We start from the raw sequence: 112112 nt of genomic DNA, 5'->3' as shown, positions 1-112112 counted from the left end.
CCGTCCAGGATTCGTAATACGTATCCGAGCCGTTGACGACGAGTGTCTTCCCGGAACTGAACGTCAGAAAAAGGTGCGGAATCGTTTTTCCGATGCGTACACCGGTAATCCGTTCTGTATGTAAAGTCACGATCAGATGCAACATCTCTTCTTTCGTCATATGACGGACGACCCAGTCTTTTGACGATTCGACGTCCCCGTAATAGAGGCGATCGGTTTCAATCCGTAACGAAATTTCCGGGTTCATCGTATCGTAGAGATTAATGAAATCCAGGCTGACGAAACTCGCCAAGTGAATCGTCGCGAGTTGGGTTCCGGTTAAGTAGGTCGTTAAAAGTTTTCTCGCAAGTTGATGGTCTTCTTTGTTCATCTGTACACACCTCTTCATGTAAGTTTTAAGTCAGTTCAAGATGATTTCCAGTCCATACATCACCGTCATGAGTCCGGTCATCGTAAGCAGCAGACACACTAACATGATTTGCAGGATGCCGGTATACACGTGTCGCATTTGACTGAGTAGTACGATCGAACAGGCCGACAGCAAAATTCCCAAGTAAAACAGCCAACTGAACGGATCGGCGACGGCGATTCGGAAATAGCCGCTCAAGACGAGACTCGAGACAATCAAATAGAGGATCGAGGAGCTGACGACGACAGGGCTCGACCGACGCAATACATGATTCAAGAGCGTACCTCCTCTTAAAAAGAATCTTTCTTCCAACAAATTTACCACATATTAGTAAGTCACGGGAGTCCTAAAGAAAAAAGGAATCCTATCGGTAACGATAGAACCCCCCTTCAGACCGACTCAGTCTGCTTTCTTTAAGATGTTGAGTAACCATTTTTGCAGGTCTTTTCCACCTTCGTAAAAAGAGCTGTCACGTAATTCGAACGTGTGCCCGCCTTGCTTGATCGCTTCGTTAAACGTATCACCAAGATCGCGGTTTTCCCACTTGCGTTCATCATTCAAATATTTAAAGCCGAAATTACATTCGACATTAAAAATGATATGGAATGGTTCTTTAAATGAATTGACGGCCCGAATCATCTCGAGCAAAATCATCCGCTTCGGTGTCGATTGTTTGATGGTGTCGATCGTCGTCGTCCGACGCCCGTGAAACTCGACGACGCGGACGGCACGTCCCTGGTCTGCTTTAAAATCATAACTTGTCCGGATGGAGACGATAATTTCTCTCATGCTTTCTGTCATACGCTCTCACTGCCTTTCTCTCGCTTTCGAGTATACCACCCCACTCCACCTTCCTTGAAGAAAAAATTTTAGTATTCCGTCCTGAGACGGATTGAATACTACCATATTTTGTATTAAAATGAAGTAAATGACGAAAGGAGCCTTGTTTTGAAACCGTTATTTTCCATCATCCTGACTGTTTGTTTAGTCTTCACAGGGTGTTACTGTTCCCTTGAAGCACGAACAGACGACCCGCACTTCAAATCACGGACACGTTCGATTTCGACGTATCATACATTCGCTATTGAATTTTCACATGGACTCCGCGCTGATCAAGTTTCGAACCGAACCGTTACCGTCACGGATTCGACGGGGGAACGGATGCAAAATGAACTCGTTGTCATCGATGGGAAAGAGTTGCGGATTAAACCGCCTCGCTCTGGGTATCGGAAAGGACGACAATACATTATACATATCCGTGACTCGATTGATGCCCGGAAACAATTGAAAACAACGACTGTCCGCGAACGGATTTTTACTGTTGATCGTTAACAGTGAGATTCGTTTTTCTTATGTATTTTATTAAAAAATCGGACTGAACAAGCGTTATTTGCTTTCGGACAAATTAAAAGATGACGGGGATGTCCGTCGTCTTGATTACGCTACAGCCTATTGCCCTATTATAGTATATGCTCTCGTCTTATCGGCCTAATAGGCACTCCATCCCCCGTCTGCAACGACGATTGCCCCATTGATGAAACTCGCCTCGTCTGATGCAAGAAACAAAGCGAGCTGTGCGATTTCGTCAGGTTGTCCGGTTCTGGGGTTCAAGCCCATCCCGAGCATCGTCCGTCCCATCCCGAACTCACTGATGTTCGTCATCGATTGTCCGATGTTCGTCTCGACGGCACCGGGCGCGATTCCGTTACAGCGAATCCCTTCTTGTGCATACATGAACGCCGTGTTTTTCGTCAGACCGACGACAGCGTGTTTGGAGGCGGCGTACGCAGCACCGGCACGCGCTCCGTTTAGTCCACCGATTGAGATGTTGTTGATGATGTTTCCGGAACCTTGTGCACGAAATAAGGGAATCGCGAGCCGTATCGTCCGCATGACGGCCGTCGTATTGATGGCGAGGACGCGGTCCCAGCGTTCATCGGTCAGCTCGTCGACCCCTTCCATCCCGTCCATGATTCCGGCATTGTTGACAAGGATATCAAGTTGTCCGTAAGCCGTTAACGTCTCGTTAAACAGTTGTTTGATCGCTTCAGCAGACGTGACATCCGTTTTGATGGCGGTCGCCGTCCCACCGGCTGCTTCAATCGCCGCGACTACTGCGTTTGCCCCGTCCAGCTGAATGTCAGACACGATGACACGTGCTCCTTCTGCTGCAAACCGCTCCGCGATGCTCTTGCCCATTCCGGACGCCGCCCCGGTCACGATGGCCACTTTGTTTTCGAGTCTCATGTTTTTTCATCCTCTCTGCTTAAACACGACGACCTTACTCGTCTTTACCCGTTTCGACGTGTCATTTCACTTCAATCACGAAAGCCGAGTTCCCGTCCCCTTGCTCCCAATCAGCAAGGACATGATACACATAGATTCCGCGCGCATCAGGTGCTTTGAGTTGTTCGCCTTGCAGCGGAACCGTCTGTCTTGTCCCTGCATCTTGCCACTGTTCGATTTTTAAATCGTCCGGCGCAGGGCCGTCATGAAAGGCAATCGTAATCGGTGACTCCGGTCGGACCACGGTCGGCTTCAATTTTTCTGTCATTTCGAGCGGGTTCGTGTAGATATAGTCGACACATTGTCCCCGTATGAGACCATGCCAGCAATAGGACCCTTGCTGCGTCGGGATCGTTTGGTTTCCGACCGACACGTCAGGAAGCGGCGGTTGATTTCGGAATGGTTCGATGATGAAAATAAATCCAATCACAAGTAAGATGACGATTAAACGAATCGTCCGTCGTTTCATACGAACCAGCTCCTTTTTTTCATAAGTGTCATCCGAAGGTTTGTCCTGCAGCAAAACAGGCAATAACTCAACAGTGAACATAAATCAGTGAAGCAACTACTACAGGAGGTTATCAATCATGGCTGAAAACAAAGTCGTCATCATTACAGGTGCATCAAGTGGTATCGGGGAAGCCACAGCGAAGTTACTTGCGAAGAATGGTGCAAAACTTGTCCTCGCAGCACGTCGTGAAGAGCGGTTGCAAGCATTAAAAGAAGAAATCGAGCAGCTCGGTGGTCAAGCGGTCTATCAAGTGACGGACGTGACAAAGACGGAGCAACTCGAACAACTCGCGAAACTGGCACAGGAGACGTACGGATCAGTCGACGTCCTCGTCAACAATGCCGGTCTGATGCCGTTGTCGCAACTCCATAAAAACAAGCAGGATGAATGGGATACGATGGTTGACGTCAACATCAAAGGGGTTCTTTACGGAATCGGGGCTGTCCTTCCGTACATGCGAAAACAAAAATCAGGGCATATCATCAACATCTCGTCCGTCGCAGGTCACGAAGTCATGCCGTCAAGCGCTGTCTACAGCGGAACGAAGTTTGCCGTTCGTGCGATTACGGAAGGTCTCCGGAAGGAAGAATCAGTCGACAATAACATTCGCGCGACAATCATTTCACCGGGAGCCGTCGATACGGAGTTAAAAGACCACATCACGGATGAAGACATCAAACAAGGAATCGGCAACATGCAGGCGATTGATGCCGACGCGATTGCTCGGGCAATCAACTATGCGGTCAGTGAACCGGATGATGTTTCGATCAATGAAATCCTGATCCGTCCGACATCACAAAAATAAGGAGTATACAAGAACGGCCGACACATCGTCGGCCGTTTTTTAGTGCTGTATCATCTGTTCGGCGATCAACCGGTACGATTCGAGCCGTTTGTCTTGGTCGTAAGCATTGTTGATTAACAAAAATTGATTCGTCCCGTACCGGGTTGCCAACTGTTCGAGTGCTGCTTCGACTTCCGTCGCCGTCCCGACGATAGTCCGGCGCCGGTCATGTTGGATCCGTTTTAATTGTTCCGGGTTCCAGTCCTTCGTCCCGACGGTATCAAACGACGGGACGATCGAGTTTCCGAGCCGGATCCCTTGAATCCAAGCATCTTGTGTCGTCGCCAACTGTTCTGCTTCTGTTGTCGTTTCGGCACAGATCGCAAACACACAGACGATGACCGTCGGCTCCTTGAACTGCGCACTCGGAATGAACTGCTCGCGGTATGTCCGTAATGTCTCTTCCCAGCGGTCCGGATTGATGAAATGACCGAAGACAAGCCCCATCCCCCGCTCTGCCGCGAGCCTTGCACTGTTCGGTGACAGACCGAGCAAATAGAGGGGAGCCGTTTGCGTGAGGCGCGGCGTCGACTTGACGATCCGAAACGGATGCTTTGCGGACAACGAATCAGTTAAAAAACCGGATAATTCATCCATCAAGCGTGGGAACTCAGAATACTTATTCGCTTCCCCGTCCGTCAAGGCACTTCGTGTCCGCTCGCTCCCGCCTGGTGAACTGCCGATTCCGAGTTCGATCCGTCCCGGATAAAAGGCTTCGAGCGTCGAAAAGTTTTCCGCGACTTTTAATGGGCGGTACTGCGGCAACAGGACGCCGCCTGTCCCGAGCTTAATCGTTTTTGTCTCACTCCCCATCCGGGCAATGAATAATTCAGGCGCCGCGCTAAGTAAACCATTCGTATTATGGTGTTCGGCGAACCAGTAGCGCTCATAACCAAGCTGTTCTGCTGCTTCGACGAGTCGTTTTGTTCGCATCATCGTGTGTTCGATCGTATCCCCTTCGTGGAGCGGGACTTGATCGAGTATGCCAAGTCGCATCGTGCGTCGCCTCCTTTACTGATAAGTGTAAAGGGTCAGCCGTCCGAAAACAAAATCGGTGCTCCGTCAGACCGTGACGAGTCGCGAGTCCGCGATGACGAGTCCGTCCTTCATCTCGATTTTTCGATTGGCGCGGTCAGCAAGCTCCGGGTCATGGGTGACAAATAAGACGCCACATCCTTTTTCAGCGTTCAACCGTTTTAAAAGTTGAAAGATGATTTCCCCGGTTTCCGTATCGAGGTTCCCCGTCGGTTCATCCGCGAGGAGCCACTTCGGCTCATGGACGAGTGCCCGGGCGACGGCGACACGCTGCTGTTGTCCGCCGGAGAGCTGGGACGGCAACGAGCTGGCTTTTTCTGCAAGACCGACTTGGTCGAGTAAGGCAAGTGCCCGCTCCTTCTTATCATAGGAAACTTTGCGTCCGAACAATGGAGCCATCACATTTTCAAGTGCCGTCAACGTCGGAATCAAATGAAACTGTTGGAAGATAAATCCGACGTTCTCGAACCGGAAATCAGACAGTTCTTTGCTCTTCAACTGATTGATCGGGCGGTCGCCATACAATAGCTGCCCTGTCGTCGGTCGATCAAGTGTCCCGATCAGACTAAGCAATGTCGATTTTCCTGATCCAGACGGTCCGATGATTGAGATGAAATCACCTGCGTCGAGCGTCAGATTGACGGCGTCAAGTGCCTTCGTTTCGATACCGTCCCCTGAAAATGATTTACCGATGTCCTGACACTGAAATGTATCCTTCATCTGATTTCCTCCTTAAATTCATCTTGTCCTGAATGGAATTCGTGATATATTTGGAAAATCCTGCAAAACAAAAACGACCTTAAAAAAAAGATCGTTTTACGTCGAGACAGAGGGACGTTTAACCCGTTTTGCACAGACTTCATACGGAATCACATAAAACAGACAGGCGATGACGGCAAAGCGAACGATTCCGAGCACGTTCAGTTGGATATCGATGGATGATTGACCAAACGCTTGATAACCACCGATAAACAAGAGAATGGCGAAGGTCAACGTCGTCAGATAAATCAGGAGACGTAACGGTAAAGGGTACCGCCCGGCAATCCATAACATGGGAATCCCGAACAAAAATGAAAAAAGTGTCACGGCAAACGTTCCAAATTGATAAAGAAATTCATTTTCTAAGTTGTTTAACAGCGCATAACCCGTAAAACATAAAAACGATAAAAGGACACTCACAGCAGAGTAACTGACTAAGCGCATCGTTTATCCTCCTTTGAATCCGTTTACAAATCCAGACACGACCACCATCATCTCGGAATGAGACGATGGACGACATCAGCTAACGTTTCTGCTGCGAGTTCTGCTTCTAACGCCTGTTGAGCCCGGCTGAACGTCGTCTCGAGCGCGCCTTGAATCTCGCGGCCGATCGGACAATTCGGATTCGGGGACTCATGCATCATGAATAAGTCTTCTTTCGGCTCAACAGCACGATAGACCATCAGCAATGTGATATCTTCCGGCTTTAGTGTCAGGATTGCACCGGTCCGTCCCGCCTGTGTCTTGAGCAGTCCTGCTTTTCGCAGGAGACCGGTCAGGCGACGGATGACGACAGGGTTCGTATTGACACTCCCGGCAATGATTTCGGAAGACATCGGTTGTTCTTCACTTGAACTGATTAAAGCGAGTATATGCACTGCGACCGCTAGTCGACTATTGATCATTGTTTTCACCACCAATATCTTCAGTTTAGTGAGGGGATGTTTTTTTGTCAATTTCCTTGACAGAATAAATTTTTGTAACTAAAATGATTACAAGTGTCATGCTACATAAACTTAAAAGGAGGAGATGTGAGATGAAAGTTGCGATCATCGGTGCAAGTGGGAAAGCAGGACGAACCATTTTAAAAGAATTAGCAGAAAGAGGTCATGCATTAACGGCAATCGTCCGTAATGTAACCCGGACGACACACGACTCCGTCCTCGAAAAAGACGCGTTTGCATTGACGAAGGACGACCTGTCGGGATTCGATGTCGTCATCAATGCCTTTGGCGCAGCGCCTGGAGATGAACTGCAGCATGTCGAACTCGGTCGGCATTTGATGGAGGCATTATCCGGAACGGCGACGCGTTTAATCGTCGTCGGTGGCGCCGGCAGCCTGTTCGTCGACCGGGAACAGACGACACGCTTAGCAGATACACCGGACTTTCCGGAAGCATACCTTCCGACGGCGAAAAGTCAGACGCTCAACTTGATTGATTTGGAACAGACGACCGATTTACACTGGACGTTCGTCAGTCCGGCAGCCTTCTTCGATCCGGAAGGTGAACGGACAGGAACGTACCAACTCGCTTCAGACGTCTTGACTGTCAATGCAGCAGGTGACAGTTACATCAGTTACGCCGATTATGCCGTCGCCATTGCGGACGAGGTCGAACACAATCGCCATGATAAAGAGCGCATTTCAGTTGTCTCGAAGTAACAGATAACGCCCGATGTCCTGTTCAAAAGGACGCCGGGCGCTTTTTTTGTCATGCTTGGTTTAATCCTTTACTTCAAAAGAGTGATGTAATGCCCAAATCGCGGCACCTGACTCCTGTAGTAGGGCATGTGCCCGTTTTTCGATTTTTTCCGGGAGCGCATCTTGACTGAAGTATGCCAAGTCAAAACTTTCGTCATCATTGATTTGTAATGTCCCCGTGACTTCGTGCGCGTGGAACAGGTTGATTACACTATCCGTCTCGTCTCCGTTCGGGTATGTGAACTGGTAGCGTGGTCCGGAAAAGACACCAATGAGTTTGACCTTGTCCGTCACAAGTCCCGTTTCTTCATATAATTCCCGGATTGCGACTTCTTCTAATGTTTCTCCGAGTTCCATCGAGCCCCCCGGTAATCCCCAATCGTTTGTATCGGAACGGTGTTGGAACAAAAGTTGTCCTTGTTCATTGATGACGAGGATTGTCGCACCGACGCTGATAATCGGTCGACTGCCGATGAATTTTCTTAATTCTGTTATGTATCCCACTAGTTGTCCTCCTTTGTTACGATTGCTTCCAATTTCACTGTACCCTCTTTTGTAAAATACTGTATGATATGAAAGTCAGTTCATTTTACCAAAGGAGTGGATTTTAGTGAAGTCGTTTCCTAAAGAACTAGACCTGTTGTCCTTATTTTCAGTAAAACCGGATGAACCGGTTCCGCTCTTCTATTACGACGAATCGACGTACCGCTTTCAAAATGCCTTCGAACAGTTCATCGTTCGCCTGACACTGGCAAGCGGTCAGTTTTCCCTTCAAGTCAATCAGCGTTCCGACGATCGGTTGGTATCGCGTATCTCCTTAGAGGCACTTTCGTCATTTGAAATCATTCAAGACGACCGGGAAGCTGCACGGATTTTACTGACCTTGGAACAAGACGAAGTCGTCCAAACCATCGAAATCGACGTTCGTCCGAAGTTTCGTCTCATCTTTCAAGAACAATTAACGCGTTAAAAGGAGCAGATCATGTCGTATTTCGTATTATTGGGGACTTTTTTGCTGGCGACGCTCCTCCATGAACTCGGGCACGTCGCAGGTGCCAAGCTCGTCCGGATACAGGTCCGCACCCTGTCAGTTGGGTTCGGTCCCGTTCTCGCGCGGACAACATACCGTGGAGTCACCTACCAGCTTTGTTTGCTGTTACTCGGAGGTTATGTCTTACCGGTTGACGCTGCTGTCAATCGCGCTAGACGGATCGTCTTCGTCGCTTCGGGACTAATCATGAGCATCGTCCTCGTCCCGCTTGCTTGTCTCTCGGTCCTGCAAATCATGAATCCGGCACAATCTCTAGTGGGCGGGTGGTATCACCTGATAACACCGTGGGTCACGTATCCGGTTCACTTCCTGTTTGATAGTCTGCCGTCTCTTTTGCCGGACGGTCCTTACACCGTGACGGTCCTGCTTCAGTTACTCGCTGCGACGAGTCTCTTTCTCGGATTGACGAACTGTCTTCCGCTGATCATGCTCGACGGCGGACAACTGCTTTTGCTGCTGTTTGAAGGTTGGTTCCCCGTGTTGCGGCAACAAGAGCGCAGATTACTCAAAATCAGTTATGTCCTGCTCGGCCTATTGATTGCCGTCCCGATTCTCATTGTATTCGTCAAACACATCGAGACGACGTATCCGATTCTATTGGTCGGTGCCTTCATACTTTACCGCGTCGTCAAACTGTCTCCGGGCATGCGCCTTTAAAATCAAAAAACAGACCACTTTGTGTGCAACGGCAACAAAGTGGTCTGTTTTTTGTTTAGAGCATATCCCTTCGTCCGGTCATTTGACGATCATGACGGGGCTTTTAACGCGTTTCGCGACTTTATGGCTGACGCTGCCAAGGACCATTTCCTGAAGCGAGTTCAACCCGCGGCTACCGATGATCGTCATATCCGTCGGCTGCTGATTCGCATGCTCGACAATGGCCGGCCCCGGTTCCCCGCGGAGGATTGTAACGTAATAGGACACCCCTGCCGCTTCGAGCTTTTCTTCGACCGGTCCGAGCTTTCGTCGCCGTGCGACTTCTAGCGCTCCGCTCCCCTCCGAATGCAAGACTTCTTCGCGTGCTTTCGCGAAGTCTGCGACGAAGACGACCTCAATCTTGCTCGATTCGTTCAAGCGTGCGAGTTTAATCGCCTCTTCCGCTGCACGGACAGAATGGTCAGAACCGTCGACGGCTAATAGAATATGATTGTACATACAAATCACTCCTTCAGGTTAATGAGGTGAGGACTTCGAATCCGGTCGGTTATGAATCGCCAAGCGATCGACGAGACGTTTACTTTCCGGATTCAATCCAAGGATCGTGATACTATTCTGATTCGACATCAAGCGTAACATTACCTTGTCGATGGCACCGACTCCTGAATCATCCCAGATTTGTGTCGATGAGAAATCGATGATGATCGCAGTATCGTGGACCTCATAATCAAAAGATGCGATGAAGTGATCGACGGAAGCGAAGAAGAGTGGTCCCTGGACGGTATAAATCGTCTGATCCTTCTCCTGTCGTTTGACGACGTTGATTTTTGAGACTTTCGCGACAAAGAACAAGGCGCTCAAGATGACTCCAGTAATGACTCCGATTGATAAATCATGTGTTGCGACGACCGTGATGACCGTCGTCAACATAACGATTGCATCGGCTTTCGGCGCCTTTCGGATATAGGTGAAGGACGACCAATCAAATGTTCCGATTGAAACCATGATCATAATCCCGACAAGAACCGGCATCGGAATTTGAATGACCCAGTTGCCAAGGACGATGATTAAGAACATTAAGAACAGTCCCGCGACGAGCGTCGAAAGTCGACCACGTCCCCCGGATTTAACGTTGATGACGGATTGTCCGATCATCGCACATCCAGCCATCCCTCCGAAAAAACCGGTGACGAAGTTCGCGATCCCTTGCCCCCGTGCTTCGCGGTTCTTTTCGCTCTCCGTCCCCGTCATGTCGTCGACAATCGTTGCTGTCAGCAACGATTCGAGCAATCCGACGATCGACAAGGCGAGTGCGTACGGGAAGATGATGCCGAGCGTCTCGAATGTGAACGGAACGTCCGGTAAGAAGAACGATGGCAATGACCGCTCGATCGTTCCAAGATCTCCGACCGTCCGTAAGTCGAAGCCGAAGTAAATCGTCAGTCCCGTCAAGACGATGATGGCAACGAGTGGTGCCGGAACCGCGTTGAACAAGCGCGGCAACAAATAGATGATGGCGAGTGTGATGCCGACAATGACATACGTCAACGTTGAAATCCCGACGAAGTGCGGGACTTGTGCCATAAAAATCAAGATTGCCAGTGCGTTGACGAAACCAATCATGACGGCTCTCGGGATGAACCGCATGAAGCGGGCAACCTTCAAGATACCGAATACGAGTTGAATGACACCGGTTAAAATCGTTGCTGCTAATAGATAATCCAGTCCGTGTTCCTTGACGAGCGGGACCATCAGGAGTGCCATCGCACCGGTCGCTGCCGATATCATTCCCGGACGTCCGCCGACGAAAGCGATGATGACGGCGATACAGAACGAGGCATACAAGCCAACCATCGGATCGACACCGGCAATGATCGAGAAGGCGATCGCTTCCGGAATCAATGCGAGGGCGACGACGATTCCCGCTAAAATATCACCGCGGATGTTTGAGAACCACTGTTCCCGGAGTGTCAAATTCATCAATTTCGTTCCACCTTTCCTTCCACCCCTACAGGGTTTCCCGTATACTAAGGGGGACCCGAATGGATGGTTTCGTTGAATGTCCGTTAAGCGTACCACTTAAAGTATCATAATGGAACTGTTTTGGGACGATTGATTTTACGACTAGTGTACGATGTGAGGAGAATTTTATGATTATCAGTTATATGCGTCCGTTTTATGAAGATCCGGAATGTATCCTTCAAATGGAAGCCGTTCAAGCCTTCAAACCCGAACGCCAAGTCATCGAAGAACACGCTTCGTCCAAACGACGGGAAGCGCTCGAACAGTTAATCGCTTCACTGGCGACGGGGGATGTGGTTGTCGTCTCGCAACTTTATGTCTTGGCTGACTCATCGCGCCATTTGATTGAATTGCTTGAACAAATCGAACAAAAGCAAGCATACCTCGTGACGATCCGGGAACAAATCGATACCCGCGAACCGCTCACGCACTCGTTTCGAGAACTCGTCGAACATCTTGTCGCCCTGCAAAGCGATGTCGTCAGTATGACGACACGCCAAGGGTTGACGAAAGCGAAGGCGGACGGGAAACAGACGGGCCGCCCGCGTAAAGCAGATGCCAATGTCAAACGGGCAATCGAAATGTATCAAAGCAAACAGTACAACCTCGCTGAAATCCGTCAGGAAACGGGGATTAGCAAAAGTACGCTCTACCGCTATTTGGAGCAATGACTAGAGAGCTGTTAATCAAATCCGTGTTTCCTTCCGAAGTGACAGGAAACACGGATTTTTCATATCTTACAGTGAAAGTGGGTATACTGACTGTAACGAGTAGTAGATGAAGAATGGAGGTATTACCCATGACTGCAACGGAAGAAGAACAGACAGTACTGAAACAACTCGAAACCCGCTTCAAGGAACAGATGCACCGGCACCCGAATGTCGACTGGGGTAATGTCGAAAGACGCTTACAGGAACAGCCTGATGCCTTAGCGGTTCTCAAACGAATGGAACAGACCGGTGGTGAACCGGATCTCGTCACGGACCCGGACGCACCCGATGACTTAACCTTTTTTGATTGCGTCAAGGAAAGTCCGGCGGGTCGCCGCAGTTGCTGTTATGACCAGGCTGCCCGCGAGAAACGTAAAAAAAATCCACCTGCGACGAGTGCGCTCGAACTGGCAACCGAGATGGGGGTCAGCTTATTGACAGAAGCGCAATACCGAATGCTGCAAGCAATCGAACCGATGGACCTCAAAACGTCGAGTTGGGTTGCAACGCCATCATCGATTCGTGACCAAGGTGGTGCGCTTTATTGCGATCGCCGGTATGATACGGTATTCGTTTATCACAATGGAGCGGATTCCTATTATGCGAGTCGTGGCTTTCGCGGCTGCTTGACGCTGTGACGTGAAACAGAGATAAACCAAGAGTTACTCCGTGCTTACGTTGGAGTGTGTCTTGGTTTTTTGTTTACCGTCTAGTCAAGGTGTGGTCACTTGCATCAATCGCTCGTTCAAGGAGTTGGACCTGTTGATGCATCGTATCTCCATGACGTTTTAACTGTTCCTGCCGCGCGATGTTCACATTCATTTGATCACCCAGCGTCTTGCCGTACGTTTGTAACGTCAGTAAGGTGTGCTGGATGGTCTTGAGGTGCGAGGCGACTGCTGGATTCACCGTATTGACCGCATGGCGTTCCAGCTCGACGTGTCGTAATGCTTCTTCAATCCGGGATGAACCGGAAAATAGCTGGGTCATCCCGTCCGTCGCTTGACCTAACTGTTGGAACGTGTCATTGATGTGGGTCGTCATCTGGCTTAAATCGCCTTCCATCGTCGTGACACTCGCTGTCAATTCGTCGTTGGCTTGATTGATGCTCCGAATCAAGTGCGTCACGTCAAGCGATAGCAGTTCGACTTCTTTTGCGACGATTGCGAAACCACGCCCCGCTTCACCGGCGCGCGAGGCTTCTATCAAGGCATTAAGCGATAACCGTCGTGTCGCCTCAGCGACGCGTTGAATCTGCTGAATGGAGTGGTTCATCGAATCATTTTTTTCACGTGTGCTGTGTAGTGACCGCAAGACAACATCGGACGACATATGTAACGTCTGCGTTCTGATTTTCAACGCATCAAGAATGGTTTCTTCCTGTACGATCTCCGACTGGAACTGGACGAGCGTCCGTTGACTCTCTTGTAGTGATTGATTCATCCGTTCTAACGCTAACGAGGAGGTGTGCAGGAGTTGATCCGTTTCTTCGACGACAGATTCCACTTCCCGTGAATGGGTGGTCAAGGAAGTGGCGATTTCTGAGATGGCGGTCACCGACTCCTCGGTTGCCGATAGCTGGCTCATGAATTCCGGTTGCATCTGTTTGAGCTGGTTACTCGTGTTGCCCAGTTCATCCGTCAAGCTTGTGATTTGGTTCATCAATTGATTGTACTGGAACACTAACTGTTCGACTTCAAACGTGGTGGTCTTAAGTGAAAGCGGCCGATAGTTCCGTTTCGCGTGGGCCTCTTCAATCTTCAGCGAGAGGACGGATAACGGGGCCAGCTGTTGTTTAATCCGGAAGCGGATTAGCAGACTGACGAAAAATAGGACCGCGAGGCTTAAGGTCCCGAGTTCGAATGCCAGTGCCTTGGCCGGACCGATCAGTTGATCCCGGTCGACCGATAAGAAGACGATCGTATCGAGTTCCTGAATCGCTTTTGCCAGGATGAACCGGTCTCCATGTGTTACCGTCGTGACGGTTTTCGTGTTTAAGTCGCGCCGGACGGTGGTTTGCTCGGTGTTCGTTAATGCAATTGCCGGGAAAACCTGATCTTTCGTACGGAACGTTTCGAACGCAGCTTCATAATCATCTTGCGCAAGATCCGCCAACTGTTGATTTTTCGTCCGTTTCACCGCTTGATTCCGCGCTTTATTCGCTTCCGGATAGGTCAGCGCAATCGCTTTGACGCTTGTATCGAGCATCGTCAACTCCCGTTCGAGCCGTTCCGTCACTGACTTCGTCGATGTCTGATATACTTCATAGACGCTCAGTAAACTAATCGTCAGTAAGCCGATTCCGACTAACGGAATTAACCACCCGTTCAATTGTTCACTCAGCAATCGTTTTCTTTTTCTAGGTCTCATGGCGTATCATCTCCTCGTCGAGTCTATCGGAGATGTCGACCGTTTCATTTATGAAGGGCGTGTAACGATTCGGTAAACTTCTGGTGCGGGCTGCCGCTACACGACTTCGAAAGGAGAAATGACATGACAAACTGGCAAATCTGGATGGACCAGTATGGGTATCTCGGTGTCTTTCTCGCCCTGTTCGCCCACTTTATCCCGACCGAACTGATCATGAGTTATGCCGGCTTTTTAGTGGCGACGAATCAGCTCTCCTACGTTTTGATGCTTGCGACGGGCGTCATCGGTTTCATCCTGTCACAACTCGTTTTATATGGTCTCGGCTACTTCGGCGGTGAACGGCTGCTGCATGTACTGACGAAGTGGCTTCACGTACGTCCGGACCGCTTGCAACGCGCCGAACACAACTTACACCAGTATGGTGGCTGGTACCTGCTCTTGTCCCCGCTCTGGAAAACGGTTTTTGCGTTTGGTGCCGGGACGGTCCGGATTCGCTTGACGACATTTTTACTTTCAACGGCACTGTCCTTTACGGTCTGGTCCTTGCTCTTCATGACGAGCGGTTACTATCTAAAGGAACGCTGGGATCTCGTTGCCACATTTGCCATGAAACACGTCTCCTGGATGGTCGTGTTCGTCGTGCTTTCTGTGCTCGTGATTCGTTGCTGGAGCAGGAAAAGAGATTGATTGAAGAAATCAAGGACCGCATGACTCGTCTGACGTTTACTTGATACTTCCTTCGATTCGAATCGAGATTTGTTTAATCAAGATTGCGACGAATAAGATGAACGGGAAGAATTGAAGTGGGAACAAAAATAATAACAACGTCGCCGTGACGAAAGGTTGTTTCAAAATGACGGTACAGCTCGCAGCAACGGCGACGGCGACGAGTAACCCGGGTGTATACGGAAACAAGATGGCAAACGCGAAGCCGATGGAGGTACTTGAGAAAATCGCCGGAAAGATTTTCCCGCCCCGCCATCCGAATGAAAAACAGATATTCGTCAGCAAAGCTTTTCCGAGCGCAAGCAAGACTAAAAAGAGAATGGATTGATCGAGCGCTTCTTTTGAAAAGTCTAATAGTTCATGTTCACCGGAAAATAAAAAATACGGTGACCAGATACCAAACAAACCGATGGCGAGTCCGGCGCTGATTGCGAGTCCGAGCGGTGATGGATATTTGATTGCAAGCTGGTCCGTCCATCGACCAAGAAGAAGAAACACTGCTCCGAAACCTGCCCCGATGAGGATTGCCGGGACTATGAAGTAAAGGACTTCCCGCGTCCAATTGACTTCGGGGGTACTGATACCGAATACGGAAGCACTCGGGAAGAGGCGGTTCAACAACGTAAACGCTAAAATCCCGCACGCTGTCGTAATCCCGTACAAGAGGGCTTTCGTCAGTTTTGATTGAAAACGACGTTCTGCGATTCCCTCTTCGATCGCTTCACTGACACCGACGAACGGTGCATAAAATATCGTCGCTAACATCGCCCCGATCCCGAGTTCAAGCAATTGTTCCTTTTTATGAATCGTCCACGTCATCCGGTCGCCGATCCACGTCATCAATCCTCCCAAAATACTGACGAGTGCCGCTTCCGGACCAAGACTTGCCCCGAACGTTAAGACAAGTAATGCCGCGCTACTGTTTTTGATAATCGCCCCTTCATACGTAACCCGTCCGGTTTCCTGAAATTCACGTAACGTTTCGTGCATCGTCTTCGGATAATCCCCGATGTATTTCTGAAACAGTCCAATCAACACCCCACCCGTCGCTCCCATCCAAATCGGGTACCAGGTGCTGTCAAACGTTTCCGGTAATGTCGTCCACACAAGATGAATCAATGCGTTGACGACGCCTAAAAAAAGTGACGCGACTACACCGACGAGAATCCCGAGTAAGCAACTGTAGAAGATAAAAACCAGATTGAACTTCACATCATTCCCCTCCTCCTTTAGACCTCATTTCGGCTTCCGTTTCGTTTGATGAAATTCTTTTAACGCCCGATTGAAGTTGGCAATGACGGCACTGAGGACCCCGATGCCAAGCAACACGTAGACCATCGAAAAGATTTTTCCGAGTGGCGTGATCGGATGAACGTCACCATAGCCGACCGTCGTCAATGTCATGACCGCTAAGTAGACGGAATCGAGATACGTCAATTTTTCGACGCTATGATAGAAGAACATTCCGACCGCGAGTAAGAAGACGACGGAAAACATGACCGCTTTCTGTTCTTCTTGGCGAAACAGGATTCGGACGACATGAAACATGTTTCGCATCAATATGAAAAAGGCAATCATCGAATCAGTCCTTTAATTGGAATGGAAGTTCATCAAGATTGAATGACCGGTTGCTGAACCAGTTGGATTGACGCAACCGTTCTTCGAGATAACGGTTCAGGACGGCTGCTGCTTGTTCGCCCGTCAAGGCGTTGATGTCCGGGACCTGATTGATCACCAAGTCTGTATCCGCTAATCCATAGTCCGGTAAGCTCGATTCGATTGCCGTCACCTCTTCTTGAGACAGGCGTTTCCCGGTGACCGTCACCGTCAATTGTTCTTTTTGTTCATCATAGGACTGGTCAATCACCACGTTTTCTGCGAACTGCTCATCGATTAACGACGTGATCCCGGTACTGATGACACTTTCCTGGACTAACGTCACGGCAGAAAAAATACTGGGGATCGTAATCAGGATGGACAGGACGGCAAGTGCAATGTTAATGCGAGGGTTTTGACGTTTATTAGCATTCACTGCAGAAGCGATGCCCATGAACCGAATACCGATGAACGTCGCAATCGTGATGAAGCCGCAATTGATGACGAATAAATAACTCGACCCTAAAAAATAGTCCAAATTCATCGTCGCAATCGAATAGCCGACCGTACAAAGAGGCGGCATTAAAGCGGTCGCAATCGCGACACCGGGGACGATGTTATTGCTTACTTTTTTTCGCGCACCGATGATGCCTGCCGTCCCGCCGGCAAACGCAATCACGACATCCCAAATCGTCGGTGACGTTCTTGCAATAATCTCATTACTTGCATACGTGATGGGTGAAATGGAAAAGTATAACGTTGCCACAATCAGACTGACGGACACTTGGACAATCAATAATTTCGTCGCACGTTTGAGGAGTGTTAAATCGGATACGGATAATGCAAATCCGACACCTAAAATAGGGGTCATCAACGGCGAGACGAGCATCGCGCCGATGATGATTGGAATGGAGTTCATGTTCAGACCGATTGAGGCAATGAAGATTGAACACATGAGAATAACGGAGTCGCTCGGTGTTACTTTTAAATCGGCATACATCTTATCTTTAAATTCACTTGGCGAATAATGATGATCCATTATCTAATCAACTCCTTTAAAACAAAAGGACAGCTGTCGTGAACGATGCATGATGTTGATCCATTTAATTAATGGTGATGCGAATGAGGTGCGGCACGCCCCTCGAGTTCACAAAGTAAGGCATCACTATGCTCGTGATTGGCAGTCTCGATTTGAATCGTCGCATGATGGATATGTTGATCTTCAAGCTTATGCTTGATTTCCTGAAGTAACGCCTCCCCTTCAGCAATCGACATGTCCCCGTCCGTGACGACGTGACACGACAGGGCATTCAATCCACTCGTGATCGCCCAGACATGTAAGTCATGGACGTCGTTGACACCCTCTGTCCCTTGAATCGTCGCGGTGATTTCTTCGAGATTGACGTTCTCAGGGACACCTTCCATCAAAATATTGACGGCTGATTTCGTCACGAAGTAACCACTTCGTAAGACGAGCAGCGCTACGATGATACTTGCGAGCGGATCGGCCCAGTTCCAACCGAAAAACATGATGAGCAAGGCTGCTGCAATCGCACCAATCGAGCCGAGTGTGTCACTCAAGACATGGAGATAGGCACCTTTCATGTTCAGGTTTTCTTTGACGTCGCCCCCGCGTAGCATGATCCAAGCGACAAGCAGATTGACGAGAAGACCGATGACACTGACGATCAGCATCCCTGTCGAGGCAATCGACGTCGGCTCTGTAAAACGACGAATCGCTTCATAAAAGATATAGAGCGAAATCGCGATTAAAGCGACACCGTTGATGACGGCAGCCAGGATTTCGAAACGTCTGTAACCGAATGTCTTACTGCCGCTCGCTGCCCGTTCCCCGAGCTTAAACGCGACGAGCGAAATCGCGAGTGACGCCGAGTCACTTAACATATGTCCGGCGTCAGCGAGAAGTGCCAAACTATTCGTCAAGTATCCGCCAATCACTTCAACGATCATAAATAGTGTGATGATGGAAAAAGCAATCAATAATACACGTTTGTTTCCAGTGTGTGCATGGTCGTGCCCGTGGTCATGTCCCATTTCATTCTCTCCTTTAAGTGTTGTCTGCAATTCGGACAGTCGATCGTCCGTAGATGCACGCGGAAAGGATGAAGCAGCTTCTTGTTTAAAGCAGATCGCAACCCGTTCAATTCCTCGTATATTGCAAGTAGTTCCTATCCACTCGATACCCGAAAAAGACAGGAACAATTCATCCGGTTCAAAAAAAGGAATTACAGTTCTGGATGGAAGCAGAACGGAAACCTAAAAAATCGTCGTGTAAAAAAAGTAAAATAATTCAAAAAACATGGTATTATATAGGTTATATAGAATACAAGAAGGTGAATCCGCATGCTTGTTTTAGGAATGAGTATTGGTATTATCATGGCATTAATCTTTACCAAACTTCAAAAACCCGATGAAGCTTCTCAATTATCAGTTGAACTGATCGGACATCATACGAAAGATGTTATTTACGTTTACGAAGTGAAACCGATCCAACGCTTTCGGTACATCAGCCCGTCGCTTGATGAACATATTGGTGATGGCGTCGTCGATGCGAGCTACGCCGATCCGGCTGTTTGTTTTGACCGTATTCATCCGGATGACTTTGATATTTTGATTGCAAAGATATCAGGTACGGGAAATTATGATACCGCCTTTTTACAACGGTGGCGGACGAATGATGGACGATATGTCTGGTTTGAGGAGTATACAACTCCGATTTATGAAAATGATGAACTTGTCGCAATCCAAGGAATCATACGTAATGTTGAACAAGCGATAACTGAAAAAAATGAATTAGAGAAACGGTGCAGGACCGATGCTTTGACAGGACTTTATAACCGTTATCAATTTGATAATATGATATCGGAACTTATGCCGTGTCAAAACGTTCCACTCGCTATCTTATTATTTGATTTAAACGACTTAAAGATTCAAAATGATCATCACGGTCATGCTGCCGGAGATGAATTGCTCAAATTGACCGCGTTCGCTCTAAAGCAGCATAGCCAAAACGTTTACCGCATTGGCGGTGACGAGTTTGCCATTATCGAATCACACTTGACGCTTGAAGAAATCGAAACACTAAGAGCAGGCATTCATGCTGAAATGGACAAGATGCATATCGCTCTCGCTTCGGGCTTCGCGAACGGAATGGCACAAGATGTCGAGCAGCTCATCATGCAAGCTGATGCTGCCATGTACATTGATAAATCAACAAAAAAAATCCGTACATCTTCCACACTTTAAAACGCGGAAGATGTACGGACTTTTTATATAAGCGAATGAATGGTGCTTCGCCTTACCGACTGATTTCGTCATGCTCAGGAGCACCGTCTGAACGAATCAATTTCTCTAGAATCTGAACAAGCCTTGAACGTTTGACCTGACTGGATGCATCTTGATGCGGATTTACGAACTGGCAACTATCGTTATCGTAATATTTTCCAGAAGCATTTTTGAACTCGTCTGAAAGTGCGGCGTCCACTAAAATTTTTGCGCCAATTTTCACATCATGACCTTCAATGCCAAATGCAGACTTGACCATTTTACTTCCTAATAGTGATTTAGGGTTAATAGCGATAAAGGCAGGTGCTTGCTGTTTCGCCATTTCGATGGTCCACATTGTAAGTGCTAACTTGCTTTGAGCGTATGCATCCCCGTCAGGCAATACTTTTTTTCCGAGAAGGGCATCGACCTCTACTTCTTGTTGAGCTGCTGACGAAACGTTAATGACGCGACTACTTGAAGACATCAATGGCAGAAGCGCTTTTGTCAGCGTATAAGGAGCAATTGTATTTACGGCAAACCGAATGTCTAAACCTTCAGCAGTAACCGTTTCGGGTGCACCGTAGACGCCGGCATTGTTAATGAGCACATCGATTCCGGAAACCTCATGAGAGAGTTGCTCCGCCAATCGCTTAACCTCGATTAACCTAGACAAATCTGCTACAAAAGGTACGATTGTCGAGTTTTTCAAAGTTTTACACACAGCGGTTAACTTCTTTTCGTTCCGTCCGTGTAACAATATCGTATGACCTTGTTCGGCTAGCATCTTTGCTGTCTCAAGTCCGATTCCGTCTGTAGCACCGGTGATTAGGATATTCATCAGAATTCTTCGATGATTTCAGATTGCTCGAGTCGCGATTTTGGTAAGGATGCATTAAAATCAGAAGCAGCCCGATAGCCTAATGAAACGACGACACTTGAAGTGAAGCCTTGCTCGCGTAAGTTAAATTCTTCATCTAATACTTTCATGTCTAGTCCTTCCATTGGGACAGCATCGATTCCTAAATCCGCGACGCCGAGAAGGAATGACCCTAAGTTCAAGTACACCTGCTTTTCCGTCCAGTGTTGAAGATCTTTAAAGTCGTATTTGTGTAAATCAACGAAAATTTTTCGCCCCCCATGATTTGCCTGCTTAAATTCTTCTTCAGCAAACCGGCCATCCGCATCTTCTTTTTCCGTCAGATGAAGTAAATATTCGTCTGAAATGTCGCTTTTCGCGGCAAAGATCACGACAGCTGCTGCACCGGTGATTTTTGATTCGTTGAATCCGAAAAAGCCTTGTGCCGCCTTTGCAATCCGTTCTTTCCCTGCTTCACTTGATGCGATGACAAAGTGCCACGGTTGGACATTTGTTGACGAAGGTGCTAGTTGAAGGAGTGATTTAATTGTTGCCATATCTTCCTGTGAAATTTGTTTTTCCTGATCAAACTCTTTTGTAGAGTAGCGTGTTTGTAATGTGTTGATCAATGTCATATTGCCACGTCCTTTGTATGTTTAATGTGTAAAGTACTTCGTCAGTATATATCCCGGAAAATCGGCAAACAAGTACTGACATTTTTATCCGTACGGACATTAAAGTACAAAAAACGTGAACCGTTCACCCCTTAGTAAAAGGCGCACAGTTCACGTTTTTATGTTTTTTACTCGTATTCCTCGCTAAAAGAAATTTCACCATACTCATACGTTTCGTGGTAGGTTTTTCCCCAAGTGCCCAACTCTTTCAAAATCGGCAGTAATGCTTGTCCCAAGTCCTCTAACGCATATTCGACTTTCAATGGCAATTCGTCATATACTGTTCTTTTTACAAGCCCCGCATCTACCAGCTCTTTTAGTTGTCTTGAAAGGACACGTTCATTCACATTCGGTATTTTTCGTTTCAATTCGCCGAACCGGAGGATTTTTGCTCCGCCGATATGATAAATAATCAAAGGCTTCCATTTACCGCCCATGACATCTAAAGAAAGTTCAACATTACAATAAAAGTGCTTCTTGTTTTGATTCACCATCTTAATCTCCTTTCTATCATTCCCTTTTTGAGTTTATGCTTTTTGAATGAAAGAAACTAGGAAAATGCTGATTGATGGTAATACCAACTTGATTCGAAAGGATTTTTAAACAACTGTTTACAGCTTGATTGATGTAGCTAGTAATTTCTTGATTGTGATTTTTATAAAATTCCAGCTTCTCGGTTTCTAATGAGGCATCAAGTTGAAAATCCAATGCCAACTCGTCAATTAAAGTAGGCAGATAAGTCTGATCATAGCCTTCGATTTCAAACAAAGGAACCGTTAGCGGAGAGAGTTTGAGTTCATATAATTTAATAATCCGACCATTTAAACGGTTGAAATCCCTGTAAGATTTTTCTAAATCCGCCTGCCATTGCTCGCGTGAGACGTACGCGACCTTCTCGAGGTAAAACGCTAACCATACCTGATCGGATATCAAATGACAGAGGTAACCGAGGTAAAACGGTTCCGCTAACCGTGTTTCATATGTATGCAAAAAGCGGTCCAGGTTAATCCGGTTCTTCCCGTTCTCATCCAGGTCCTTGAAATGGGTTTTCCCTTTCGGCACGCCCATCAGACCGTGGATATCCGGTGCAATCCCGCCTAACAGAAAATCACTCCGGGGCTCCGGTTTCAGCTTGTCCGCGAGCAATGACGCAATACAATAATGCATGATCCGCGATCCCATATGTCTTCGCTCCTTTTAGTTTAATCGTTCGCGCGTTCATCGATTCGGCGGACGGCATCAAGGACGGCGTCCGGTCGGTCCAGATGAATCGCATGACTTGCCTGCTCCACAAAAAGTAGTTCGCTTTGAGTCGATAAGTCGGCCTGTTCGCAAATCAATCGTTTCCATGTGTCCTCAAGCAAGCGTAGCTCCGCTTCCGGCAACCCCTCTTCGATTCCGCTGTTCACGGCCAGTTCCTTGTCGCGTCCGAGCACAATAAGTGGAAGATCAGCGAGTCGACCGCGCCGTTCCAACGTAACAGCGTCGTTCTGCCACTGTTCGATGGCGGTGGCCATTTCGCCGTACAGCAACGGATCGGTTTGGAAATCGAGCAGCTCTCGTTGGACGCTTACCGGTAACTGCCGTTGCTCGTGTGTCAGTTCTGGTCGAATGGCCTCGCATAAGGCGTGACGTGTCATTTCCGCGTAACTTCGGCACTTGTCAAGCCAGACCTGATCCGTCGACAGTTCATCGAGGACCGGTAACGTCAAGGAATCGAGTTGCCGTAAGCGAACGGATGTCGAGTCGACGAGAACGAGTCCACGGACGGTTTCCGGGTAATCATGCGCCATCTGTTGGGCACACAGCCCGCCGTAAGAGTGTCCGACAAGCAGGACCGGCTCCGTGACGTCTAAAGTTTTCAGTAATTCCTGCAATTGCAAAGCGACCGCAACTGTCCCGGTTTGAGTTGTGTTCATCAGTTCATGGCGGTGAAATGAAATCACGCGAAATGTTTGTTTTAATGATTCAATGACTGGATACCATTCATGATAGGTGCAGCCAAGACCGGGCAGAATGACGAGTGGTCGTCCCGGCGTTTTCGTATCGAAATGGGACATGTATATCCTCCGTTTTCTACAGTATAAACATTTTTTCCTATAGTCGTCATTTTTCCATTATAATGAAATTATGTTTTGATTTTATTATAGGAATGGCGGTAATTGAAATTAAAAATATTCAAGCTGTTATCTTTGATTTAGACGGTACCCTTCTGAATCGTCAGTTGTCCTTACAAAGATTCATCACGGGACAATACCAGCGTTTTTTTAACGACTTACAGCCTGTTTCACTGCCGGACTATTCGCGTCGCTTCATCACATTAGACAATGATGGTTACGTTTCAAAAGATGTTGTCTATCAACAATTACTTCAAGAGTTCGAGATCACGACGGTAACGTGGCGTCAATTATTCGACGATTACCTCGTTTTCTTTCCAGACCATTGCATCGCGTATCCTGATACGACGGTCATGTTAAACAACTTAAATAAACAAGGTTATCTGATTGGCCTCATTTCAAACGGCGCATCTGACTTCCAGCGCGCCAATTTAGAAGCTTTAGGGATTGTACATTATTTCAATCACATCCTCATTTCGGAAGACATTGGAATCAAAAAGCCGGACCCGCTTATTTTTAACTACTTTTTAGAAAAGTGTGCCCTTGACGCACATGCGACCGTCTACATCGGCGACCATCCCGTAAACGACGTTTACGGTGCGCAGCAAGTCGGGATGAACGTGATTTGGAAAAGAAACGGCTCCACGCGTCGGCCCCCGTGTACGGACTGGATCGACGACTGGTCCGAATTAGGCACATTGCTTCAGAATGACCAACAAAAAGGAGTTTTTACCATGTCAGAACTGCAATACCAAATCCGCCCCTACGCGGACCACGATTTTGAGGCGATTCAACGGTTGAATGCGGCTGAAGGCTGGAGTAATCTCGTCGCCCGTGCTGACGAAACAAAACGCGCCTTTGCGGCGTCTAACGTTGCTTACGTCGTCGTCATCGACGGCACCGTTTCCGGCTACATCCGTGGCATGACGGATACGGCGATCACGCTCTACATCTGTGAGCTGTTGATCGCGGACAGTGCCCGCGGGCAGGGACTCGGACAAGCCTTGCTCGGACACGTCCACGCCCTCTATCCGGCGACACGGCTCGAGATTCTCGCGAGCGCTTCCTCCCACTCGTTTTACGAACAACTCGGCTATCGTCCGTTTTATGGTTTTCGAAAGACGATCGATGCCACCGTCACAACGCCTCCCACATCGCTTTGAAGACGACCGGGTCGACCTTAAAGAAGACACCCAGTTGGTGATAGACGACGTAGCCGCCTGCAATCAGCCGCAGCGACACTGTGATCCCGTCCGCTTGCGTCACGCGTAAGACCTTCATTGTTTTGTAATCCGTGACTTCTGGCGGTACTTCTTCGCGTGTCATCGCACGGGCCTCGTACAAGGCATCAATGAAAGCCCGGTACCGACTGTCCGCTGTCATCGGTTGTGCCGTTTCGTCGTCGTTCCACTGGTCAAATGTTTGATAGGCGAGGCGTCTGACCGGCGCGTCGAGGTTTAAATCCCGGAAAAAATCGTTGCCTGTTTTCAGCACGAAGCCCGTCTGGCGCTCGAGTAGCCAGACTTTTTTTATGCCTTCTTCCTCCCCTACAGCGAACAGGCGCACGGACGGCTTATAGCCGTCGACCCGATACAAAGTGACCGGTCCGAGGTTCGAGCCACTTTCCAGTGTTTCAGGGGTAGTATCACCCGTTTCCTCAAGTGTTGCCGTCACGCGCCCCAGTTTCTTCCCTTGCAGGGCACGGACGTCATCCGTCAGCGGTGTCTCCATCGCAAGATAAAGCTCATTTTGATAGACGAGCCCGGGGAGCATACTGCCTGCGGTCGAACTGCCCTCCACTTGTTCGTCCTGCGCCCAGTTCGGGACGACGACGGCACCGTCTGTCCGTACGATTTCTGCCGCAGGCGGTGTCTCTTCCAGTAGCATGCCGCCACCGACCGTCAACAGGAGTGCTGCTGCAACCAGTCCTGTCGCGGTCTTACGTCCGACGAAGCGCGGACGGCGTGCCTGCTGAACGCCGGCGAGCAAATGACTGCGGACCTGTCCGCGGGGCACATCGATTGAATCCACTGCGCGTTTGACCTGCTCTTTCATTTTGCCCCGCCCCCTTTCACCTGTTTGGCCTGACCCTTTTGAATCGCCCGGTAGAGTGTACTTTTGACCGTACTGACAGGTATTTGCAGGAGATCGGCGACGTGCTGCAGTGTGTAGTCCTCGTAATACCGTAAGAACAGGATCGTCCGTTCCGCTACGGTGAGCACTTCGAGCAGCTCCTGCAAGTAAAGATCATTGACGAGTCGCTCCTCGAAAATAACTGGTTCGGCGACATCCGTTGCCGCCGTCGCATAATCGACCCGGATTCCTTGGGTTTTCTTTAGCATGTCGAGCGCACAATTGATCGCGATCCGCGTCAACCAGGTTTTGGCGATCGTCGCGTCCAATAACGTACGGCGGTGTTTCCAGGCGCGATAGGCAACTTCCTGCACATTTTCGAGCGCATCCTGGTCATTTTTTAAGTACAGGTAGGACATCTTGTAAAGATAGGTATCATGACGCGTCAAAAACATCAGAAACGTGTCATCGTCAAACGCGGGTTGCCGCTTGTTTCGCCGACCGATCATCGCCCGTTCTCCCCTTTCTGTCTGTCACTACCTGTTAGACCGCGTAACCGACGGATTTCGTTTCAACGATTTAAATTTTTTTCACTCAAGTTGCTTCATTCTCCGCTTCATGGACACCCGGCCAGTTCTTTCCCCACTGTTTTTCCGTCAGCCGTTGCCGGTAAATCACTTGCCGTGCCGTCGCCTGGAACAGCGGCGTCGGCTGCAGCCGTTGCTGCAACAAATCACCAACACCGTAGGCCGTGAAAAAATCGAGCTGGTCCGCTTGTAGCGTCAGACCGATCGCCGTCACCGTCTCCGGAAACTGTGCCATCGCGTCGCGGGACGACCGGTATGGCGGTAAGTCATTTTTGGTATGCATCCGTGCCTGATTTTTGACGGACCAGGGGTAGTCCGGCAACTGTTCGTTCAGTCGGGCTTCCAGCATTTGGTCAGTCGCTTCCGTCGTGTCGGATGCGTCAAAATAGATGACGTCGATGTCCGCCACCGCTGTCGCTTCCTTTTGCTCTAAAACATCCCAAATTTTCGCCCGGACATACCCGGCACAAATCCACCAGTCCGGTAAGTCGAGTGTCGCGACCGCCTCAAGAAGTATTCTTGTCTCCCGGTCCCGTTCAAACATCTGGACGATATCTGTTTCCGTCTTCATTTGCACCATCGCTCCTTTTTAATCGAACCACGTCACGCCATGCTGCTTGATAAAGGCAAGTTCTTGCTCATAATGCGTCGCATGCCCCTCCTCAATCATCCGCTGAAACGCCTCCTCCCCGTCGGCTGCTTTACGATGAATCGTCAACAGGAGGGCTTCAATCCGCAGCAGTAACGTATCAAACAATTGCGTTTTTAATTCCGGCATCCCGTAAGCCGCTAAAAAGATGTCGATGCGGCGTTTGATCCGGTCCGGTCCCGTAACGGGGTCATAGTCGACTTGTCGCCCGTGTTCATCGTGATGATGGCGGCTGAGCGGGACGAACGTATACAACGTGTAGGCGATGTCCCAAATCCGTGGTCCGGGTGCCGCTAAATCAAAGTCGATGACGCCGATCGGTTTTTCGTCCTTAAAAATGACATTGTAGACGGCAAAATCATTGTGACAGATGACTGCATACGGCAGCGGCGTATTGTCGAGCGGCTCCCATGACGCGGGTACTTCGAAGTCTGCCGTGGCATCATGAAACTGACGGAGTAACCGGGCCGTCTCTTCTAACACGGCCTCCGACCACATGTAGGCCTTGAGGGGATAGTTTCCCGCCTCCCCGTCAAGATACGACAGGATTTCCCGGTTTTGCGGATCGATTCCGAGAAACCGTGGACTTGCTGGATACTCTTTTTTCTCGAGGTGCACGAGCAGCCGGTGAATCCGCGGACTGTCCGGCTTTTGTTCCCGCCGGACCGTGTCGCCTGCGCGACTGACGGCAGAAACGTTTCCCCCTGTTAACGGTTGTTCCTGTTCGCTTTTCTTTGACAAGATGTAACCTCCCTATCGTTTCGAATCAAACTTGGGTAAGAAGACGATGATACCTGCACCAATCAAACACATGATGACATCACTGAACGTAACCGCTCCTATCTCAAAATCAAGCATCGTCCTGACAAGCTGCCAGACGAGCACGAGCGTGATTACTAAAGGAACGGCACGTTTCATCCAGCGGGGTATGCGAATCCATTCCCGTAATAACCGTGCTCCCCATTTCTTCAACACGTCCCCCACCTTTCACGACTGATTAATCCCATATTTTCCCTATCCAATTTCAGTATAGCATTATCGGAAGGCGTGATACACTGGTTAAAAAGAGTTGTCAGAGAGGGTGGATGCTCGGTGAAAGCAATGACGATTGAAAAATATGGAAACGTACCACTCGAACTAACGGAACAGCCCCTTCCCGTTGTCTCCGCACATGATGTCTTAGTCGAAATTCATGCCGCGAGCATCAATCCGGTTGACTTTAAGATTCGGGACGGCAAGGTCAAGCTGTTGATTCCCTACCAGTTCCCGTTGATTCTCGGCAACGATTTTGCCGGCATCGTCACGAGGGTCGGTTCCGCGGTAACACAGTTTCAAGTCGGCGACGCCGTTTACGGACGCGCCGAAAAACAGCGGATCGGGACATTCGCGGAATTCATCGCGATTCATGAAGACCTACTCGCACGAAAACCGGAGGCGTTATCGTTCGAAGAGGCGGCGTCGATCCCGCTCGTCGGTTTGACGTCCTATCAGGCACTCCACGACGTCTTACAAGCGACACCGGGTCAAAAAATCTTGATCCAGGCCGGTGCCGGGGGTGTCGGGACGTTCGCCATCCAACTGGCGAAGGCGATGGGACTGTATGTCGCGACGACCGCCAGTCCTGCCGGCCATGACCTTGTCAAAGCACTCGGTGCCGACGAAATCATCGATTACCGGACCGTCGCGTTCGACGAGGTCTTACATGATTATGACGGTGTCTACGATACGATTGGCGACGAGACGCTCAGACGGGCCTTTAAAATCGTCCGGCCCGGTGGACAAATCGTCTCGATTTCCGGATTGCCGAATGGTCGGTTCGGTAAAGCGTACGGTTCCGGATTTTTAAAAACGATGTTATTTCGTCTCTTGACGGTCCGCGAGGCCTTTCTCGAGCGGAAATACCGCGTCACATACACGTTTTTGTTCATGAAACCGAGCGGACGACAACTGCAGCACATCACGGAATGGATTGAGACGGGGCAAATCAAACCGGTCATCGATCGCGTCTATCCGTTTGAAGCGGCACAGGAGGCACTCGCCTATTCGGAATCCGGTCATGCGAAAGGGAAAGTCATCTTGAAGGTGAAGTAAGCGAATTAAATTTTTTTGACAACCCATGCTGAAAGGAGCAGACGGATGCAGTTTTATATCGGTTCAAGCTTTGCAAATATCACGAACGTCCGGATATTACGGGATAAACTGATTGATCGCGGATTTTCGCTGACGTATGATTGGACCCAAAACGAACGGGCAACGAGTAAAGCGGCACTGCAAACGATTGGTCATGCTGAAAAGCAGGCCATCACGCTCTCGGACTGCGTCATCATTTTGCTGCCGGCAGGTAAAGGAAGCCATATCGAACTCGGAATCGCCCTAGGACAAGACAAGCCGATTTTTCTCCATTGTGTTGATCAGACACATGACCGGTTCGAGACGACGAGTACGTTCTATCATTTGCCGGAAATCATCCCCTGCAGTGGGACGCTTGATGAATTGACCGAATTGATTGTGCAGCATCACCAGCGGATGTCTATTCGTGGATTGTAGAGGGTCCTCCTCCGCAATCTTTTTTTATCGTCAACTACTGCATCTGGATTTTTTTGTAAATTACACTAGCTATTTTTCGCTCCTTCCGCTATGATTTGTTTAACAGTTAACTTTTATTAACCGGTTTATTTAATGATGAGAGGTGTTGGAAATGATGCAAAAGTCGATTTTGATTTTAGAACACTATGAACAGTTGAAGGTCATCAGTGACCCGATGCGGACAAAGATGTTGATGCACTTGATTGAACAACCGCATACGGGTCACCAATTAGCTCAAAAACTGGATGTCTCCCGGGCAAAAATCCTGTACCACTTACGTGAACTCGAAAAGTACCAGCTGATAACGTTAGTGAAAGAAGAGATTCAGGGTGGAAACGTCTTAAAGTATTATCAATCCGTCGCACGCGGTTTTATCCCAGCTGATCATTTGCTTAATTTAGTTGAGACACAACAAGCGACTCGCCATTCTTACCTTGAAGTCCTCGACCGCGCGAAAACACGTGTCCTGACTGCGCCGGACGACTCCTTTCAACCACGTTCTTCCGATGTCGAAGCGTGGACCAGTTTGTCCGTCCAAAAAGAAATCGCGACGACACCACAACAATTTTTAGAATTCACAAAAAAATACCGGCATCTCCTGGCTGAGTTAGAAGATCAATGCGTGACGGAAGACGACAAAAAACTTTTTTATATCATGGCGACCGGGTTTGAAATCGATGAGGCATTATTCGAGGAAAAATAACGGAAGGAGAAACGCTAATGTATGAACGCACGGTGAATGAAAATCATGCCTTTTTTCGAAACCGCTCCTTTCTTAGTCTTTGGCTAGCGAGTACATGTTCTTTTCTTGCACTATCGACTTACCTCTTTGCTGAACAATGGTATATCTTACGGGTGCTGCAGCAGGAGGCTTACCTCGGTATCGTCCTGATGTTGACGCTTCTTCCGCGAATTTTTCTCATGTTGATCGGCGGAGTGATCGCTGACCGCTTCAAAAAGGCGATGATCATGCGCTTTTCCAGTCTATTCCGGTTAGGTTTCGTCATCGCCCTTTTGTTTGTCTATCAAAATGATGCCTTAGGAATCATTCAGTTGTCACTGTTCGCATTTCTATTCGGCTGCATCGATGCGTTTTTTTCACCCGCCAGCTCCTCACTCCTTCCGTTACTCCTGTCATCCGAAGACTTCACACGGGCAAATGCCGTTGTCCAAACGTCGAACCAACTCGCCTTATTTTCCGGACCGCTTCTCGGCGGGATTCTTTTAACGACCTACTCGTTCACTCTTTTATTTGTTGTCGTCGGCTGTTTTTTGTCTGTGACGTTCCTTTGTTCCTTATTCATTAGCGAACGCCGTGTTGAACACCGACGTTCAACGTCTGCAACAGCTGAACTTATCGAAGGCATCCGTTATGTTTTTTCTGAACCTTATTTACGAAAGATCCTGTTCATCTTAATCATCATCAACTTTTTCTTTTTCGGTCCACTCTTAATGGGAATCCCGTTATTAGTCGATGGTGTGCTGCACGGGCAAGCCCTCGATTTAAGTTATCTGCAAGGAGCGTATCAAATCGGCATGTTGCTCGGTGCTGCCTTGATAGGACTACGCAATATCAAAAGTCAGTCGATCCGCTTACTGCTTCTACTGATTGGCGGATTAGGCATCGGGTTAGCCGCACTGGGTCAAATCTCAACGGTCTTTCAAGGTGTCGTCCTGTTGCTTACAATGGGGTTACTGTCCGCTGTCATCAACGTCTTACTCTTGACGACCATTCAAGCGACGAGCCAACAGCCGATGATGGGACGTGTCATGAGTTTAGTGAATGCGGCGTCGAACGGCTTAGTCCCGCTGTCGTATGCGTTAATCTCACTTTCGCTCTATTTCCATTTCACCATCACATGGATTCTCTTGTATTGCGGCATCATGATCGTGACCACTTCCTGTTTTTTCTTCATCCGTTCAATGAAAAAAGATTGATGAAGCTTAAAGATTTTACGTACAGATGCCGTTTTGTCGAGACGGAATACGCTTTAATACGTTTAGATGACGCATCTTTTTTTGGCATCTTCTAAATAAGGACAGATGCTTTTATCACTCAATATGACTTTGGCTACATATTGAACTATATGTACGAATTAATGATTTCAGTTGGAAAAACCGCTTGAATTGGATAAAATTAGAAATAGAAACATAGGACAATAATTCATTCGGCAATGCCCATACATTTTAGTAATTCAGAACATGAGAGGATACAACAGATGCTAACATTACAAAACATTTCGAAAACGTTTGGTGATCGGCTTGTCTTATCAGACATGTCGCTTACGATTCCGCGGGGAAAAGTAGTCGGCTTGATCGGTCCGAACGGTGCCGGGAAAACAACACTGATTCGAATCATGAACGGTGTGATCTCCCCGACGCATGGCACGGTCCGTTATGATGATCAGCCGATTGAAGCCCTTCGTACGAAAGCTGGCATCGTCACCGAAAGTGCGGGATTGTACCCTGACATGACGGCGCTTGAAAATTTAACTTTTTACGCGTCTTTATACGATGTCAGAAATAAAAATCATCTGCTTGAACTGTTGAACCAGTTTGATTTGACCCATGTCCGCGATGCCTATGTTCATACGTTTAGTACCGGTATGAAAAAGCGACTCGCGCTCGCTAAAGCAATGCTGCATGACCCGGAAATTTTATTTTTGGATGAACCGACGAATGGACTGGACCCCGACGGCATTCGCCAGGTCCTGGATATGATTCGGTCCGTGAATCAAACGAAGGGAACGACCGTCATCATCACGTCGCACCTCCTCTACCAATTGGAGAGTGTCTGTGACGCCTACATCTTCATCGAACAAGGCCGCTTCATCGATCAAGGGACACTCGCGGACTTACTGAAGCGTCACCAAACTGCGATTCGCGTCAGAATCCGGACAAACCTTCCACCAGGTTCCGTCCACACGATGTTCGAAACAGCTGTTGCACCTGTTGCTTCTGACGTGATTGAAGTATCGTTTAAAGACGAAACGTGCATCAGTCCTTTTTTGAAACAAATCATTGATCAGGGCTACGCGGTGTATGAGTGTCAAATAATCGACCGTGATTTAGAAGGCGTCTATTTTAAGTTAAGGGGTGAAACGAAATGAATTTACCACTCGTGCTTGCCGTGATTAAAAAAGACAGCATCCAACTCTTCCGAAAAAAGATCTTGCTGTTTACGTTGATTATCATCCCGGTCTTGATGGGGCTCGTCCTTCCAATCGGGTTCGCCTGGTTCATCATCGAGCTTGATCCGTCCACGTTAACCGATCCGGAAGTGCTTGATTTACTGAATCGTTTTTTGGCGACTACGGCCAGTCCGGATGTCCTGACACTGACGTTTAATGAACAATTGCTTTATTTGTTCCTAAACTATCCGCTCGTGACGTTATTTTTGTTAGTTCCGGTCATTACATGTTCCGTCATCGCTGCCAATAGTTTCGTCAGTGAAAAGGAACAGCATACATTAGAAAGCCTACTGTTTTCGCCAATCACCATCCGTGATTTGTTTTACGGCAAGCTGCTGATCTCGATTGCCTCATCCTACCTGATTTCCGCCGTCTGCTTTTTGATAAATCTGCTCGTCATCAACACTTTGATTTCCGTCAACGGCTTTTCAGTCAGCTTTCCCTCGACCCAGTGGTGGGTGTTACTCTTTCTGCTGTTACCGATTCTTTTATTGACGACGGCGTTAATTAATTTATTGATCTCGACACGGGTCAGTACGTACCAGGAAGCACAAAACTTGAGCGGTATCATCATCTTACCGTTCATCGGATTAATCATCGGTCAAATCAGCGGATTATTCTTTATCGATACGCTGTTCCTGATTCTGTTATCGATCGGTTTACTGATTCTAAACATTTTCCTGTTAAAACTCGCGTTGCGCTTCGGGACACGCGACCAGCTGTTTAATTCCCAAATGTCATGAATCGGGTAACTTATGAAAAAATCGGTCTTGTTGAAGTTTTGCGTCACGGTTTTAATGCAGGTGTCTGTGTAAGGAAGTAACAAAAAACGCCTTTCGGGATTCAAAAGAATCTCGAAAGGCGTTTACTTTATAGCCGGATCAGGACAATTCCGCCGATCATCACGAGCAAGCTGAGAATTTGAACGCCGGTAACCGGCGTCCGGGCTGCCCCGAACCAACCGAACCGGTCAATCAAGAGACTCCCCGTCAACAGACCGATCGTCACGATGATGATGGCGACGCCGGTGCCGACGAGCGGGACGATGAACGCATTCCCGGCAATGAACGTCGCACCAATCAGACCGCCGATGAACATCCACCACGGTTTTGGCGCCGTCCGGTCCACTTGGAGCTTCGGTCGCACGAGCAACAACACGAGCAGTAACGTCAGCGTCCCGATGACGAAGGAAATCAATGCCCCTTTAATCGCCGAATCGAGGACACTTCCGAGATGCCCGTTAATCGCCGCTTGCATCGCACTCATCATCCCCGTTACGATGCCGAGTAAACGCCAACCGGTCAGGTTGACTTCCGCAAGGTTCTTCGTTTCCTGTTGTCCGCGTTGCCGGCGTTTCGCCAGCCAATCCCCTAAGGCGACCGTACCGACGACACCAAGCAGGACGAGCACGGCCCCGATTAACCGGGTCGGCGACAACCGGTTGACCGCTGAATCAAACCATCCGAAATGGTCAATCAACAGCCCCATGATGACTTGTCCGAAGATGGGCATGATGACCGTCTGGACCCCGCCCAGTTTTGGAAAGAGTAAGATGTTTCCCGTCAAGAAGATGACCCCGAGAACACCACCGAACCAAATCCAGCGGGGTTCCGTCGTCCAGAGGGCTTCGTTCAATGTGAAGTCCCCTTCGACGATCAGGGTCAAGAGGACTAAAAAGACCGTCCCGATACTAAACGAGATGAAGGATGCCGTAAACGGTGATCCGACAATTCCACGCAGCCGCGTGTTGACGCTCGTCTGCACCGGAACGATGATGCCGATCGCTAAACCAATGATAATTGCTAACATGACGTGCCTCCTCTAACTACAAACAGATTCCGTCTCATCATACGGCAACTGTTTGCGAAAAGGCGATTCCTCTGCCTATATGTTCAAACGAACTCATGATGAGAGGCACCTCTCTGTTCCTTAAACGAGCTGCGTGATCGCCATCAGGTCATCGACGATATACTCGGCCGTCGCGAGCTCCGCTTCCTGTGCAAAATCGAACCGGCAGCCGATCGCCGGCCAGCCGTTTTCTTTCGCTGCCGTAAAGTCCGACTGTCGGTCGCCGACGACGACACCCGACTGTAATCCGTGTTTCGTCCGAATCATCCGGACGAGTTCGGATTTGTTGAGCGAATCGACGTCTTCGATACTATAAACGCCGGTCAGGTAACGGTCTAACGCAAACTGCTCGACGATCGCCGCTAAATATGCCGAAAGTCCGTTACTCGCGACATACAGGTCGTGTCCGGCCACGCGGAGTGTTTGCAATACCGTCACCGCTTTCGGATACAAGGCGCCTTGCCCTGCTTGAATCCTCTCGATCAAGGCCTGTTGAAACCAGTCGTCCATCAGCTTTCGGTCCGCCTCCGGATGGTTCGGCAAGAGCGTCGCCCAGACTTGCGGTAACGGGACACCCATGATCGCTTCGTATGTATCAAGCGGTGTTGCGTCATGCCATTTCCCTGCTTGCCGTAACCGGGTGAACGCCACGTCTAAAGCCGGTCCTAAAATCCGGTGCGTCTGAAATAACGTTCCGTCCATATCAAAGATGATTGCTTGTTTCATCGGTCTCCTCCTCTGCTTGAGCGTTCATATATAACCAGTCGCTCCAGTACATCGTACCCGTGATCCGGTGCGGATTGTCGACCGGGCAGATGAACTCGAGGCTGTTCCCGTCCGGATCATTGAAATGAATCTTCGCGTGCGCGTGGTGCGCCAGTGCCATGACGAATGGTTCCGTCGGTTCGAACCCGAACGCTTTTCGTGGCGTGTAACCGCGCGCCGTCAGCCAATCGACGGCATCCGTCAATGCCTCCAGTTCGACATGAAAGGCGATATGCCGGATGGACGGGTGGTAGTCGAGTTCGACTTGATCCGCGACCTAGAGGCCAAGCCAACTTTCTTCTTTGACAATCCAGAGGAACGCCAACCGGTCGTCGACGATATGATCGAGCGTCAGCCCGAGCCCTTCGTAAAAGGCAATCGATTGTTTTAAATTCCGGACCGGGAGATGGGCTTCGTACAGGCCGTTAATCATCCGTGCCGCCTAACGCGTCGATGTAGCGCGCGGCCGACCGCGCGACCGCACCTGCCGCGTCGGTCTCGACGATGCGGTGAAAGGCATCATACAACTGGTTGAACGAAAGCGGGCTAAGTTGTCTTGCCATCTGCGCTACCGTCGTTGCCGGCAGCGGAATCAGGTTCGGGTAACTGTACATGAAGCTGACCCATGCCCGGTCGGCGACGACACGGACGATATCGCCCGTCAACAGGACACCCCGTCCCGCGTCTCCCTGCGTCCACTCAAGGACCGTCGCTCCGTCAAAATGTCCACCGATCCGGTGCAGGACGAGGTCATCTGCCAGTTCCAGCCGGTCGCCGGACCAGAAAATAATCCGGTCGCTCGGTCGCGTCACCCACTGTTCGTCCGCCTGGTGGATATAAATCGGAACATCAAACGCTTCTGCCCAGTCGACTTGTGTCGCATAGTAGTGCGGATGCGATAAGGCGATTGCGTCGAGTCCCCCCTGTTGGTTGATTTCATCGATCACGGTCTGATCGAGATAAGTAATGCAGTCCCACAACAGCCGTTTTGACCCGGTGACCAGATACGCCGTTTGCCCGATTCCGAATTGTGGTGATGTCACGAGGCTCATCAGACCCGGTTGCTCCGGTGTTACCGTCGTCCGGTAGTTCTTGGACGCGACCATCGCCTCACGCGTCGTCCACGATTGTCCGTCCGGATTGACGTATTGCCGTTCATCACTGCAAATCCGGCAGGTCGTTGGTTGAACCGCCTCCTCATCCGTCTGCACCCCGCAGGTCGTACAAATCCAATAACTCATTTCTTTTCCCCCTTATTTTAACCAGTTACGCGTGCCGCTTCTTACGGGCCACTACGGCACTGATGCCCCCTAACAGGAGTGCTCCGCCGACGAAGCCGAGAAAAACACTCCAGTCGAACTCTCCTTGCATGCTGTACATGATTGTTACTCCAATCAAGGCGCCGATTGTGATCGCGATCAGTCGCGCTGCTAAGGATGACGCGCGGTTCTGTTTGTTCATCTTGGTTGCCTCCCTTTTAGTTAAAACTCGTGTCATAACGTCCGTGGTGGACTCGCCATCGCATTCGCAAGAATCATGTAGATGATGACGTTGACGGGCAGTGGAATAAAGATAAATATCAAGCGGACGGCGAATGACGACAAGCCAAGCTGTTCCGCGAGTCCGCCGCAGACACCCTGGATTGATTTGTCCGTCGCTGATTTCCGTAATGTTCTTGCCATTTCGATGCACTCCTTGCTGAATGTAAATATTCGATTTACCTGAACCTCCAGAAAAAATGGATAACCCGACCATCTGTTACAATAATTAGGTACTTCACCAGTCTACACGTTTTGGTATCGTTTTTCATCTGATTGACAATTTTCACTCTACTAAAAAAAGGAGACACTGGTCTCGGTCGGTACGAAGCATTCATACAACCTGTCGCCTTTTCTTGTCGGGCAGACGGTCCAGGTTGCCCCGGAGTATCTGTATGAACACGAGATCTACTACACGCACTTCATCCAGACGAACGAAAACAAGGTCAGCAGTACGATCTACCGCTATACCCCGGGGTCGAACACGAACGAAGTCATCCAGACGGTCGATCAGACGATTGGCTCATTGACCGGTGTGTCCCATTACCTGTTCTGGGTCGCGTCAGCGCCGGCAGAAGACGGGATTGCCTGAACGATTCATAGCTTCAATCTTAAAAACGGAAAACAGGATCTGCTTGACCGAGGGATCAGCCGCTTCGACGCCTCCATCCCGGTGCTTGACGCTTCATCAACTCGCCTCTCCTGGCTGATCCATGACGCGACCGCGAAGAAGACGACAACGCTGATGAAGTCCTTTGATGTAGCCGCCGATACAATCATCGTCCACGAACAGTACGACCTAACCAAAAGAAAACAGGACGGCATCTTACCGTTTGATTTCCGGTCGGGCGACGCCGGACGCTTGATTCATACCCGCACGTTTAAGGACGGGACTAAAACCTCGCGCCTTGCGAGTGATGACGGCAGGTTCCAACGACCGATTGATGGGTTGATTGATTTCGAGTACGGTGCCGATTACGTCGCAACCGGTGAAGAAGGACACGCTGCTTTTTTACCGCTTGATTCAAAACAACCCGACTTCACTTATGAATTATCCGATCGGCATTCGACCGTCGATGCGTTTCGTTTCTTGTCCCGCGATCGGGTAATCTTCCGTGAAAACACGTCGCAGCTCCTTTATGCCGACTTAACGCGCGGAACCGTCGCCCCGTTGACCGAAATGGAAGACACGACGTCTAAACCGATTTACGTCAACGGGACGATTGCCTATTCCGTTTCGAACGGTCAGGATGTTACGTTTCATGTCATCGACGTCACGCCGTAATCGCTACTCCACCTTGTTCTTTTCTTGAACGGGTGGAGTTTTTCGTCTGCATTGAAACGGTTTAAACTATGCTAAACTGACATATAGACTAAACAACGGAGCGCCGGTTGCGGTCCGTTTTCGAAAGGATGTCCTTACGTTGAAACAAATCCATCACCTCTGTATCCAAACGGCTGATTACGCGGCCTCTAAATCCTTTTATGAAGCTCTCGGGTTCGAACTCGTCCAGGAATCCCCGGACTTTCACACCCGTGCGTTTAACAGTTGGCTCAAGCTCGGCGACTTTTATATCGAACTCCAGACGAACAAAGTTGACGAGACCTTGATGCCTTATACGAAACATACGTCCGGTCCCGTTCATTTTGCTTTATACGTCGACGATTTAGCGGCGGAAGTCGCACGGCTCGAACAACGCGGGGTCACCTTCCTGCCGAAAAACGGCGGAAACATCTACTTCGTCGTCGACGGGTACCTCAGTAAATTAAAAGCACCAGAAGGGACGATTGTCGAACTGCGGGATACATTTGTCATTTCCTGACCGCTCAATCATTGACAGCCTCTCTGTTTTAATTTAAAACAAGATTTATATTTTTTTGGAGGATTTCTAACATGCGCATTCAAATCATCGGTGGATCCGGCACCGGCAAAAGCATGCTCGGCGAGTGGATCGGGCAACAAGAAGGGATACCTTGGATTGATAGCGATCGCTACTTATGGACAGATCAAACGTTCACCAAAAAACGGTCGGTCGACGAACGGTATACCTTATATACGCAGGACATCGAACGCCATCAGCAGTACATTGTTTCTGGTTCCATCTTTTCATGGAATCCATACGGCTTCCCGGACCGCGAGTTGCTTGTGTTTTTAACGTTGGACGAAGAAACACGGATGAATCGGTTAATCAAACGGGAACAGGCACGCTATCCCGATTTTTCAGGGTCAAACGATTTCCTCGATTGGTGCAGGACGTATTTGACGGAGACGGACCCTGCCAAGATTGGGACATTGGCAGAACATCAGCTCCAGATGATCCTTTCAAGGTCACCTGTCATCCGGATCGATGCCGCACAATCGACGGACCAGATGTATCAACAAATCAAAGAGCTGTATCACGAACTGTGTCCGACAACGTAGTGCCGCGCTTTTTTTGATGTAAAATATACGAATCATAAGGAGTGAGAAAAATGGGGCAACACCGGCTGTACACGACAGCGTTCTCAAGCGTCTATCCGCTTTACGTGAAAAAAGCGGAACGGAAAGGTCGGACGAAACAGGAAGTCGATACCATCATCCGTTGGTTGACCGGGCACTCGGAACAACAGCTCGCGCAACTATCGCAAGATGCGACGACCTTCGAAACCTTTTTTGCGGAAGCACCAGACATGCAGGAACGGCGATCACTCATCAAAGGTGTCGTCTGCGGCGTCCGGGTCGAGGACGTGGAGGACGACTTAATGCGCGAGATCCGCTATCTCGACAAACTGATTGACGAACTGGCAAAAGGAAAAGCGCTCGAAAAGATTTTACGGTGACCGTGGGGAATGCCTCATGTTGGCGACTCTCGCTTCCATCTTCGGTGCAACATCCCTTATAACCAACCGCTTCTAAAGAAAAACCGGGCCCCTAAAGAGGAGTCCGGTTTTTCTGAACTGTTAAAAATGCTCATCCAACCAGTTTAAAACGTCTGCAATCATGTCATCTGAGATAGTATGGTTGATGAATGGATATTTGAGGAACGTCAAATCATTTGTAGTTGAGACAGTTTGTTGCACAAAATGCTGTTGTGTCGCAATCGGAATGACCTCATCGTCCTCTCCATGTAACAATAATGTCGGCGTCACCTGCTCTTGCGACAAGGGATCATACTTTCTCAGGCGTTGTTCTTCTGAAGTCGACAACGTCGTTCTTTTGTCACGGCTTCGTAAAAGCTGTTCCGAAAAGAGGAAGGAACCAGACCCGTTGATGTTAATCAATCCTGCGCTTCCCTGTTGTTTAGCCGCTGCACCGCTCGCGATGAATCCTCCCATCGAGACGCCGAGCCAGATGATGTCCCCTCTTGGAACGTTCAGCTGTTTTGCGAGCGTGCTCGATTCTTCAATGCTTTGAAACACCACTTCCCAAAAGTGCTGTTCGACGATGCCTTGATCAAAATACGCACTTAGCGCATTGCGGCTGTCATGCAGAATCAGCTCCGGCACAATGACGGTAAATCCTTTACCGGAAAGCATCCGCGCAAATTCATCATATTTGCTAACACTGGATCCCCACCCGTGGTACAGACAGATCGTTTTACGGTGTTTTTGATGTTCGGCCGGATATGTCCGGATCGACAGAACGGAATCATTTACTGTGTCCATCGGTCTGTCCCCTTTCCCATTTAAATCTGTTAAATGGAATTATCGGTTTTAAATATCTAGTCTCGTAAACCAGATTTATTGTGATACAGAAATAGTGAGATAGGTGAATAGAACAAGGAATATAAACAATCTCAAGCCATCTGCAAAAAGTTCATTCGCATGTTTCTTTAATGCATCCCATTAAAATCGAGTCATTATTTAACTCTTTCATTTGTTTGAAACCACACTTTTCATAACTTGAAATTGCTCGTTTATTCGTTTTTTTAACATCCAATACTATCATTGCAGCATCTTTGTCATCCAAAAGATAATCCACCATCTTTCGAATCATTATCGAACCTATTCCTCTTCCCCATAATTGCGGTTCTCCAATAAATTGATCTATCCCATAAATATCTTGATTGTTTGGAAGTTCATATTTTTTCAAATCAGTTTCCTGAATCTTGTAGTACTGCATATAACCGATTGGTTGATTTTTGTACTCTACAATACAAGGCGTGACATAGTGTTCCCCTTTAATTCTAGGACCATATTTGTTGATCACCCGCTCTAAACTTGAAGGTGGTTCTTCATAGAATTCTAATACCTTCTGATTATTTAACCATTTAACCATTAAATAAAAATCGTTTGTGGTCATCATTCGAATATGTACATTACCGTCCAGCGCCATCATGAATTCTCTCAGTCCTTTTTAAAATTGGAGTACTTAAATTCCACTTCATAATAAAAAATAAATATCTATTATCATCTAATGACGCTCATTCGCAGAATCTGGTCAGAAACCCGTTTCATAACAACACTCCATCCCCGACCGTAAACGCCTTAAACGCAACCGGCGACGACAAACGGATCCAGGTCGACGGTTTTCCGTATTCCATCGAGGCATCGATGAACGCTTCGAGTGTCTCGACCGTCGGCGTGTACAGTTTGACCATGAAATTAAACGTCCCGGCGAGCCGGTGGCACTCGACGACATCCGGATGGTCTTTACAAAACGTGATGAACGCCGCACAGCGTGTCTGCTCGAACATCAAAATCGCCATGATCGTTTTTTCGATCGCGACGGGATTGATGACGGCGCGGTATCCTTCAATCACTCCCCGATCTTCCAACTTCTTGACCCGTTCGTTGACGGCGGGGGTTGAAAGGCCCACCGTTTTGCCGAGTTCCGTCCAGGACATCCGTCCGTCCGCCTGCAACGCCCGGATAATGGCGTAATCAATTTCGTCCAATTTTTTAACCTCCTAATATTATGAAGACATATCTTTAAATTACCATTGATTCTTAGGCGAAGCTACTGAAAAACGAGGAAAACCATCTGTCCGGTCATGCCCTTCTTTCGTACAATTAAGACAGATCAAACGAGACGTGAGGTGAACGACATGCAGGCGACAAATTGCACCCGCTGTGCGGAGACATTTGAAGAAGGTCAGGAAACGTATCATTGTTCGCACAACTGTACATATTGCGCAGATTGTACGAAGACACTCGATTCCATTTGTCAAAATTGCGGGGAAACATTGGTTCAAGTAAGGCAGTAAAATCGATTTTTTCTCTAAAGAAAAAGCCCTCCTGCTTAGGAACGGGCTTTTTTGTCTGCTTCACTGTTGTTCCACATATTCTTTGAAGCGGTCAAGGATCGCCTGCCAGCCCGCTTGTTGCATCTCGGGCGGATTCTCCGACTCCGCTTCAAATGTTTCGACGACGTTCGTTTCGTCCCCATTTGCTTCGAACAAGACCGTCACGTGGCGACCGTCGTCCAGTGTATAGGCTAATTTTTCGTTCACGACGACATCGTCATAAACACCGGAAAAATCAAACCCCATACTGCCGTCTTTTGCTGCCATGTGACTGGAAAAATGACCGCCTGCCTGGACATCATTCGTCGCTTCCGTCGTATGCCAATCGTCCGATGCCGCATTCCATGCCTTGATGTGCTCCGGTTCCGTCCAGTACGTCCAGACTTCGGCGACGGGTCGTCGGATGACGGTCTCGATTTGTAACACTTGCACCTGACTCATATCGATCGCTCCTTTTCCAAATTCGTTCGCTTACCCCATTCTATTTCTCCATGTGCTGCACAATCCCTGCTCGCTTCACTTATTAAGTCCTCCTTTAACTGCCCGCTCAAATGATGCCTGTGTCCGGTACTCGTGATCCAACCAAATCCACCGTTTCGCTGTTCCTTTTTTTAATTGATAAGTATTGTGGTCAAACTGATTGCCGGAACTCGTTTTGAAGAAGTTCGCGACAAACAGGTTATCCCGCCCTGTCGTAAATGCATTATGGTCAATCCGATTATCGCGGACATCATGTTGGACGAGCAGCTGACCGCCTTCCAGCCCTTTCGTGTCATTATCAGTGACCTGATTGTCCGTAATCCGAACCCGTTTCGTGCCACCGCGCTTTTTATCGTATCCGCCGATCGAAATGCCGGTAAACCGGTTTTGTTGGACGAGATTGCCGCGGACCGTAATGTCTTCTGCATACTTCTTCGCATGTTCACTTGTTACTTCAATCCCGATATCATTTCGCTCGACGGTATTGTGTTCGATTGTCAGCTGTTTCCCGCCGTCGACGTAAATCCCCGCCGCATTGTAGTCCTTGCCGTAGACCGGATTGCCGTAACTCGAACTGTCGGAGACGTGATTCCCGGAGATGACTCCATTACGGACATAATCCTCCGAGTTGTTCGTCGCGACTCCCTCATAGCCGATCAAGTCGATGCCGATATTATCGTTACGACGGACGATGTTGTCCGTGACGGAAAACCCGTCGATGTTGCCGTTTAAGACAAGTGCTTCGCTCGCCCCGAGCCGGTTGTCTTCGACACGATTCCCGCGTACGGTGATTTGCTTCAAGCGACCCGTTCCGTAAATCGCGATTCCATGGGCATTGCCGTCTTTCGCATTCGTTTGGATGCGGCGGACCTGATTATCGATCAGTTGAATGTTCCGTCCTGTCCCGGTGATACATATCCCAATCGGTGTCTCATCGTTTCGTGTCGTCTTGATGTCTGCGACAACCAGTCCTTGAATCGTCACGTACTGCCGGTTTTCGATTCGGATGAGCGTCGTCTCCCCGTCCTGTTTCTTCAACGCCTTCCCACTTAAGACGACTTTTTCCGTTTGGTAATTCCGGAAGACGACCGGTGCCTGTTTCGTTCCGCTGTACCGGACTGTCAACGCTTCCGTGTATGTTCCTTGACGCAGATAGACCGTCGTCCCGGCTTTCGCAAGCTGACTCGCCCGTTTCAGTGTTTTGAGCGGTCGTTTCAACGAACCGGAATTCGTATCTTTGCCGGCTGGCGCGACATACATGACTTTTTTGGAAGCGGTCGCCTCTGCCTGTTCCTGGTTCCATGTCGCTAAACAACCGAACAGTCCGAGCGACAGGAAAAGAATAAATCGTTTTTTCACGTAACCCCCCCTTTCCGTGAACACTTTTCTGATTGTAAATAACATCCAATCCTTTTATACTTACTTTATTTACATACGAAGGACGTGAAGTGGATGTTGAAACAAATGCTCGTCTGTTCATTATCGGCACTTTTACTTGCCGGTTGCAGTTCGGAAGAGAACGTTCCGAAAAAAGTCGTCAAACCGATGGATTTGCCGTTGACACTCACACTCGATACGACTAAAACTCCATCAGATTCGGATAAAAATGAGGCTGTTTATATCATGACTGGGAAAACCGACAACCTCCTTTACCTGACCGGAATTGAGTATTTTGCATCCGGCGAACAAAAAAATTGGTTTACCGAAACCATCAAACCCGGTCACTATGATGGGGAAAAACTGACACTCGGGCAAGTGTTCGATACGACAAAAGGCTACCGTTCATACATGTTTGACTTAGATGGTCTCATGCAGGAAAAATCCGAGGAGTCAGATGATTTAAAGAAAGTCATGATGAGTGGCGTCGAGTTTCGTGATACGTCATTTCGCCCATCTGAATACGAGGTGTTGATGTTTGAGAAATCAACCGTTCAGGAGTCGATGGGAACAGACTCAATCGACGCCATCCATTCTCCTGAAGATATCCAACTCAAAAAAGGCGAGCGCGCTTTTACGATTTCTTTATCGACAACTCCTGTCGGCAGTTCGAGTGACGATACATTATGAAAACAGACCTGCCCCTTAAGTCAAAGAGGCAGGTCTGTTGTATTCACTTCCGTTGATGCGGTAAGGGAATCGTCAACGGCTTGAAGTCCGGTCCGAGCAGGATCTTCATTAAAAAAATCAGCTGTCCGGTGTGATAGGCATAATGCGCGAGTTGCCGTTCGATTGCGTCAACGACAAGATGCGGTTCCTCGCGAATCAAAACGGTCCGTTCCAAATCGTCCGGTGTCAGGGACGCGAGCGTCGCTTCGACAAGCCGCCAGCCGTCATCCCACAGTTTCAGTAACGTCGCTTTGTCATGTCCCTGGTCGATGAACTCAGCGTCCCGGTCGCGGTCCGGCTTTTCGCCGTCCGTCGTCAAAAAATCGGTCCAGCGTGACGTCATATTGTTCGTCATATGCTGAATCAACAGGGCGACGCTGTTCGTATCCGGTGCCAGTGTCTGATGAAACTGTTCCTCGTTCAGCCAACCGAGTGCCTGCTCTGCCGGTTCCCGGACCGCGCGGAAGCGTGCTTGAATTGCCGTCAAATACACCTCTTCAAAAGCCATTTCCCTCACTCCTTCTGCTGTTAATCAATCACAAAGTCCACACCTTTTTCTCCATCAATCGGTATCGTCCGTAACGTTTTTAACTGGTCATCCGTGACGATCAATCGTCCTTTTACGGAGAGTGACGTTTTACTTTCCGTGAAATATGACGTCTTCTTATACGGATTCCGGTACAGGTAACGGTAATAGTTACCCTCCTGCCAAAAATCCGGTCGAATCGGTTCAACCCGGAACGCTTGTCCGAACGTCCACTTAACGAGCCGTTGATCGGTATCGTTTTTACCGGTGTTGATGATTTGATAACCGGTCTGTTTGTTAATCATCCGCATCGGTTCCATCGACGAGTAACTAGCACCGTCTAAAACTGAAAATGACTTTTGCTGCGTCGTTCCGTCCGTCTTCAGCTTAATCATCACGCCGTCGGTCGTTGCAAAATACGCGGTGTCTTTCGCGCCGTACAATGCCGTATAGGCATACGGTGCGACATCTTTTCGAATGACGCGTGATTTTCCGGTCGTCTGGTCGAGCAGGACCATTCCGGCCGCCCCTTCTTGATCATCTTCGGTACCGTTGTTGGCGTAAGCAATCGTCTGATCGAGTTCAAGGATTGGTGAATCAACGACCGGCATCAGCCGGTCTTCAATCGGATACCGTTTGTCCGTCCGGACGTTGATCAATTGAATGTTTTCCGACAGCTTTGCAGCGTTTGATGTGACCCAGGCATCTTTCCCGTAATGGGCAATGGATGTGATCGATGTATTCGGCACCTCGTGTTTCTTGAACGTCCCTCGTTTTAAGTCATACGTAAAAAAGTGGTCCGCTTCGATACCGTCCGGGTGATGGATATAAATATGCCGCGGGTCCGTTCCTTTTTGTGAAAATGCCATCCGATACAAATCCGGATCAGCAATCGCCTCCGTCTTTAATGCTGTTCCCGTTTTTGATAATGTCGTCATCAGTGCCGGCTCTTGCGGATCATCCTGTGTTTCTTTAGAACGGTTAATATCGCTTCCATACAGCAGGATAACCTGACCGTCGTTCGGCTTAAACGTCATCGTCGTGACATCTTTTGATATGATCGGGTAAGAACTGGCTTTTGGTTCTTCGGGATGCGCGCCGATATAGAATGCACTCGCACATCCAGCTGCTGCTAGTCCAGCCGTTCCGTAAATCAATCGTTTTTTCCATGATTGCAGCAAAATTATCCACTCATTTCGTTTGTCATTTTCCCCTTCCATTGTAACGCTTTTTTTGTAAAAAAATTCTTTTGATCACATCCTCTGTTACTTATTGACCAAATATTTCATTAAGAAAAGACACTGCCGGATGGACAGTGCCTTGATGTATCCTCAGTTATCTTGCCGTGACCCCACTGTCGACCGGAAGACAGACGCCTTGAGATATGGCTCGCTTCATCCGTCGCGAGGAACAGGACAGCATGCGCGATCTCTTCCGCATTCTCGACATGACCAGGCGGAAACACCTGTTGCATCCCGCGAAACACACTGTTGACGTTATTGAACGTCAACATAGTTTCTTGTTATTTCTCACTAAACAAATAGAGAGTGCACGGTGCTAGCCGTGTCACTCTCCTATACTTTATGAAATTTGTTCAGCCGATTGATTCGCTCCGTTATTGACTTTCTTTTGACCGACGAATACAAATGCTGCCAAGACGAGTACAAGTAGCCCGCTGAAGACTGGAATAAGTTTCTTTTTCCAGTAACCAATCAATAAGCCGATGGCTGCTACCACTTCAATTGTTCCAACAAAATACATGAACCCTGTTCCATAGCCGTACACGTTTTCAAACGAGTCGACCATTGTCGGATCTGCACTCAGTTTCATAAATCCAAATAATAAAAAGCCAACTACTAACACCCCTTGAATAATTCGTACACTCCACTTCATTTTTACAACCACCTGTTTTTTCTGTCTCTTACTCTCTTATCATAAAGTCCTGTTTGTGAACTGAGAAGTAGGCACATTAATGTGGTTAAGTATCTAAAAGGATACTACGCATAATCAGCAGGCACTGACGAGCCAAGGCTGTCTCAGTTTTTAACCCGATAATAAAAAGAACAATAGACAAAATTTTCAAATAATTTTATAGTTGAGTTACCTTATTTTGTAAAAGGAGCGTTCGAATGGATATTTCCGTTAATCACCTCTCCCATGCGTTTCAATTAGCCGGGAGTCCATTACTCGTCTTAAACGACCTCACGTGCCAGTTCTCAGCCACCGAAGTGACGGCAATCGTCGGTGCCTCGGGTTCCGGCAAGTCGACCTTTCTCAGTATGATCGGTTCACTCGACCGTCCGACGTCCGGACAAATCGAATACGACGGCCAAGACATCAGCCGTTGGAAAAATCGCCGCCTCTCCGCCTTCCGGGCACAGGAAATCGGCTTCGTCTTTCAACAATTTCACCTTCTGCCTGCGTTGACGGTCAAAGAAAACGTGCTCGTCCCGCTCTTAAAACAAAAAACGGACTTCAATAAAGAAGAGCGGATTGCCCAGATCCTCGAGAAAGTCGGCTTACTTGAAAAACAACACGCGTTACCGGCCCAACTGTCCGGGGGTCAACAGCAACGGGTCGCAATCGCACGGGCGCTGATCAGTCGCCCGCGCTGGATCCTTGCCGATGAACCGACCGGAAATCTTGATTCCGTCACCGGCGAGACAATTTTTCAATTGTTGCTTGACCTGCACAGGGAAGAGCAGTGCGGCATTTTGTTCGTCACCCATGACCTGGCACTTGCTGAACGGGCGGACCGGATTCTGTTCATGCAGGACGGACAAATCATTGAAGATCGTCGTAAGAAGACCATCCAAAGCGGGTAAACGAGACATCACAGCTCTTCTTATCGGCCTTTACCAAATGCTCCACGGCTCACCTCGCTACTCATTACAACATCAAGGAGGATCCAGATGCTACGTTTCGTTTTGAACCACTGGCGCCGGCAACGCTTTAAATTCATCTTGACGCTTGTCGGTGCCCTGATTATCAGTGCCGGACTCAGTTTGATGTTCAACCTGACCGATTCAAGTCAAGGAACGGTCGAACAGACATTACAGAAAAAATGGTCGTCCGCTTACGACATCGTCGTCCGACCGAAAGGCAGCCAGATGGCGACCGAAGCGAGTGACCTGCTTGAGCCGAACTATTTGAACGGCATCAACGGCGGGATTTCCTTTCAACAGTATGAGGACATCAAACAGATGAAGGAAGTTGATATTGCCGCACCGATTGCTGTGATGGGGTACGCGAATTCGAGTGTTTCTTACAAAAAAGCGTTAAAGTTTCCGACAAAGCCAGGCATATATCGTTTGACGACGACGAATTACATTCAAAATGGTTTTACGAAAGAACAGCAATCGCAAGAAATCATCCATATTGCACAAGGCACAAAAGTCCCTGTTCCTCAAAATGCCTCCTTTACGACGAATCCAGTTGAATATTTTCAAGATGCCAACGCAAGAAATCCTGCCCTTGTCGTCGCCATCGATCCGGTCGAAGAAGCGCGACTGGTCGGACTGGATGAAAGTGTCAGTTCGAAAAATAAATCGCGTTATTTCTCTAACCTTGATCACCATAAACCTGGAAACAACCCGGGTGAACATATCATTCCCGTCCTCATTAATCCGAATTCCTTTAATCAGGGCAATTATGAATACACGATTGAACGATTGGATGCTCCTTTTGTAACGGAACAAGATCAACAAAAGCTGATTGATGAATTGATTAAAAAACAACCAAAACGTTCCATTACTAACTCTGCCCTTACTACGTATTCTGCTAAAGTCATTCAACATCTCACAATCCCGATGTCTAAAGTAGAAAAAACGTATTTACAACAATTGATAGAAAAAACGAACGCTACTGCCTTAGGCACGGATGAGTTAGAGGGGGCACAATTGCTCTACACATCAGGTCCGCTCCAGTTCAAAACAATCAACAGTCCTTATCCAACCCGTTGGACTACGGCTTATGAGATAAATTCCGCTCCCATCCAAATTAAAAATTGGACATATGGGAAAAATTATTTCCCTGAGCATGGATTCCGGTCACTTGAATCGAGTGGTCGAAAAATAAACAAGCCAAAGCCAGGTGAAGTAGACACTGCGTTCCCATACTTATCATTTAATGTCGTCGGTTTATATGATCCGAACAAAATCAACGTCTCAAAAGATCCACTCAACGAATTACCGATGGAAACATATCGTCCGTCGTCAGCTGATCTCGTCCTTGACGCCGAAGGAAAACCGATCAATCCGGCTAAACCGATTGATACGTCAGGAAACCCGGTCGGTCTATTGACCAGTTCACCAAATATCCTGACGACGCTTGACAGCGCCTTAGCAGTTAACGGGAAACAAGCGATTTCATCCATTCGTTTAAAAGTCAAAGGAGCAGCGACCGTCAGCGAACAGTCGGAACAACTGCTGCAAGACGTGAAGAAACAAATTGAACAAGAGACCGGTCTCGTCGCGACGATCACGAAAGGCTCCTCCCCGCAACCGGTCGTGACGAAAGTCGTTGATGACGGGAAGACACTCGGCTGGATTGAACAGCCGTGGATCCACATCGGTGCCGCGATGACGATTTTCCGTGAGACGAGCGTCGGCTTCTCCGGTGTCATCTTCGCGATGCTTGCCGTCGCCATCGTGTATGTCCTCGCGACGAGCTACGTCTCGATGCTTGCCCGCCGGAAAGAGTTCGCTGTCTTGCTCGCACTCGGCTGGCGGACGAAAGATCTTTACCGGATCGTCATGATTGAAGCCGTACTGCTCGCAGGCTTCGTCTCGCTCGTCGCCCTGCTCGTCGAAAGTATTTTCTCGTATGTCCGCAATGAAACGATGAACGTACTGAGTCTCGTCTTGATCGCCGGATTCAGCTTACTCATCTACCTGACCGGTGCTGCCTGGTCCGCCTGGACGATTCGTCAGATTTCGCCGTACGAAGCGATCAAGACCGGTGAATACGCCGCATCCTCACACATCAAACTGGGTCTGCGTTCGACCTTTACACTGGCGTTAAAGGAAATCTTCGGTAAATGGAAACGTAATGCGTTGTCGATTCTGTCGATTGCGTTACCGACAGCGCTGTTGACGTTCTTCCTGTTCGTGACGTTCCACTTGCAAGGTGTCCTCTATACGTCCTGGCTCGGCCAGTTCGTCGCGCTTCAAGTCGGCCCGATGCATTACGTGACGATGGGCGTCGCGATCACGATCGCCATCTTGACGACCGGTGAAATCATGTGGCAAAACGTCACCGACCGCCGCGCCTCCCTCGCCATCCTCAAAGCTGTCGGTTGGACGAATCGTTCGATCCGCCAATTGATTCTGCTCGAAGGGATGCTGATCGGATTCGTCGCAGGGCTGGTCGGTCTCAGCATTTCCTATCTGACGATTTACGTCCTGTATGATTTAGTCCCGTGGGACGAACCGCTCTTGATCGGTGTCTCGCTTGCTTTGCCAATCCTGTTCGGGACAATCGCTTCACTGCTGCCGGCGCAAATCGCGGCACGGGTCAATCCGTATCAAGAGTTGAAAGATGCAGGCTAACCGCATCCATACACGAAACAGGCATGATGGCTCGCGGCCATCATGCCTGTTTCGTGATTCATTGCTTTGGAATCGGCAACGTCTCTGTCAGTCCGAGTTCAATCACTTTATTTTTCTTTAAGCGGTACAACATGTATTGATCCTGCTTGTATGCCTTCAGCTTGACGGCGATTTGGTGGCGCCGCTCCTTACTTTCGTCCGTATCGGCATATGCCGGACGGACCTCGACGATTTGTGCTTTTCCATATTGTTTTTGGACATATTGCGTCACTTTTGCTTGAACCATTTTTTCATAAGCGACGTCCGGTCCCCGGTTGAGGACGACATAGCCGACGCAACCAATCAGTGTCAGTAAAAAGAATGCTAAGATGGACTTTTTCACAATGTTCCTCCTCGGCCAAGCGATTCGTCTTTCCTGTGAAACGTACTTCTTATCGCAAATAGTTGACCGTTCACTTCTTTCTATTTATACACAATCGCTTCGTTTCCTTCTTCCGCATCGATTTAAGTGATTAAATGATGGATGCGATCATTTACGGAGTTTCAAGACGGGTGAATTTTCTTTTAACCGGAAGTCATAATCCGCGGCATTGACATATAACGGATCTGTATACAGTGACGTCGCATCACTGACTTGTTTATTAAATGCAGCAAACGACAAGGCGTCCTCTTCCCAAATCCAGTCACTCGTCTTGCCGGGCTCTTTTTCATAGACGTTGCGTGCGAACTGATTCGTCGAACCGCTCGACACGTAATTGGCGATCATGATGCGTGACGGACCCGCCGTCACAGTATTTTCCTCGAAGCGTGTCGTTTCCACATAGTGCTGGACCAACAGTTGTCCGCCGTCTTCGCCCTTCGTATCGTTCCGGTAAAGGACATTTTGTTGAATCACCGTCTGTCGTGTCCCGCCCCGCTTGCTGTCGTAGCCGCCAATCGCGATGCCCGTGTAGTTGTTTTCATACACTGTATTCCCGACGACATTAATCTGTTCAGCATATTTTCCGTGATGCTCGGATGTCACTTCGATTCCGATATCACTTCGATAGACGGTATTGTTGATGATGTCGATATTTTTCCCGCCGTCGACGTATATCCCGCCGGCAGCATACGCGTTCCCGTAAGCCGGGTTCCCGTAGGACGAGATGTCGTGGACGATATTGCCGGTGACGATTCCGTCCCGAACGTAATCTGTTCCGCTCGTCGCGACGCCCTCGTGCCCGATCAAATCGATTCCGATGTTATCATTTCGGCTGACCCGGTTCTCTTTGACAGTGAAACGTCGGATGTCCCCGTTTAAAACAATTGATTCACTCGAACCGAGCCGGCAATCTTCGACACGATTTTTTGTAAGCGTGATGTCATGCATCGGTTCTGTCCCGTAGACGGCAATCCCGTGCCCGTTTCCGTCTTTCGATGACGTTTCGATCCGGCGGACGGTGTTTTGCTCGAGCGTCACGTCGTGGCTCGGTCCCGTCAGGTAAATGCCGATGATCGTTTCATCGGCACGCTTCGTTTTGATGTCCTCGATGATGAAGCCGCGAATCGTCACGTAGGCCTTCCCGTCCATCGTGATGAGCGCCGTTGTTCCATCTTGCGACTTGAGTTTTTTCCCGCTTAAGATGACTTCATCATTCCGGTACGGTCGAAAGACGACCGGTTTCGCCTTCGTCCCGCTGTTTTTGACGACGAGCGGTTCCGTGTAGACGCCAGCATGGACATATACGGTCGTCCCTGGTTTCGCTAACGCAGCTGCCTGTTTTAGCGTCCGGACCGGGTTTTTCCGGGATCCGTCTTGTACATCGTCACCGTCCAGTGCGACATGAATTTCATTCGCCTTGAGACTCGGATTGATCCAGACGGTATAAAGAAAAGCCCCTCCTAGCAAGAGAAACAAGAGGAGGATGTAACGATTTTTCACAAGCTTCACGTCCTTTAAAAAACGATCTGACGTGCAATCGTTTCGTCTCTTCTTTTCATTATACTTGATTTTCAGAACGGTCTCCTAAAAAAAATCAGAAGCCGCTTCCTCGCTCCTGACGAATCGTTTAGATAATGGTCGTGAATTTTTTCGAAGTTTGATTCAAGGTCTCGGCCGCATGACTGACTGTATCAAACCGGCTTAACGTCTCTTCCATGACGCGGACGCTTGACGAGGCATCTTCGTTCGCCCGTGTAATCCCGGTTTCAATCCGGCTTAATTCCTTGTTCATGTCATCGGTCGTCGTTCGGACGTTGACGACGGCGAGTTCGACGAGTTTCGAAAGGTTTCTGACTTCCATCGCAACGACGTTAAATCCACTCCCGTGTTCACCCGCGCGCGCTGCTTCAATCGAGGCGTTCAAAGACAACAAGTTCGTTTGGGCGGCAATCTCTTTAATCGTCCCCGCGATTTTTGTGATTTCCGACGATTGTGCCTGTAAGTTCGCTAACGTCTGCAAATTGTTTTTGGCATCCGTCGCCATTTTTTCAATCGTTCGCTTCAATTCTTCACTTTCCTGCTTTCCTTGAAGCGAACGCTCATCGAGATGTGTCGCAATTTCTTCGAAGGATGTCGCATATTCTGCAATCGTTTCCTGTCGCGCCGTAATGTCTGACGCAATCTTGACGACGCCGACGACCTGATCATTTTCGTAAATCGGCATATACGTCGCTTCGAGCCAAATCGCATTGCCCCGCGAATCAATCCGCTTGATTTTGTCGGCGGCACTGAAACCGCTTAGTAACTTATTCCAAAGTTCCTGGTAAGCAGGGCTGTTGACGAATTCCGGTGGACAAAACAGATGATGGTGCATCCCAATCATTTCGTCGCGTCGGTATTTCATCGTCTTCGCGAACAGATCATTGACGTCGACGACACGGCGTTGTACGTCAAACCGGATCATGGCGACATTTGTTTTTAAGGCTTCCAGGACATGGGTGGATGAGAGTGTTTTTTCGTTTGAAAGAAATGTAGTCAAGTGGGTGGTCTCCTTAGCTTAAATCTTCTCCCGTGTACAACCGTCTGTTTTATACATGGAGAAGTTTTTTAATAATGTACATAATGGAATGATTGACAATTAATTCTAAATATTAATAGTAAGAATTAAAGATAAATGGTAAAAAAAAGATTTGGGTCATTTTTACGTAAAATTCTTTATCCTCATATACTATACGTATTAAGTAATTATATCCTGATTTATCAGGTTTTAAACTTTTTTCCGAATTAAATCATGATTTAAATTTAAGAGACGTTTTGTAAGCAGAGTTACAGCCTTTCTGCTACAGATGGTGTAAGGTAATAAGTAGATTTAACATTAAGGAGGAATAGAATACAATGAGTACATTTCAACTAGGTACACATATTCCATCATTTACGCTCCCTTCTACAACAGGTGAAGATTATCACTATCCTTCATCGAAAAAACAAGACAACAATTGGCAGCTAATCATCTTCTTTAGAGGGGCATGGTGTCCTGTTTGTGTCGCAGATTTAAAGGAACTTGAAGAAAATAAAGGCTTTTTTGATAAACATGGCGTCGATCTCATTACGATTGCGACGGATCAATTAAAAAATTTGTCGGAAATGACTTCAAAAGAGCAACTGTCCTTCCCTGTGCTCTCCGATGAAGAGCTGAAGGTCCTTAAAGACTTTGACGTCTATTACCACGGTGAAGATTCACCTTATGAGGATCATGGATTACATGGTGAGCCGGCTTATTTCCTTGTTGATGAAACAGGATCTCTTCTTTATCAGCAACGGCAAACTAGCCCGTTTGGTCGTCCTACTGCTACTGAACTTCGTAAAATCATTACGTATATTAAGAAGAACTTAAAATGATAAAAAAATAAATAGGTGAACGCTTATTTCATTCACTCCAATGAAGAATGTATCCAACAAAAACCAGGCTGCCCTTACACGGATAAAATACTGTGTAAGGGCAGCCTGATTAACTTGTTGATTTCTAAAACTCCTACTAGCTGGACTCCGAAATTAAACTCACGTTCATCCTCCCCCTAAGGAGTGGACTTTCTCGTTCACAAATCCTGTAATGTGTGAAACTAACCGACATTAAAGTCTGAATATTCAGTCAATTATTCACGTTATTATCTTGAAAGACTCCAGTTATATTCATCGAACTTCCACATCACTCATGATGAATTCAAATGTTCCCATACAATTGCGGGGAGCTTGTCCCTGCGGAATAATGAAATGATCTCCCGCTTGAACCGGTACATTCTCAATCTCTCCGTGCCCGTTTAAAATTGTGATCGTACGGAAACGTTCAAGTGGCTTAAGGACAAACCCGTCTTTTACTTTGACGTGATATACGTTGAATTCCGGAACTTTAATAAGCGTCGTGATCTCTGCGTTTGTCACTTGCTTCGTCTCTGTTCGTCCGTAAAACGTAACATCGGGTGTTGTAATGACATTAAACGCTTGTTCAAGGTGCAAAACTCTTTTTTCTCCAACATCATCAATACGGTCGAAATCATACAGCCGGTAGGTCGTATCAGAAGATTGTTGTGTCTCGAGAACCACAATGCCTTTTCCAATCGCATGGATCGTTCCGCTCGGTACAAAAATAAAATCGCCCGCTTTGACACGTTGTGTCCGCAACAAGGTACTCCATTCAGCTTGTTCGATTGACTCTCGCAACGCTTCTTTCGTTCGGGCAGTATGACCTAAAATGATTTCCGCATCTTTTTCTGCTTCGATGACATACCAGCATTCCGTTTTTCCGTATGCTTCACCCTCCAGCTCAAAAGCTTGTTCATCACTCGGATGGACCTGAACCGACAGATCTTTTTCTGCATCTAGAATCTTCACTAATAGTGGGAATTCCGCTAATGTGTAGTCGCCGAACAATTCCCGTTCCTCAGACCATAACCGTTCTATTGAGTAGCCGGCATAGTGTCCTGTTTCAATGATGCTCATTCCATTGGGATGACCCGAAATCCCCCAACATTCGCCGATTGGACCGTCAGGAATTTCATAGTTAAAACGTGAGGCGAGCTTTCGTCCCCCCCAAAGCCGTTCTTGAAATACAGGTGTACATTTTAAAATCATTTTCGGCTTCATCCTTTCATCTCATCGTCATCCATAGTGCATATAGATTGGCCGCCGTGTACTTCAGAGTGTCATATGCTTTTTTAGGCTGCATCATCTCCTCTAGCGCGACCGGTTGTTGTGTGATCGAAAACGCAGCTGTGATCCCTGCTGTCCTTATGTGTTCAATCGGTGCGTCGACACTTCCGCCTAATAAAATAACGGGGATGCCGAACCGGTGTCCGAATTGCCCGATTGCTTGCGGCAATTTCCCTTGAAACGTCTGTCCGTCAATTTTTCCTTCACCTGAAAAAATAAACGCATAGTCCGCTATTTGCGCCATGACCCCTGTTTCCTCCAAAATCAGTTCAGCACCGCGTTTTAATTCAGCCTGTAAGAGCGACGAACAAGCACCTCCTAATCCACCTGCGGCACCTGCTCCTTGAATAGACTGAACATCTATTCCAGTATGTTCCGTAATTACTTTTGCTACATGGATGAGACGATCATTCAGCTCGACAACATCACGCTCGGATGCCCCTTTTTGGGGACCGTATACATATGCAGCTCCAGTTGGACCGTAGAAAACATTATCGACATCACAAATGATTGTGAATTGACAATCTTCGAGAGCAGGGTGAACCCGTGTCTCATCGATGGACGCCAAAGAAGTAAGTTCTTGCATCTCTGTAATTTCTGTCCCGTCCTGTGCCAGAAATCGGTACCCCAATGCCTGAAGCATGCCGACCCCTGCATCAGTCGTCGCCGAACCGCCGAGTCCTAAGTAAATCCGCCGTGCTCCTGACGACAGGGCATCTGTAATTAATTGTCCGACCCCGAACGATGTCGCAGTTAGCGGATTCCGTTCTTCCTTTTTCAGTTGTGGTAATCCACAAGCAGATGCGACTTCGATCACGGCACGTTTTGTCTTTTTGTTATGACCATATACGGCTTCAGTCGGACGGCCGTTTGCATCATGCACAGTAACTTTCCGTCTCGTTAAATTAAAGGGGCCAGTCAAGGCAGCGACCGTTCCTTCGCCGCCATCTGCCACCTCGATCGATTGTATGGATTGATTCGGATTGATTTGACGAATTCCTTCCATGACCGCCCCGTTTGCCTGAGCTGAACTTAAACTTCCTTTAAAAGAGTCCATTGCGACTAAAATGGTTTGTCGTTCTTGCATTCGTCAGCCCTCCTGTCGTTTTACAGACCTTCAAATCAGACCATGGTCTGACGATTAATTATCTTTTAATAAGAATTGTTTTTACTTGGTTCGGTGCGACCTCATAAGATTTGTCTTGTACCGCTGACGTGATTTCAACCGGATGTGCTTCGTTTAAATTGACTTCATGGAACGTTCCCGTTTGGTTTGATTTAAATCGAACAGATCGGCTGGTCGTCGTCGGATTGAAGACACGAAGAATGAGTCCTTCCCCTTGCTCTGCTTTTTTCAACGTACTCATGATAATCCCCGTCGATTCGAGTTCGAATAACGAATACGATACCGGCAAATGGAGTCCGGTCGGATTTAAACGCATCGCATCGTGCGGGATTTTATTGTAAGCAACAGTCGGTGATAAGTGACGCTTAGCGCAAACGGCCAGTTCTTCTTCTTTGCGGAGTGAAACGAGACCGAAATCAAAGCTGTATGTTCCGATCATCTGCGAATCCGGTGTCGCTAATTTGATTCCTGACGGACGACCCGGGCGGCGTACGAGCTCTTCTTTTCCGAGTACACCTACGCTACGGAACAGCGTAACTGCAAGCGTTGGTCGAGCTCCTGCAATGACCTCATATTCCCGTGAGCTGTTCGTGATTAAACCGAGTCCGTTCTCTGTCTCATCATCCTTTAGCCCAACATACGATAACATCGGGAAGATACCGTCTGGTCGTTCATTCCATTGTTCCTCTTCCCACACACGGAGCGCATCATCGACGAAGGGGCGGTGTATTACACCAAACTGATTATCTGAAAATGTTTGCCGGGTGTTTACTTCTGCCGGAATCAACAAACGTAAACGGTGGTCCTTCGCGTTGTTCGTAATCGTCACATTAAAGGCAATAACAGGATCGTCATGCTTTAAGACGATTTCAAGCGCGACCGTCATCTCTTTCGTCCGTTTGCCTTGCTTCCGCTCTTCTAAATCTGCCGGTACAGCGAAGCGGTGATCAATTCGGATCATTACCCGATAATTTGTTTGTGTGACTTCGATTGTCGGGCGATCCGTTTCTGTCGTAATACTCACATCATGAAGCAGGGGCGAATAATCATATTCATCTCCATCGTCCCCACTGTCCTCAAGCAGGAAGAGATCGCGGTACGTCCGATTCGACTGTTTATCTGTCACATCAAGTGTACCGTTCGACTGAATTACTACGTGATACAGCGCTGTGTCACATTCCGTTATACCTGTTTCCGCCTGCGGCAACGCGTCCGGAGTCGCACTCTCTTCAACAACGAAAAGTGTTTCATAACTCAAGGCCGGAAGTGTGATATCAAGTTCAATTGTGTAACGATAAAACGGATCATAGTTTCCATAGTGGACGATTTGGCGGTCAATCAGCCCCGGATCGATGACTGCTTTTTTCATCAACTGATAAGGAACAGGCTGCCCTGCTTCCGTTTCCAGACGGATATTTTCAAATTTACTGATGATTTCCGTCGTCGTTGTGGTCGTTTCCTGACTCGCATTCAAATTAAAGAAGGTTAACCGGTCTTCCATTCGCTCCGTCGCAATCGAATCGACAATCTTTCTTTTATAGAATGAAATCAATTGATCGGTTTTTTCGTTTGCAATGAAAAAACGGTTGTAAATTTCTTGATGGACTTTATCGGAGCAACAACATCCGATGCTATCATGGGCATGATTTTTCATGATTTCTTTCCAAATCAATTCGACTAGCCCGTGATGGTATTCAATCCCAAGTGAATAGGCAAGGCTCATTAACGGTTCTAATGTATTCGTCAGCTTGTTTTCGATTTGAGTATTCATCGCTTTGATGTCCATCCGTGTCGAATAGATGCTACGGTGAACACGCATATATTTCCCATCTAAAAACTCTCCTGAAATGGTCGGCAGATTAAGTTGTTGCTCCAGTTGATCAAATAAATCTTCGTATCGACTCAAGAAAAACTCGCGTTCCGGATACAGACGATGTAGTTGTTCGATGACTTCCGTAATGTTTTGCTGGAGCGGCATTTGATCATGACCATTCGGTAACAGCAGATGATCTCCGGTCGCACCCTTATCGAGGACAGGCAAATATTTATCCATTCGCTTTCTTAGTGCCGTTTCTTCAGTCGGTAAATATTTACCGATTGCATAGCCGAGCGGCATCAGCTGGACGAGTACATTGGAACCGTCCGCTGAATTCCAGTTGAATTCAGTTTTGTTCGTTCCATGCCGTTCCGACGTTCCTCGCCAGAAAATCGAGCGTTCGATATCGAATCCGTTCAAAATCATCGGCATTTGTGCCGACTGCCCGAACGAATCCGGTAAATAACCAATCTTCATATGGGGACCAAATTCACCTGAATCTTTAATGCCGTACAATAAGTTTCTGACAATCGACTCCCCGCCTACAATCATTTCGTCTGTTTGGGTATACCAAGGTCCAATAATCAATTTTCCTGATTGAACTAGCTGTTTTATCCGTGACCGGTTCTCCGGCTTTACCGCAAGATAATCTTCGAGGATTGAGGTTTGTCCATCTAAAACGTAATATGGATAATTTTCATCCGTTTCAAGCCTTTCCATGATTTCTTCTAAATTATTGACTAATAAGATGCGTGATTCTTCGGTCGAGAAGTACCATTCCCGATCCCAGTGCATATGTGGTACGACATGAACATTTTTCATTGTTTCCAGCTCCCTTTAAGCAACATTTTTCAGTGCATCCTGATGCTTTTTATTTTTATGTTTTCGAGTGAGAAGGAGAAGGACCATCGAAATGAACGCTCCAACCAATGCCGCACCAAGCCATACTGATGCCGCAAGTACGAGGGGTTGTCCCTGAAGTAATGCCAACGAAAAGATACCTGCTCCCGGTACGTTCAGACCGATTCCGAAATAGGCCACAATCGCTCCCGTCACGGCGGATCCTGCGACTAATGAGGGAATGACACGGAGGGGATCATTAATCATGAAAGGAATCGCCCCTTCCGTAATCCCTGCTAAACCGAGTAACCAGGTTTGTTTTCCAATTTCCCGTTCTTCTTTAGTGAACGCCTCTTTGCCTAGGCGGGTTGCACCGGTTACGGCAAACGCTGATACCATCTTGACTGAAGCAAATGTGGCATACGGGATTAAATTTCCGCTCGCCATCGCTCCGATACAAAATGTATACGCCGCTTTATTGATTGGTCCACCGAGATCAAACGAAACCATCGCACCAATGATTGCCCCGAGTAATAAAGCATTAGCCCCCTCTAATCCATCCAGCCAAGAAATCAGTCCTGTATTTAAATACGCTAACGGACGACCGACGACAAATAACATGATTGACCCGACGACAAGTGTTCCGACGACCGGATAAAACCAAAAACTGATAAACCCGGCAAATGTACCCTTCGGTTTAACTTTTTGCTTTAAGAATTTGAGGAAATATCCGGCAAGTAAGCCTCCGAGCATTCCACCTAAGAAGCCACTACCGATTAAGTTGGCTGCGACTCCGGCAGCAAATCCAGGTCCTAGAGCAGGCTTATCAGCAATCGAATACGCCATGTATGCAGCTAAAATCGGAATCATTAACTGACCGAGCAGGGATCCCCCTAATTGACGCAGTAACCATAACCACGAACCTTCTTCCGCATAGAGCGCCTGTAAATCAAACAGTTGGGAGATGAAGACGGCGACGGCAAGCGTCATCCCTCCGGCAACGATAACCGGAATAATATGCGAGATACCTGTCAGCAATGACGCTTTCACTTCGCTTTTCCAATTCGTCGGCTCCTCATCCGCTTCATCCGCCATCCGGTCAGCATCAGACTTCACATTTTCACTTTTCGTCAAAGCTTTTTCCAGGAGATCCTTTGCACTACGAAGCGGGGCAGCGACTGATGTTTTTATAGACGGAATGCCTTTAAAACGTGCTTCGTCCTTTACCGCGACGTCAACTGCAAAGATGACGGCATCTGCCTGCTGTAAATCTTTGGCTGCATGTCGGTCTTCGATTCCGTTTGCGCCTTGTTTTTCAACCTTCACTTCGATGCCAAGTTCGCGACCGGCCTTAATCAATGCTTCGGCTGCCATGTACGTATGCGCAATCCCTGCCGGACATGCTGTAACTGCCAGTACTAACTTTCCAGACGAAGGAACTTCTGCTGTTGAGTCCGTCTTTTCATCGACAGAGGCGTCTAAGGCTGCCAGTAAGTCTTCTGCTGAACGCGATTGAAGGAGGCGGTTTTTGTAGTCTTCGTTTGAAAGACGGGTTACAAATTCAGCCAATAGTGTCAAATGGGTTGATCCCGCTTCCGCTGAAGGAATCGCCAGCAGGATGACCAGCTCCACCTTGTTTGCCGGATCAATGCTTTCCCAGTCCGTTATCGGTTTTGTCAACGTCGCAATCGCAAATGATGCTTCTCTGACACTATCTGACTTACCATGGGGAATCGCAAGCCCCCCTTCAAATCCTGTCGGTGACAGTCCCTCCCGAGCGATGACTGCTTCATAAAATGCTTCTTCCGATGAAATTTTACCGGCTTCGGCGAGTTCGTGAATTAAAAAGCGAATCGCTTGATCTTTTGAATCAAATGCCTGTTGAACATGTAAAAGTGAGGTTGATGTATTCGCTTGCAACAACATGTTTGTAACCCCTTTCATTTTTACTTTTAATGAATTACCTGTAGTGTATCAACAAAAAAAGAAGAAGCTTGATTCTTCTTCTTCTTTCACATCCTTTTCTTTTGTAAGGGTTTTCATGTGTATAAATACACATCACTTGTGATTTTTCCAATACTGTTCTAACAGATGACGCAACAAGTAAAAAATCGGAGTCGGGTTTGTAATGTTGTGATGTAATAAGCGTTCAGGGGGCGAATAAAAATAGAGGCGGTAATCGGCATAGTTCACGAGGCTGTTATGCGTAAAGTGGGTGATACTGACAATCGGAATGTTTTTCTCTTTTGCCCGCCCTGCCAGTTCAATGACGGCTTCACTCTCGCCAGAAACGGATATCAAAAGAAGTAAGTCCTTCGGTGTCATCGCTTCTAGTTCCGTGATTGTCGTATGACGGTGAAGATAAAACTCACATTTTTTATTAACGACTCGATACCCTTGCACCAAGTATTCGCAATAGGTGACAGAGTCTCCAATACCGTATACGAGTACGCGACGGGCTTGTTCGAGTAAATGATGAACTTGCTCGACATGTACTTCATCGATGAGTTCTTTCGTCTTTTTTAATACGTCACCCGGCACATCTTCTTCATTTGCTTCAAGTTCATGCTTGATTGCATTTTTCATGTGCGAAAAACCGTCATAGCCTAATTTTTTAGCTAACCGGACGATTGTATTCGGGACTGTAAAAGATTCTTCCGCAATCGCCTGAATCGACATGCGTGTTACGTTCGTAAAATGATCGTTGATATATGAAATAATCTGATCGTCTGTATCGTTCAGGTGATATTCATACTTTTGAATCCGTTCCTTAAAAGTCAACATATACCCCACTCCTGCCGCAACGTTTAACCGTTTAATTGTCTACCAATTAAACAGTATACAAAAGCTCGAGTCAAAACAACAGTCACTTCAAGGACGGACCCTTTAACCGGTTTCAGCGAATTCCTTTTAATGAACGTTCACGCACGCTGGAATGCCTTCTCTTCATGACTTCCGTATATTTCCTTGGTCTGCGTAATCGTTAAATAGGCAGTGGAGTCCGTTGCCAACACAAAACGCTTTAATTTCGTGACGTCCGGTGACATCAAATGCACCGTGATTACATGTTGCTTCGCCTTCGAAGAACTAGTATTAACGACATGAACCGTTGCCGGTGCCTTTAATTCCTGTAGAATAAAGGACTGGATATGTTCAAATTGATGACTGATGATGACAACTTCACTATGCTGCTTTAATTTTTGTAGCAAAGTATCGATCAGGACCCCATTGAGAAATACACCAAATACAGCATACATTCCCTTCTCAATTCCAAATAGCATACTGGACACAAGCGCAATGCTTAAATCAAATAAAAGTACAGCTACTCCAATTCGTACACCACTCCATTTATTCAATATCATCGCTAAAATATCTGTTCCGCCGGTCGAAGCATTATGACTAAAAATCAATGCCATCCCGTATGCATTAATCGAAAAACCAAATACTAGCTGGATGAATAAATCATTGCCTACCGGTTGACGGATTGGTGCATACAAATCGAGCATATACACAAACAAAGATAATACCAGACTTGCATAGACTGTTTTAAAACCGAAAGTAAACCCTAAGAAAGCAAAACCGATACAAAAAATAAAAACGTTCAATCCTATCATGAGCACACCTAACGACAAGTTCGGCAGAAATTCGTGGATGATAACGGAAAGCCCTGAAATCCCGCCGGCCGCGACCGAATTTGGTACTAGGATAAAGTGAATATTAAAGGCCACCATCAAAAGCCCGGCATGTAATTGCAGTACATGTTTTTTTTGCATTTTTTTGCTCTCCTTTGTAGTAGAACTAAATTGTAGTACAATTTAGTTCTACTACATAAAACCTGTTTTGTCTATTGCTTTTTTCAGTTATAAAAACCATTCGATTTTTCAGAAAGAATCGACCGGGAAAAATGCTAAAATAAAATAAGAGACAATTCAATGGACGGAGGAACGTTTTCATGAAAACTGTAAAACCCATCGAAACGATTATTATTGAAAAAATTAAACGAGCTATCCTCAATCGGGAATTTGCTCCCGGTATGCAACTTACTGAATCCGTCATCGCCGAGAAACTTGAGACAAGCAGGACGCCCGTCCGGAACGCTTTTAAGAAACTCGAACTTGATGGATACGTCGTCCTGAAACCGAATCGCGGAGCTTATGTGATTCAACCGACCGTAAATGACATCATTCAGGCGTTTGAACTCCGGATTGAATTAGAAGGTGTCGCCGTAAAATTTGGTCTCGCGAATGTCGAACAGAAGGATCTTGACTATTTAAAGCAACTCATCGAAAAAGAACTGGACGCCTACACTCATGAAGATTTAACCGAATATACGAGCATCAACAAAAAATTTCATATGCTACTCGCCGAAAAAAGTCAGAACCGGTATGTCATTGAATTTTTAAGTCGGATCATTGATCAAATCGATGTCTATTTAATGATGTACAATGTCATTGATTATAAAAGTAAAAGAAATAACAAGAGCCTTAAGGAGCATCTCGAGATCATCACAGCGATTGAATCCCGTCAGGTTGATCTTGTTACCGATGCCCTGCAACGCCATTTACACCAGACATTAGACTCTATTAAGTCAATAACGGAACCTTACCAGTCGCTTGAAGATATGTTCTAAAAAAAACGCAACGCATCCATTTCCCGACGACTCGGAAGTGAACGCGTTGCGTGTGACAGATTACATATTATATTGATGCTGCAGTTAAGAATAGTTCATTTATTCGTTTACGCTTTTGTCCAGTTTGGCACCATTTCAACATTTGCAGCGACCATAGTCGTGTAGACTGGGCAACGTGAATCCACAATGTGTTGCAATTCTTGTACACGTTCTTCGGATTCGCTTGTTAAGACTTTTGCATTGACTGTGATGCGTTCGAAATAGGGACGAACTGATGCATCCCCCATCATACCGCGTGGATCCAGCGTGCCTTCCACTTCAAATTCAATTCCTTGCAGATCGAAGTTGATTTCTTTTGCGACGAAGTTAGCAATCGCATTTTCGCAACCTGTCAAAGCAACAAGCAGTGTTGCAAGTGGATTTGCACCTTCATCTGTTCCGCCCATTTTCGCCGGCTCATCGATGATGACTTTATGACCGTGTGAAACGCCTTCTGTATACATACCTTTTGATACTGCTGTAATTTTTTCAACCATTTGTAATCTCTCCTCATACACTTTTTTGTTGGTTTCTTTACCACACGCATACCGTACCACGCAGTCTTTTCTCTCTCCAAGACGAATGCTTACGCGTGTAAGCCAGCTTACACTTTCGGCGATTACCTGTTCATGTTTGCTGCTGATTCGAAACTATCTGTTTAGAAAATCTATGAAAACCAGTTATAGTGAAAAGACAATCCTCATCTTGATGAAGAGATGACCAAAAGGAGTAATAACATGGATAAACTTAAGCTTTTGTCGCAAATCAGCTTGTTTGAAGAACTTCCGACGAACGAATTGCAACTTATTAATGACGCAAGTGAAATGGTCCAGTTGAAACGGGGCGACGTTATCCTCTCGCCGCATCAACGGCAAGACGCACTATTTTTTCTAAAAGAAGGACAAGTTCGTTTGTATCGGATGAATAAACAAGGCAAGCAATTCACAGTTGATGTTTTAGTTGGTGGCAACACGTTCGGAGAAACGGCAACACTATCGTTGACGGACGACGACATGTATGCAGAAGCCATGACAGATACGTGCCTTTGTATCATGCCAACTGATCAGTTCGAAACATTCATCGAAAGTAATCCAAAAATTGCGATGAAATTGATTCAAGTCTTGTCAAATCGACTAAAGGATGTCTACTCCTTCAGTGAGCACCTCGCGCTAAATGATGTGAAATACCGAATCGTTTATTTGTTGCTGAAGCTGAGTGAAAAATCGGGCACGCGACACAAACAGTGGCAATCAATCGATTTGAAACTTACCCACACTGACATCGCACAAATGATCGGTTCCACAAGAGAGACAACGAGCCTCATTCTGAATCAGTTAAAAAAAGAGGAAGTGCTCAAAAAAGAGCTCTACTTCGCGATTGATGCCAATCGTGCAAGTGAGCTTCTCAACCAATTTTAATTTTTTAAGTACGGCCTACTAATTACGCCAACTAAAAACGGTCATTGCCCGAATCTTTTTTCGAGAAATGACCGTTTTTTAGGTTTAAGCACAAGTTCAAACAATCTGATGGCCATCTGCCCGGAACAGTTCAACCGTTCGCTCGAGCGTGACATCTTTTACGAGAATATAGTCCGTATCATATGTGGATAAAGCAAAGATACTGATTTCATGTGCTGCAAGTGGACGAATCAGCTTGGATAAAATACCCGTCAATGCAAAATCAAGTGGACCTTCGACCTTGATTGCCCGAAATCCGGACTCGATTTTTAAGTATGTCTCGTCTGTCGGAATACTGGATGTCTCGCAGACGACCGATAGCTCATCACGTGTTTTCATGATGTTCCAAAATGATCCACTCTGAAAGATCCATTCTGGTAGTGTGGCTTCAACCGCATAGCGAACGACCGATAATTCTTCTGGTAAGACTGTTAAGTTCAATTGTTTATCCCCCTCTTATCTTAGATGTCATAAGAATACCCCCGAATCTTAGCCTTGTACAGGTCTAGATTTCGGAGGTGTTTTTTACGCTTTCGTCCAATTCGCGACAAGTGTGACGTCCGCTGCGACGAGTGTCGTCGAAATCGGACAACGGGCATCGACGATTTTTTGCAATTCCTGGACCCGTTCTTCCGTTTCCGATGTCGTGACCTTCGCATGGACCGTGACCCGCTTGAATTGTGTCCGGACAGACGGGTCACCCATCATGCCGCGCGGGTCAATCGAACCTTCGACTTCAAAGTCGATTCCTTGTAAATCAAACTCAATCTCTTTTGCGACGAAATTCGCGACCGCATTTTCACAACCGACGAGGGCGACGAGTAGCGTCGCAAGAGGATTCGCGCCTTGATCTCCACCACCCATGCTTTCGGGCTCATCAATCCGGATCGTATGAATCCCTGCCTGACCTTCCGTGTGCATCCCTTTTGAGACTGCTGTCACTTTTTCGATCACAATCAACCGCTCCTTTTAATCGTTTAGTTTTTCAATATGAAAGTAGATTATTCAACGACGTTGCCTTCAGCCGGGATCGGGTGAGCTTGCAGCAGCTTCGCGAAATGCATCAAGTTGTAGGCCATGACTTTCGCATGCCCTTGCGTGAACGCGTTGTTTTTTCCATTTGCTTCAATGAAGGACGGACCCGGTCCCGCTTCGCCAACCCAGTACGTATCGACGTTCGGCGGAATCGTAAAGCCGATATGTGATAATCCGTAAAGGATCGACGCCGATGCATGCTTCGCCCCGTCCTCGTTCCCCGTGACGATGACTCCCCCGACTTTGTTGTAATACATGTATTGCCCTTTCTCATTTGTTAACCCGCTGCCGCCATACAACCGTTCAATGACTTGCGTCGCGATGCTGCTCTTCTCACCGAGCCAAAGTGGTGTCCCGATGACGACGATGTCAGCAGCCTTTACCTTTTCAAAAATTACCGGCCACTCGTCCCCGTCTCCCTCGTCAGTCGTCACGCCATAGGCGACGTTATAATCGACGACGCGAACGATTTCCGACTCGATGTCAAAGTCTTGATAATAAGCAATCACTTCGTTGATTAAGGCTTCCGTATTCGATAATTCATCTGACGATTTTAATGAACAATTTAAAAATAAAGCTTTTGTCATAAGTCTCAACTCCCTTATTGTCTAGCATTCACGTACTTTTTTATAATTCCTTTGTTTTTGATTTGTCAAACCTGACCGTCCTGCATTTTAAACCGTCACAACTTCTCCATTCAAAAAAATTGAACTTTTATTTTAAAACATCGAAAAAATAATTTTCAGACCGATAGTATATATATCACCAACTAGAAATCCACCAGGAGGTCCATCTATGACTGAAGCAAGAACCCATTCCATTCGTACACGTTTGTTACTGATCATCAGCTCCATCCTCATCATTTTTTTCCTCTTTAGTAGTGCCGCCCTTTATTACAACACGAACCAAACAGCGGTTTCGACGCTTAAAAAAACAGCGGAACAAGACGCTCTTCGCATCGCAAAAACATTCGACACGGCTGCCTACGCTGAATTTTTGAGCAATCCGACCGCTTCCGAGAATTATGAAACGCTTCGTGAATCACTTGATACGTTACGTCAGCAAAACGGTTTACTGTATGCCTATACGGCAACGATCGACCAAAATAAAGTCAATTTGTTGATTGACGGTCTACCGAAAGCAGAAGCCGCAGCCATTAATGACCCGGCGACAGGTGCCGTCGCGCAGGACATGAAACACGTTTTGAACGGTGAGACCCATACGACGGACGTGATTGATGATCCGGAATACGGACAATACGTCAGCGTCTATGTACCGCTGAAAGATGCCTCGAACACAATCATCGGCATATTAGGTGTCGATATCGCTGCAAAAGACGTCGATGCGCTGTCGACAACTTTACTCAAACAAAACCTACCGCTCTTCATCGGTTTATTACTGATTTTACTTGCACTCACCTTAGCTGCCTTGTACTATATGCTCGGACGGAAGCTGAAACCGCTCGAGACGCTCCAAGCCGTCTCGGAAAACATCGCGGCCGGGCAACTTCGGCAGGCGGATACACAACTGACCCAGCTCGAAATCAAATCGCATGATGAGATTTATTCGCTCGCCCACTCGATTAAACAGATGAACGACATGTTACGGACGATGATCACCGACATCTCGCAGACGTCACTTCTCGTCCATGAGACGAGTCAATCGATCGACGACAGTACAACGGAAGTCCTCGACGGTTCAACACAAATCGCACAGACGATGACCGAAATCGCGACCGGGACCGAAAGTCAGACCCACGTCACGTTATCATTGACGGATGAAATGGATGCATTCTCGCGATTAATCGGGGCGACTTCGACGGAAGGTGAACAGGTCCAGATGACGGTAGCTGAGATGCGTGACATGACAGACGCCGGACGTTCCCAAATGGAACGGTCGGTCAGTCGGATGGAAACGATCCATCAACAAGTTCACGCTTCAACAGACCAAATCCAGCACCTGAAACGACAATCGACGGAAGTCCAAGCGCTCGTCACAATCATTCGCGACATCGCCGCGCAGACGAATCTGCTTGCACTGAACGCCGCGATTGAGGCAGCACGTGCCGGAGAACAAGGAAAAGGCTTTGCTGTCGTCGCGTCCGAAGTCAAAAAACTGTCGAACCATGTCGCAAGCAGTGTTAACGAAATCGCGGCAATCGTCCAAAGCGTCCAGGAAAACACGCAGCAGATGGAAAGCAGTTTTGCTTTGACGCTGCAGGAAACAGTGTCCGGACAAACGGATATTAAAGAGACGGATGCTTCGTTCCGTCACCTCGCTGAACATGTCACAAGTGTCGCCTCGTCGATGGCACAAATGACCGATCAGATGACACAAGTCACCCGGTCGGAACAAACCATCCGCAGTGCCTTGCACGAAATCGCGACGGTCGCAGAGGGACATACGGCAAGCAATGAGGAAGTCGCAGCCGCTTCTGAACAAATGATTGCGACGATTACGGGCCTGCATACGCTTGTCGCGACCCTCAACACAACTTCTCGTCATTTGGAAGATCAAACGAACAAATTCTCGTTATAATGAAAACCGCGCAGTGCCCAAATGGGATACACTTGAAAAAGTGAACTGTTTGGGTTTTTCTATTGTTAGACGCCACTCGCCGGTACTGCGCAATCATGATTGGATTAACGTAAAATCAAATCGACACCTAGAAAGTGAGGCATCTTATGGTCATCAAACTATCACCGCTCAAACCCGTCTATTATGAAGGAGGTGAACGCGCCGTTCTCCTCTTACACTCGTTTACAAGTAGTCCGAACGACATGAAACCGCTCGGACGTTATTTGCAGCAAAATCAGTATTCGTGTTACACCCCGGTACTTAGTGGTCATAGTCTGCCGGCAGAAGACCTTCTGACCTATGGACCAGCCGACTGGTGGCAGGATGCACTCGACGCTTATCAACTGTTGCAGGACAAAGGATTTGAAAAAATCGCCGTCGTCGGTATTTCACTTGGCGGTGTCCTTGCGTTAAAACTGGGACAGGAATTGCAGGTCAACGGTGTTGTAACACTGTCTGTGCCGATGTACAAGAAAGCCGGTTCCTTGCAAAAACGGCTGCTATATTATGCCCGACGCTATAAACAGATTGAAGGGAAAGAGGAGCAGCAAATCGAGTCAGAAATGGAAGCGCTCCGGCATCTCCCCGTTGATTCATTAGTCGATTTTGAACAGCTCGTCAACCAAACACGGAACAACTTGGTGCAAATCGATTCGCCGATTCGCATTCTGTACGGAGAATTAGACGCGCCCCTATACAAAGAAAGTGCCGAGGAGATTTTTAACCGCGTGGCGTCAGATCAAAAATCAATTAAGGGGTTTGCCCAATCAAAACACTTGATGACGTTAGGTCAGGACAGAAACGACATCAATGAAGAGATTCTTACCTTCTTAAACGAGCTGACGTGGTAGAAGACAGGCACGGAAAAGCAAGTTCAAATTGTTTTAAGGCACCCTGTATGCTACGGGATGCCTCTTTTTATATCGTCAGCATGCAGAGAATCAAAACGATTGACGACGAAATCGGTCGGTGTTATATTTATCTCGAATTAAAGATATTTGAATCAAAGACAAATTGAGGTGAACGACATGGAACAGCCGAATCCGAACTTAAAAGCGTTGACCGTCATGGTTCGGGCCGTCGATGCGCTTCATGAAGTGATCAAACAGGATGTTGCGAAGTCCGGACTAAATCCGACCGATTTTTCTGTCCTCGAGTTGCTGTACCATAAAGGAAGGCAACCGATTCAACTGATTGGTAAAAAAGTCTTGATTACGAGCAGCAGCATCACCTATGTCATCAATAAGCTTGAAAAAAAGAATTACGTCGTCCGACAGGCGTGTCCAACTGATCGGCGCGTGACATTTGTCGAACTGACACCTGAAGGTCAGACATTAATGGCTACGATTTTTCCGGAACATGAAAAAACAATCAATCAGGTGTTCGAAGGAATTGAACCGTCTGACATCGAAGCGTTGATTAACACTGCTAAAAAAGTCGGCTATCAGGCACAAAACCATTAATTTTTTTAATAGATATCTCGAATTCGAGATAATAATCAAAGGAGCGATTTTCATGAATGAACTAAAAGGAATCCACCACGTCACGGCAATTACGAGCAGTGCCGAGAAAAACTATGCGTTCTTTACAAATGTCTTAGGGATGCGTCTCGTCAAGAAGACCGTCAACCAGGATGACATTCAGACCTATCATCTATTTTTCGCTGACGATAAAGGGTCAGCCGGGACGGATATGACATTCTTTGATTTCCCCGGCATTCCAAAAGGAACACACGGTACAAATGAAATCTTTAAAACTGCTTTTCGCGTCCCGACGGATGCAGCGCTTGACTACTGGATTAAACGGTTTGATAAATATGACGTCAAGCATCGCGGCATCAAGGAACAGTTCGGGAAACAGACGCTCTCGTTCGTCGATTTTGATGACCAGCAGTACATGCTGATTTCAGACGAGTTGAACGAAGGCATCGTCTCCGGAACGCCTTGGCAAAACGGTCCCGTTCCATTAGAATTCGCGATTACCGGTTTAGGTCCGATTCACATCCGGATCGCGGAATTCGACCGGTTAAAAGACGTCTTGGAAAAAGCGATGCTGATGCGGGAAATCGATCAAGCCGGTTCCCTGCATCTGTTTGAGATGGGTCAAGGCGGAAACGGTGCCCAGGTCATCGTCGAGCATAACCTGTTACTGCCGAGTGGACGTCAAGGGTTCGGCACCGTCCACCACGTCGCGTTCCGCGTCGAAGACACGGCTGCGTTAACTGAATGGATTGAGCGGATGCACCAGTTACAATTCAACACATCGGGCTACGTCGACCGGTTCTTCTTCGAATCGCTTTATGCGCGGGTCGCCCGCGGTGTCTTGTTCGAATGGGCGACAGACGGTCCCGGCTTCCTAGGCGATGAGCCGTACGAAACGGTCGGAGAAAAGTTATCCTTGCCACCATTCCTCGAATCCCAACGGCAACAGATTGAACAAATGGTCCGTCCGATCGATACCGTCCGAAGCACACGGACGATTGAAAAAGAATATCTTTAAGAAGGAAACACTACTTCAAGAGGAGGAAACGATCATGACAAAATTAAACATCGGCATCATCTTAGGCTCAACACGGGAAGGCCGTTTAAGTCCGCAGGTAGGCAGCTGGGTCAAACAACTGGCCGACCAACGCGGCGACGCCAACTATACGATCATCGACATCGCCGAGTACAAATTACCGCTGCTTGGTGAAAAGGACGGCGACGCAACAGGAGCAGCCGCCTGGTCTGAAGCAATTGCGGCGCAAGATGGGTTTGTCTTCATCACCCAGGAGTACAACCACTCAATCTCCGCTTCCTTAAAAAATGCCCTTGATTACCTCCGGGTCGAGTGGCATAACAAAGCGGCAGGAATCGTCTCCTACGGCTCAGTCGGCGGTGCGCGTGCGGCAGAACATTTGCGCGGCATCTTAGGTGAATTGATGGTTGCCGATGTCCGGGTCCACCCCGCTTTATCATTGTTCACGGATTTTGAAAATGGAGCTGTGTTAAAGGCGGCATCCGTCCAGGAAACTTCCGTGAACCAGATGCTTGACCAGGTCATCCCGTGGGCGACGGCCTTAAAAACGATTCGCTGAGCACCGCATCGTGGTGAAACACCTATGCAAGCGCACTAAAAAAGCGACTCCGGCACGATACCGAAGTCACCTGATTGCTACTCTTTTATAGACGTAAGGCGTAGTTCCGAAGCGGGAGCTACGCCTTTTAGTTCGCAACTTCCGTCATAACGTCGTTGCGACTTCCTGCAGGTCATCCGCCGTCTCGGCAATTGATTCTGCGACGGTCCGCATTCCTTCGATTGTGCCGGCGACATCCTGGGTATCGCTCGACAAGTCGACGAGTTGTTTTGAGACATGGATCGTCTGATTCGAAATCATCGTGAAGGCCGAGACGACACGCGCCATTTCATTCGTCGTCTGCGTGACTGACTGTTCCGTTCCCGCCATCTGACTCGAGACCGTCATCATTTTCGACGTGATTTCCTGCGCGATATCGGACGCTTCCGCGGCTGACCGTTTGCTTTCTTCCGCTAACTTGCGGATTTCCTGGGCAACGACGGTAAAACCGCGCCCCATCTCGCCGGCGCGTGCCGCTTCGATCGAAGCATTCAGACTCAGTAAATTCGTCTGATCGGAAATTGCTGTTACCATCGCGGCGATCCGCTCGATTTCTTGCGACAAGAAGGCGAGCTGGGCGACCTGTTCCGTCGTCGCCTTCATGTCCGTGACGACGGCTTCGAAGCGTTGTGTCTCTGCTTCGACCAACTTGACACCATCTTCCGCCTCTTTGACGGCTTCTGCCAACTGACTTGAGATTTTCTCCGTCGTCATCGAAACGTTGTTCGCATGCCGCTCCATCTCCTGGAAACTCGCTGACGATTCTTCACTCATCGCCGCCAGTTCCTCGGTTGATTTTTGGACGGCGGCACCGACGCGTTGTTTCGTCTCCAGCACACCTTGACGTTCCTCGTCGACAGTCGCTTCATACATCGTCAAAACGATTTGTTGTTCGAGATTGAATAACTTCCCGACAGAACGCAACATTTTCATCTTTTCGAGCTCCGGCCAAGTACTTCGTTCGACGTGTCCGCTAAAGACGTTTAATACATTCTGAAAAGCGGCGATGTACCACTTATTATGTAGGCCGATCTGAACATGACGCATGGCAATCCGTTGCCGTACCGCAATATAATCTGTCGTCACTTTACCTTCGAACATTTGTAAAATGTGCGTCGCAAGCGTCCCTTTTAACCGCTCAAGTGTCGAGTGCCGTTCAATCAGTTGCTTGAGTTCCGGCACACGGACGAGTTCTGCATAAAAGGCATCGACCATCTGTGGCATCCAGTCTTTAACGTCATCACGGATGACCCGGACGTTTTGTAAATCCTCGACCGTTAAATCAATCAATCGGAGTTGTTTCACTAAATCTGTCCCGAGTTCGAGCTCGACTTCGCTTGCGACCGACGCACGTGCTTTCTCAAAGTCGTTTCCTTGTCGGTTCGCTGACCACCATTTCATCATCCATTCCCCCAGTCATTCGTTCCCTCCCTAGTATCGGTTCATTTTCCAGATATTAAACGCTTTCAACACACTTTTTTCTTTTCTAGAACAAAATCATATGGAGGATCGGCTTATCGTAGTCGTTGATTAATTATTTCCTTATCTTACGGTTTTGTTAGTTAACGAACCCGTGACGAACTGCTACACTAGATTTAAGTTTTTCACCACTTTAAGGGAGACTCCGCTATGCGAAAGACCACTCACGCACTTCAACCCGATTTGACGGACTATCAAAAAATTATCCGCTTGATTCAAGGACTCCATCATATTCACCCAGAGCCGATGAGAGCAGCACATTATCAAAAGCTCGCTGCCTATCTTCCCTATCCGCCACTCGAAGAACTCGAACAGCGTTTTGACTCTTGGACGAATTTATTGCAGGAAGCGGGTGTCATCACGGAAGGACAACTGACACCGGCAGAACTGTCGACATTGAACCGACCAAAACCAGGAACAGGACCAAAAAAGCGCTGGACGGTGGAACAAAGCATCGCTCATTACGTCGAAACATACGGAACGCGCGTGACGATTAAACGCTATTCCGACTTACGCGAGACCGAGCGTCGCATGGTCAGCAGCAATACGATCATCCGCCATTACGGGACGTGGAAAAATGCGTTGGAACAGTTTGCTTTGTCCTCAAACGGCTGTTTTACGAACGAAGACTGTCTCAATGGATTACGGCAAGCCGCGGACGAACTAGGTGATCGTTTGACGAGTCAGACGTATGCACGGTGGGCGCGCGAACACCATGCGCCTTCATTAACATTATTGATTGAACGGTTTTCGAGTTGGCGGGAAGCCGTCCGGTATTATGAAGCTCATGATTTCGAAGCGTGACGACCGTAAAAAAAGGACCATCCCGCTCGAGGATCGTCCTTCTTCGACTTATCATGTGTTTACGTTGACAGCTAACCAGTGGTCAAGCCGTTCTAATTGTGACGTGAACCCTTCTTTCATTCCCATCTCAAGAACTTGACGGACGGCTTCCGCTGACCCGAAATCAGACCGGAAGATGACCCGCGTCTTTCCGTCAAGCGCTTCGAATGTCGTCTCATTTTCGCTTCCTGGTAAGGTTTCAGAAATCGTTCCTGCCTCGTCGGAAAAATAATCGGCATGGGCATAACGGACCGGGGCGTCGATACTCCGGAAGATTGCTTTCCCCCATGACTCCATCCCGTAAAAGTCTCCTTGTGCCGGATCCTGACACCGCATGCAGTAATGCCAAATGCCGTTCGGGACGAACTCGAACTGCTTGATTTCCGTCTCCCAGCCGGCTGGTCCCCACCATGCCTCGAGGTGATCTTTTTCTGTGAAAGCAGAAAAGACCAGGTCACGCGGTGCATCAAACGTCCACTCCATGATTAAGGTTGATCCGTCAAGCGTCGTTTTCAACTTTTCAGTCATCATCCGTCACTCCTTCAGTTGGTTTTTCCTGCAGCTCTAAAAGATACGATTCAAGGCGTAACATCCGTTCCTCGACTTGTTGTTCGAATGATTGGCTCCACGCCGTCAGCTTAAAAAAAGTTTCCGGACGCAAATGATAGATCCGCCGATTACCGAGCGGTTTTACCTGAACGATCTCAGCATCATGTAGCGTCCGCAAGTGCTTCGAGACTTGCGGTTGATTTAAACTCAATCGCTCCGCAATCTCTCCGACCGTCAACGGTCCCCGTTTCAACAAGTCGACGATCGCAAGACGGTTTGCGTCTGCTAAGGCGACGATGATCTGTAACATCGGTTCTGTCATGGCTGTCACCTCTTCTATATCTTCTATATACCCAAAAAGGAATATTCCAAAAGAGGAATATATAAATTTGAGCGAATTGATTGTCGCCACGAGCGGTTCTGCTGTATCGTCAATCACAGTGAACGACGAAGAAAGCGTGGGATTTCAATGAAAACGGAATGGTTGGAAGCATTTCAGATGACGGCTGAAACAAAAAGTTTGACGAAAGCGAGTGAGCTGTTACATCTGACACAACCGGCACTCAGTAAACAGATTAAGAATTTAGAACACGATCTCGGTACAAACGTCTTTCACCGCTCGGCGACGGGGGTCGCTTTGACGCCAGCCGGCGAAATCGTTTATGCTCAAGCCTTACAGATTTTGTCGCAACTGAGCGACATGCAACGGCAAATCGACCAATTGCAGGGTCAGGTTAAGTTCACACTCGGGTCATGGCCGAGTGTCGCGATGTCCTACTTGCCGCAACACTTGGCGCTCCATCCGTCGGCAAACGGTCCGGAACTCAAAATCAAGACGGCCCATACGTATGTCGAATTGATGGCAGGACTCGAGCAACACCATTACGACGGTGTCCTGCTCGACGACCGGAAAATCGACCATCCGTATCCGTCGACGCATCTTTATACGGAACAGTTTTTACTCTATTTCCACCGTGAAGATGAACGGTTTACGGGGTGCGACGACGTCCGGTTCGACCAGATTGAGGCTGCTTCGTTTCTGTCGTTACCGACCGACTGCGACTCGACGAACATCTTAAAGACGGCGTTCCAGGCGCGCGGTGCCACTTATACGGCTGCTTCCGAAATGGAGTTCGGGTCAAGCGTGCTCGGTTTCATCCGTGCTAAGCTCGGGATTGCCATCTTACCGGAGATTTTCCAGGACGGGCTTCCCCCGGAAATCCGGACATTGCCGATTACAGGGTTCGATGTCAAACGTGAATTATCGCTTCTGACGCGTGACGCGACGCATCACAAGACATTGCTCGGTTTGATTGGTCATGACTAAAACGGATGATCCACTATACGAAAACAAAGCTCGAGTTCCCGTTGTGCTTCGGGAAGTCGAGCTTTGTTTTTACATATAACCCGGCAAGTGGCTAATTTGACCTTAAGCATCCTTGACATCAAGCAGCGGCCGCACTTCCATCCGCCAGCCGTACTGTTCCGCTTCCGCAAGTTGCGTCGTCGGATGGAGCAGCGCCAAGTCGACGGCCTGCTCCAAATCATCCGCTTCAAAAAGGATCAGGCTGCCGATTTGCTCCGCTTTACGCGTATCCGGTCCATCCTGCCGTTCAATCTGACCACCTGACAATCTGGCTTGTTTCGTGTCCGCTCCCGGGTGCCACTCCTGCAAGACACGCGTCTGCTTAAAAAACTGTTCCAATGGTGGATTGCAGCGTTCCATGACGGCATCGAGCTCTTCTTGCGAGGACTGATTCATCTTTTCTGCATCGTAATAGCCGATGAATAGAAAGTACATCCAATCCCTCCTAGTTCTAAGGCTTTCCTGACACGTCGCTCTTAAAAAAAAATACCCTGATTTCAGTTGACTTACTCGCTCAAGTCCCTTATTTAACAGAAAAACCCCTTGTCTCCCTGACGGAAACAAGGGGTTTCTTATTTATTTGCAATCTTGCGTAACAGATACAGCGCGTACACCATTGACGGAATCGCCATGACGAGTACCGCAATACGCAACAATCCAAAAATAAAATTCAATTCTATATTATCCGTTCCTAGATCCTTCTTCCTATTAGTAATCAAGCGATTTCGCGACGACCTGCCGCGTTTTTTCAAAACCGATTCGCTCGTAGAAGACCTCGACCCCGTCGTTGCTCATCCAGTAATCCAGTTCAACCTTATGTATTCCCTGCTCACGTGCCCGCCGTTCAATGTCTTCGAGCAACAGGCGACCGTAGCCGTTCTGCTGTTTCGTATCCATGATACAGAGGTGATGGACACGGACTTTCGCCTCAGCAAACTTAAATGCACTCTCAGCACGTCTGACGTACTCAATCCACGCGTAACCGATTGCTTCATCCTCCACTTCAAGGACCAGGAACTGATACAGCGCTTCCCCGGCGATTTTCGTAAAAAAGGCACGGACGGCATCAACGTCGTACGGCTTAAAATGATGCGGCTGCTGACGCACATGCGGCTCATGGACGTACCGGTTGAGTCGTGCCAGGACGTCGACGTCCGTTGTTTCGATGATTCGCATCGATTACACTCCCGTCTTAATGTGTGATTTGCCCATTGAAGATATACGGCACCGTTTGTTGTTTCGTCAAGATGTGTTCATACTCCGGCTCGAGCTGCATGTAGCGGACGGCGTCCGGAATCGCAACCCATGTGATGTCTTCGATTTCATCCGGGAAGACGGTCCCGATGACACCACCGACGATTTCCGATGTGAAAAAGAAGAACAGGCAGTGTTCGTCGACTTGCGGGAAAAACGCTTCACTGACGTGTAACAAGTCTCCGACTTCGACGTCAAAACCGGTCTCTTCCTTCGCTTCGCGAATCGCTGCTTCCGGTAAGGTTTCACCTGCTTCGACCGTCCCGCCCGGTAGCGTGTAGTACGAATACGACGGGCCGATGTTTTTGACCATCAACAGCTGATCCCGCGTCTCATTGAATAAGACGTTATAGACGATATTTTTCCGTACAGTCATTCCTTACTCCCCCCATGAACAGATGGTATTTTTTAACTTAATCACTACAACATATTCCATTTAAAACAAGATAACTGCCTTATTAAATTGTATTATTCGAATAGGTAAAGCGAAACTAAGACTGAGCGACCACTTACTCCCCCAAAAAAATGACTCCGCTCAATGGGAAAATTTGCTAACAACACCTTACCGTCTCCAGCTGTAATGCATCAACTGTATCCGTTGACTGTTGAATTCCACTTCTTCTTTCTTGTCTGTACGCTCAAATCGGTTATGCGCCAATATTTTTTGTGAAGCGATGTTTGCATCCGTCGTTTTGGCCTGGACTTCATCAATGTCGTGTTCCCGACATTGTTCGAGTAGCAAGCGGACGGCTTCTTTGGCGATTCCTTTTCCCGCATGTATTTGTCCGATCCGGTAGCCGAGTTGAGCAGTTTTTTCGATTTGGTTCCGGTCGACCAGATTGATCCGACCGAGAATTGTTCCGACTTCGTCCTTGATCAGGTAAAAGAACGAACTGCCGTCTTGCTGTTCCTGCAGGAGCGCCGCGTGCCGTTCCTTGAACGTCTCCGGCAAGTAATAGGCGTCGCCCCGTGAAGGAATCGATTGTTCGAAGTAGAGACGGTTTTCGGTTTCAAAGGCATAGAGTGCTTCTATGTCTTTCGCGGTACAGCTCGTCAGTAGTATGTTCATGTTATCCCTTCTTCATCTCAAGAATTGTTGCAACAAAAACACGAGCAGCCATAATAACAGGAGGCCCGTCGTATTGACAGCGATGGTTTTAGACAACGGATTTTTCGACGTGTCCCGAAAACTGAACACGTACAGGACGAACATTGTCACGTACAGGACAAAAAACCACTGCGTGACTATAAAAAGGAGCATTCCGGTAATCGTTACGTTTGTCGCCAGGCGATCTTGTTGTGGATTTTTGATTCTCGCAAACATCTAGTGTCCTCCGTTCTGCATCATCTCACTTTTTCTTTTAGTACATTATCCCTCGTTAATAAATCCAATTATTCCTTCCTTTTCCTATATTTTATAATTATAATCATATAGAATGCCGTGCCTCATCATCGCTCAAGTCAGGAACATTCATGTTTATTAAACGAAAAGCAATTGATTTAGCCCGTCGCTGTTGTGAGATCCGTTCCATGACTGATTGAAACATCCCGTCTGCTAAAAAAAGACACAACGCTAGAAATTACTGTATCTTCGGTCCCTTTTGCTTTTTTCCGAGAAATAATAGTGCACACAGCAGGAAGAGCGTTCCTAAACCAGCGCCGACGAGCATCGCGGAGTCAAACAGGTTACTCAGTCCAAGTCCCCCCATGATGACGGCAGCATACAGCAGGAGAAATATGACTGTATAATTTTTCTTCAATTTGCATCAACCTCCTATATCGCTAGTATACTCGGACATTCATTCATTTGAATACACGCAGCCTCAAGAAATGGACGTGATTCTAGTCTTTTACCGCAAAATCATCGCCGCCTCACTTGCAGGTTCACTGTTTGCGATCGTACTCGGACTGTTCGTACCGGATCCGAGTGCTGATATCGGTTATTCAATCCTGCGCTATCTCTCGACCGTGATCATCAGTATTCCTGCCTATTTGATGTACAGCTTTCCGGTCATCTTCCTTTATGGTGGGACGACATCGATTTTGAGTGAGACACTCAGTCGATTCATCTACCGAAACCAAGCAAAGAATGCAAAAGAAGTCGTTCTTTCCAGCATACTCCATGTATCGTTCGGTCTCGTTTTTCTTGTCCTCAACCCACTTATCGCTTTCCTCAGCGTGATTGCTGCCGTCCTGTTCTTTACGGTCGATTGTTATTTACGAAAAAGACAAGCGACGTACCGATGGACGCAGGCATTGATGAGTCTTGAAATCCCGCTTGCCGTCTGGATCCTGTTCTTGGGAATCGACTATCTCATAGGTCTGTTCCATTCCCTGATCACCATCTTGCAGCACACTATCAACTGAAAAAGGAGTCGTTACATATGTCAGTAACCACCTGCCATCGCGCGTTTGGCGTCTATGGCCTGCTCGTAAAGGACCATCAATTATTAGTCATCAACAAAAATGGCGGTCCGTATATCAACCGCTATGACCTCCCGGGAGGCAGCCTCGAAGACGGTGAAGTGTTAGCCGATGCGATGCGCCGCGAATTCCGCGAGGAGACGGGTCTCGAAATCGAACTCCTCCAAAACATCGGCGTGATTGACTTCAAACTGCCGTGGCTTTGGCGAAATTTCACCGACGTCCACCACATCGCCGTCTACTACACCGTCAAGGCAATCGGCGGTGCCATCACGGTCCCGGAACAGTTCGACGGACAGGACTCGCTCGGGGCTGTCTGGGTCTCGGAACAGGACGTGACGCCTGACAATGCATCACCGCTCGTCCTCAAAGCCTTTGACTGGATCCGGTCGGCACAGTTAGGGATTGAGGCAGAAACGTATGATGCCTGGACTGTTTTGAAGTAACATTTTAAAACACTGCTTTCAATTCTTCCCCGCCTTCAAATACCTCACCATCTTCATCCACATATTCGACTTGAATCGTGCCATGCAGGAGGTAGTTGTTTGACTGCAGTGTTGTACTCAAGTTGTTTAAACGCTTTTTGTCAGTCGTTTGTTGCTTGCGGTGAAGGGTGATACTGATTGTCGGTGGAATTTTCGTATCACGATAATCCACCTCGGCACCCGGCTGAAGATTTAACGCCATCACGCTTTCTTCATCAAAATGGACAAGATAATCCGCATCGTTCCCGAACACCGCTCCAACTGACGGCTGGATGACCGCGACCACGTCGGCTGTCCACTGTTCGACGTAATAGGTATCCACAACTTTATTTGTCGACTGATCGAGATAGACTAAAAACTCAATGCCTGTTTTGCGATCGATGACTTGCGCCGCGTAATCAAATGCTACATGATTCCCCATGTTGTCAAAGTAGACATCTACAACTTCGGCCTCTTCATAATGTTGTTCCAGATAAGCTTCCGCTTGGCGTTTGACGATTTTTTCCTGCTCCTCGTCTGGTTGCATCGACCGGATGAAGAGGACTCCGAGTATTATAGTAGTTCCGAGAATTAATCCAAAACCGAATAACATACCTTTTACGAATCGACTCATCTGTCTCCTCCTGTAGTGAGCGTCCTATGCATACGGAGCAAAATTTAACGTGATGCCATTTCTTAGCTAAAGAAAGTGTAGGTGGAATCCTTGAAATACAAAATCCAGTTCTTGTTGGTTAGTTGCCTGACGTCATTCGTTTTATGTGCCTGTTCGGCAGACGACGCCTATGTCATCGTCGACATACAAGGAGACCAGATTTCTTTAGGACCGGACGAACAGGACCCGGACGCCTCCTATGCGTTGACGGAAGTCACGGTTGACCGGAAAACACGGATTTATGGCAAGCGGGACAACCGATCCGTTTTAAAGAAACATGACGTCATCCGTTTTGACTATCGGACGGATCAGGAGCCGCTTGTCGAAACGATTGAGCACGGCAATTAACGACAGAAAGAAGGTCATCCTTATGGAGATTACAGGAAAACGAATTCTCGTCACCGGAATCAGCGGAACACTTGGCCCACGGATCGCCCGCCGTTTTATAGAAGAAGCAATTGAAGTCCGCGGACTCGTTCGAAGCGAAGGACAAGCCGACCGTTGCAAACAATTTGGGATTACGCCCGCGTTCGGTGACTTGACGGACGCCGTAGCGCTTGAAACAGCGATGCAGGACATCGACATCGTCGTCCACTGTGCTGCTTACCTCGGGGACGACATCGAGCTTGCGGTAGCAGCGAACGTCACCGGAGTCGAATACCTCGCGGCTGCCGCGCTTGCCGCGCACGCCTTGTTCCTCCATATCTCGACGACTTCCGTTTACGGCGAACCGGCGGGCGGTCTCATAACGGAAGCGACGCCACTGAGCGACGATCATCCGGCACCGTACATCTTGACGAAGGTACGGTCCGAACGGATTTTACAACAGTATGCGGCTGACGGGCTTGACGTCATCATCCTCCGTCCCGGTGCGATCTGCGCCGAAGAAAATTCTTACTGGGGCGACCGGCAAGTCAAACGGATGCAGGAAACAAAAGTCGTCACGTGGGTCCATCCGGACGATGTGGTCAACTGGGTTCACGCCGATAATTTGGCGGAGATGGTTCACCTTGCCGTCCGGCGCGCAACACCGGGAGATATCTTTCATGCAGTCGACGCCAACATCCCCGAGACCGAATTTCGGATGCAACTGATAAAGGCGTCCGGTAAACCCTATCAGATGCCGGACCGACCGGTTGAATGCCCTCTCTACACAACGGATAAAATTAGGACGCTCGGCTACACACCTGTCCGTTCGTTTTCGGATACGATGCAGCGATTGATTGAGTTGTTTTGAACGTATCTTTGACAGCAATACCGAAAGACGCCATGACGCGAATTAATCAGGCGTGACGGCGCTTGAGTTCCGCGCTTTGCTTGTATCTGCACACAGTAACGCCTGCTCGAACTCGACACGCATGTTGTTGAAGAACAGAAAAACACGCCGACCCGCGACCGTTTTCTTGAAATGACACAGCTCCTGAAAAAACGGCGACTCAATCAAATGAAGAAAATCAGAAATCATCTGCTCTGACGCGTCACAAAGATTGATTTCCATATCGTGATGCTTCAACTTGTATCCTTTTCGAAACCAACGTTTGGTCGGACGCGGAATGAGTGTATAGGACACGCCGTAACTTTGGACGAACTGTTCATACTGACGCTGATTCGCTTTGCTGCACGAGATGACGAATTCCTGCATCGCCAGTTCCTTCACCAATTGCGGTAAGGCGGACGGCACACCATCGACGGAATATGGCAAATCAATCGTCACCCAGTTTGCCTCCGGATCGATTCCGTATGTTTCTTCCACTTGTAAATCAATCGCATCGGGACTCAGGAATTCTGCACCTTGATCGAAATAAAAGTCCCCGGTCACAGTCTTGTTATTTCCCATCGCTTCTTCAAACAGTTCGCCCGCCGGCTCCGTCGTCCAATACGAACGCATGTAAGGATTGTAGAGAAATTGCAGTCCGTCTTCCGTGTAACAGCCGAGTGGCAACATCGACTGATGAAGCGTATGTAAGTCAGGCAACGCATCCGACGTAATTTCCTGTTCAAACGTCGTGTAATCGGTCATGAACACGGAACCGCTGAAGCGGGTAAACAGTTGTGTCCGAAGAATCCGCTCCAGTTGCCGGGCAGTCAGATTTTCAAACGTGACGCGTTTTAACGGCAATTCTTGCATGCGGATGTGACTGAATTTATATTTCGGGATAAAAAAAGCATCTTCTTTTTGAGACATCGTTCTGCTACGTTTATTTTACAGCCGGCCAATAAAAAGTCCGACTTGCTGCTGAATCGTCCAAAAAATCCACCAACATCCACCAGCCAGTAACACGCTGATGAATATGGACACCCCTTGATTGAGTAATATGTATAAGATCAGCACCAGAAAAAATGTTGCCGGCAATCCATAGAGTACACTTTTAACGAACATCGTCACTTCCGTTTTAGACTGTCCTTGTTGAACCAACCAAATCAGACTGAGCAGGCTGACGAGTGGAAGTGCTGCGATCACACCACCATATGTCACCGAACGGCGTGCCACTTCTGTCACGATCCCGATGACGACTGCGCTTGAAAGCACCTTAATCAGAAAAGCAGTCATCTGCCGTCTCCCGAAGTAACCGAAATGACTGCTGAATCGACTGTTGTTCGTCAGCCGATAACTGACGGAGTACGTGCACGACACGATCGACGTCGAGTTCTGTATGTGACCGAACTGCGCGTAACCCTTCATTCGTTAGACTCACATGAACCACCCGTTGATCGTCTGAAGCACGATTTTTTTCGATATAACCGAGTTGTTCCAGCTTTTTAATATGTTCCGACGCCGTATTCGGTGAAAGGGCAAATTTTTCAGCGACCTGTTTAACCGTAATCGGTGCCGTCATCTGAATCATCTGCAAAATACGCACGCTTTGATGTGACAAATTTTCTTTCCATTGCGGATGAAGATGGTAATAGAGTCTAGCAAAATCTTCATGAATCGTCATCAATATCCCCCTTATATATATCGCATGAGGCGATTATATCGTAATTAACGACATATATAAAGTATTTTACCAATCACCTACACTAAAGAAACGAGGTATCACTTTATGAAACGTATTCTCTCACTTGCCCTCGCAGTCAGTCTCATCCCGTTAAGCGGCTGTTCCGACGACACGACACGTGTTTCGACGACTGATACAATCGCCGCAGAAGCCCGTCAAAACAAAGATGCCGACTTAATCCGAATCAAAGACCGTGTTTACCAGCTATCCGATGCACCCGTGACGCTTACACAGGCAGACGTCAAATCGTTTGCGACCGTCACGAAACAATTGACCGCAAACGAGCCCTTAGCGGAAGGGATGGCGACAGACTGGCCGGCAGGAACGAAACTGTACCGGGGCGACACGACAGGGGTTCTCTACATTTTTGAAAAAAATCAAGCGTACTTGTATGAAGCGATTCCGGAAGGCTGATTTACTTTCCGAGTTCTGCTGCTGTCGCTTCGAGTAACGGATGATCTTCTCCTTCGGCACAATCCGTCAACAGATAGACGTGCGTTTCGTCTGTTTGGTCTTTTTTCAACGCCTGACAGCTTTCCCCGTCCCGGTCGTCCGCTTGGTTACCGAACTCATCTTGCGACGAATCAAGTGAATAACTGAACTGTTTTCCGTCATACGTGACGTCCTGAATAATCGGGTCACCTTCTGTCGTGTAGGAAGTGATCCGGATGCTGTCCTCGCCTTTTTGATTGACTTGGTTCAAAAATGTCTGGAACCGTTCCACATTCTCACGACTTGGCGTCGTTACAATATCACCATTTTCGATTGCTTGTTCAATCGGATAACTTTTTCCACATCCGACAAGAACGACTACCAAAACAAGACTTACCCATCGTTGCTTCACCATTTGTCTGCCTCCTACCATAATAAGCTGTCACCACGCACAGTACCGTGCGTTAATTTCCTGGATGACGCCGCAACTGTTGCCGTAGTATATCGACGTCTGCCTGTTTAAATAATGTCTCATCCTGTTCCCCGTACCGTACGAGATGATAGAGCACCGGATCAACTGTCAGCCCGATCCGCTCTAACCATTCCTTCATCGTCTCTTCCGGTCGACGCCTAGATGAAGCGGGAAGGCGCTGGTCAAATATCTGAATCAATCGACGGACTTCAGAGACATTGTTTGATTGGTAAGAATGTGTATCATTACTCGGCGACGTTGACGGTTTTTGTAAGATGTTCAGCTCCTCTTCAAAAGAGGTATCACCACTTTGTTTTACCGTTCGTTTGTTCCGTTTCCTCTTCAACATAGACGCCAGTAAAATCAACAACCCGATCGTCACGATGGCGCCGACTGAAGCGAGTGCTTTCGGAAATGTCACATCAACAAAATGAGGCATCGGACCAGCGGGAAAAGGTTGCCCCCTCAAATCTGGTGAGCCGAGTGGCTTACGTGGTTTGATGTCGTACTTAAACGCATAGTCAGCCGGTTCATGAATATATGTCGTGTAGAGATACTGCCCGAAGACTTGAAAAGAGGCTGCTAAAAAACAAACGACCAAAATAGCTATCCCTACTTTCCGTTTCATCTCACCCCTCCTTTTTTCCCAAATAATAACATTAAAATTAAGTACTTACAGCATTTTTCTTTCTTTTCAGTCAATTTAGACGTACAGTAAAGACAGACTTTTTTAAGATAGGATGTGGCTAGATGTACTTACCGACGTTTCGACTTGATCAAACAACAGCCCTCGTGACCGGAGCCGGACGCGGCATCGGACGGGCGCTTGCCATCGGGATGGCAGAAGCTGGTGCTGACGTCATTCTCGTCGCCCGGACGGAAGCGGATTTACGGGAGACGGCAAGCCGGATTGAAGCACTCGGACGACAGGCGTTCGTCCTGACGTGTGACGTGACCGACCGGACGCAAGTCGTCGCGACGATCGAAAAAGCCTATACGCTCGTCGACCGGATCGATACGCTCGTCAACAATGCCGGGATGAACATCCGCTCGAAAGCGCTCGACGTCACGGAAGACGAATGGGAGACGATTCAACAGACGAACTTAAAGTCGGCCTTCCTGTTTTCGCAGGAAGTCGGACGCCGGATGCAGGACACGGGTGGCAACATCATCAACATCGCCTCGGTCGCAGGTCACGTCGCTTTGCGGACCGGTGTCGTCTATGCGACGACGAAGGCGGCCTTGATTCAGATGACGAAAGTCCTCGCCCTCGAATGGGGTCCGAAAAATATCCGCGTCAACGCGATTGGTCCGTGGTATTTCAAGACGCCGCTGACGGAGCCGTTACTGGCCGATCCGGCGTACTTAAAAGACATCGTCGACGTGACACCGCTCGGTCGGGTCGGTGAACTGACGGAACTCGTCGGTCCGACGGTCTTCCTCGCGTCCGATGCCGGATCGTACATCACCGGTCAGACACTGTTCGTCGACGGCGGGATGACGATTAAAGGATTTTAAGTACAACGAAGCAACAGGGACTTCCGAGCGTCATGGAAAGTCCCTGTTTGATGTATTACATATTTGATCGGAGGACTTCATGAAAGCATGGATTGGAAAAATCGCAGTCGTCACCGGTGCGTCACGCGGCGCCGGACGCGGGATTGCTTACGAACTCGGGCAAACCGGGGCAACGGTTTATGTGACCGGGCGCAGTACACAGAACGGGACGACCGACAATCGTCCGGAAACGATTGAAGAGACGGCCGCCGGTGTCACGGCTCGCGGTGGCCACGGAATTGCGGTCCGCTGTGACCATACGGATCCGGATGATGTTGCCCGATTGTTTCAACAGATTCAAGCGCAACACGGTCGGATTGATCTGCTCGTCAACAGTGTGTTCGGTGGTTCGGAAGCTTCGCTTCCTCCCGGACAGGGCAAACGGTTTTGGGAACGTCCGCCGGAACACTGGGACGCGATGATGGTCGCTGGACCAAAAGCCTATTTGCTGACGACACGGGCCGCTGTTCCGTTGCTTGAACAAAGTCCGGCAGCATTGATTGTCAACTTGACGTCGTTCAGTCCGAATCAAGCCGCCGGAAACCTGTATTATGATTTGGCGATGCAGTCGATCAACCGGATGACGGTTGTCATGGGTCAGGAACTTCAAGCGTCTCGAATCGCTGCCGTCGCCCTGTGTCCCGGTTTCATGCGGACCGAACGAGTCGTGGACGCAGGATTCGGCAGTGATGCGACCGAAACAACCGCTTACGTCGGCCGGGCCGTCGCCGCACTCATGAGTGATTCGACCGTGATGCACCGGACCGGTCAAGCCTTGTTCGTGTCTGACCTCGCCCGTGACTACGGCTTTACGGATCGGGATGGAACGCAACCGGCATCGTTTCAGCTTTCAGATGAACATTCCACATCTGCACCAACTGTCCGCAGAAAGGACTAAGCATGTATGTATCCAAGAAACGATTACCCCTTGATCGAACAAGCAGTCAAAAGTTTCGGTCTCGTTTTTCACTCACTGGAAGTCCACCCTAACACATTAACGACACACGGCAAACATGGCGATAAACACTACAAAATCTTGATTGATGGTCAATCCTATTCGATTCGTCTGTTACCAGAACAGCGTTATGCCGAATCTGCCCTGTCCCACTCTACACCGGATTTACTTACAGAACAGTTGCGATATACCGATTATTTGCGGGCAAATGGCATCCCGTTCATGAAACGCGTGCAACCAATACATGAGGGACTTTTCACGACAATCCGCGATTCAACCGGAAAGGAGTGGACATGTTGCCTATTTCACTGGCTTGACGGTCATCACGTGACTGTCAATACGATGCATTCCGCTGCTCAAATTGGAACATTAGCCCGTCAAGTGCATGATTTGTCACGCAACTATCAAGGGTTTCACTTTCCATTCGTCGACCATACGGTGGCCTATCAGCGTTGGTTCCATGATTTGCAAGAGCTTTCGTTTTCATCGATGCCGGAATCGGTCCGGGATTCGTTTCAGGAGTATCTGAGTCTTGTCCAACAAAAGATCGATACCGCGAGACCTACCAATCATTCTTCTTCTCAATCGGTCATCTCGACCGACTTGAATTCGCTCAACGTCTTATGGGACACCACTCAACAAATCGTCGGAATTGTCGACCATGAACATATCGGCGCAACGGACCGCGTGCAAAATTTGGCCTGGCTGATCAAATGGTATACCCGGACAGAAGGCATCGCGTCGCATGATGTGTCCGGTCATTTAGCGAAAAGTTTACTTTCCCACTACAACTCCCAGACCGTTCTCGTGCCGGAAGATGATCCGCGACTGGCTTCCTTGCTTTGGCTCTCGGGCTGCTTCAATTTACATTTCGTCGAACAGACGACACATTTGTTGCAAGAAGCCGGGCAACATTCAGAACAATATAATCCGCTGCAGCTTCACTTGGAGACATATCTTCTTCGGGGTGAGCGACTGACCGGTCTGCTAAGCTAAAAAGAAACAAGTCACAGGACTTGTTTCTTCAGTGTGTAAACAAACTTTGAACATGCGATATCGAGAGGCAATCCGTTCGCGCTTCCCTATCTCACCTCGTCTTTAAAGCGATGCAAGACAGATTGCGCGCTAAACCGCCTGCATGCCTGGATTTCATTCACGGCATGCCCTAAGGAGCGTCACGTTTCGTTGACTCCTACGGGAAAAAGTGCGTGTTTAGCGCACTTTTCAGAGGCAGGCAAGACCCTGCTCCTTGTACGTGAGGACAAAGGAGCAACGGCTTGCGCCTCGCCCGAGGAAAGCAACGAAAACAGACGCTTGATCTCCCAGGTAGCACGTTGTCTTCAGACCACACGGAACGGGCTGACAATATTGGATTTTTCAGGCGGTATTCGGCAATCGGCTTAAAGTGAATGTTCAGTGTCTTCTCACGAAATCTGACTTGAATCAATCCATTATTGAAAATCGTAGTTTTCCTAGGTCATTCCATTCCGTTATGTCCCCCCTCCAAAGCGGAAGTACACAAATGCGCCTTCCGGGTGTTTAATTAGGGACGTAATGAAAACACATGGAGGTGCAACACATGATTGAAAAAAATGTAGTGAACGGACAATGGTACGAAACAGAACAAACGATTCCGGTCTTTAACCCGGCAACAAAAGAATTACTCGGGCATGTCCCAAGCAGTTCGGCAGATGACGCTCTACGGGCAGTCGACGCGGCGAGCGATGCCTTCGTCACCTGGTCAAGCTTAACGGCGGATGCGCGTGCCGATAAAATCGATGCCTGGTACCGCCTGATCAATGAACACCGCGACGAAGTCGCTGACATCATGACACGCGAACAAGGGAAACCGTTTGTCGAAGCACTCGGTGAAGTCGATTACGGCAATCAATATGTCCGCTGGTATGCAGAAGAAGCACGCCGGATTTACGGGGAAACAATTCCGGCATCGGTTCCGGGTAAACGCCTGTTCGTCGAAAAAGAACCGGTCGGCGTCGTCGCTGCGATCACGCCGTGGAACTTCCCCGCTGCGATGATCACACGAAAACTCGCCCCGGCTCTCGCAGCCGGTTGTACGGTCGTCTTAAAGCCGTCGGAAGAAACACCTTTCACAGCTCTTCGCCTCGTCGAACTTGCTGAAGAAGCAGGCATCCCGGCTGGTGTCATCAACGTCTTGACAGGTGACGCCGCAACAATCAGCGGTGTCTGGCAAGCCGAACGCCGTGTTCGCAAAATCACGTTCACCGGCTCTACTGCCGTCGGTAAATTGATCATGCGCCAGGCAGCCGATACGATGAAAAAACTATCACTTGAACTCGGGGGTCATGCACCGTTCATCGTCACGGAAAACGCGGACATCGACAAAGCCGTCACACAAGCAATCCGCTCGAAATTCCGCAACGGTGGCCAGGCCTGCGTCGCAACGAACCGCTTTTACGTCCAAGCCTCTGTGCTCGACGCGTTCACGGAGAAGTTCGTCGCGGAAGTGAACAAACTAAAAGTCGGGAACGGTCTTGACGCCGATTCAACGATCGGACCCTTGATTAACGCAAAAGCCGTCGAGAAAGTCAAAGCACACATCGACGACGCGGTTGCGAAAGGTGCCACGATCTTAACAGGCGGTACGATCGATGACTCGGTCGGTTACTTCGTTACACCGACAGTTCTCGCGAACGTCACGGAAGACATGATTTGTATGCAGGAAGAAACGTTTGGTCCGCTCGCACCAATCTCGGTCTTCGAGACACTTGACGAAGTCATCGAACGCGCGAACAACACACCCTACGGTCTTGCGGCGTATGCGTTTTCTGAACGGATCGATGAAGCGCTCCTGCTCGGTAAAAAACTCGAGTACGGCATCGTCGGCTTGAATGACGGCGCGCCGTCTGCTGCCCAAGCACCATTCGGCGGCTACAAAGAAAGTGGACTCGGTCGTGAAGGCGGCGTCTACGGCATCGAGGATTATCTCGAAGTCAAATACTTGTCACTCGGTTAAACCAAAAAGTCCCGCCTCTGAAACAACAGAGGCGGGACTTTTTTAATTAATCGACATATTCATAGAGAACGACGCTTTCGATGTAGTGGATGAAACGGCGCAACTCTTTTTCTTTTTCCGAAGAAAGGTCCCCTTCCTTCGACATTTCGGCAATTTCTTGCCGCTGGACTTCGATCGCCCGTAAGCACAGTTCTTCTTTTTGCTGTTCGACGTCGCCCTTACTGCCGACCGGTGACGCCCACTGCGTATGTTTACCGCGGAGGCGGAAGTAATGTCCTTTGACGCTTTGGACGACTTCCGTCGGATACTTGTCACGGCACGTCTCGAGCCGGTCGATGATGTCGCCGATGACATGTTCATAGAGGGCATGTTCCATCTCCGTCAGACGGATCAGCTCATCCGGTGACAACGTGAACCGTTTACGTTTTCGCATCAGCTTCCGTAACGGCTGATAGAGCCGGACCGTCGATTCGGAATGAATCGCCCGGCGTCGGTGTTCAATCGAGGCAACCGTTTCTTTTTTCAGTAAATCCGGCACGTCATGGTTCTTAAAGAACGCTTTGACGAATTCCGTTTCCCACGCGACGGCTTCAAGGCGCAGTTCCTTCAACTGTTCGTTGTAGACGTTGAGTTCCTGTTCGCTCTTCTCTTCTGCACGCAGCAACCGCAACATGACATGGTATTCGTTCAGCAGGTCAAACGCGACCGGGGAATTATCGGAATTCGTCGCCTGTTTGACTTCCTGAATCGCCCGTAACATCATTCGTTGCTTTTGAGCATTCAAGTCAAGATCCGTTTGGCTGACCGAGCCTTTTGGACTCAGCAACGGTAAGGCAATCGTCGCGAGCACTAACGTAAAGATGATGACGCCCGCCGCGAGGAAGATGATCAACGACCGTTCCGGGAATGCAACACCGGCGTCCGTCAAAAACGGCAACGATAACACACCGACCATCGTGATTGTCCCGCGCACGCCGACGAGCGTCGTGATTAAGTCGCGCTTGAACGAAGGTGGCCGTTGCTCCTCTTTACGAAGAAAGCGATGATCAAACCAATTAAAGAACAGTGTCCAGACTAAGCGGATCCCGAGGATGACAAGACCGATTAAGCTGACGTACCCGAGTAGGCGCCAGTTGTTGATGGCGTCATCAATGAAGATGGCCTGCGTCGCTCCGGGCAATGTCAAACCAAGCAATAAGAAAATGACCCCGTTCAAGATATAGGCAATCATCGTCCAAATGTTATCCGTCAAGACTTGTTCCTGGGCAAAGAACGTCTCCGTCCGTTCCTTGATCAGGGCATGAAGCAAGCCACCGGCGACGACGGCGATGACGCCCGACGCATGAAGCAGTTCTTCCGAGACGAAAAAGATGATGAACGGCGTCAAGATTTGCAGGAGGGCATAAAAGACGACGTCATCAATTCCTGACCGGCGGAGCCGGATCTTCAGCCAGTTCATCACGACGATGATGACAAGGCCGACGACGGCACCGACAGCAAACATATAAACGAATTCAAACGAAGCTTCACGTAATGAGAAATAGCCTGTCATGACGGCCGTGACGGCATAACTAAAGGCGACGAGTCCCGACGCATCGTTAATCAACGATTCTCCCCGGACAAGATTTAAAATCGGTTCCGGAAGCCGGACACGTTTTGCGATCCCGTTGACCGCGACCGGGTCAGTCGGTGATAAAATCGCGGCTAACGCAAAGGCGGCAGCGAGCGGAATGACCGGCAACATCCAGTGGATGAAGTATCCGCCGATCACGGTCGTCAATAAGACGAGCACGATGGCGTTGCCGAGAATCGCCCCGCGCATCTTCCACAGTTGTTCCCGCGGAAAATGCGAGCTGTCGTTGTACAGTAAGGGAGCGATGAACAACAGTAAAAACCATTCCGATTCGACTTCAATCGACAGTTCTTTGATTGATAAAGCAACGAGCGTACCGACGATGATTTGAATCAGGGCCGTCGGAATAAAACGGATGTAATGTCCGATAACGTTCGTCAACAAAATTAAGGCCAGTAACAGTAAAATCAATGATAACGTTTCCATAGTAAATCACTTCCATTCTTTCACTTTTCTCTAGTTTTATCGTACCATAATTTCTTGCTGGCATAGGAGAATCATTCCTTTTTTCAGGCATCATAGGACGCGAGCAGGTCCCTTGCCTGTTTCAGGATTTCTTCCTTTAGTGTTGACGGTTCAAGGACTTTTACGTTTTCGCCCAGTCCAAACAACTGTCGTCCGAGAAACGGTAACTCGGTAACCGGAACAGACCACGTCCGCTGTGCGTTCAGCGGTAAAATCCCTTCAAGCAACCGTTCCCCGAGTGACGTCATTTCCAGTCGGATCGTCACCTGTTCACCTGACTTCACCTGACATTCTGCCTCCTCGAACGTCAGCTGTTCGGACGAAATGGTCGTCGGTAAGACCTGCTCCATCCGGTCGACCCGGTACTGCCGCAGTCCCCGGTCAGTCTGGGCGAGCAGATACCAGCGATTGCGTTCAAACGTTAAACCGATTGGATCCATCAAAATCGTCCGTCGTCCGCTTGTCGTCCGGTAAGTGATTTCCCCTTTGACTTCCGCTTCCAATAATCGCAACACGTCTCGCGTCAACGGAGACGGCGGCGTATCGGGTCGAGCAAAACGGACCCGTCCTTTCAGGCGGTCCATCTTCGCTTCAAGATCCGCCGGCAGTTCATGGAGATACCATTCAGCAAGATTCCCCCGTAACGGACCGAACGGCAGATCGGGAATTTGACCGACCCAGTCGAGCATTAAAAACAAAGTGATCGCTTCCTGTTCCCGTAAGGCAAGTGGCGGCAGCAAACGGTTCGGCAGGACCCGGTATCCGCCCTCTGCTCCCCGCTCGCTGTAAATCGGATATCCGTTTGCTTCAAGTTCGAGTACGTCCCGTTGAATCGTCCGTAACGAGACGCCGCACGCTTCAGCGAGCTCCCGCGCCGTCAACAGCTGTTGCCGATTAAGCAGACGCATCAGTTTCAAATGGCGACCTTTCATACAAAATCCCCTCTCTAATTACGACATCTTTTGTCATAATTATAGCGTAGACTAGAGATAGCTCGAACAAAAGGAGGAGTTATTGATGACTAAAACCGTTTTATATATCGCCTGCAGTTTAGACGGAAAGATTGCCCGATCAAATGATTCGCTCGATTGGCTGTTCGCTGTCGAAGGGGACGGTGATAATGGGTACGCGGCGTTCATGGAAGACGTCGATGCCGTCATCATGGGTCGAAAAACCTTTGACGAAGTCTTGGTCCTCAGTGAGGACTATCCGTACAGTGGACTCGAGAACTACGTGTTGACCCGGCAGAACGATCAACAGTCCGAATACGCGACCTACACGAATGAGCCACTCGATGTGTTGATTGACCGGATTAGTCCGACCATCAACGGCAAGATTTGGCTCGTCGGCGGCGGCGAGTTGATTCAAGAAGCCTTACGGTTACAATTGATTGATCAGCTCGAACTGGCGATCGCGCCGGTCGTCCTCGGCAGCGGGATTCCACTGTTTCCGGAAGGGACGCTTGAGACACGGTTCCGGCTGACCAGCTGTTGTCCGTCCGGTCAGTTCATTATGGCGACGTATGATGTCTTGAAGGGACGTTCTACGCAGATAAAAAACACCTTTGAAACGCTGTAGGCAAAGGTGTTTTTTGTTTTACTTTGTTTTTTGCGTCAGTCCGACGGTGTTCGTCATGACGATGTGGCATCTAATCCGTTTTACCGGAATCCTCCACGACCGACACGATGACATTGCCGTATTTCCGCCCGGAATCGACGTAACGGTGGGCAGCGACGATCTCTTCGAGCGAATATACCGTATCGATGACCGCTTTGATCTTCCCAGTTTCAAACCACTCATTCAGTAAAATCAAATCTTTTTTCAGCGCCCGCGCGACGCCGTGTCCGGCGACTGAACGAAACGCCCCTTTTGCTCCTACGTGCTTACGTGCGGCTCGTTTGTCAATTTTTCCGGACGCGTCAAATACTGTGTCATACGTCGTCAGGTGCGCACCATGTCCTTCTGCTGTATAGTCGACGACACCATCCGCGCCAAGACCTTCCACCAACTCAACGTGCCGTCCGCTGCAGACCGCCGTCACATGAAGTCCGTATTGTTTGGCGATTTGGACGGCAAGCGAACCGACGGCGCCCGAGGCTCCGTAAATCAAGATCGTTTTCGCCTGCTTAAGGTTCAGCTTCCGGAAAAAGTGGAGGACGGTCGTTCCGCCAAACGGAAGACTGGCTGCTTCCGTGAAGCTTGCATTGCGCGGCATCTGCCCGACACAGCTCGTTTCCTTGATACAGGCATACTCAGCGTAACCACCAAAGCGCATCCCGGTCAGGGCATAGACACGGTCGCCGACTTTAAAATCCTGGACACGATTGCCTGTCGCAACGACTTCGCCGGCTAAGACAACCCCTAAAATTGGCTGTCTCGGTGCTTTAAACCCGATGACGACACGCATCGGAAGTTTCCCTGCTGCCGGTACATCGAGTGCCCGCAGACGACGATCACCTGAATGCACGGCGGAGGCATGGACTTTTATCAGCAACTCAGATGCTTTCGGGACAGGCTGTTTTACTTCTCGCAGCTTCAGTACATCGGGCGGACCATATGCAGTACAAATGACGGCTCTCATCGTACCCCTCCTCAAGCTTATTTGTTACTTAAGTAATACGACAAATCGGTACAAACAACCTGCACGGTTCAGGCATTGTGAACCCTGGAATCATCCGATATACTATTGGTAATATATGTATACAGAAAGCGGGTGGATTCCCCTTGTCTCGTGCTACGACGCTCCTAGCTTCATTCGGCATTTCGCAATTCGGCGACTTCATTTACCTTGTTGCAATCAATGTCTATCTCTATCAATTGACCGGCTCCGCCACCGCAGTCGCCGGACTCTGGATCATCGGTCCGTTTGCTGCCCTGTTCACGAAATTTTGGGCCGGCAGTCTGATTGACCGGGCCGATGTACGCAGGTGGTTGATCGGGACGGATTTCATCCGGGCGTTGCTCGTCGCGCTGATTCCGCTCCTGTCGACACTGCCGTTGATGTACCTGACGCTGTTTGCGCTCGCCCTTGTCAAAGCGTTTTTTGAACCTGCTGCGACGACCTACCTGACACAACTCGTGCCAGACACCGGTCGGAAAACGTTTAATGCCTATCGTGGTCTGATCACGTCGAGTGCTTTTTTGATCGGTCCGGCGTTAGCCGGTCTGCTGTTACTCGTCGCGACCACCGATGTCGCGATTTGGATCAATGCCGGCTCGTTTATTGTTTCCGGGATATTACTAGCTTTCCTGCCTTCCGTCTCCCGTCCACCCACTGTCGAGAAATTACGATTCACCGACGTCGTAGCGGACTGGCGCACCGTCGCCCGATTCAGTCGGTCGAACCGGTTTATCATCGTGATTTACGTCATCGGATTGTTGACGATGAGCCTCGCGCTGGCGATGGACGCACAGGAAGTCGTTTTTCTGCAGACCGTCGTCGGACTATCGGTAACCGATTATGGACTGTTGATCAGCTTGACGGGCATCGGTTCCGTGCTCGGCGGACTGACCGTCGCCCGCTTCTCGCGTCGCCTGTCGCTCAAAACGTTGCTCGTCAGCGGATACCTGTTCGTCGCAATCGGTTACTTGATCTATGCGACGGCCACCTCTTTTTTACTCGTCGCGACCGGTTTCATCTTGCTCGGCTTTTTTAATGCCTTTTCCGGGACCGGCTTTATGACGTTTTATCAAAACAATGTGCCCGATGAATTGATGGGTCGTGTAACGAGCCTTTATGGACTTGGGCAAAGCATGCTCCACATCGTGTTGATTTTATTCGTTGGTTTTACGGGAGACCTGTTCCCGCTCCGCTTCACCGTTTTGACGGCGGCCTGTCTGTTGGTCGGACTGAGTCTCCTTCAAAGCATCGCTGTCCTCCTGCCGGGTAAACAACTATATTTTAAAGAAGATTTGCCGGCGAAACACATTTCCTAAACCAGACAGCATGACTTCCTCTTCAGCAATTGACAAATTATGCTAAACTTAAACCCATCTACATAATCAATGACATAATACGAACGGAGTGAATGCCACATGCACATTTTGATTGGACAACCGAAACAAGAAACAGACTTACAACAGTTACGACGAGAGATTGCCGCCTATCCTGACATCGACATCGTGTTGTATCCGGAAGGCTACTGCCGGCAGACCGATCTCGCGACGCTCTGTCAATTAGCAAAACAGTACACGACGATGATCGTCACCGGGTACCGGGACGCCGACCGGTTAGATCGGGCCTTGATCATTAACGAACACGGGGAAGTCATCCTCGACCGGGCAAAAACGCTGGAAGCCGGTCCGCTCTATCAACCGTCGACCGTCGACGATGATGGACAACGGTACGGGTATCTGCTCTGTCGCGAAATCTTCTTAGGACTGGACGGGCTGAAAAACGATACCGTTGAGTTAATTTTCAATCCAATTGGCGTCGGGATGTTCAGTCCGGAACAATATGCCGAGTGGTCCGGCGAAGCAGCCCGCATCAGCCGCCAGCAATCCGCTATCGTCATCGGGACGAGTCATGCCAACGGGTCTTACCGCAACTGCGGCTTTTCGATTCCGACGGCATTTGCGTATGACGCGACCGGCGAAGCGATTTTCCTGTCAAAAGACGATCGACGGACACGGATTCTCGATACGGTCAAAAACACGGTTACCGTCATCGATTCGTTGATTGAGAACAGAACATAATCAAAAAGCCCTCGACCGCTCAAAGTGGTCGGGGGCTTCATTCGTTCATTGATGTTGTTTTTCGTTCTGTTCCGCTGCCTGACGTTGCGTCACGTACTCCTCCCGTAAAATGGAGTACATCTTGACATCATGAAACGTCCCTTTGATGAAAATCAAACGGCGTAACGTGCCTTCGTACGTCATCCCGACCTTTTCCATCACCCGTGCTGAACCGACGTTCGGTTCCATGCACCGTGCCTGAATCCGTTCCAGCTGTAACGCCTCAAAACCGAAGTCCAGCACCCGTTCCACGGCTTCCGTGACGATGCCTTTGCCCCAGAATTGCCGCGATAACGCGTACCCGAGCTCGGCCTGTTTGTTTTCATCAAGCAACAGATGAATGAAATCAATCGTGCCGATCATCTGTCCCGTCGCCTTCCATTCAATTGCCCACGGTGCCTGTTTTCCCTGTTCGTAGTTCGACAGGACGTGCGTCAGGAACTGCTGCGCCTGACCAATCGTCTGATTTGCATTCCACGTCACGTAACGCGCCGTCTCCTCGTCCTGGGTATAGGCGAACAAATCGTCTACGTCCTCTTGGCGCATCGGCCGCAAGAGCAAGCGGTCCGTCTCAAGTGTTGGTAACGTCTTGTAAAATTGTTCAGTAGTCATCCAGGATTCTCCGTTTCTTTTTTTACATTATATACAAAAAAACGAGACAGTACAATTATTGGATAAAAACCGTTTAATCCTTGCACTGTATTTGTACTTCTACTCGCTTGATCGCCGTCGCGTATAATGAAGACATTCAAAAACCCCCGAATCGGAACTTGTATCAAGTGTCCGTCATTCGGGGGTTCCGTACATTATTCAACTATATGTCAAATGACTATTTTGAGACATCTCGTAAATTTTGATGATTTCCTCTTTCGTAATCGGTCGTGGTCCAGTTGTCGTACTCGGTTCACTTCCCGGGAACATTCGTACTACATCTTCGGCCATTCTTTCGAATTGGTCAGACGGGATGTCAACATCTTCAAGCGTCAGATAAGATTCTGTATCTTTCAACCATTCCACGACTTTAACTGAAAGTAACTTAGCTGCTTTCAAATCATCTTCTTCCGTTACACCGAAACATCTTCTAGCTAATTTTGCCCATCTAGCAGGCATCGCTTCTGCCATCACTTTAAGATATGGTGGAATAATGATTGTCATCCCTCTTGCATGCGGTAAATCATAAACAGCACTTAAAGGCATTTCAATTGAGTGCATCGGAATTGATCCCATTCTCCCTAGCGCCTGGAAACCAGACCATCCAAAGATTGAACATAACGCGATTTGCCCTCTGACATCGATATCGGTCGGATCTTTAATGATTTTATCAAAATTTTCTTTTAGTGTTAAAATCATTCCTTCTGTTGCCCGATCTGCAAATTCCGATTCTGCCTGGCTTGATAAATAATGTTCGATCAGATGAGAGAAAATGTCGACACAGCTGTCTTTAGTGATCGAAAGTGGTACAGACGTCAATAACCCTGGATCTACGATGGCAACTTTCGGGTAACGATATGCTGATCTAGAAAAGCTTTTCTCATTCGTTTCAGCATTTGTTAAAACACCACCAGCATTACACTCTGAACCCGATGCCGACATCGTCGGAATCGCAATGATTGGATAAGCGCCTGTGTACTCACGCGGAACTCTGTCCCCTAAGACAACATAGTCCCATGACTTACCGCCAGAAAAACCTGTAGCAGCGATATATTTTGAACCATCGATTACACTTCCACCGCCTAGTGCAATGACGAAGTCACACTGCTCCGACTTAAATATCTCAATCGCTTTATCGATTGTCTGCGCTCGTGGATTTGGTTCGATTCCAGTAAACGTCACAAATTCAATTCCCGCTTCTCTTAACAGGGATTCCACGTTATCAATGATCGGGTCTAAAAATCCACCTCTTTTATACGTCGCGATCATTGCCTTTTTTCCATACGACTTAGCGATTTTACCGATTTCATTGACTCTACCTTCACCATAAACGATTTCTGTAGGGAAATTCCAATTAAAATTATCCATTTTCAATCTCCTTTATTTAAAAGATTTTTAACGTAACAACTTCTTTTTGTTTCACAATACGGAACGGCGTTCCATAAATTAATTATAACGTTTCTTAAAATAAAAATCTACATAAATCCCTTGTATTTTGCGGAATTTCAAAAGCTTTATTACGATATTCAGTTTAAAAACCGCATCTTTTTCTTATAAACTGCCCTCTACTATTTGACCGGCTTCCCTTTACACTCTTACCTTTTCAACTTCTTCGCCATCCCGTCGCACACTTCTGACTTTTTCTACATATTGTGCGGCGTATTCACTAATCAGGTTATAATCCCCGCTCTTCGCCGGGGTTATAAGATTCCCCCCCACCCCTACGGCTACACATCCGTTTTTTATCCATTGATCTACATTGTCTAAACTAACACCGCCGGTCGGCATTATATTTACTTGGGGCAGTGGTGCATGGACCCCTTTAATGAATTCCGGTCCAAAATTGTTCCCTGGAAACAGCTTTACAATATCGACTCCTGCCTCTAGGGCCTGTTTCATCTCTGTAATTGTCATGCAACCTGGCATATACGGTACCTGATACAGATTGCACAACTTTGCCGTAGCTTCGTCAAAACAAGGACTTACGACGAACTGTGCACCTGCTAAAATAGCAATCCTTGCCGTAGTAGAATCCAGAACAGTCCCTGCTCCAATCACCACCGAATCATCGCCAGTAAAGAGTGATCTTAATTTTGAAATGACACTATCTGCTCCATCAACTGTAAACGTTATCTCAATGCCTTTAATCCCTCCCTCCACGCAGGCTTCTGAAATTTTAATAGCTTCTTCTTCATTGTCTGCTCTTATTACCGCTACTACACCACAGTTCGTAATGCTGTTTAAAATCTTTAGTTTATTCATTAAGTTCCCTCACTTTTCAATAATTTTTCATACCACTTAAGAATTTTCAAATTTAGTTTCATTTCCTGTTATTTAGTAAGCCAAATTTTCATCAATCTTTGGTATACTTGAGAAACTAAACAAGTCTTGAAGAGACTGATTTTAAACAGTCCCTAAAACAAAAATACTAAAATAAAGAGGTTGAAGATTTTGTCTAACGTTCAATCATTAGAAAGAGCACTTACTATTTTAAACAAACTGTCAGAATATCCTGATGGCCTTAAAATTTCCCAATTAACTGAACAACTGGACTTATCCAAAAGTACTATTCACCGGTTGTTAACTACGCTGGGAAGCATGAATTATATCGCTAAGGATGCCGAAACAAACAAATACAAACTGGGGTTACAAATTCTTTTCCTCTCTAGAAATATTTCGGACAGCAACGAAATAATACGTGCTGCAAAACCTTTCATCGAAAAACTGTCCAAAGACATAAATGAAACGGTTCATTTATGCATAGAAGATCGTGGTGAAATTGTTTATATTGATAAAATCGAAAGTAACCACACAGTCCGAATGTTTTCACGGATTGGTACACGCGGCCAAATGTACTGTACAGCCGTAGGTAAAATCCTGCTTTCCGGAGTAACTCCAAGTTATTTTGAGGAAGTTGTTGAAAAAATTGATTTTGCTCCACGAACTCCAAACACGATTACATCACAAGGAGAATTCCGGCTAGAAATCGAAAAAGTAAAACAGCAGCAATATGCACTGGATAATATTGAAAACGAAGAAGGTATTCGTTGCATCGCTGCCCCGATCTACAACCATAAAGGTGAAATCATTGCTAGCTTTAGCGTATCTGGTCCTAGTAACCGGGTAACGATGGATATGATCGAAGATACTTTGATTGATAAAATAAAAGATACGAGTTTAAACATTTCGCAAACACTTGGTTTTACGAATGTTAACTAGTTTTCAATGATTCATACGATAAAAGTAAAGAAAACCGTTGAACACGGTCATCTTTACTTTTTTTCTACATTGTCAAATCAATTGCATTGCCTGCCATAAATTCTCCTAAACGTCTACGATCAGGCAATCCGTCATTGTCCCCAGGTGACATTACCGCCAACGCACCGATAGCAGTTCCCCGTCTTACTGACTCTTCCAGTGATAATCCTTCCAAGATTCCGCTTATCACACCTACTGCAAAACCATCCCCGGCACCGACAGTGTCCACCACTCGATCAACCGGATAGCCATCTGTATAAAATTGATTTCCTTCCGAGCTAGTGTAGGCTCCATCAGCTCCAAGCTTCATCACGACTGTTTTAACCCCGAGATTATGATAAAATCTTGCAATGGCTTCAATTGACTTTTGTCCTGTCAATATTTCCCCTTCGCCAACACCGGGTAGTACGATATCCGCCAAAGAAGCTAACTCATTGACGACTTCAACCATCTCTTCTTTACTGGACCAAAGACCGGGCCGTAAGTTTGGATCATAAGAAACTTGAATACCTTTCATTCGTGCTTTTTGCATCAAGGTGTAGACCATTTCTCTGCAGTCTTTAGATAACGCAGGTAAAATCCCTGTCACATGAACGTGATCAATTGCTTCCAAATCCAAGTGTCGGATGGTTTCCGCATTCATATGTGATGCTGCAGAATTTTTTCTCGCTGAGAACACTTCTGGATCAAATTTGCTTACCTTTTGTTTCCACTGCATTCCTGTTTTATAGGTTTCGTCATACGTTATATGACTCGTATCAATTCCATTCTCGAGTAAAAAATTCTCAATCGTTTTTCCGAACGGGTCTTGACCTAGTTTCGTGACGTATGTCATCTCATGTTCAAGACGAGACATCCCGATTGAAAAGTTAACTTCCGCCCCAGCCACAAAGCGGCTAAAGTTTTCAACATTTTCAAGTGGACCTTCTTGTTCGGCAACAAACAATGCCATAGGTTCTCCAATAGTTACAATTCTACTCATCATAATCTCTCCTTATTATTTAAAAGGTTTTTCTCTGAATTTTACGATTGTAAGACTTCTTTCATCTCTTCCGGATGATTTTGAGGGTCTTGGTGATCCTGATTTTTGTTTTTATTTTTCATATACTTGGCCCAATAGGCAGTTAAAATCGGTACTAAAATCGAAGTTACGATAACTGAAGCTGCAACTAATGCTGTAGCAGATTGTGCAATAGGAAGGAACTCCGGCTTCATCGTCGCGATAATCATCGGGTTTGCAACTGCAGCTCCCGCCGTACTAGAAGCTGCCAATCCTGCAGTACCGTTACCTCCCCCAATGAATTTGTCTGCCAGCATCAATGGAATACCAGTCACAATGATGACTAAAACCCCTAATATCACTCCACCCAGTCCTGTCTGCAGAATTACTTTTAAATCGATTGCATTACCTAATGCGAATCCAAAGAAAGGAATCATTACGTGTGATGCTCTACTGAAGAAGTCTCGCACATCACTATCCAGATTCCCCAGTATAAAACCAACCAGGAAAGGCAATACTGCGCCTACAAAAACATGCGGTTCAAAAGCAGCTACTCCTGTAGATCCTAAAATTAGCATGGTCACTAATGGACCCGACTCGATTGACATTAAAACAAATGCACCGGCTTCTTCTTTAGAACCGTATTGTTGCATGATTGATGCGTACAGTCCTCCGTTTGTCATATCCATCGCCGCAATTAAAGCTAAAACCGAAAAACCTGCAAAAATGCCTGTTTGGATACCATCAACCGGAATAAAGGACGATGCAATAACAGCAACTACCCACGCTACGGCAATTTTAGTTAGTACAAGAGTTCCAGATTTTCTTAATACTGTACCGGTCGCTTTAATATTTATTCCTGTTCCCATACAGAAGAACCAAACCGCTAAGATTGGAACGGTCCCCGTCATTAAGCCGTTCGTAAAGGAACCAAAATATTCACCGGATCCCGGGGCAAACGTGTGAATAAGTGCTCCGAGGAACAACGGAACTAACATTAAACCACCGGGAATTTTATTAAGTGTCTTCATAATTTTCATTTTTTACACACCTTTCATAATTGATTTAAATGCTAAATTTCATTGAAAAGATTATTTGGTTACTCCAATGCAGATTACCGCCAATATTGATAACGCTTTCAAAAATATGTTTTTTAAAATTTCAGCCGCGAGTGACCACCCATGATCTATCCGGTGTATGTGACTCCTTCTCTACAACAACGTTTTTAACTTTAAGAACGAAATAACTACCTAGATATTTTTGATCTGCTTCCAAAAATTCTTCTACATTCATCAATTCAGATTTATTTAAATAGAAAAGCGTATCTTCTTCATCATAACGACCAACTGAATACGGAGAAAAACCTGTTATTTCTAAATCGGCTAAGACTGTTTTTAATTCCTCTTCTAGAATATCCGTACTTTTAAGGTTGTTAATTTCCAGTAATCAAGTTAGCATCGTCTCACATGAACCTTTAGCGTTCAGACACTCATCGCATTTCCTCTAATTTTACTGGAATCGCGTCACTGATTGTTTTATTGTCGCCTGCCATCCCCCAAACAAATGCATAATTACTAGTTGCCGTACCGCAATGAATTGACCATGGAGGTGAAATCACTGCTTGCTCATTTTTCAGAATGACATGTTTTGTATTACGCGATTCCCCCATGAAATGAAATAACCGTGCATCCTCGTCCAAATCAATATACAGATACACCTCAGTTCTCCGATCATGTGTGTGTGTAGGAACGGAATTCCATACACTTCCTTTATCGAGTTGAGTCATGCCCATGACAATCTGGCAACTTTGAATGCCTTCCTCGTGAATAAAGCGACGAATCACACGTTGATTGGCATTATTTACAGTGCCCAACCGATCTCCCTCAATTGAACGAAAAGATACATGTTGAACGGGGTATTCTTTATGCGCCGGTGCTGAAAAAATGTAATACTTTGCTGCGTGTCCAGAAGATTCGCTTGAAAATACTAGTTCTTTTTTTCCTAACCCTACATAAAGGCAGTCCTTGTTTTCCATATCGAAAGTTTCACCATCGACGACAATCTTTCCTTTGCCCCCAACATTAAATATTCCGACTTCTCTCCGATCTAAAAAATATTCTGATTGCATCTGATCCGTACCTTCTAATAAAATCTGAGCATCCTTCGGTGTAATGCCTCCAATGATTATACGATCATCCATTGAATAAACTAGTTTAGTTTCATTTGATACAAATAACTCCTCGATCAAATAATTTTCCCGTAACTCCGCTGTACTAAAATCTTTAACTTGGTTTGGATGAGTCGAATATCTTGTTTCCATAAAAAAATACATCTCCTTTAGTTTCTGAATTTTAAACGCGAAAAGACAAATCTAATTTAAAATGAAGGCGTTTACAAAAAAGATTAAAAAAATAGTTTTTGTTCCGTATTGTGAAACGCTGTTCTACATAATGATTATATAATGCTGTTTTAAAAAAAGCTAGCGAATTAATATTGTCAAAATTATGAATGTAACTTGTGTATTTTTTCACTAATACGTAATTAATTATCCATATATAGGTTTTAAAAGGTGAGCTACGTCCTCATCAAACCTCTCTTGAATGCAAAAAAACAACAAATCTTTTTTAATGGATGATTGGTCGGTAGGAGATTGTTTTACTTAATCGTTACTTTTTTAAACAAGCATATTTGCTTGCTATTAATAGTAGAACTATTTCGATGTAAGTAAAAATCCGGTTGGAAGTGATCATATAACTCTTGAGTACATAAAACTATTTTTTACAATGCGTGCTAATTCAAACTAAAATGAACGGGGCTTCTGTATGTTTTATGTAAATAGAACGCTGTTTTGTTTTTTTTATTGTTAAGCAATAAAAAAATAGGAAATACACATTCAAGTGAACCTCTAGATTAATTATTTTTTAATTTTTTTACCTTTCATGAATAAAAACGTGAATCATAATTTGTACTTTTCTAATTTCTTGTTTTCTTATTTCTCATTTCCCATCTATAAAAAATCCGTTTGCGTTTGGAAATAATAAACAGTATATTTAGACTGAGTATTCTGATAATTATTTCCAAATTAAACAGGAGAAGGAGTGTTTCTATGATGACGACTCAAAAACGCTTGCTTTCACTCGCTACAATCACCGTCCTTACCGGAGGAGCTGTCTTTGCTTTTACGAATACAGATGGATTCAATACGCAGGACGAAACGGTATCCGATGTTGCAGCGACTGACACTACCGTCACAAAAGTCAGCACTTCCCGAGTATCGGGTACCCCGTCAATCCAAAAATTAATGAGTGCCGGGATGGTCCAGACGTATCCGGGCGATCCTGCACTAAAGAAAAACTCTTTCCGTGTTGATCCAATCGTTTTATCTGCCCCAAAAGAATTGAAGCTGAAAGAAAAAGACGGGTACCGCTACATTACGGTTCCGCTCATTCTACACAATAAAGAAGGTACGTCAGACGGCTATAGCGTCTATCGTCCGAATGCTTTCTCGATTAACGACGGTCACGGGCATGACTATGCTCCGGTCGACTACATCAGTCATAACAAAAAAGCCTGGAAGTACGAACATCAATACATCGCTCCGAACCGTCTCGTGATGGATGTCGTCTACCACGTCCCAAAAAATGCCAATACGTTCGTTATGTTTGCGTCAAGCGATGCTTTCCCGAAGACGTATACCGTCAAAATCAGCATCGATTAACATGCTGATCTTTTCTACCCTGATCGGTTAAAACGACGGCCGGTTCCGATTCGGAATAGGCCGTCTTTCATATCGCTACACGTAAAAGGAGGTGGACGCCTATGATGTCCTTCATTTGGAACTCATGGTGGCGAAACAAAGAACGGTTCATCCTGTTACTCGTCGGTGTCCTGATTGTCAGTACAGGACTGAGCTATTTAATCGGGACGACCCAAGCGAACAATGGGACCGTCGTTGACGAACTGCAAAAACGCTGGAACTCGTCATATGATATCGTCGTCCGGCCGCCGGGAAGCCGGAGCGTAACGGAAGACTTACATTTACTCGAGCCGAATTATATGAGCGGTCTCGACGGCGGCATCACGATGAAACAGTATCAGACAATTAAAGACATCACGGACGTCGAAGTCGCAGCGCCGATCGCGATGATCGGAAATAAATCGACAGGCTCATCCGTCGGGACGCACACGTTTGATGACCCCGGCGTCTATAAGCTGACGATCACCGATTATCAAAATACCGGTCTGCAGGTCGACAAGTCGACGACGGTCCGTTATTTAGCCGCCGGCTGGGACGCGAGCGGCGATACGAAACAATCCGGCGTCTCACCGATCGGTCTCGGAAAACAACCGCTCGACGAGTATGGCAGTGATACGATGATTGCCGGGATTGATCCGGAAGCGGAAGAACAACTCGTCGGGCTTGATCAAGCGACGAAAAAGTCGGACCACAGCCGTTATTTCACGGATGAAGACGTCGTGACGGCGCTCGAGAACGTCGATATGATTCCGGTTTTGATGAACGAACGGGATTACATCGATGCGTCCCGGACCTATAAATATGAAAAACTTGATTTACCGCTGATTGATGACTCGATGGTACCGACGATTCAAGAAGTCACGAAAAAGGGCGGCAAAACATACTTAGACAAGCTCCCTACCGTCGATGAAAAGCCACAGACGTATAAAATCACGACGGCGCAAGTCCAAAAACAATTCATTCATGATATTTTGAATAATTCATTACCTGAAAAATACAGCGGCTACTCGGAATGGCTGATTCTCAAGCCTTCACCAATCACCTATCACTCCGTCGAGAGTCCCTATCCGTCACGCTGGCCGTTCACCTATCAGGTCGAACCGAAGCTGATCAACCCGGATTCTTTGCTTGCGAAACGCAGCATGTACCGGGCAGCACGCGAGTTCGGGACGTCGAGTGATGACTGGCCGCGGATCAACCCCTATTACATCGGAGTATTTGATCCGAAGAAATTGAATTTATCGAAAGATCCGCTTACGGAACTGCCGATGGAAACCTATTTCCCGGCGAAGGCACAGTGGGTCATGGATAAAAATGAGACACCGGTCAACCCGCCGCGTGACGTCAAACCAACAAACGACCCGTACGACTTCATGACGAAACCGCCTTCGATGTTGACGACGCTAGACGCTGCTTTCAAGATTCGCGGCAAAAAAGCCATCTCCGTCATCCGGGTCAATGTCAAAGGCATCGATACGATGAATGAACAAAGCGAGAAAAAATTACAGGCCGTCGCGCAGGAAATCGAAGACAAGACCGGACTGATCACGGATGTGACGCTCGGTTCGTCACCGCAACTGGCACTGACGTATCTGCCCGGACTTAAAGACCAGTCAGCACTCGGGTGGGTCCAGCAGCCCTGGATTAAACTCGGTTCCTCGATGGCGATTTTCCAGGAAGCGAAAGTCGGGATGAGCGGTGTCATCGCAAGCGTCATTTTGGTGGCACTCGTCTATGTCTTCAGCTCGAATATCATCCTGCTTTACGCCCGAAAAAAAGAGTTTGCGATTTTACTGGCCATCGGCTGGCGGCCGCACCAGCTATCGAAAATGCTGTTCCTCGAAGCAACGTTACTCGGGTCTCTCGTCGCCTTCATTGCCTGGACGATTCTCGGGACGTTTTGGCTGACGACGGACCATCCGATTGCCCTTGTCCGAATCGTTCTGATCGGTCTCGCCGGACTGTTGATTTACTGGGGCGGCACGTTCGTCCCGATGCTGTTGATCCGGAAGATTCAACCGTACGAAAGCATCCAGGCGGGAGAAGTCTCGCGGGGACGTCGTTTCGTCCGTTCGCAGTCCGTCCTCGGCATGAGCGTCAATCAATTAGTCACGTACTGGCAACGGACATTACTGTCGCTTGTCGCAATCGCCTTACCGACCAGTTTGTTCATCTTCTTCCTGTTCGTCACGTTCCGGCTCAAGGGGGTCTTGTATGCGTCCTGGCTCGGCGAATTCGTTGCCCTTGAAGTCGGCATGATGCATTATGTCGCGATGGGGGTCGCCCTGCTGATTGCCATCTTGACGACGACGGAAATCATGTGGCAGAACGTCAACGAACGGAAATCACAGCTCGCCGTGCTGAAAGCGACCGGCTGGCGTGATGGGATGATCCGTCAACTCGTCTTGCTTGAGGGGGTCATGACCGGTCTGTTTGCCGGATTGATTGGTCTTGCCGTCTCGCTCGGGTTGATTTACAAGATGTACAATCAATTCCCGACGGCCGAGCTCGGATTCCTGAGCCTGACGCTGTTGATTCCGATTACGACCGGGATCATCGGTGCCTTATTACCGGCCTACCGCGCGGTTAAAATTACACCGAATGCAGCCATCGGGAGCGTCGCCGTCAATGCCAAGGCGACGGAACGCCGCTTCAAAGTCGCGCTTGGAACAGTCGGGACCGCGCTTGTCGTGGGTGTCGTCGGACTATTCTTCTTTGCGACGACGAGTGAAGTCGAGCACCCGGCGGCCGAGCCGACAAGTCAAACAACTGAAACGACGACAGGGACGAAGCTCGCCGATTTGACCGCCAAAAAATCGACCGCCATACAACCGTCGAAACAGGAAACGGCAAAAATCGAAAAGCTGATGAATCAGGGGCTGCTCAAAACGTATCCCGGTGACCCGAAATTAAAGGATGCCACCTTCCGTGTCGGGAAACTGTTAGACCGCCCGCCGGCTGAACTCAAACTGACACAGCAAGCCGGTAAACGCTACATCACGCTCCCGTTGTTTTTGCATGACCCGGATATTACAGAAGATGTACTCGGCTCCTACAGTCAATATAAACCGGACCGGTTCACGCTTCAGGATGGGAATGGGCATGTCTACGAGACGGTCGATTACGTCAACCGCAATGAGAAGGCCTGGAAAAACAGTTACCAGTACTTTGCTCCCTATCAATCAAGGGTCGATCTCGTCTACGAAGTACCGGAAACGGAAAATGTCTTCGTCATGTTTGCGTCAAGTGATGCATTCGCAAAACCGACTACTGTTAAAATCGAACTCAATTAAAAAACAGTACTTCTACCCGTTGCTTGATGCGCGAGTAGAAGTACTGTTTTAGTTTGCCATCCGTGTTTTTTTGCGTAGATTGTCGTCCGTCGGGTGACTCGGATCCGTCCGCATGATCCGCAATTCCAGGTATTGCTTTAAAAAGGCAATCAACAGCAGAGCCAGCAGAAGAACGATTAAAACAGATATACCCCAATAATTAGGGATCCATGCCTGAAGCGCAATCAATAAAGGAACGGGAACGAAACCGAACTCGACCGCGTAACGGAAACGAATCAGCCGCCGTGCTGCTTTGATGCTTGATAGGGCACTGATCCGCCTTGCCTCGCCGAGCAGTAACAGTCCATGGATGAGGACGAGGATGACGAGCAGTGGAACAATCCATTCGTCGGCACCTGTTTGAACCAAGCCGTACAAACAAAGTGCGACGACTCCTACCAATGCCAATCGTTTAAAAAGATTCCGCTTGCTTTCCTGCTGCATGATTAGAATTTTCGTTTGTTTTTCCATTTTGTTCATCCCCTACTCAAAGTCATCTGGCTTTCAGGACAGGTGTTTTACTTCGTAATTCTTTTTTCGTCGGATGGGCTGGGTCAAGCACCGTCTGCGTTCGCTCGAGATAGATGTCACCGATAACGAAGGCTGCAAGTCCGATAAAGTAGCCGATAAAACTTGGCAAAGGCGGTAGTTCGAACCGGATTAATAGCGGGAAGAAAAAAGCAATCAGTCCGATTAGAGCAAAATCAACCGCGTAACGGAGTCGGATGATGTTGCGTGCTGGTCGGCTGTCTGAAAATACACTGATTCGTTTCGCTTCAATCCAGTGCAAAACACCGTGTGCCAGGAAGCTAACCCCGACGAGGATTTTCGGCCAAATTGCTGTCTCATATTGAAGAAGTGCAAAGATACTAAAACCAAGCATTACAGCAAAAATAATGCGAACGAACGCGATGCGTTCCTTTTCTTCACGGATACGTTGAATTCTTCGTCTTTTTTCCATCATACTCACCTCATGTATACTCTACGTCAATCGGCAAAAAAAGTTCTAATTTTTTACAAACTTTCGGCTGGGACATCAAAAATTACCCTTTATAACCCTTTTCCACCTTGCGGGTCGAACGTCAACAAGCGTTCCATTCCCGTGATAAACGGGCGTGCCTGCTCAATCAGGCTCCGCGTCGCCGGAAGTTCGAGTGACGCCTTGTGCGACGCTTGATTCGTCCAAATTTCGTGGACGATGACCGTGTCCGCTTCTTCTGATACGCTGACGATATAATGGAGACATGACGGCTCGTCTTCGAACGAGGCTGCTGCTTCAAGTAACAGCTCCACCAATTTTTCTTGCTGTCCCGCCGTCGTCGTAAATTTCCCAAAAATCCCGTAACTCATCCTGATTCCTCCTCATTGTTTCTTAAGTTCCTTTTGTATGCATTCATAGCTTGAAACATTTTCCTTGCCGTGCCGTAGAACAGACTAGCATCGACTGACTTCCAGGAGGACTTACTTTGACGACACGTACGAAACGAATCGTATTATCACTCTACTTACTTTTGTTCGGAATGACTCTGTTTGGTATCTTCTTTGAACAGACAGGCGCTACTTTCTTTTCGGTCGTCCAACTCGGCGTCCTCAGTTATTTTTATTTTGAATTGCTGAGTCAGAATACGCACCACTCCAGTCCATCGAAAGAACAGGACATCATTCACCGGAGTACACGGCTCCGTTTTCGGATCATCCAGATTTTGTTATTTCTGTTGATCGGCATCGATTATTTATTTTTCGAGCAGACCGATTTGTTGCTCGTTAGCGCTTTTTCGATTTCGATTGCGGTACCGGCCATCATCCGTTATGTCCGTTTGCGGAAGAATAACCACTTAAAGGAGGAGAACGATGTCTAACCGCAGTTCGCTCGTCAGCTTGACGACCATTTTGACCATCATCCTGCTCAGTTTATTTTTATCAAAATCAGGCGAGAATACGCCCACTTCTAAACGATCAGAGTGAAGCCCTAGTGAAAGTGGGAGATGAATCGCCAAGCTCTCTTTCGGGTATATCCTTTGTAAGGAGGTGAACATCATGTTGACTCACAAGGCCTACAAATTCAGAATCTATCCGACAAAAGAGCAGGAAATCCTGATCGCGAAGACGATCGGTTGTTCACGCTTCGTCTTCAACCACTTCTTGGCGAAGTGGGATGAAACGTATAAAGCGACAGGTAAAGGGCTGTCTTACGGGTCTTGCTCGAAAGAAATTCCGTCGTTGAAGCAGGCGTTCGACTGGTTGAAAGAAGTCGATAGCACGTCTGTGCAAGCGAGCGTCAAACATCTTGCTGATGCCTTTGACCGCTTCTTCAAGAAGCA

General features: G+C 47.8%; 134 protein-coding genes (1 of these 134 running past the window's edge). 51 read left to right on the top strand and 83 right to left on the bottom strand.

The genetic code is table 11. The features are described from left to right. The 3 genes from KNP98_RS12985 to KNP98_RS12975 all read right to left on the bottom strand — a co-directional run. Window positions 1-370, bottom strand: the 5' portion of a protein-coding gene (locus tag KNP98_RS12985; RefSeq protein WP_214811702.1) for a hypothetical protein. Its footprint begins 113 nt before the window's first position; only the first 370 of its 483 coding nucleotides appear in the window; the start codon lies at window positions 368-370; its stop codon lies off the left edge, out of view. Between the two features lie 30 nt (window positions 371-400). Next, window positions 401-685 (bottom strand): hypothetical protein, encoded by a 285-nt coding sequence (locus KNP98_RS12980; protein WP_214811700.1) that lies wholly within the window; start codon window positions 683-685, stop codon window positions 401-403. Window positions 686-808: 123 nt separating this feature from the next. Continuing rightward, complete coding sequence (locus KNP98_RS12975; protein ID WP_239456893.1) at window positions 809-1198, bottom strand: hypothetical protein; 390 nt, start codon at window positions 1196-1198, stop codon at window positions 809-811. A 159-nt stretch (window positions 1199-1357) separates the two neighbouring features. On the opposite strand from KNP98_RS12975, the gene KNP98_RS12970 reads away from it, so the two are divergent. Continuing rightward, a complete protein-coding gene (locus KNP98_RS12970; RefSeq protein WP_088837148.1) occupies window positions 1358-1741 on the top strand; it encodes a hypothetical protein in 384 nt (127 codons plus the stop codon). A gap of 156 nt (window positions 1742-1897) precedes the next feature. Here the strand turns inward: KNP98_RS12970 and KNP98_RS12965 are convergent, their stop codons facing one another. After that, window positions 1898-2656, bottom strand: coding sequence for an SDR family oxidoreductase (locus KNP98_RS12965; RefSeq protein WP_214811698.1), 759 nt, complete (start codon window positions 2654-2656; stop codon window positions 1898-1900). A gap of 61 nt (window positions 2657-2717) precedes the next feature. Further along, window positions 2718-3164, bottom strand: coding sequence for a hypothetical protein (locus KNP98_RS12960; protein ID WP_214811696.1), 447 nt, complete (start codon window positions 3162-3164; stop codon window positions 2718-2720). Window positions 3165-3282: 118 nt separating this feature from the next. Here KNP98_RS12960 and KNP98_RS12955 point away from each other — a divergent pair, with 118 nt between their 5' ends. Then, window positions 3283-4011, top strand: a complete 729-nt coding sequence (locus KNP98_RS12955; RefSeq protein ID WP_214804574.1) for an SDR family oxidoreductase — start codon at window positions 3283-3285, stop codon at window positions 4009-4011. A gap of 39 nt (window positions 4012-4050) precedes the next feature. Here KNP98_RS12955 and KNP98_RS12950 read toward each other — a convergent pair whose 3' ends face one another. The 4 genes from KNP98_RS12950 to KNP98_RS12935 all read right to left on the bottom strand — a co-directional run bounded on the left by KNP98_RS12950 (window position 4051) and on the right by KNP98_RS12935 (window position 6749). Then, window positions 4051-5046, bottom strand: a complete 996-nt coding sequence (locus KNP98_RS12950; RefSeq protein ID WP_214804576.1) for an LLM class flavin-dependent oxidoreductase — start codon at window positions 5044-5046, stop codon at window positions 4051-4053. Between the two features lie 66 nt (window positions 5047-5112). After that, a complete protein-coding gene (locus tag KNP98_RS12945; protein WP_214811694.1) occupies window positions 5113-5805 on the bottom strand; it encodes an ABC transporter ATP-binding protein in 693 nt (230 codons plus the stop codon). 96 nt (window positions 5806-5901) lie between these two features. Continuing rightward, entirely contained in the window at window positions 5902-6288 is a 387-nt protein-coding gene (locus KNP98_RS12940; protein WP_088837143.1) for a hypothetical protein, read from the bottom strand. Window positions 6289-6335: 47 nt separating this feature from the next. Continuing rightward, window positions 6336-6749 carry an Rrf2 family transcriptional regulator gene (locus tag KNP98_RS12935; protein ID WP_088837142.1) on the bottom strand — a complete coding sequence of 138 codons (414 nt, stop codon included), beginning with the start codon at window positions 6747-6749 and terminating at the stop codon, window positions 6336-6338. Between the two features lie 131 nt (window positions 6750-6880). Between KNP98_RS12935 and KNP98_RS12930 the strand changes: the two genes are divergently transcribed. After that, the gene (locus KNP98_RS12930) at window positions 6881-7507 is read left to right on the top strand and encodes an NAD(P)-dependent oxidoreductase (RefSeq protein WP_214811692.1); all 627 of its coding nucleotides are present in this window, start codon (window positions 6881-6883) and stop codon (window positions 7505-7507) included. Window positions 7508-7567: 60 nt separating this feature from the next. Here the strand turns inward: KNP98_RS12930 and KNP98_RS12925 are convergent, their stop codons facing one another. Continuing rightward, the gene (locus tag KNP98_RS12925; RefSeq protein ID WP_214811689.1) at window positions 7568-8050 is read right to left on the bottom strand and encodes an NUDIX hydrolase; all 483 of its coding nucleotides are present in this window, start codon (window positions 8048-8050) and stop codon (window positions 7568-7570) included. 106 nt (window positions 8051-8156) lie between these two features. On the opposite strand from KNP98_RS12925, the gene KNP98_RS12920 reads away from it, so the two are divergent. Together KNP98_RS12920 and KNP98_RS12915 are read left to right on the top strand one after the other, a co-directional pair. Next, window positions 8157-8516, top strand: a complete 360-nt coding sequence (locus KNP98_RS12920) for a hypothetical protein (protein WP_214811686.1) — start codon at window positions 8157-8159, stop codon at window positions 8514-8516. 12 nt (window positions 8517-8528) lie between these two features. Beyond that, complete coding sequence (locus KNP98_RS12915; protein WP_214811683.1) at window positions 8529-9254, top strand: site-2 protease family protein; 726 nt, start codon at window positions 8529-8531, stop codon at window positions 9252-9254. A 78-nt stretch (window positions 9255-9332) separates the two neighbouring features. Here KNP98_RS12915 and KNP98_RS12910 read toward each other — a convergent pair whose 3' ends face one another. Both KNP98_RS12910 and KNP98_RS12905 read right to left on the bottom strand, forming a co-directional pair. Next, entirely contained in the window at window positions 9333-9752 is a 420-nt protein-coding gene (locus KNP98_RS12910; protein WP_029330103.1) for a universal stress protein, read from the bottom strand. Between the two features lie 18 nt (window positions 9753-9770). Then, complete coding sequence (locus KNP98_RS12905) at window positions 9771-11234, bottom strand: SulP family inorganic anion transporter (RefSeq protein WP_214769116.1); 1464 nt, start codon at window positions 11232-11234, stop codon at window positions 9771-9773. Window positions 11235-11404: 170 nt separating this feature from the next. Between KNP98_RS12905 and KNP98_RS12900 the strand changes: the two genes are divergently transcribed. Both KNP98_RS12900 and KNP98_RS12895 read left to right on the top strand, forming a co-directional pair. After that, window positions 11405-11947 (top strand): recombinase family protein, encoded by a 543-nt coding sequence (locus KNP98_RS12900; RefSeq protein WP_088837135.1) that lies wholly within the window; start codon window positions 11405-11407, stop codon window positions 11945-11947. A gap of 128 nt (window positions 11948-12075) precedes the next feature. Further along, the gene (locus KNP98_RS12895; protein ID WP_214811679.1) at window positions 12076-12624 is read left to right on the top strand and encodes a DUF4256 domain-containing protein; all 549 of its coding nucleotides are present in this window, start codon (window positions 12076-12078) and stop codon (window positions 12622-12624) included. 64 nt (window positions 12625-12688) lie between these two features. Here KNP98_RS12895 and KNP98_RS12890 read toward each other — a convergent pair whose 3' ends face one another. After that, window positions 12689-14356: a methyl-accepting chemotaxis protein gene (locus KNP98_RS12890; protein ID WP_214811676.1), complete on the bottom strand. Its 1668-nt coding sequence runs from the start codon at window positions 14354-14356 to the stop codon at window positions 12689-12691. Window positions 14357-14479: 123 nt separating this feature from the next. Here KNP98_RS12890 and KNP98_RS12885 point away from each other — a divergent pair, with 123 nt between their 5' ends. Continuing rightward, on the top strand, window positions 14480-15043 hold the full coding sequence (locus KNP98_RS12885) for a DedA family protein (protein WP_214811673.1): 564 nt from the start codon (window positions 14480-14482) through the stop codon (window positions 15041-15043). A 36-nt stretch (window positions 15044-15079) separates the two neighbouring features. On the opposite strand, the gene KNP98_RS12880 is transcribed toward KNP98_RS12885, so the two are convergent. The 4 genes from KNP98_RS12880 to KNP98_RS12865 all read right to left on the bottom strand — a co-directional run bounded on the left by KNP98_RS12880 (window position 15080) and on the right by KNP98_RS12865 (window position 18733). Continuing rightward, a complete protein-coding gene (locus tag KNP98_RS12880; protein WP_214811670.1) occupies window positions 15080-16294 on the bottom strand; it encodes a chloride channel protein in 1215 nt (404 codons plus the stop codon). A 24-nt stretch (window positions 16295-16318) separates the two neighbouring features. Beyond that, window positions 16319-16660: a potassium channel family protein gene (locus KNP98_RS12875; protein ID WP_088837130.1), complete on the bottom strand. Its 342-nt coding sequence runs from the start codon at window positions 16658-16660 to the stop codon at window positions 16319-16321. A 4-nt stretch (window positions 16661-16664) separates the two neighbouring features. After that, the gene (locus KNP98_RS12870; RefSeq protein ID WP_251133036.1) at window positions 16665-17717 is read right to left on the bottom strand and encodes a DUF389 domain-containing protein; all 1053 of its coding nucleotides are present in this window, start codon (window positions 17715-17717) and stop codon (window positions 16665-16667) included. Between the two features lie 68 nt (window positions 17718-17785). Continuing rightward, window positions 17786-18733 (bottom strand): cation diffusion facilitator family transporter, encoded by a 948-nt coding sequence (locus tag KNP98_RS12865; protein WP_088837128.1) that lies wholly within the window; start codon window positions 18731-18733, stop codon window positions 17786-17788. Between the two features lie 309 nt (window positions 18734-19042). Here KNP98_RS12865 and KNP98_RS12860 point away from each other — a divergent pair, with 309 nt between their 5' ends. Continuing rightward, window positions 19043-19945, top strand: a complete 903-nt coding sequence (locus tag KNP98_RS12860) for a sensor domain-containing diguanylate cyclase (RefSeq protein WP_214769126.1) — start codon at window positions 19043-19045, stop codon at window positions 19943-19945. A gap of 52 nt (window positions 19946-19997) precedes the next feature. Here KNP98_RS12860 and KNP98_RS12855 read toward each other — a convergent pair whose 3' ends face one another. The 5 genes from KNP98_RS12855 to KNP98_RS12835 form a co-directional block, all read right to left on the bottom strand. Beyond that, window positions 19998-20804, bottom strand: coding sequence for an SDR family NAD(P)-dependent oxidoreductase (locus KNP98_RS12855; protein ID WP_214769128.1), 807 nt, complete (start codon window positions 20802-20804; stop codon window positions 19998-20000). Continuing rightward, entirely contained in the window at window positions 20804-21457 is a 654-nt protein-coding gene (nfsB, locus tag KNP98_RS12850; protein WP_088837125.1) for an oxygen-insensitive NAD(P)H nitroreductase, read from the bottom strand. Before nfsB ends, KNP98_RS12855 begins: the two co-directional genes overlap by 1 nt. A 167-nt stretch (window positions 21458-21624) precedes the next feature. Next, window positions 21625-21987: a winged helix-turn-helix transcriptional regulator gene (locus KNP98_RS12845; RefSeq protein ID WP_239456891.1), complete on the bottom strand. Its 363-nt coding sequence runs from the start codon at window positions 21985-21987 to the stop codon at window positions 21625-21627. A gap of 19 nt (window positions 21988-22006) precedes the next feature. After that, on the bottom strand, window positions 22007-22678 hold the full coding sequence (locus tag KNP98_RS12840; protein ID WP_214766083.1) for a zinc dependent phospholipase C family protein: 672 nt from the start codon (window positions 22676-22678) through the stop codon (window positions 22007-22009). 20 nt (window positions 22679-22698) lie between these two features. Continuing rightward, window positions 22699-23556, bottom strand: a complete 858-nt coding sequence (locus tag KNP98_RS12835) for an alpha/beta fold hydrolase (RefSeq protein WP_214766081.1) — start codon at window positions 23554-23556, stop codon at window positions 22699-22701. 92 nt (window positions 23557-23648) lie between these two features. Here KNP98_RS12835 and KNP98_RS12830 point away from each other — a divergent pair, with 92 nt between their 5' ends. Beyond that, complete coding sequence (locus KNP98_RS12830; RefSeq protein WP_162288270.1) at window positions 23649-24776, top strand: HAD-IA family hydrolase; 1128 nt, start codon at window positions 23649-23651, stop codon at window positions 24774-24776. Here the strand turns inward: KNP98_RS12830 and KNP98_RS12825 are convergent. From KNP98_RS12825 to KNP98_RS12805, 5 genes are all read right to left on the bottom strand, one after another. Further along, window positions 24751-25668, bottom strand: a complete 918-nt coding sequence (locus KNP98_RS12825; RefSeq protein WP_088837120.1) for a hypothetical protein — start codon at window positions 25666-25668, stop codon at window positions 24751-24753. The two genes, KNP98_RS12830 and KNP98_RS12825, sit on opposite strands and share 26 nt — an antisense overlap. Further along, window positions 25665-26195 (bottom strand): RNA polymerase sigma factor, encoded by a 531-nt coding sequence (locus tag KNP98_RS12820; RefSeq protein ID WP_214811667.1) that lies wholly within the window; start codon window positions 26193-26195, stop codon window positions 25665-25667. The genes KNP98_RS12825 and KNP98_RS12820 overlap by 4 nt, the downstream gene beginning before the upstream one ends. 85 nt (window positions 26196-26280) lie before the next feature. Beyond that, window positions 26281-26844: a nucleotidyltransferase family protein gene (locus KNP98_RS12815; protein WP_214811664.1), complete on the bottom strand. Its 564-nt coding sequence runs from the start codon at window positions 26842-26844 to the stop codon at window positions 26281-26283. A gap of 18 nt (window positions 26845-26862) precedes the next feature. Continuing rightward, entirely contained in the window at window positions 26863-27663 is an 801-nt protein-coding gene (locus KNP98_RS12810; protein ID WP_214804590.1) for a phosphotransferase enzyme family protein, read from the bottom strand. Between the two features lie 12 nt (window positions 27664-27675). Continuing rightward, window positions 27676-27894 carry a hypothetical protein gene (locus KNP98_RS12805; protein WP_251132440.1) on the bottom strand — a complete coding sequence of 73 codons (219 nt, stop codon included), beginning with the start codon at window positions 27892-27894 and terminating at the stop codon, window positions 27676-27678. Window positions 27895-28014: 120 nt separating this feature from the next. On the opposite strand from KNP98_RS12805, the gene KNP98_RS12800 reads away from it, so the two are divergent. The 6 genes from KNP98_RS12800 (at window position 28015) to KNP98_RS12775 (ending at window position 33442) form a co-directional block, all read left to right on the top strand. Continuing rightward, window positions 28015-29013: an NADP-dependent oxidoreductase gene (locus KNP98_RS12800; RefSeq protein ID WP_214811661.1), complete on the top strand. Its 999-nt coding sequence runs from the start codon at window positions 28015-28017 to the stop codon at window positions 29011-29013. A gap of 45 nt (window positions 29014-29058) precedes the next feature. Beyond that, on the top strand, window positions 29059-29469 hold the full coding sequence (locus KNP98_RS12795) for a nucleoside 2-deoxyribosyltransferase (protein ID WP_214811658.1): 411 nt from the start codon (window positions 29059-29061) through the stop codon (window positions 29467-29469). A 151-nt stretch (window positions 29470-29620) separates the two neighbouring features. Then, window positions 29621-30211, top strand: coding sequence for an ArsR/SmtB family transcription factor (locus KNP98_RS12790; RefSeq protein WP_214811655.1), 591 nt, complete (start codon window positions 29621-29623; stop codon window positions 30209-30211). Between the two features lie 17 nt (window positions 30212-30228). Continuing rightward, a complete protein-coding gene (locus KNP98_RS12785) occupies window positions 30229-31446 on the top strand; it encodes an MFS transporter (RefSeq protein WP_214811653.1) in 1218 nt (405 codons plus the stop codon). Between the two features lie 281 nt (window positions 31447-31727). Further along, window positions 31728-32618 (top strand): heme ABC exporter ATP-binding protein CcmA, encoded by an 891-nt coding sequence (gene ccmA / locus KNP98_RS12780; RefSeq protein ID WP_214811651.1) that lies wholly within the window; start codon window positions 31728-31730, stop codon window positions 32616-32618. Further along, the gene (locus KNP98_RS12775; protein ID WP_214811649.1) at window positions 32615-33442 is read left to right on the top strand and encodes an ABC transporter permease subunit; all 828 of its coding nucleotides are present in this window, start codon (window positions 32615-32617) and stop codon (window positions 33440-33442) included. Before ccmA ends, KNP98_RS12775 begins: the two co-directional genes overlap by 4 nt. A gap of 127 nt (window positions 33443-33569) precedes the next feature. Here the strand turns inward: KNP98_RS12775 and KNP98_RS12770 are convergent, their stop codons facing one another. The 7 genes from KNP98_RS12770 to KNP98_RS12745 form a co-directional block, all read right to left on the bottom strand. Then, a complete protein-coding gene (locus tag KNP98_RS12770) occupies window positions 33570-34508 on the bottom strand; it encodes a DMT family transporter (RefSeq protein WP_214811647.1) in 939 nt (312 codons plus the stop codon). 120 nt (window positions 34509-34628) lie between these two features. Beyond that, window positions 34629-35273 carry an HAD family hydrolase gene (locus tag KNP98_RS12765; protein ID WP_214811645.1) on the bottom strand — a complete coding sequence of 215 codons (645 nt, stop codon included), beginning with the start codon at window positions 35271-35273 and terminating at the stop codon, window positions 34629-34631. Continuing rightward, window positions 35251-35517: a VOC family protein gene (locus tag KNP98_RS16090; protein ID WP_251135182.1), complete on the bottom strand. Its 267-nt coding sequence runs from the start codon at window positions 35515-35517 to the stop codon at window positions 35251-35253. Before KNP98_RS16090 ends, KNP98_RS12765 begins: the two co-directional genes overlap by 23 nt. Window positions 35518-35589: 72 nt before the next feature. After that, window positions 35590-35745 (bottom strand): hypothetical protein, encoded by a 156-nt coding sequence (locus tag KNP98_RS16085; RefSeq protein WP_251135181.1) that lies wholly within the window; start codon window positions 35743-35745, stop codon window positions 35590-35592. Beyond that, window positions 35738-36553: an MBL fold metallo-hydrolase gene (locus KNP98_RS12755; RefSeq protein ID WP_214811643.1), complete on the bottom strand. Its 816-nt coding sequence runs from the start codon at window positions 36551-36553 to the stop codon at window positions 35738-35740. The genes KNP98_RS16085 and KNP98_RS12755 overlap by 8 nt, the downstream gene beginning before the upstream one ends. 25 nt (window positions 36554-36578) lie before the next feature. Beyond that, complete coding sequence (locus tag KNP98_RS12750) at window positions 36579-36773, bottom strand: hypothetical protein (RefSeq protein ID WP_214811640.1); 195 nt, start codon at window positions 36771-36773, stop codon at window positions 36579-36581. 32 nt (window positions 36774-36805) lie between these two features. Then, entirely contained in the window at window positions 36806-36994 is a 189-nt protein-coding gene (locus tag KNP98_RS12745; RefSeq protein ID WP_088837104.1) for a PspC domain-containing protein, read from the bottom strand. A 601-nt stretch (window positions 36995-37595) separates the two neighbouring features. Between KNP98_RS12745 and KNP98_RS12740 the strand changes: the two genes are divergently transcribed. From KNP98_RS12740 to KNP98_RS12725, 4 genes are all read left to right on the top strand, one after another. Beyond that, window positions 37596-38135 (top strand): hypothetical protein, encoded by a 540-nt coding sequence (locus KNP98_RS12740; protein WP_214811638.1) that lies wholly within the window; start codon window positions 37596-37598, stop codon window positions 38133-38135. A 139-nt stretch (window positions 38136-38274) separates the two neighbouring features. Further along, window positions 38275-38673 (top strand): VOC family protein, encoded by a 399-nt coding sequence (locus KNP98_RS12735; protein WP_214766048.1) that lies wholly within the window; start codon window positions 38275-38277, stop codon window positions 38671-38673. A 71-nt stretch (window positions 38674-38744) separates the two neighbouring features. Next, the gene (locus KNP98_RS12730) at window positions 38745-39272 is read left to right on the top strand and encodes a P-loop NTPase family protein (protein ID WP_214766046.1); all 528 of its coding nucleotides are present in this window, start codon (window positions 38745-38747) and stop codon (window positions 39270-39272) included. Window positions 39273-39322: 50 nt separating this feature from the next. Continuing rightward, window positions 39323-39670: a DUF2200 domain-containing protein gene (locus tag KNP98_RS12725; RefSeq protein ID WP_214811636.1), complete on the top strand. Its 348-nt coding sequence runs from the start codon at window positions 39323-39325 to the stop codon at window positions 39668-39670. Between the two features lie 120 nt (window positions 39671-39790). Here the strand turns inward: KNP98_RS12725 and KNP98_RS12720 are convergent, their stop codons facing one another. The 3 genes from KNP98_RS12720 to KNP98_RS12710 form a co-directional block, all read right to left on the bottom strand. Continuing rightward, window positions 39791-40495 carry an alpha/beta hydrolase gene (locus KNP98_RS12720; RefSeq protein ID WP_214811634.1) on the bottom strand — a complete coding sequence of 235 codons (705 nt, stop codon included), beginning with the start codon at window positions 40493-40495 and terminating at the stop codon, window positions 39791-39793. 151 nt (window positions 40496-40646) lie between these two features. Further along, the gene (locus KNP98_RS12715) at window positions 40647-41168 is read right to left on the bottom strand and encodes a GNAT family N-acetyltransferase (protein WP_251132164.1); all 522 of its coding nucleotides are present in this window, start codon (window positions 41166-41168) and stop codon (window positions 40647-40649) included. A gap of 115 nt (window positions 41169-41283) precedes the next feature. Next, window positions 41284-41727 (bottom strand): Lrp/AsnC family transcriptional regulator, encoded by a 444-nt coding sequence (locus KNP98_RS12710; protein ID WP_214766041.1) that lies wholly within the window; start codon window positions 41725-41727, stop codon window positions 41284-41286. 96 nt (window positions 41728-41823) lie between these two features. Between KNP98_RS12710 and KNP98_RS16275 the strand changes: the two genes are divergently transcribed. Further along, window positions 41824-42036: a DUF1272 domain-containing protein gene (locus KNP98_RS16275; protein ID WP_353048414.1), complete on the top strand. Its 213-nt coding sequence runs from the start codon at window positions 41824-41826 to the stop codon at window positions 42034-42036. Between the two features lie 60 nt (window positions 42037-42096). On the opposite strand, the gene KNP98_RS12700 is transcribed toward KNP98_RS16275, so the two are convergent. Continuing rightward, window positions 42097-42516: an SRPBCC domain-containing protein gene (locus tag KNP98_RS12700; RefSeq protein ID WP_214811632.1), complete on the bottom strand. Its 420-nt coding sequence runs from the start codon at window positions 42514-42516 to the stop codon at window positions 42097-42099. Between the two features lie 75 nt (window positions 42517-42591). Continuing rightward, window positions 42592-43914 carry a right-handed parallel beta-helix repeat-containing protein gene (locus KNP98_RS12695; protein WP_214811630.1) on the bottom strand — a complete coding sequence of 441 codons (1323 nt, stop codon included), beginning with the start codon at window positions 43912-43914 and terminating at the stop codon, window positions 42592-42594. 93 nt (window positions 43915-44007) lie between these two features. Between KNP98_RS12695 and KNP98_RS12690 the strand changes: the two genes are divergently transcribed. After that, the gene (locus KNP98_RS12690; protein WP_214811627.1) at window positions 44008-44622 is read left to right on the top strand and encodes a hypothetical protein; all 615 of its coding nucleotides are present in this window, start codon (window positions 44008-44010) and stop codon (window positions 44620-44622) included. A 43-nt stretch (window positions 44623-44665) separates the two neighbouring features. Here the strand turns inward: KNP98_RS12690 and KNP98_RS12685 are convergent, their stop codons facing one another. The 4 genes from KNP98_RS12685 to KNP98_RS12670 all read right to left on the bottom strand — a co-directional run bounded on the left by KNP98_RS12685 (window position 44666) and on the right by KNP98_RS12670 (window position 47080). Next, window positions 44666-45169 (bottom strand): DUF1572 family protein, encoded by a 504-nt coding sequence (locus KNP98_RS12685; protein ID WP_214808198.1) that lies wholly within the window; start codon window positions 45167-45169, stop codon window positions 44666-44668. Between the two features lie 20 nt (window positions 45170-45189). Next, on the bottom strand, window positions 45190-46368 hold the full coding sequence (locus tag KNP98_RS12680) for a hypothetical protein (protein WP_214811625.1): 1179 nt from the start codon (window positions 46366-46368) through the stop codon (window positions 45190-45192). 107 nt (window positions 46369-46475) lie between these two features. Further along, window positions 46476-46700: a hypothetical protein gene (locus tag KNP98_RS12675; protein WP_214811622.1), complete on the bottom strand. Its 225-nt coding sequence runs from the start codon at window positions 46698-46700 to the stop codon at window positions 46476-46478. A gap of 68 nt (window positions 46701-46768) precedes the next feature. Further along, a complete protein-coding gene (locus tag KNP98_RS12670) occupies window positions 46769-47080 on the bottom strand; it encodes a DoxX family protein (protein WP_088837087.1) in 312 nt (103 codons plus the stop codon). A 236-nt stretch (window positions 47081-47316) separates the two neighbouring features. On the opposite strand from KNP98_RS12670, the gene KNP98_RS12665 reads away from it, so the two are divergent. Then, window positions 47317-48012 carry an ABC transporter ATP-binding protein gene (locus tag KNP98_RS12665; protein WP_088837086.1) on the top strand — a complete coding sequence of 232 codons (696 nt, stop codon included), beginning with the start codon at window positions 47317-47319 and terminating at the stop codon, window positions 48010-48012. 87 nt (window positions 48013-48099) lie between these two features. After that, window positions 48100-50736: an ABC transporter permease gene (locus KNP98_RS12660; RefSeq protein WP_214811619.1), complete on the top strand. Its 2637-nt coding sequence runs from the start codon at window positions 48100-48102 to the stop codon at window positions 50734-50736. Window positions 50737-50794: 58 nt separating this feature from the next. Here the strand turns inward: KNP98_RS12660 and KNP98_RS12655 are convergent, their stop codons facing one another. From KNP98_RS12655 to KNP98_RS12645, 3 genes are all read right to left on the bottom strand, one after another. Next, entirely contained in the window at window positions 50795-51118 is a 324-nt protein-coding gene (locus KNP98_RS12655; protein WP_088837084.1) for a hypothetical protein, read from the bottom strand. 147 nt (window positions 51119-51265) lie between these two features. Further along, the gene (locus KNP98_RS12650; RefSeq protein WP_214766019.1) at window positions 51266-52657 is read right to left on the bottom strand and encodes a DUF1565 domain-containing protein; all 1392 of its coding nucleotides are present in this window, start codon (window positions 52655-52657) and stop codon (window positions 51266-51268) included. A gap of 127 nt (window positions 52658-52784) precedes the next feature. Next, window positions 52785-53696, bottom strand: coding sequence for a methyl-accepting chemotaxis protein (locus KNP98_RS12645; RefSeq protein ID WP_214803580.1), 912 nt, complete (start codon window positions 53694-53696; stop codon window positions 52785-52787). Between the two features lie 356 nt (window positions 53697-54052). On the opposite strand from KNP98_RS12645, the gene KNP98_RS12640 reads away from it, so the two are divergent. Next, window positions 54053-54556 carry a peroxiredoxin family protein gene (locus KNP98_RS12640; protein WP_214769222.1) on the top strand — a complete coding sequence of 168 codons (504 nt, stop codon included), beginning with the start codon at window positions 54053-54055 and terminating at the stop codon, window positions 54554-54556. 291 nt (window positions 54557-54847) lie between these two features. On the opposite strand, the gene manA is transcribed toward KNP98_RS12640, so the two are convergent. From manA to KNP98_RS12610, 6 genes are all read right to left on the bottom strand, one after another. Beyond that, the gene (gene manA / locus KNP98_RS12635) at window positions 54848-55786 is read right to left on the bottom strand and encodes a mannose-6-phosphate isomerase, class I (RefSeq protein ID WP_214766015.1); all 939 of its coding nucleotides are present in this window, start codon (window positions 55784-55786) and stop codon (window positions 54848-54850) included. Window positions 55787-55802: 16 nt separating this feature from the next. After that, complete coding sequence (locus KNP98_RS12630) at window positions 55803-56951, bottom strand: glycerate kinase (RefSeq protein ID WP_214766013.1); 1149 nt, start codon at window positions 56949-56951, stop codon at window positions 55803-55805. Window positions 56952-57009: 58 nt separating this feature from the next. Continuing rightward, a complete protein-coding gene (gene mngB / locus KNP98_RS12625) occupies window positions 57010-59628 on the bottom strand; it encodes a mannosylglycerate hydrolase (RefSeq protein ID WP_214808170.1) in 2619 nt (872 codons plus the stop codon). Between the two features lie 15 nt (window positions 59629-59643). Further along, window positions 59644-61572 carry a PTS 2-O-a-mannosyl-D-glycerate transporter subunit IIABC gene (gene mngA / locus KNP98_RS12620; RefSeq protein ID WP_214808168.1) on the bottom strand — a complete coding sequence of 643 codons (1929 nt, stop codon included), beginning with the start codon at window positions 61570-61572 and terminating at the stop codon, window positions 59644-59646. A gap of 132 nt (window positions 61573-61704) precedes the next feature. Continuing rightward, window positions 61705-62430, bottom strand: coding sequence for a MurR/RpiR family transcriptional regulator (locus KNP98_RS12615; protein ID WP_088837078.1), 726 nt, complete (start codon window positions 62428-62430; stop codon window positions 61705-61707). Between the two features lie 137 nt (window positions 62431-62567). Then, window positions 62568-63419: a YitT family protein gene (locus KNP98_RS12610; protein ID WP_214766007.1), complete on the bottom strand. Its 852-nt coding sequence runs from the start codon at window positions 63417-63419 to the stop codon at window positions 62568-62570. Between the two features lie 179 nt (window positions 63420-63598). On the opposite strand from KNP98_RS12610, the gene KNP98_RS12605 reads away from it, so the two are divergent. Continuing rightward, complete coding sequence (locus KNP98_RS12605) at window positions 63599-64276, top strand: GntR family transcriptional regulator (RefSeq protein WP_214766005.1); 678 nt, start codon at window positions 63599-63601, stop codon at window positions 64274-64276. Window positions 64277-64383: 107 nt separating this feature from the next. Here the strand turns inward: KNP98_RS12605 and KNP98_RS12600 are convergent, their stop codons facing one another. Then, a complete protein-coding gene (locus tag KNP98_RS12600; protein ID WP_088837075.1) occupies window positions 64384-64812 on the bottom strand; it encodes an OsmC family protein in 429 nt (142 codons plus the stop codon). Window positions 64813-65052: 240 nt separating this feature from the next. Between KNP98_RS12600 and KNP98_RS12595 the strand changes: the two genes are divergently transcribed. Further along, window positions 65053-65733: a Crp/Fnr family transcriptional regulator gene (locus tag KNP98_RS12595; RefSeq protein WP_214766004.1), complete on the top strand. Its 681-nt coding sequence runs from the start codon at window positions 65053-65055 to the stop codon at window positions 65731-65733. A gap of 96 nt (window positions 65734-65829) precedes the next feature. Here KNP98_RS12595 and KNP98_RS12590 read toward each other — a convergent pair whose 3' ends face one another. From KNP98_RS12590 to KNP98_RS12580, 3 genes are all read right to left on the bottom strand, one after another. Continuing rightward, window positions 65830-66213: an ACT domain-containing protein gene (locus KNP98_RS12590; RefSeq protein ID WP_157898478.1), complete on the bottom strand. Its 384-nt coding sequence runs from the start codon at window positions 66211-66213 to the stop codon at window positions 65830-65832. An 84-nt stretch (window positions 66214-66297) separates the two neighbouring features. Next, window positions 66298-66693 carry an OsmC family protein gene (locus KNP98_RS12585; protein WP_088838483.1) on the bottom strand — a complete coding sequence of 132 codons (396 nt, stop codon included), beginning with the start codon at window positions 66691-66693 and terminating at the stop codon, window positions 66298-66300. A gap of 80 nt (window positions 66694-66773) precedes the next feature. Continuing rightward, a complete protein-coding gene (locus tag KNP98_RS12580; RefSeq protein WP_088837073.1) occupies window positions 66774-67394 on the bottom strand; it encodes a flavodoxin family protein in 621 nt (206 codons plus the stop codon). A gap of 208 nt (window positions 67395-67602) precedes the next feature. On the opposite strand from KNP98_RS12580, the gene KNP98_RS12575 reads away from it, so the two are divergent. From KNP98_RS12575 to KNP98_RS12555, 5 genes are all read left to right on the top strand, one after another. Then, entirely contained in the window at window positions 67603-69345 is a 1743-nt protein-coding gene (locus tag KNP98_RS12575) for a methyl-accepting chemotaxis protein (RefSeq protein WP_214769244.1), read from the top strand. 146 nt (window positions 69346-69491) lie between these two features. Further along, complete coding sequence (locus KNP98_RS12570) at window positions 69492-70235, top strand: alpha/beta hydrolase (RefSeq protein ID WP_251131963.1); 744 nt, start codon at window positions 69492-69494, stop codon at window positions 70233-70235. A 177-nt stretch (window positions 70236-70412) separates the two neighbouring features. Next, on the top strand, window positions 70413-70847 hold the full coding sequence (locus tag KNP98_RS12565) for a MarR family winged helix-turn-helix transcriptional regulator (protein ID WP_214811616.1): 435 nt from the start codon (window positions 70413-70415) through the stop codon (window positions 70845-70847). A gap of 52 nt (window positions 70848-70899) precedes the next feature. Further along, complete coding sequence (locus tag KNP98_RS12560) at window positions 70900-71883, top strand: ring-cleaving dioxygenase (RefSeq protein ID WP_214811613.1); 984 nt, start codon at window positions 70900-70902, stop codon at window positions 71881-71883. Window positions 71884-71917: 34 nt separating this feature from the next. Then, window positions 71918-72460, top strand: a complete 543-nt coding sequence (locus tag KNP98_RS12555) for an NADPH-dependent FMN reductase (protein WP_088837069.1) — start codon at window positions 71918-71920, stop codon at window positions 72458-72460. A gap of 144 nt (window positions 72461-72604) precedes the next feature. On the opposite strand, the gene KNP98_RS12550 is transcribed toward KNP98_RS12555, so the two are convergent. Then, window positions 72605-73900 carry a globin-coupled sensor protein gene (locus tag KNP98_RS12550; protein ID WP_088837068.1) on the bottom strand — a complete coding sequence of 432 codons (1296 nt, stop codon included), beginning with the start codon at window positions 73898-73900 and terminating at the stop codon, window positions 72605-72607. Window positions 73901-74128: 228 nt separating this feature from the next. On the opposite strand from KNP98_RS12550, the gene KNP98_RS12545 reads away from it, so the two are divergent. Further along, the gene (locus tag KNP98_RS12545) at window positions 74129-74782 is read left to right on the top strand and encodes a homing endonuclease associated repeat-containing protein (RefSeq protein WP_088837067.1); all 654 of its coding nucleotides are present in this window, start codon (window positions 74129-74131) and stop codon (window positions 74780-74782) included. 51 nt (window positions 74783-74833) lie between these two features. Here KNP98_RS12545 and KNP98_RS12540 read toward each other — a convergent pair whose 3' ends face one another. Both KNP98_RS12540 and KNP98_RS12535 read right to left on the bottom strand, forming a co-directional pair. Then, window positions 74834-75349 (bottom strand): SRPBCC family protein, encoded by a 516-nt coding sequence (locus tag KNP98_RS12540; RefSeq protein WP_239456887.1) that lies wholly within the window; start codon window positions 75347-75349, stop codon window positions 74834-74836. Then, window positions 75342-75692, bottom strand: a complete 351-nt coding sequence (locus KNP98_RS12535; RefSeq protein WP_088837065.1) for an ArsR/SmtB family transcription factor — start codon at window positions 75690-75692, stop codon at window positions 75342-75344. Before KNP98_RS12535 ends, KNP98_RS12540 begins: the two co-directional genes overlap by 8 nt. Window positions 75693-75839: 147 nt before the next feature. On the opposite strand from KNP98_RS12535, the gene KNP98_RS12530 reads away from it, so the two are divergent. Beyond that, window positions 75840-76697: a LysR family transcriptional regulator gene (locus KNP98_RS12530; RefSeq protein ID WP_214803603.1), complete on the top strand. Its 858-nt coding sequence runs from the start codon at window positions 75840-75842 to the stop codon at window positions 76695-76697. 102 nt (window positions 76698-76799) lie between these two features. Here the strand turns inward: KNP98_RS12530 and KNP98_RS12525 are convergent, their stop codons facing one another. From KNP98_RS12525 to KNP98_RS12500, 6 genes are all read right to left on the bottom strand, one after another. Then, on the bottom strand, window positions 76800-77171 hold the full coding sequence (locus KNP98_RS12525) for a YciI family protein (protein WP_088837063.1): 372 nt from the start codon (window positions 77169-77171) through the stop codon (window positions 76800-76802). A 273-nt stretch (window positions 77172-77444) separates the two neighbouring features. After that, window positions 77445-77912, bottom strand: a complete 468-nt coding sequence (locus KNP98_RS12520; RefSeq protein ID WP_214765988.1) for a GNAT family N-acetyltransferase — start codon at window positions 77910-77912, stop codon at window positions 77445-77447. A gap of 16 nt (window positions 77913-77928) precedes the next feature. Further along, window positions 77929-78366 carry an NUDIX domain-containing protein gene (locus tag KNP98_RS12515; RefSeq protein ID WP_088837061.1) on the bottom strand — a complete coding sequence of 146 codons (438 nt, stop codon included), beginning with the start codon at window positions 78364-78366 and terminating at the stop codon, window positions 77929-77931. 186 nt (window positions 78367-78552) lie between these two features. Continuing rightward, the gene (locus KNP98_RS12510) at window positions 78553-79059 is read right to left on the bottom strand and encodes a GNAT family N-acetyltransferase (RefSeq protein ID WP_214803606.1); all 507 of its coding nucleotides are present in this window, start codon (window positions 79057-79059) and stop codon (window positions 78553-78555) included. Window positions 79060-79071: 12 nt separating this feature from the next. Further along, the gene (locus KNP98_RS12505) at window positions 79072-79314 is read right to left on the bottom strand and encodes a hypothetical protein (RefSeq protein WP_214811611.1); all 243 of its coding nucleotides are present in this window, start codon (window positions 79312-79314) and stop codon (window positions 79072-79074) included. 256 nt (window positions 79315-79570) lie between these two features. Then, window positions 79571-79750 carry a hypothetical protein gene (locus tag KNP98_RS12500; RefSeq protein ID WP_214811608.1) on the bottom strand — a complete coding sequence of 60 codons (180 nt, stop codon included), beginning with the start codon at window positions 79748-79750 and terminating at the stop codon, window positions 79571-79573. A gap of 70 nt (window positions 79751-79820) precedes the next feature. Here KNP98_RS12500 and KNP98_RS12495 point away from each other — a divergent pair, with 70 nt between their 5' ends. Together KNP98_RS12495 and KNP98_RS12490 are read left to right on the top strand one after the other, a co-directional pair. Beyond that, a complete protein-coding gene (locus KNP98_RS12495) occupies window positions 79821-80357 on the top strand; it encodes a hypothetical protein (RefSeq protein WP_214803608.1) in 537 nt (178 codons plus the stop codon). 17 nt (window positions 80358-80374) lie between these two features. Further along, window positions 80375-80860, top strand: a complete 486-nt coding sequence (locus KNP98_RS12490; protein WP_214803611.1) for an NUDIX hydrolase — start codon at window positions 80375-80377, stop codon at window positions 80858-80860. 4 nt (window positions 80861-80864) lie between these two features. Here KNP98_RS12490 and KNP98_RS12485 read toward each other — a convergent pair whose 3' ends face one another. After that, window positions 80865-81512, bottom strand: coding sequence for a hypothetical protein (locus KNP98_RS12485; RefSeq protein WP_214803616.1), 648 nt, complete (start codon window positions 81510-81512; stop codon window positions 80865-80867). A gap of 90 nt (window positions 81513-81602) precedes the next feature. Between KNP98_RS12485 and KNP98_RS12480 the strand changes: the two genes are divergently transcribed. After that, window positions 81603-81899, top strand: a complete 297-nt coding sequence (locus KNP98_RS12480) for a hypothetical protein (RefSeq protein WP_251132255.1) — start codon at window positions 81603-81605, stop codon at window positions 81897-81899. Between the two features lie 22 nt (window positions 81900-81921). Next, window positions 81922-82788, top strand: a complete 867-nt coding sequence (locus KNP98_RS12475) for an NAD-dependent epimerase/dehydratase family protein (protein ID WP_214803619.1) — start codon at window positions 81922-81924, stop codon at window positions 82786-82788. Window positions 82789-82830: 42 nt separating this feature from the next. Here KNP98_RS12475 and KNP98_RS12470 read toward each other — a convergent pair whose 3' ends face one another. Genes KNP98_RS12470 through KNP98_RS12460 form a run of 3 tightly spaced genes read right to left on the bottom strand, consistent with a single transcriptional unit; the run spans window position 82831 to window position 84490 of the window. After that, window positions 82831-83736, bottom strand: coding sequence for a hypothetical protein (locus KNP98_RS12470; protein WP_214811605.1), 906 nt, complete (start codon window positions 83734-83736; stop codon window positions 82831-82833). Window positions 83737-83754: 18 nt separating this feature from the next. After that, window positions 83755-84102 carry a DUF3147 family protein gene (locus tag KNP98_RS12465; RefSeq protein WP_214811602.1) on the bottom strand — a complete coding sequence of 116 codons (348 nt, stop codon included), beginning with the start codon at window positions 84100-84102 and terminating at the stop codon, window positions 83755-83757. After that, entirely contained in the window at window positions 84083-84490 is a 408-nt protein-coding gene (locus tag KNP98_RS12460) for a MarR family winged helix-turn-helix transcriptional regulator (protein WP_251135180.1), read from the bottom strand. The genes KNP98_RS12465 and KNP98_RS12460 overlap by 20 nt, the downstream gene beginning before the upstream one ends. A 105-nt stretch (window positions 84491-84595) precedes the next feature. Here KNP98_RS12460 and KNP98_RS12455 point away from each other — a divergent pair, with 105 nt between their 5' ends. Beyond that, window positions 84596-84964, top strand: coding sequence for a hypothetical protein (locus KNP98_RS12455; protein WP_214811599.1), 369 nt, complete (start codon window positions 84596-84598; stop codon window positions 84962-84964). Between the two features lies 1 nt (window position 84965). Here KNP98_RS12455 and KNP98_RS12450 read toward each other — a convergent pair whose 3' ends face one another. Further along, window positions 84966-85397 carry a DUF4362 domain-containing protein gene (locus KNP98_RS12450; protein ID WP_214803631.1) on the bottom strand — a complete coding sequence of 144 codons (432 nt, stop codon included), beginning with the start codon at window positions 85395-85397 and terminating at the stop codon, window positions 84966-84968. A gap of 49 nt (window positions 85398-85446) precedes the next feature. After that, the gene (locus KNP98_RS12445) at window positions 85447-86082 is read right to left on the bottom strand and encodes a hypothetical protein (protein WP_088837044.1); all 636 of its coding nucleotides are present in this window, start codon (window positions 86080-86082) and stop codon (window positions 85447-85449) included. A 122-nt stretch (window positions 86083-86204) separates the two neighbouring features. Between KNP98_RS12445 and KNP98_RS12440 the strand changes: the two genes are divergently transcribed. From KNP98_RS12440 to KNP98_RS12425, 4 genes are all read left to right on the top strand, one after another. Next, window positions 86205-86972: an SDR family NAD(P)-dependent oxidoreductase gene (locus KNP98_RS12440; RefSeq protein WP_088837043.1), complete on the top strand. Its 768-nt coding sequence runs from the start codon at window positions 86205-86207 to the stop codon at window positions 86970-86972. A 79-nt stretch (window positions 86973-87051) separates the two neighbouring features. Continuing rightward, entirely contained in the window at window positions 87052-87909 is an 858-nt protein-coding gene (locus tag KNP98_RS12435; RefSeq protein WP_214803634.1) for an SDR family NAD(P)-dependent oxidoreductase, read from the top strand. A gap of 6 nt (window positions 87910-87915) precedes the next feature. Then, on the top strand, window positions 87916-88962 hold the full coding sequence (locus KNP98_RS12430; protein WP_214769291.1) for a phosphotransferase: 1047 nt from the start codon (window positions 87916-87918) through the stop codon (window positions 88960-88962). Window positions 88963-89545: 583 nt separating this feature from the next. Continuing rightward, window positions 89546-90961, top strand: a complete 1416-nt coding sequence (locus KNP98_RS12425) for an NAD-dependent succinate-semialdehyde dehydrogenase (RefSeq protein ID WP_029329917.1) — start codon at window positions 89546-89548, stop codon at window positions 90959-90961. Window positions 90962-91007: 46 nt separating this feature from the next. On the opposite strand, the gene KNP98_RS12420 is transcribed toward KNP98_RS12425, so the two are convergent. Beyond that, complete coding sequence (locus tag KNP98_RS12420) at window positions 91008-93020, bottom strand: Na+/H+ antiporter (protein WP_214811596.1); 2013 nt, start codon at window positions 93018-93020, stop codon at window positions 91008-91010. An 83-nt stretch (window positions 93021-93103) separates the two neighbouring features. Next, window positions 93104-93991: a helix-turn-helix transcriptional regulator gene (locus KNP98_RS12415; RefSeq protein ID WP_214811593.1), complete on the bottom strand. Its 888-nt coding sequence runs from the start codon at window positions 93989-93991 to the stop codon at window positions 93104-93106. Window positions 93992-94076: 85 nt separating this feature from the next. Between KNP98_RS12415 and KNP98_RS12410 the strand changes: the two genes are divergently transcribed. After that, on the top strand, window positions 94077-94637 hold the full coding sequence (locus KNP98_RS12410) for a dihydrofolate reductase family protein (RefSeq protein ID WP_214811590.1): 561 nt from the start codon (window positions 94077-94079) through the stop codon (window positions 94635-94637). A 70-nt stretch (window positions 94638-94707) separates the two neighbouring features. On the opposite strand, the gene KNP98_RS12405 is transcribed toward KNP98_RS12410, so the two are convergent. Continuing rightward, on the bottom strand, window positions 94708-95640 hold the full coding sequence (locus KNP98_RS12405; RefSeq protein ID WP_214811587.1) for an NAD(P)-dependent alcohol dehydrogenase: 933 nt from the start codon (window positions 95638-95640) through the stop codon (window positions 94708-94710). Between the two features lie 143 nt (window positions 95641-95783). Here KNP98_RS12405 and KNP98_RS12400 point away from each other — a divergent pair, with 143 nt between their 5' ends. Continuing rightward, on the top strand, window positions 95784-96995 hold the full coding sequence (locus KNP98_RS12400) for an MFS transporter (protein ID WP_214811585.1): 1212 nt from the start codon (window positions 95784-95786) through the stop codon (window positions 96993-96995). 99 nt (window positions 96996-97094) lie between these two features. Next, complete coding sequence (locus KNP98_RS12395; RefSeq protein WP_214811583.1) at window positions 97095-97754, top strand: hypothetical protein; 660 nt, start codon at window positions 97095-97097, stop codon at window positions 97752-97754. Between the two features lie 45 nt (window positions 97755-97799). Here KNP98_RS12395 and KNP98_RS12390 read toward each other — a convergent pair whose 3' ends face one another. From KNP98_RS12390 to KNP98_RS12380, 3 genes are all read right to left on the bottom strand, one after another. After that, on the bottom strand, window positions 97800-98405 hold the full coding sequence (locus KNP98_RS12390; protein ID WP_214811581.1) for a GNAT family N-acetyltransferase: 606 nt from the start codon (window positions 98403-98405) through the stop codon (window positions 97800-97802). 198 nt (window positions 98406-98603) lie between these two features. Beyond that, window positions 98604-99812 (bottom strand): iron-containing alcohol dehydrogenase, encoded by a 1209-nt coding sequence (locus KNP98_RS12385; protein WP_214765949.1) that lies wholly within the window; start codon window positions 99810-99812, stop codon window positions 98604-98606. 219 nt (window positions 99813-100031) lie between these two features. Next, on the bottom strand, window positions 100032-100706 hold the full coding sequence (locus KNP98_RS12380; protein ID WP_214808105.1) for a bifunctional 4-hydroxy-2-oxoglutarate aldolase/2-dehydro-3-deoxy-phosphogluconate aldolase: 675 nt from the start codon (window positions 100704-100706) through the stop codon (window positions 100032-100034). A gap of 189 nt (window positions 100707-100895) precedes the next feature. Between KNP98_RS12380 and KNP98_RS12375 the strand changes: the two genes are divergently transcribed. After that, window positions 100896-101663, top strand: a complete 768-nt coding sequence (locus KNP98_RS12375; protein WP_214811579.1) for an IclR family transcriptional regulator — start codon at window positions 100896-100898, stop codon at window positions 101661-101663. A 64-nt stretch (window positions 101664-101727) separates the two neighbouring features. Here KNP98_RS12375 and KNP98_RS12370 read toward each other — a convergent pair whose 3' ends face one another. From KNP98_RS12370 to kduI, 3 genes are all read right to left on the bottom strand, one after another. Further along, window positions 101728-102684 carry a sugar kinase gene (locus tag KNP98_RS12370; protein WP_214765943.1) on the bottom strand — a complete coding sequence of 319 codons (957 nt, stop codon included), beginning with the start codon at window positions 102682-102684 and terminating at the stop codon, window positions 101728-101730. Between the two features lie 41 nt (window positions 102685-102725). Continuing rightward, the gene (gene kdgT / locus KNP98_RS12365; RefSeq protein WP_088837029.1) at window positions 102726-103742 is read right to left on the bottom strand and encodes a 2-keto-3-deoxygluconate transporter; all 1017 of its coding nucleotides are present in this window, start codon (window positions 103740-103742) and stop codon (window positions 102726-102728) included. A gap of 449 nt (window positions 103743-104191) precedes the next feature. Next, window positions 104192-105022: a 5-dehydro-4-deoxy-D-glucuronate isomerase gene (gene kduI / locus KNP98_RS12360; protein WP_214765941.1), complete on the bottom strand. Its 831-nt coding sequence runs from the start codon at window positions 105020-105022 to the stop codon at window positions 104192-104194. 789 nt (window positions 105023-105811) lie between these two features. On the opposite strand from kduI, the gene KNP98_RS12355 reads away from it, so the two are divergent. Both KNP98_RS12355 and KNP98_RS12350 read left to right on the top strand, forming a co-directional pair. Then, a complete protein-coding gene (locus tag KNP98_RS12355; RefSeq protein WP_214811577.1) occupies window positions 105812-106420 on the top strand; it encodes a hypothetical protein in 609 nt (202 codons plus the stop codon). A gap of 101 nt (window positions 106421-106521) precedes the next feature. Beyond that, the gene (locus tag KNP98_RS12350) at window positions 106522-109752 is read left to right on the top strand and encodes an ABC transporter permease (RefSeq protein ID WP_214811574.1); all 3231 of its coding nucleotides are present in this window, start codon (window positions 106522-106524) and stop codon (window positions 109750-109752) included. A gap of 48 nt (window positions 109753-109800) precedes the next feature. On the opposite strand, the gene KNP98_RS12345 is transcribed toward KNP98_RS12350, so the two are convergent. The 3 genes from KNP98_RS12345 to KNP98_RS12335 all read right to left on the bottom strand — a co-directional run bounded on the left by KNP98_RS12345 (window position 109801) and on the right by KNP98_RS12335 (window position 111141). After that, window positions 109801-110262, bottom strand: a complete 462-nt coding sequence (locus KNP98_RS12345) for a hypothetical protein (protein WP_214811571.1) — start codon at window positions 110260-110262, stop codon at window positions 109801-109803. Between the two features lie 22 nt (window positions 110263-110284). Beyond that, complete coding sequence (locus KNP98_RS12340) at window positions 110285-110752, bottom strand: hypothetical protein (RefSeq protein ID WP_088837024.1); 468 nt, start codon at window positions 110750-110752, stop codon at window positions 110285-110287. An 89-nt stretch (window positions 110753-110841) separates the two neighbouring features. Continuing rightward, window positions 110842-111141 (bottom strand): putative quinol monooxygenase, encoded by a 300-nt coding sequence (locus KNP98_RS12335; RefSeq protein ID WP_214811568.1) that lies wholly within the window; start codon window positions 111139-111141, stop codon window positions 110842-110844. Between the two features lie 116 nt (window positions 111142-111257). Between KNP98_RS12335 and KNP98_RS12330 the strand changes: the two genes are divergently transcribed. Further along, complete coding sequence (locus KNP98_RS12330) at window positions 111258-111650, top strand: hypothetical protein (RefSeq protein ID WP_214765933.1); 393 nt, start codon at window positions 111258-111260, stop codon at window positions 111648-111650. 178 nt (window positions 111651-111828) lie between these two features. Further along, window positions 111829-112112: helix-turn-helix domain-containing protein (locus tag KNP98_RS12325; protein ID WP_214811250.1), on the top strand; the 284-nt coding region annotated here is incomplete at its 3' end.

This window comes from Exiguobacterium sp. s127 (assembly GCF_018618695.1).
Taxonomy (GTDB): domain Bacteria; phylum Bacillota; class Bacilli; order Exiguobacteriales; family Exiguobacteriaceae; genus Exiguobacterium_A; species Exiguobacterium_A oxidotolerans.
The sequence above is the reverse complement of the archived record's forward strand: the minus strand, read 5'-3'. Positions and strand labels throughout refer to the sequence as shown.

Excerpts from the sequence above, each read along its gene's own strand:
- KNP98_RS12975 (WP_239456893.1), bottom strand. The coding sequence starts at position 1,198 with ATGAGAGAAATTATCGTCTCCATCCGGACAAGTTATGATTTTAAAGCA.
- KNP98_RS12965 (WP_214811698.1), bottom strand. The coding sequence starts at position 2,656 with ATGAGACTCGAAAACAAAGTGGCCATCGTGACCGGGGCGGCGTCCGGA.
- KNP98_RS12960 (WP_214811696.1), bottom strand. The coding sequence starts at position 3,164 with ATGAAACGACGGACGATTCGTTTAATCGTCATCTTACTTGTGATTGGA.
- KNP98_RS12955 (WP_214804574.1), top strand. The coding sequence starts at position 3,283 with ATGGCTGAAAACAAAGTCGTCATCATTACAGGTGCATCAAGTGGTATC.
- KNP98_RS12950 (WP_214804576.1), bottom strand. The coding sequence starts at position 5,046 with ATGCGACTTGGCATACTCGATCAAGTCCCGCTCCACGAAGGGGATACG.
- KNP98_RS12945 (WP_214811694.1), bottom strand. The coding sequence starts at position 5,805 with ATGAAGGATACATTTCAGTGTCAGGACATCGGTAAATCATTTTCAGGG.
- KNP98_RS12940 (WP_088837143.1), bottom strand. The coding sequence starts at position 6,288 with ATGCGCTTAGTCAGTTACTCTGCTGTGAGTGTCCTTTTATCGTTTTTA.
- KNP98_RS12935 (WP_088837142.1), bottom strand. The coding sequence starts at position 6,749 with ATGATCAATAGTCGACTAGCGGTCGCAGTGCATATACTCGCTTTAATC.
- KNP98_RS12930 (WP_214811692.1), top strand. The coding sequence starts at position 6,881 with ATGAAAGTTGCGATCATCGGTGCAAGTGGGAAAGCAGGACGAACCATT.
- KNP98_RS12915 (WP_214811683.1), top strand. The coding sequence starts at position 8,529 with ATGTCGTATTTCGTATTATTGGGGACTTTTTTGCTGGCGACGCTCCTC.
- KNP98_RS12910 (WP_029330103.1), bottom strand. The coding sequence starts at position 9,752 with ATGTACAATCATATTCTATTAGCCGTCGACGGTTCTGACCATTCTGTC.
- KNP98_RS12905 (WP_214769116.1), bottom strand. The coding sequence starts at position 11,234 with ATGAATTTGACACTCCGGGAACAGTGGTTCTCAAACATCCGCGGTGAT.
- KNP98_RS12900 (WP_088837135.1), top strand. The coding sequence starts at position 11,405 with ATGATTATCAGTTATATGCGTCCGTTTTATGAAGATCCGGAATGTATC.
- KNP98_RS12895 (WP_214811679.1), top strand. The coding sequence starts at position 12,076 with ATGACTGCAACGGAAGAAGAACAGACAGTACTGAAACAACTCGAAACC.
- KNP98_RS12890 (WP_214811676.1), bottom strand. The coding sequence starts at position 14,356 with ATGAGACCTAGAAAAAGAAAACGATTGCTGAGTGAACAATTGAACGGG.
- KNP98_RS12885 (WP_214811673.1), top strand. The coding sequence starts at position 14,480 with ATGACAAACTGGCAAATCTGGATGGACCAGTATGGGTATCTCGGTGTC.
- KNP98_RS12875 (WP_088837130.1), bottom strand. The coding sequence starts at position 16,660 with ATGATTGCCTTTTTCATATTGATGCGAAACATGTTTCATGTCGTCCGA.
- KNP98_RS12870 (WP_251133036.1), bottom strand. The coding sequence starts at position 17,717 with ATGGATCATCATTATTCGCCAAGTGAATTTAAAGATAAGATGTATGCC.
- KNP98_RS12865 (WP_088837128.1), bottom strand. The coding sequence starts at position 18,733 with ATGGGACATGACCACGGGCACGACCATGCACACACTGGAAACAAACGT.
- KNP98_RS12860 (WP_214769126.1), top strand. The coding sequence starts at position 19,043 with ATGCTTGTTTTAGGAATGAGTATTGGTATTATCATGGCATTAATCTTT.
- KNP98_RS12855 (WP_214769128.1), bottom strand. The coding sequence starts at position 20,804 with ATGAATATCCTAATCACCGGTGCTACAGACGGAATCGGACTTGAGACA.
- nfsB (WP_088837125.1), bottom strand. The coding sequence starts at position 21,457 with ATGACATTGATCAACACATTACAAACACGCTACTCTACAAAAGAGTTT.
- KNP98_RS12840 (WP_214766083.1), bottom strand. The coding sequence starts at position 22,678 with ATGGGATCGCGGATCATGCATTATTGTATTGCGTCATTGCTCGCGGAC.
- KNP98_RS12835 (WP_214766081.1), bottom strand. The coding sequence starts at position 23,556 with ATGTCCCATTTCGATACGAAAACGCCGGGACGACCACTCGTCATTCTG.
- KNP98_RS12830 (WP_162288270.1), top strand. The coding sequence starts at position 23,649 with ATGGCGGTAATTGAAATTAAAAATATTCAAGCTGTTATCTTTGATTTA.
- KNP98_RS12825 (WP_088837120.1), bottom strand. The coding sequence starts at position 25,668 with ATGAAAGAGCAGGTCAAACGCGCAGTGGATTCAATCGATGTGCCCCGC.
- KNP98_RS12820 (WP_214811667.1), bottom strand. The coding sequence starts at position 26,195 with ATGATCGGTCGGCGAAACAAGCGGCAACCCGCGTTTGACGATGACACG.
- KNP98_RS12815 (WP_214811664.1), bottom strand. The coding sequence starts at position 26,844 with ATGAAGACGGAAACAGATATCGTCCAGATGTTTGAACGGGACCGGGAG.
- KNP98_RS12795 (WP_214811658.1), top strand. The coding sequence starts at position 29,059 with ATGCAGTTTTATATCGGTTCAAGCTTTGCAAATATCACGAACGTCCGG.
- KNP98_RS12790 (WP_214811655.1), top strand. The coding sequence starts at position 29,621 with ATGATGCAAAAGTCGATTTTGATTTTAGAACACTATGAACAGTTGAAG.
- KNP98_RS12785 (WP_214811653.1), top strand. The coding sequence starts at position 30,229 with ATGTATGAACGCACGGTGAATGAAAATCATGCCTTTTTTCGAAACCGC.
- ccmA (WP_214811651.1), top strand. The coding sequence starts at position 31,728 with ATGCTAACATTACAAAACATTTCGAAAACGTTTGGTGATCGGCTTGTC.
- KNP98_RS12775 (WP_214811649.1), top strand. The coding sequence starts at position 32,615 with ATGAATTTACCACTCGTGCTTGCCGTGATTAAAAAAGACAGCATCCAA.
- KNP98_RS12770 (WP_214811647.1), bottom strand. The coding sequence starts at position 34,508 with ATGTTAGCAATTATCATTGGTTTAGCGATCGGCATCATCGTTCCGGTG.
- KNP98_RS12765 (WP_214811645.1), bottom strand. The coding sequence starts at position 35,273 with ATGAAACAAGCAATCATCTTTGATATGGACGGAACGTTATTTCAGACG.
- KNP98_RS16085 (WP_251135181.1), bottom strand. The coding sequence starts at position 35,745 with ATGATTAACGGCCTGTACGAAGCCCATCTCCCGGTCCGGAATTTAAAA.
- KNP98_RS12755 (WP_214811643.1), bottom strand. The coding sequence starts at position 36,553 with ATGAGTTATTGGATTTGTACGACCTGCGGGGTGCAGACGGATGAGGAG.
- KNP98_RS12750 (WP_214811640.1), bottom strand. The coding sequence starts at position 36,773 with ATGAACAAACAGAACCGCGCGTCATCCTTAGCAGCGCGACTGATCGCG.
- KNP98_RS12745 (WP_088837104.1), bottom strand. The coding sequence starts at position 36,994 with ATGGCAAGAACATTACGGAAATCAGCGACGGACAAATCAATCCAGGGT.
- KNP98_RS12740 (WP_214811638.1), top strand. The coding sequence starts at position 37,596 with ATGAAGTCCTTTGATGTAGCCGCCGATACAATCATCGTCCACGAACAG.
- KNP98_RS12730 (WP_214766046.1), top strand. The coding sequence starts at position 38,745 with ATGCGCATTCAAATCATCGGTGGATCCGGCACCGGCAAAAGCATGCTC.
- KNP98_RS12725 (WP_214811636.1), top strand. The coding sequence starts at position 39,323 with ATGGGGCAACACCGGCTGTACACGACAGCGTTCTCAAGCGTCTATCCG.
- KNP98_RS12720 (WP_214811634.1), bottom strand. The coding sequence starts at position 40,495 with ATGGACACAGTAAATGATTCCGTTCTGTCGATCCGGACATATCCGGCC.
- KNP98_RS12715 (WP_251132164.1), bottom strand. The coding sequence starts at position 41,168 with ATGATGGCGCTGGACGGTAATGTACATATTCGAATGATGACCACAAAC.
- KNP98_RS16275 (WP_353048414.1), top strand. The coding sequence starts at position 41,824 with ATGCCCTTCTTTCGTACAATTAAGACAGATCAAACGAGACGTGAGGTG.
- KNP98_RS12700 (WP_214811632.1), bottom strand. The coding sequence starts at position 42,516 with ATGAGTCAGGTGCAAGTGTTACAAATCGAGACCGTCATCCGACGACCC.
- KNP98_RS12690 (WP_214811627.1), top strand. The coding sequence starts at position 44,008 with ATGTTGAAACAAATGCTCGTCTGTTCATTATCGGCACTTTTACTTGCC.
- KNP98_RS12685 (WP_214808198.1), bottom strand. The coding sequence starts at position 45,169 with ATGGCTTTTGAAGAGGTGTATTTGACGGCAATTCAAGCACGCTTCCGC.
- KNP98_RS12675 (WP_214811622.1), bottom strand. The coding sequence starts at position 46,700 with ATGTTGACGTTCAATAACGTCAACAGTGTGTTTCGCGGGATGCAACAG.
- KNP98_RS12670 (WP_088837087.1), bottom strand. The coding sequence starts at position 47,080 with ATGAAGTGGAGTGTACGAATTATTCAAGGGGTGTTAGTAGTTGGCTTT.
- KNP98_RS12665 (WP_088837086.1), top strand. The coding sequence starts at position 47,317 with ATGGATATTTCCGTTAATCACCTCTCCCATGCGTTTCAATTAGCCGGG.
- KNP98_RS12660 (WP_214811619.1), top strand. The coding sequence starts at position 48,100 with ATGCTACGTTTCGTTTTGAACCACTGGCGCCGGCAACGCTTTAAATTC.
- KNP98_RS12640 (WP_214769222.1), top strand. The coding sequence starts at position 54,053 with ATGAGTACATTTCAACTAGGTACACATATTCCATCATTTACGCTCCCT.
- manA (WP_214766015.1), bottom strand. The coding sequence starts at position 55,786 with ATGATTTTAAAATGTACACCTGTATTTCAAGAACGGCTTTGGGGGGGA.
- KNP98_RS12630 (WP_214766013.1), bottom strand. The coding sequence starts at position 56,951 with ATGCAAGAACGACAAACCATTTTAGTCGCAATGGACTCTTTTAAAGGA.
- mngB (WP_214808170.1), bottom strand. The coding sequence starts at position 59,628 with ATGAAAAATGTTCATGTCGTACCACATATGCACTGGGATCGGGAATGG.
- mngA (WP_214808168.1), bottom strand. The coding sequence starts at position 61,572 with ATGTTGTTGCAAGCGAATACATCAACCTCACTTTTACATGTTCAACAG.
- KNP98_RS12615 (WP_088837078.1), bottom strand. The coding sequence starts at position 62,430 with ATGTTGACTTTTAAGGAACGGATTCAAAAGTATGAATATCACCTGAAC.
- KNP98_RS12610 (WP_214766007.1), bottom strand. The coding sequence starts at position 63,419 with ATGCAAAAAAAACATGTACTGCAATTACATGCCGGGCTTTTGATGGTG.
- KNP98_RS12605 (WP_214766005.1), top strand. The coding sequence starts at position 63,599 with ATGAAAACTGTAAAACCCATCGAAACGATTATTATTGAAAAAATTAAA.
- KNP98_RS12600 (WP_088837075.1), bottom strand. The coding sequence starts at position 64,812 with ATGGTTGAAAAAATTACAGCAGTATCAAAAGGTATGTATACAGAAGGC.
- KNP98_RS12595 (WP_214766004.1), top strand. The coding sequence starts at position 65,053 with ATGGATAAACTTAAGCTTTTGTCGCAAATCAGCTTGTTTGAAGAACTT.
- KNP98_RS12585 (WP_088838483.1), bottom strand. The coding sequence starts at position 66,693 with ATGCACACGGAAGGTCAGGCAGGGATTCATACGATCCGGATTGATGAG.
- KNP98_RS12580 (WP_088837073.1), bottom strand. The coding sequence starts at position 67,394 with ATGACAAAAGCTTTATTTTTAAATTGTTCATTAAAATCGTCAGATGAA.
- KNP98_RS12575 (WP_214769244.1), top strand. The coding sequence starts at position 67,603 with ATGACTGAAGCAAGAACCCATTCCATTCGTACACGTTTGTTACTGATC.
- KNP98_RS12570 (WP_251131963.1), top strand. The coding sequence starts at position 69,492 with ATGGTCATCAAACTATCACCGCTCAAACCCGTCTATTATGAAGGAGGT.
- KNP98_RS12565 (WP_214811616.1), top strand. The coding sequence starts at position 70,413 with ATGGAACAGCCGAATCCGAACTTAAAAGCGTTGACCGTCATGGTTCGG.
- KNP98_RS12560 (WP_214811613.1), top strand. The coding sequence starts at position 70,900 with ATGAATGAACTAAAAGGAATCCACCACGTCACGGCAATTACGAGCAGT.
- KNP98_RS12555 (WP_088837069.1), top strand. The coding sequence starts at position 71,918 with ATGACAAAATTAAACATCGGCATCATCTTAGGCTCAACACGGGAAGGC.
- KNP98_RS12550 (WP_088837068.1), bottom strand. The coding sequence starts at position 73,900 with ATGAAATGGTGGTCAGCGAACCGACAAGGAAACGACTTTGAGAAAGCA.
- KNP98_RS12545 (WP_088837067.1), top strand. The coding sequence starts at position 74,129 with ATGCGAAAGACCACTCACGCACTTCAACCCGATTTGACGGACTATCAA.
- KNP98_RS12540 (WP_239456887.1), bottom strand. The coding sequence starts at position 75,349 with ATGACTGAAAAGTTGAAAACGACGCTTGACGGATCAACCTTAATCATG.
- KNP98_RS12535 (WP_088837065.1), bottom strand. The coding sequence starts at position 75,692 with ATGACAGAACCGATGTTACAGATCATCGTCGCCTTAGCAGACGCAAAC.
- KNP98_RS12530 (WP_214803603.1), top strand. The coding sequence starts at position 75,840 with ATGAAAACGGAATGGTTGGAAGCATTTCAGATGACGGCTGAAACAAAA.
- KNP98_RS12525 (WP_088837063.1), bottom strand. The coding sequence starts at position 77,171 with ATGTACTTTCTATTCATCGGCTATTACGATGCAGAAAAGATGAATCAG.
- KNP98_RS12520 (WP_214765988.1), bottom strand. The coding sequence starts at position 77,912 with ATGCGAATCATCGAAACAACGGACGTCGACGTCCTGGCACGACTCAAC.
- KNP98_RS12515 (WP_088837061.1), bottom strand. The coding sequence starts at position 78,366 with ATGACTGTACGGAAAAATATCGTCTATAACGTCTTATTCAATGAGACG.
- KNP98_RS12510 (WP_214803606.1), bottom strand. The coding sequence starts at position 79,059 with ATGAACATACTACTGACGAGCTGTACCGCGAAAGACATAGAAGCACTC.
- KNP98_RS12505 (WP_214811611.1), bottom strand. The coding sequence starts at position 79,314 with ATGTTTGCGAGAATCAAAAATCCACAACAAGATCGCCTGGCGACAAAC.
- KNP98_RS12495 (WP_214803608.1), top strand. The coding sequence starts at position 79,821 with ATGGACGTGATTCTAGTCTTTTACCGCAAAATCATCGCCGCCTCACTT.
- KNP98_RS12490 (WP_214803611.1), top strand. The coding sequence starts at position 80,375 with ATGTCAGTAACCACCTGCCATCGCGCGTTTGGCGTCTATGGCCTGCTC.
- KNP98_RS12485 (WP_214803616.1), bottom strand. The coding sequence starts at position 81,512 with ATGAGTCGATTCGTAAAAGGTATGTTATTCGGTTTTGGATTAATTCTC.
- KNP98_RS12475 (WP_214803619.1), top strand. The coding sequence starts at position 81,922 with ATGGAGATTACAGGAAAACGAATTCTCGTCACCGGAATCAGCGGAACA.
- KNP98_RS12470 (WP_214811605.1), bottom strand. The coding sequence starts at position 83,736 with ATGTCTCAAAAAGAAGATGCTTTTTTTATCCCGAAATATAAATTCAGT.
- KNP98_RS12465 (WP_214811602.1), bottom strand. The coding sequence starts at position 84,102 with ATGACTGCTTTTCTGATTAAGGTGCTTTCAAGCGCAGTCGTCATCGGG.
- KNP98_RS12460 (WP_251135180.1), bottom strand. The coding sequence starts at position 84,490 with ATGACGATTCATGAAGATTTTGCTAGACTCTATTACCATCTTCATCCG.
- KNP98_RS12455 (WP_214811599.1), top strand. The coding sequence starts at position 84,596 with ATGAAACGTATTCTCTCACTTGCCCTCGCAGTCAGTCTCATCCCGTTA.
- KNP98_RS12450 (WP_214803631.1), bottom strand. The coding sequence starts at position 85,397 with ATGGTGAAGCAACGATGGGTAAGTCTTGTTTTGGTAGTCGTTCTTGTC.
- KNP98_RS12445 (WP_088837044.1), bottom strand. The coding sequence starts at position 86,082 with ATGAAACGGAAAGTAGGGATAGCTATTTTGGTCGTTTGTTTTTTAGCA.
- KNP98_RS12440 (WP_088837043.1), top strand. The coding sequence starts at position 86,205 with ATGTACTTACCGACGTTTCGACTTGATCAAACAACAGCCCTCGTGACC.
- KNP98_RS12435 (WP_214803634.1), top strand. The coding sequence starts at position 87,052 with ATGAAAGCATGGATTGGAAAAATCGCAGTCGTCACCGGTGCGTCACGC.
- KNP98_RS12430 (WP_214769291.1), top strand. The coding sequence starts at position 87,916 with ATGTATCCAAGAAACGATTACCCCTTGATCGAACAAGCAGTCAAAAGT.
- KNP98_RS12425 (WP_029329917.1), top strand. The coding sequence starts at position 89,546 with ATGATTGAAAAAAATGTAGTGAACGGACAATGGTACGAAACAGAACAA.
- KNP98_RS12420 (WP_214811596.1), bottom strand. The coding sequence starts at position 93,020 with ATGGAAACGTTATCATTGATTTTACTGTTACTGGCCTTAATTTTGTTG.
- KNP98_RS12415 (WP_214811593.1), bottom strand. The coding sequence starts at position 93,991 with ATGAAAGGTCGCCATTTGAAACTGATGCGTCTGCTTAATCGGCAACAG.
- KNP98_RS12410 (WP_214811590.1), top strand. The coding sequence starts at position 94,077 with ATGACTAAAACCGTTTTATATATCGCCTGCAGTTTAGACGGAAAGATT.
- KNP98_RS12405 (WP_214811587.1), bottom strand. The coding sequence starts at position 95,640 with ATGAGAGCCGTCATTTGTACTGCATATGGTCCGCCCGATGTACTGAAG.
- KNP98_RS12395 (WP_214811583.1), top strand. The coding sequence starts at position 97,095 with ATGCACATTTTGATTGGACAACCGAAACAAGAAACAGACTTACAACAG.
- KNP98_RS12390 (WP_214811581.1), bottom strand. The coding sequence starts at position 98,405 with ATGACTACTGAACAATTTTACAAGACGTTACCAACACTTGAGACGGAC.
- KNP98_RS12385 (WP_214765949.1), bottom strand. The coding sequence starts at position 99,812 with ATGGATAATTTTAATTGGAATTTCCCTACAGAAATCGTTTATGGTGAA.
- KNP98_RS12380 (WP_214808105.1), bottom strand. The coding sequence starts at position 100,706 with ATGAATAAACTAAAGATTTTAAACAGCATTACGAACTGTGGTGTAGTA.
- KNP98_RS12370 (WP_214765943.1), bottom strand. The coding sequence starts at position 102,684 with ATGAGTAGAATTGTAACTATTGGAGAACCTATGGCATTGTTTGTTGCC.
- kdgT (WP_088837029.1), bottom strand. The coding sequence starts at position 103,742 with ATGAAAATTATGAAGACACTTAATAAAATTCCCGGTGGTTTAATGTTA.
- kduI (WP_214765941.1), bottom strand. The coding sequence starts at position 105,022 with ATGGAAACAAGATATTCGACTCATCCAAACCAAGTTAAAGATTTTAGT.
- KNP98_RS12355 (WP_214811577.1), top strand. The coding sequence starts at position 105,812 with ATGACGACTCAAAAACGCTTGCTTTCACTCGCTACAATCACCGTCCTT.
- KNP98_RS12350 (WP_214811574.1), top strand. The coding sequence starts at position 106,522 with ATGATGTCCTTCATTTGGAACTCATGGTGGCGAAACAAAGAACGGTTC.
- KNP98_RS12345 (WP_214811571.1), bottom strand. The coding sequence starts at position 110,262 with ATGGAAAAACAAACGAAAATTCTAATCATGCAGCAGGAAAGCAAGCGG.
- KNP98_RS12340 (WP_088837024.1), bottom strand. The coding sequence starts at position 110,752 with ATGGAAAAAAGACGAAGAATTCAACGTATCCGTGAAGAAAAGGAACGC.
- KNP98_RS12335 (WP_214811568.1), bottom strand. The coding sequence starts at position 111,141 with ATGAGTTACGGGATTTTTGGGAAATTTACGACGACGGCGGGACAGCAA.